77 protein-coding genes (1 of these 77 cut by a window edge) are annotated in these 92,554 nt (G+C 60.1%); 26 read left to right on the top strand and 51 right to left on the bottom strand.

Going from position 1 to position 92,554, the window contains the following annotated elements:
• From VE009_RS17330 to VE009_RS17310, 5 genes are all read right to left on the bottom strand, one after another.
• A partial coding sequence (locus VE009_RS17330; RefSeq protein ID WP_325009804.1) for an NAD(P)-binding domain-containing protein occupies positions 1 to 318 on the bottom strand: 318 nt, incomplete at its 3' end.
• Positions 315 to 1,082 (bottom strand): SDR family oxidoreductase, encoded by a 768-nt coding sequence (locus tag VE009_RS17325; RefSeq protein WP_325009802.1) that lies wholly within the window; start codon positions 1,080 to 1,082, stop codon positions 315 to 317. The genes VE009_RS17325 and VE009_RS17330, both read right to left, overlap by 4 nt.
• Before the next feature lie 15 nt (positions 1,083 to 1,097).
• A complete protein-coding gene (locus tag VE009_RS17320; RefSeq protein ID WP_325009800.1) occupies positions 1,098 to 2,648 on the bottom strand; it encodes a gluconokinase in 1,551 nt (516 codons plus the stop codon).
• Entirely contained in the window at positions 2,645 to 3,919 is a 1,275-nt protein-coding gene (locus VE009_RS17315) for a DUF362 domain-containing protein (RefSeq protein WP_325009798.1), read from the bottom strand. Before VE009_RS17315 ends, VE009_RS17320 begins: the two co-directional genes overlap by 4 nt.
• A 455-nt stretch (positions 3,920 to 4,374) precedes the next feature.
• Positions 4,375 to 5,880: a tagaturonate epimerase family protein gene (locus VE009_RS17310; protein WP_325009796.1), complete on the bottom strand. Its 1,506-nt coding sequence runs from the start codon at positions 5,878 to 5,880 to the stop codon at positions 4,375 to 4,377.
• A gap of 140 nt (positions 5,881 to 6,020) precedes the next feature.
• On the opposite strand from VE009_RS17310, the gene VE009_RS17305 reads away from it, so the two are divergent.
• Positions 6,021 to 7,022 (top strand): LacI family DNA-binding transcriptional regulator, encoded by a 1,002-nt coding sequence (locus tag VE009_RS17305; RefSeq protein ID WP_325009794.1) that lies wholly within the window; start codon positions 6,021 to 6,023, stop codon positions 7,020 to 7,022.
• On the opposite strand, the gene VE009_RS17300 is transcribed toward VE009_RS17305, so the two are convergent.
• Positions 6,999 to 7,838: an AraC family transcriptional regulator gene (locus VE009_RS17300; protein ID WP_325009792.1), complete on the bottom strand. Its 840-nt coding sequence runs from the start codon at positions 7,836 to 7,838 to the stop codon at positions 6,999 to 7,001. The genes VE009_RS17305 and VE009_RS17300 overlap by 24 nt on opposite strands.
• Before the next feature lie 138 nt (positions 7,839 to 7,976).
• On the opposite strand from VE009_RS17300, the gene VE009_RS17295 reads away from it, so the two are divergent.
• Positions 7,977 to 9,260, top strand: coding sequence for a Gfo/Idh/MocA family oxidoreductase (locus VE009_RS17295; RefSeq protein WP_325009790.1), 1,284 nt, complete (start codon positions 7,977 to 7,979; stop codon positions 9,258 to 9,260).
• A gap of 119 nt (positions 9,261 to 9,379) precedes the next feature.
• Here the strand turns inward: VE009_RS17295 and VE009_RS17290 are convergent, their stop codons facing one another.
• From VE009_RS17290 to VE009_RS17265, 6 genes are all read right to left on the bottom strand, one after another.
• A complete protein-coding gene (locus tag VE009_RS17290) occupies positions 9,380 to 12,529 on the bottom strand; it encodes a glycosyl hydrolase (RefSeq protein ID WP_325009788.1) in 3,150 nt (1,049 codons plus the stop codon).
• A 132-nt stretch (positions 12,530 to 12,661) separates the two neighbouring features.
• Positions 12,662 to 14,986: an AraC family transcriptional regulator gene (locus VE009_RS17285; protein ID WP_325009787.1), complete on the bottom strand. Its 2,325-nt coding sequence runs from the start codon at positions 14,984 to 14,986 to the stop codon at positions 12,662 to 12,664.
• A gap of 138 nt (positions 14,987 to 15,124) precedes the next feature.
• Positions 15,125 to 16,672: an extracellular solute-binding protein gene (locus tag VE009_RS17280; RefSeq protein ID WP_325009785.1), complete on the bottom strand. Its 1,548-nt coding sequence runs from the start codon at positions 16,670 to 16,672 to the stop codon at positions 15,125 to 15,127.
• Positions 16,673 to 16,772: 100 nt separating this feature from the next.
• A complete protein-coding gene (locus tag VE009_RS17275; RefSeq protein ID WP_325009783.1) occupies positions 16,773 to 17,642 on the bottom strand; it encodes a carbohydrate ABC transporter permease in 870 nt (289 codons plus the stop codon).
• Between the two features lie 15 nt (positions 17,643 to 17,657).
• Positions 17,658 to 18,590 carry an ABC transporter permease gene (locus VE009_RS17270; RefSeq protein ID WP_414694889.1) on the bottom strand — a complete coding sequence of 311 codons (933 nt, stop codon included), beginning with the start codon at positions 18,588 to 18,590 and terminating at the stop codon, positions 17,658 to 17,660.
• Positions 18,591 to 18,794: 204 nt separating this feature from the next.
• Positions 18,795 to 20,957, bottom strand: a complete 2,163-nt coding sequence (locus tag VE009_RS17265) for a glycoside hydrolase family 88/105 protein (RefSeq protein ID WP_325009781.1) — start codon at positions 20,955 to 20,957, stop codon at positions 18,795 to 18,797.
• Between the two features lie 242 nt (positions 20,958 to 21,199).
• On the opposite strand from VE009_RS17265, the gene VE009_RS17260 reads away from it, so the two are divergent.
• The 3 genes from VE009_RS17260 to VE009_RS17250 are packed head-to-tail and all read left to right on the top strand — an operon-like array spanning position 21,200 to position 24,235.
• Positions 21,200 to 22,204: a Gfo/Idh/MocA family oxidoreductase gene (locus VE009_RS17260; protein WP_325009779.1), complete on the top strand. Its 1,005-nt coding sequence runs from the start codon at positions 21,200 to 21,202 to the stop codon at positions 22,202 to 22,204.
• Positions 22,201 to 23,157, top strand: a complete 957-nt coding sequence (locus VE009_RS17255) for an AraC family transcriptional regulator (protein WP_325009777.1) — start codon at positions 22,201 to 22,203, stop codon at positions 23,155 to 23,157. Before VE009_RS17260 ends, VE009_RS17255 begins: the two co-directional genes overlap by 4 nt.
• Positions 23,150 to 24,235 (top strand): Gfo/Idh/MocA family oxidoreductase, encoded by a 1,086-nt coding sequence (locus VE009_RS17250; RefSeq protein WP_325009775.1) that lies wholly within the window; start codon positions 23,150 to 23,152, stop codon positions 24,233 to 24,235. Before VE009_RS17255 ends, VE009_RS17250 begins: the two co-directional genes overlap by 8 nt.
• 42 nt (positions 24,236 to 24,277) lie before the next feature.
• On the opposite strand, the gene VE009_RS17245 is transcribed toward VE009_RS17250, so the two are convergent.
• From VE009_RS17245 to VE009_RS17230, 4 genes are read right to left on the bottom strand one after another with little or no spacing between them, the layout of a single operon-like run.
• Complete coding sequence (locus tag VE009_RS17245) at positions 24,278 to 24,499, bottom strand: hypothetical protein (RefSeq protein WP_325009773.1); 222 nt, start codon at positions 24,497 to 24,499, stop codon at positions 24,278 to 24,280.
• 21 nt (positions 24,500 to 24,520) lie between these two features.
• On the bottom strand, positions 24,521 to 25,681 hold the full coding sequence (locus VE009_RS17240) for a Ger(x)C family spore germination protein (protein WP_325009771.1): 1,161 nt from the start codon (positions 25,679 to 25,681) through the stop codon (positions 24,521 to 24,523).
• Positions 25,678 to 27,207 (bottom strand): spore germination protein, encoded by a 1,530-nt coding sequence (locus VE009_RS17235; protein WP_325009770.1) that lies wholly within the window; start codon positions 27,205 to 27,207, stop codon positions 25,678 to 25,680. The genes VE009_RS17240 and VE009_RS17235 overlap by 4 nt, the downstream gene beginning before the upstream one ends.
• A complete protein-coding gene (locus VE009_RS17230; RefSeq protein ID WP_325009768.1) occupies positions 27,125 to 28,318 on the bottom strand; it encodes an endospore germination permease in 1,194 nt (397 codons plus the stop codon). Before VE009_RS17230 ends, VE009_RS17235 begins: the two co-directional genes overlap by 83 nt.
• Positions 28,319 to 28,512: 194 nt before the next feature.
• On the opposite strand from VE009_RS17230, the gene VE009_RS17225 reads away from it, so the two are divergent.
• Positions 28,513 to 29,013: a hypothetical protein gene (locus VE009_RS17225; RefSeq protein ID WP_325009766.1), complete on the top strand. Its 501-nt coding sequence runs from the start codon at positions 28,513 to 28,515 to the stop codon at positions 29,011 to 29,013.
• 97 nt (positions 29,014 to 29,110) lie between these two features.
• Positions 29,111 to 30,217, top strand: coding sequence for an S-layer homology domain-containing protein (locus tag VE009_RS17220; protein ID WP_325009764.1), 1,107 nt, complete (start codon positions 29,111 to 29,113; stop codon positions 30,215 to 30,217).
• A gap of 52 nt (positions 30,218 to 30,269) precedes the next feature.
• On the opposite strand, the gene VE009_RS17215 is transcribed toward VE009_RS17220, so the two are convergent.
• The 3 genes from VE009_RS17215 to VE009_RS17205 form a co-directional block, all read right to left on the bottom strand.
• Positions 30,270 to 31,778 carry an alpha-glucosidase/alpha-galactosidase gene (locus VE009_RS17215; RefSeq protein WP_325009762.1) on the bottom strand — a complete coding sequence of 503 codons (1,509 nt, stop codon included), beginning with the start codon at positions 31,776 to 31,778 and terminating at the stop codon, positions 30,270 to 30,272.
• A gap of 116 nt (positions 31,779 to 31,894) precedes the next feature.
• A complete protein-coding gene (locus VE009_RS17210; RefSeq protein WP_325009760.1) occupies positions 31,895 to 32,809 on the bottom strand; it encodes an AraC family transcriptional regulator in 915 nt (304 codons plus the stop codon).
• A complete protein-coding gene (locus tag VE009_RS17205) occupies positions 32,806 to 33,798 on the bottom strand; it encodes a Gfo/Idh/MocA family oxidoreductase (protein WP_325009758.1) in 993 nt (330 codons plus the stop codon). Before VE009_RS17205 ends, VE009_RS17210 begins: the two co-directional genes overlap by 4 nt.
• A gap of 216 nt (positions 33,799 to 34,014) precedes the next feature.
• Here VE009_RS17205 and VE009_RS17200 point away from each other — a divergent pair, with 216 nt between their 5' ends.
• The 3 genes from VE009_RS17200 to VE009_RS17190 are packed head-to-tail and all read left to right on the top strand — an operon-like array spanning position 34,015 to position 35,121.
• Positions 34,015 to 34,248, top strand: coding sequence for a spore coat associated protein CotJA (locus VE009_RS17200; protein WP_325009756.1), 234 nt, complete (start codon positions 34,015 to 34,017; stop codon positions 34,246 to 34,248).
• On the top strand, positions 34,245 to 34,526 hold the full coding sequence (locus VE009_RS17195; protein ID WP_325009754.1) for a spore coat protein CotJB: 282 nt from the start codon (positions 34,245 to 34,247) through the stop codon (positions 34,524 to 34,526). The genes VE009_RS17200 and VE009_RS17195 overlap by 4 nt, the downstream gene beginning before the upstream one ends.
• Before the next feature lie 25 nt (positions 34,527 to 34,551).
• Entirely contained in the window at positions 34,552 to 35,121 is a 570-nt protein-coding gene (locus VE009_RS17190; protein ID WP_325009752.1) for a manganese catalase family protein, read from the top strand.
• Here the strand turns inward: VE009_RS17190 and VE009_RS17185 are convergent.
• From VE009_RS17185 to VE009_RS17175, 3 genes are all read right to left on the bottom strand, one after another.
• The gene (locus VE009_RS17185) at positions 35,118 to 35,981 is read right to left on the bottom strand and encodes a DMT family transporter (protein ID WP_325009750.1); all 864 of its coding nucleotides are present in this window, start codon (positions 35,979 to 35,981) and stop codon (positions 35,118 to 35,120) included. The two genes, VE009_RS17190 and VE009_RS17185, sit on opposite strands and share 4 nt — an antisense overlap.
• Positions 35,982 to 35,984: 3 nt before the next feature.
• Positions 35,985 to 36,896: a DMT family transporter gene (locus tag VE009_RS17180; protein WP_325009748.1), complete on the bottom strand. Its 912-nt coding sequence runs from the start codon at positions 36,894 to 36,896 to the stop codon at positions 35,985 to 35,987.
• A gap of 242 nt (positions 36,897 to 37,138) precedes the next feature.
• A complete protein-coding gene (locus VE009_RS17175) occupies positions 37,139 to 37,594 on the bottom strand; it encodes a hypothetical protein (RefSeq protein ID WP_325009746.1) in 456 nt (151 codons plus the stop codon).
• Between the two features lie 514 nt (positions 37,595 to 38,108).
• Between VE009_RS17175 and VE009_RS17170 the strand changes: the two genes are divergently transcribed.
• A complete protein-coding gene (locus VE009_RS17170; protein ID WP_325009744.1) occupies positions 38,109 to 38,993 on the top strand; it encodes an IS1595 family transposase in 885 nt (294 codons plus the stop codon).
• A 616-nt stretch (positions 38,994 to 39,609) separates the two neighbouring features.
• Here the strand turns inward: VE009_RS17170 and trhA are convergent.
• The gene (gene trhA, locus VE009_RS17165) at positions 39,610 to 40,248 is read right to left on the bottom strand and encodes a PAQR family membrane homeostasis protein TrhA (protein WP_325009742.1); all 639 of its coding nucleotides are present in this window, start codon (positions 40,246 to 40,248) and stop codon (positions 39,610 to 39,612) included.
• Positions 40,249 to 40,460: 212 nt separating this feature from the next.
• Here trhA and VE009_RS17160 point away from each other — a divergent pair, with 212 nt between their 5' ends.
• The 3 genes from VE009_RS17160 to VE009_RS17150 are packed head-to-tail and all read left to right on the top strand — an operon-like array spanning position 40,461 to position 42,079.
• Complete coding sequence (locus VE009_RS17160; RefSeq protein WP_325009740.1) at positions 40,461 to 40,916, top strand: Lrp/AsnC family transcriptional regulator; 456 nt, start codon at positions 40,461 to 40,463, stop codon at positions 40,914 to 40,916.
• 46 nt (positions 40,917 to 40,962) lie between these two features.
• Positions 40,963 to 41,544, top strand: a complete 582-nt coding sequence (locus VE009_RS17155) for a chromate transporter (protein ID WP_414694888.1) — start codon at positions 40,963 to 40,965, stop codon at positions 41,542 to 41,544.
• 1 nt (position 41,545) lies between these two features.
• Positions 41,546 to 42,079, top strand: a complete 534-nt coding sequence (locus VE009_RS17150) for a chromate transporter (protein WP_325009737.1) — start codon at positions 41,546 to 41,548, stop codon at positions 42,077 to 42,079.
• Between the two features lie 57 nt (positions 42,080 to 42,136).
• Here VE009_RS17150 and VE009_RS17145 read toward each other — a convergent pair whose 3' ends face one another.
• Entirely contained in the window at positions 42,137 to 47,680 is a 5,544-nt protein-coding gene (locus tag VE009_RS17145; protein WP_325009735.1) for a fibronectin type III domain-containing protein, read from the bottom strand.
• 359 nt (positions 47,681 to 48,039) lie between these two features.
• Between VE009_RS17145 and VE009_RS17140 the strand changes: the two genes are divergently transcribed.
• The 3 genes from VE009_RS17140 to VE009_RS17130 all read left to right on the top strand — a co-directional run bounded on the left by VE009_RS17140 (position 48,040) and on the right by VE009_RS17130 (position 51,530).
• Entirely contained in the window at positions 48,040 to 49,521 is a 1,482-nt protein-coding gene (locus tag VE009_RS17140) for an amidase family protein (RefSeq protein ID WP_325009733.1), read from the top strand.
• 78 nt (positions 49,522 to 49,599) lie between these two features.
• A complete protein-coding gene (locus VE009_RS17135) occupies positions 49,600 to 50,553 on the top strand; it encodes a VOC family protein (RefSeq protein ID WP_325009732.1) in 954 nt (317 codons plus the stop codon).
• Positions 50,547 to 51,530 (top strand): zinc-binding alcohol dehydrogenase, encoded by a 984-nt coding sequence (locus VE009_RS17130; RefSeq protein ID WP_325009730.1) that lies wholly within the window; start codon positions 50,547 to 50,549, stop codon positions 51,528 to 51,530. The genes VE009_RS17135 and VE009_RS17130 overlap by 7 nt, the downstream gene beginning before the upstream one ends.
• 33 nt (positions 51,531 to 51,563) lie before the next feature.
• Here VE009_RS17130 and VE009_RS17125 read toward each other — a convergent pair whose 3' ends face one another.
• Genes VE009_RS17125 through VE009_RS17085 form a run of 9 tightly spaced genes read right to left on the bottom strand, consistent with a single transcriptional unit; the run spans position 51,564 to position 61,159 of the window.
• Complete coding sequence (locus VE009_RS17125; RefSeq protein WP_325009728.1) at positions 51,564 to 52,535, bottom strand: hypothetical protein; 972 nt, start codon at positions 52,533 to 52,535, stop codon at positions 51,564 to 51,566.
• Between the two features lie 3 nt (positions 52,536 to 52,538).
• Complete coding sequence (locus VE009_RS17120) at positions 52,539 to 54,329, bottom strand: L-fucose isomerase (RefSeq protein WP_325009726.1); 1,791 nt, start codon at positions 54,327 to 54,329, stop codon at positions 52,539 to 52,541.
• Complete coding sequence (locus VE009_RS17115) at positions 54,329 to 55,183, bottom strand: sugar phosphate isomerase/epimerase family protein (protein ID WP_325009724.1); 855 nt, start codon at positions 55,181 to 55,183, stop codon at positions 54,329 to 54,331. Before VE009_RS17115 ends, VE009_RS17120 begins: the two co-directional genes overlap by 1 nt.
• A complete protein-coding gene (locus VE009_RS17110; RefSeq protein ID WP_325009722.1) occupies positions 55,180 to 56,124 on the bottom strand; it encodes a phosphoglycerate dehydrogenase in 945 nt (314 codons plus the stop codon). Before VE009_RS17110 ends, VE009_RS17115 begins: the two co-directional genes overlap by 4 nt.
• Positions 56,125 to 56,137: 13 nt before the next feature.
• Positions 56,138 to 56,737: a glucose-6-phosphate isomerase gene (locus VE009_RS17105; protein WP_325009721.1), complete on the bottom strand. Its 600-nt coding sequence runs from the start codon at positions 56,735 to 56,737 to the stop codon at positions 56,138 to 56,140.
• Between the two features lie 28 nt (positions 56,738 to 56,765).
• Complete coding sequence (locus tag VE009_RS17100; protein WP_325009719.1) at positions 56,766 to 57,719, bottom strand: shikimate dehydrogenase; 954 nt, start codon at positions 57,717 to 57,719, stop codon at positions 56,766 to 56,768.
• 52 nt (positions 57,720 to 57,771) lie between these two features.
• Positions 57,772 to 58,575 carry a DeoR/GlpR family DNA-binding transcription regulator gene (locus VE009_RS17095; protein WP_325009717.1) on the bottom strand — a complete coding sequence of 268 codons (804 nt, stop codon included), beginning with the start codon at positions 58,573 to 58,575 and terminating at the stop codon, positions 57,772 to 57,774.
• A gap of 13 nt (positions 58,576 to 58,588) precedes the next feature.
• The gene (locus VE009_RS17090; RefSeq protein ID WP_325009715.1) at positions 58,589 to 60,100 is read right to left on the bottom strand and encodes a xylulokinase; all 1,512 of its coding nucleotides are present in this window, start codon (positions 60,098 to 60,100) and stop codon (positions 58,589 to 58,591) included.
• Between the two features lie 18 nt (positions 60,101 to 60,118).
• Positions 60,119 to 61,159 (bottom strand): alcohol dehydrogenase catalytic domain-containing protein, encoded by a 1,041-nt coding sequence (locus tag VE009_RS17085; RefSeq protein WP_325009713.1) that lies wholly within the window; start codon positions 61,157 to 61,159, stop codon positions 60,119 to 60,121.
• A 203-nt stretch (positions 61,160 to 61,362) separates the two neighbouring features.
• Between VE009_RS17085 and VE009_RS17080 the strand changes: the two genes are divergently transcribed.
• A complete protein-coding gene (locus tag VE009_RS17080) occupies positions 61,363 to 62,160 on the top strand; it encodes a DeoR/GlpR family DNA-binding transcription regulator (protein WP_325009711.1) in 798 nt (265 codons plus the stop codon).
• Between the two features lie 72 nt (positions 62,161 to 62,232).
• Here VE009_RS17080 and VE009_RS17075 read toward each other — a convergent pair whose 3' ends face one another.
• Entirely contained in the window at positions 62,233 to 63,255 is a 1,023-nt protein-coding gene (locus VE009_RS17075) for a Gfo/Idh/MocA family oxidoreductase (RefSeq protein WP_325009709.1), read from the bottom strand.
• 160 nt (positions 63,256 to 63,415) lie between these two features.
• Entirely contained in the window at positions 63,416 to 64,150 is a 735-nt protein-coding gene (locus VE009_RS17070) for a phosphonate ABC transporter ATP-binding protein (protein ID WP_325009707.1), read from the bottom strand.
• Between the two features lie 140 nt (positions 64,151 to 64,290).
• Here VE009_RS17070 and VE009_RS17065 point away from each other — a divergent pair, with 140 nt between their 5' ends.
• From VE009_RS17065 to VE009_RS17055, 3 genes are all read left to right on the top strand, one after another.
• The gene (locus tag VE009_RS17065) at positions 64,291 to 64,566 is read left to right on the top strand and encodes a hypothetical protein (protein ID WP_325009705.1); all 276 of its coding nucleotides are present in this window, start codon (positions 64,291 to 64,293) and stop codon (positions 64,564 to 64,566) included.
• A gap of 87 nt (positions 64,567 to 64,653) precedes the next feature.
• Positions 64,654 to 64,995, top strand: a complete 342-nt coding sequence (locus tag VE009_RS17060; RefSeq protein WP_325009703.1) for a hypothetical protein — start codon at positions 64,654 to 64,656, stop codon at positions 64,993 to 64,995.
• Between the two features lie 13 nt (positions 64,996 to 65,008).
• Positions 65,009 to 65,836: a flagellin gene (locus VE009_RS17055; protein WP_325009701.1), complete on the top strand. Its 828-nt coding sequence runs from the start codon at positions 65,009 to 65,011 to the stop codon at positions 65,834 to 65,836.
• Positions 65,837 to 65,905: 69 nt separating this feature from the next.
• On the opposite strand, the gene VE009_RS17050 is transcribed toward VE009_RS17055, so the two are convergent.
• The 3 genes from VE009_RS17050 to rocF form a co-directional block, all read right to left on the bottom strand.
• Positions 65,906 to 66,841 carry a cation diffusion facilitator family transporter gene (locus VE009_RS17050; protein ID WP_325009699.1) on the bottom strand — a complete coding sequence of 312 codons (936 nt, stop codon included), beginning with the start codon at positions 66,839 to 66,841 and terminating at the stop codon, positions 65,906 to 65,908.
• Between the two features lie 122 nt (positions 66,842 to 66,963).
• Positions 66,964 to 67,884: a 2-dehydropantoate 2-reductase gene (locus VE009_RS17045; protein WP_325009697.1), complete on the bottom strand. Its 921-nt coding sequence runs from the start codon at positions 67,882 to 67,884 to the stop codon at positions 66,964 to 66,966.
• A 6-nt stretch (positions 67,885 to 67,890) separates the two neighbouring features.
• Entirely contained in the window at positions 67,891 to 68,793 is a 903-nt protein-coding gene (gene rocF, locus VE009_RS17040; RefSeq protein WP_325009695.1) for an arginase, read from the bottom strand.
• Positions 68,794 to 69,041: 248 nt separating this feature from the next.
• On the opposite strand from rocF, the gene VE009_RS17035 reads away from it, so the two are divergent.
• Both VE009_RS17035 and VE009_RS17030 read left to right on the top strand, forming a co-directional pair.
• Positions 69,042 to 69,764: a DsbA family oxidoreductase gene (locus tag VE009_RS17035; RefSeq protein ID WP_325009694.1), complete on the top strand. Its 723-nt coding sequence runs from the start codon at positions 69,042 to 69,044 to the stop codon at positions 69,762 to 69,764.
• Positions 69,765 to 70,480: 716 nt separating this feature from the next.
• Positions 70,481 to 71,275, top strand: a complete 795-nt coding sequence (locus tag VE009_RS17030) for an IS1595 family transposase (RefSeq protein ID WP_325009692.1) — start codon at positions 70,481 to 70,483, stop codon at positions 71,273 to 71,275.
• Positions 71,276 to 72,469: 1,194 nt separating this feature from the next.
• Here VE009_RS17030 and VE009_RS17025 read toward each other — a convergent pair.
• The 5 genes from VE009_RS17025 to VE009_RS17005 form a co-directional block, all read right to left on the bottom strand.
• A complete protein-coding gene (locus VE009_RS17025) occupies positions 72,470 to 73,936 on the bottom strand; it encodes a stalk domain-containing protein (protein ID WP_325009690.1) in 1,467 nt (488 codons plus the stop codon).
• A 633-nt stretch (positions 73,937 to 74,569) separates the two neighbouring features.
• Positions 74,570 to 75,739 (bottom strand): glycoside hydrolase family 172 protein, encoded by a 1,170-nt coding sequence (locus tag VE009_RS17020; RefSeq protein WP_325009688.1) that lies wholly within the window; start codon positions 75,737 to 75,739, stop codon positions 74,570 to 74,572.
• A gap of 73 nt (positions 75,740 to 75,812) precedes the next feature.
• Positions 75,813 to 77,123, bottom strand: coding sequence for an extracellular solute-binding protein (locus VE009_RS17015; protein ID WP_325009686.1), 1,311 nt, complete (start codon positions 77,121 to 77,123; stop codon positions 75,813 to 75,815).
• Positions 77,124 to 77,241: 118 nt separating this feature from the next.
• Complete coding sequence (locus tag VE009_RS17010) at positions 77,242 to 78,081, bottom strand: carbohydrate ABC transporter permease (protein WP_325009684.1); 840 nt, start codon at positions 78,079 to 78,081, stop codon at positions 77,242 to 77,244.
• The gene (locus VE009_RS17005; protein WP_325009682.1) at positions 78,081 to 78,965 is read right to left on the bottom strand and encodes a sugar ABC transporter permease; all 885 of its coding nucleotides are present in this window, start codon (positions 78,963 to 78,965) and stop codon (positions 78,081 to 78,083) included. The genes VE009_RS17010 and VE009_RS17005 overlap by 1 nt, the downstream gene beginning before the upstream one ends.
• Positions 78,966 to 79,116: 151 nt before the next feature.
• Between VE009_RS17005 and VE009_RS17000 the strand changes: the two genes are divergently transcribed.
• Both VE009_RS17000 and VE009_RS16995 read left to right on the top strand, forming a co-directional pair.
• Positions 79,117 to 80,931: a cache domain-containing sensor histidine kinase gene (locus VE009_RS17000; protein WP_325009680.1), complete on the top strand. Its 1,815-nt coding sequence runs from the start codon at positions 79,117 to 79,119 to the stop codon at positions 80,929 to 80,931.
• The gene (locus tag VE009_RS16995) at positions 80,928 to 82,541 is read left to right on the top strand and encodes a response regulator (RefSeq protein WP_325009678.1); all 1,614 of its coding nucleotides are present in this window, start codon (positions 80,928 to 80,930) and stop codon (positions 82,539 to 82,541) included. The genes VE009_RS17000 and VE009_RS16995 overlap by 4 nt, the downstream gene beginning before the upstream one ends.
• Before the next feature lie 16 nt (positions 82,542 to 82,557).
• On the opposite strand, the gene VE009_RS16990 is transcribed toward VE009_RS16995, so the two are convergent.
• Positions 82,558 to 83,490, bottom strand: coding sequence for a nucleoside hydrolase (locus VE009_RS16990; RefSeq protein WP_325009676.1), 933 nt, complete (start codon positions 83,488 to 83,490; stop codon positions 82,558 to 82,560).
• A gap of 225 nt (positions 83,491 to 83,715) precedes the next feature.
• Between VE009_RS16990 and VE009_RS16985 the strand changes: the two genes are divergently transcribed.
• Complete coding sequence (locus VE009_RS16985) at positions 83,716 to 83,991, top strand: hypothetical protein (RefSeq protein WP_325009674.1); 276 nt, start codon at positions 83,716 to 83,718, stop codon at positions 83,989 to 83,991.
• Positions 83,992 to 84,059: 68 nt separating this feature from the next.
• On the opposite strand, the gene VE009_RS16980 is transcribed toward VE009_RS16985, so the two are convergent.
• The 7 genes from VE009_RS16980 to VE009_RS16950 all read right to left on the bottom strand — a co-directional run.
• Entirely contained in the window at positions 84,060 to 84,614 is a 555-nt protein-coding gene (locus tag VE009_RS16980) for an NUDIX hydrolase (RefSeq protein WP_325009672.1), read from the bottom strand.
• A 74-nt stretch (positions 84,615 to 84,688) separates the two neighbouring features.
• Positions 84,689 to 86,227 (bottom strand): sugar hydrolase, encoded by a 1,539-nt coding sequence (locus VE009_RS16975; protein WP_325009670.1) that lies wholly within the window; start codon positions 86,225 to 86,227, stop codon positions 84,689 to 84,691.
• Between the two features lie 50 nt (positions 86,228 to 86,277).
• Positions 86,278 to 89,169 carry a family 78 glycoside hydrolase catalytic domain gene (locus tag VE009_RS16970; RefSeq protein WP_325009668.1) on the bottom strand — a complete coding sequence of 964 codons (2,892 nt, stop codon included), beginning with the start codon at positions 89,167 to 89,169 and terminating at the stop codon, positions 86,278 to 86,280.
• A gap of 16 nt (positions 89,170 to 89,185) precedes the next feature.
• Positions 89,186 to 90,016 carry a carbohydrate ABC transporter permease gene (locus VE009_RS16965; protein ID WP_325009666.1) on the bottom strand — a complete coding sequence of 277 codons (831 nt, stop codon included), beginning with the start codon at positions 90,014 to 90,016 and terminating at the stop codon, positions 89,186 to 89,188.
• Entirely contained in the window at positions 90,013 to 90,879 is an 867-nt protein-coding gene (locus VE009_RS16960) for a sugar ABC transporter permease (protein WP_325009664.1), read from the bottom strand. The genes VE009_RS16965 and VE009_RS16960 overlap by 4 nt, the downstream gene beginning before the upstream one ends.
• An 84-nt stretch (positions 90,880 to 90,963) precedes the next feature.
• Complete coding sequence (locus VE009_RS16955; protein ID WP_325009662.1) at positions 90,964 to 92,313, bottom strand: ABC transporter substrate-binding protein; 1,350 nt, start codon at positions 92,311 to 92,313, stop codon at positions 90,964 to 90,966.
• Positions 92,314 to 92,414: 101 nt separating this feature from the next.
• Positions 92,415 to 92,554, bottom strand: partial view of a response regulator gene (locus VE009_RS16950; protein ID WP_325009660.1) — the 3' portion only. 1,318 nt of this gene lie beyond the right edge of the window; only the last 140 of its 1,458 coding nucleotides appear in the window; its start codon lies beyond the right edge, outside the window — the gene reads right to left on this strand; it ends in the stop codon at positions 92,415 to 92,417.

Genomic DNA, 92,554 nt, shown 5'->3' with positions numbered 1-92,554 from the left:
GTTGCCGCCGTCGATGATGATGTCGCCTTGGTCGAGATGCGGCAGCAGCGATTCGATCGTCTTGTCCGTCGGCTCGCCCGCTTTGACCATGATCATGATTTTGCGCGGCGTTTCGAGCGCGTTCACGAACTCTTCGACGGAATAGCAGCCGACGAGGTTTTTGCCCGCCGCTTCTTCGACGAGCTCCTTCGTCTTCTCCGGCGAACGGTTGTACACCGCGACCGAGAAGCCTTTGCTTTCCATGTTCAGCGCGAGGTTCTTGCCCATGACGGCAAGGCCGACGACGCCGATTTGCTGTTTGTTGTTCGTATTCGTCATATCGTCATCGCTCCGAATCCGCCGTCGACTCTGAGGAACGTGCCGGTCACGAAACCGGACGCCTTCTCCGACGCAAGATAGACTGCCGCGCCTTGCAGCTCTTCGGGCGTGCCGAACCGGTTCATCGGCGTGTGCCCCATGATGCTCTTAATGCGCTCTTCGGACAAAATTTTCTTGTTCTGCTCCGCCGGGAAGAAGCCCGGGATGATGCCGTTGACGCGGATGTTGTGCGGCGCGAATTCTCTCGCGAGGAACTGCGTCACGGAGTTGACGCCCGCCTTCGAGGCGGAGTACGTGAATACGCGCGACAGCGGCGGACCAGATGAGACGGACGAAATGTTGATGATGCTGCCGCCGCGGCCCTGCTCGATCATGCGCTTGCCGAACACTTGGCATGCAAGGACGACGCCCTTGAGGTTAACGTCCATAATGCTGTCCCACTCTTCTTCGGTAATGTCGAAGAACGGCGTGGCGCTGTTTTTGCCCGGGCAGTTCATTAAGATGTCCACGCTGCCCGACCAAGCGACGATCTCTTCGAGAACGCGCTGCAGATCTTCCTTGTTCGTCGCGTCCGCTTGGAACACGGCCGCGGCGCCGCCTGCGGCTTCGATGCGCTGCTTCGCCGCTTCGGACGTTTCGAGGTTGCGGCCGACGACGGCGACTTTCGCGCCGTGGGCGCCGAACGCCTCGCCCATCGCCGAACCGAGCGTGCTGTTGCCGCCGATGACGACGGCCGTTTTGCCGGATAAATCGAATAAGTTCATGAGGAATGGTGCCTCCTATTTGGACTGAAATTGTACGATGCGGCGGAACGGGTCGACGAGGCGCGGATACAATTCCGCGTACATCGCGTACAGCTCGTCGTACGTTTCCCGGACGGCCGGATTCGGCTCGTGGGTGAACGTCGCCGTCGACCAGGCGCGAGCCGGCTCCAAATCGCGCCAGTCGCCGAGGGCGACGAGGCCGAGCGCCGCCGCGCCGAGCGCGGAGCTCTCGATCGCGTCCGGCACGGTGAGCGGCGCGCCGAGGATGTCGGCGATCGTCTGCCGCCAGAACGGCGAGCGGGCGAAGCCGCCCGAGGCGCGAATTTCGCGCGGGCGGCCGGCGGCGTCCGCGACCGCTTCGGCGACGGAGCGGACGGCGTAGCCGACGCCCTCGAGCACCGCGCGGATCATGTGCGGCTTGCCGTGCGCGAGCGACAGGCCGAAGAACACGCCGCGCACGTCAGCGTTCCAATACGGCGCGCGCTCGCCGGCGAACAGCGGCAGCACGATGAGGCCGCCGCTGCCGGCCGGCGCGGTTTGCGCGAGCTCGGTCAGCCGCTCGTACGGGTCGATGCCGGCGGCGCGCGCCTCGGCGGCTTCCTTGGTGGCGAGCTCGTCGCGCACCCAACGGAACAAGACGCCGCCGTTGTTGATCGCGCCTCCGACGACCCAGCGGTCGTCGGACAGCGCGTAGCAGAAGGCGCGGCCCTGCGGGTCGGTGCGCGGCTCGCGCACGACGGCGCGGACGGCGCCGCTCGTGCCGATCGTAACGGCGAACTGGTCGGGGTCGTGCGCGCCGGCGCCGATGTTCGCAAGCACGCCGTCGGACGCGCCGACGACGACCGGCGTGCCCGGCGCGAGGCCGAGCTTCTCCGCCGCCGCGCGAGGGAGACCCTCCAGCACGTGCGTCGTCGGGACGAGCGTCGGCAGCCGCGACGCGTCGATGCCCGCGAGCGCCAGCGACGGCTCGTGCCAATCGCGGCTGCGCAGGTTGAACAGCCCCGTCGCGCTCGCGATCGAATGGTCGACGACATGCGCCGCGCCCGCGCCGCTTTCCGCGAACCATCTGCCGAGCACGTATTCTTTGATGCCGACGAATTTGCGCGCTTTCCCGAACGTGTCCGGCGCGCGCTCGCGCAGCCACATAAGCTTCAGCAATGGAGACATCGGATGAATCGGCACGCCGGTGGCGGCGTAAATCGCCTGGCCTTCGGGCGTACCCCTGAGCGCTTCGGCGTACGATGCCGCGCGGTTGTCCGCCCACGTGATCGATCTCGTGAGCGGCGCGCCGTCTGCGTCCAGCGCGATGATACTGTGCATCGCGGCGCTGAAGACGACGCAGCGAATCTCGCCCGGCGAAACGTCCGCCTTGGCGACGACGGCGCGCACTGCGTTCACCGCGGCCTCGACGATTTCGTCGGGGTCCTGCTCGGCGCGGTCGGGCGCGGGCGTATGGAGCGGGTATTCGACGGACAGGACGGCGCGGACGCCGCCCTCGCGGTCGACGACGGCCGCCTTCGTGCTCGTCGTTCCGATGTCTACGGCGACGATGAACGGTTTCGTCATTTCGGCAAATACCCCTCGCTGTCGAACGTCCACTGGTACGGCTCGGACACGATCTCGATGTCCGGATGGTTCCGGGCTTCTTCGAGCAGCGGCACCGAAATTTCGATTTCGCCGAGGTGCAGCGTGTCGCGGATGCGCACGAGACGGCAGTCGTTAAAGTTGAGCACGTTGCACGTTTTGACGGCCGCCTTGATGGCGAGCTCGTCGCTCTCGAGCGTCGTCGCGAGCTTCGTCGGCGCGCAGACGGTCGAGGTGAGGCCGTTCAGGTACGTCGCGGTGAAGTCCATCTTGTCCGCGAGGCGGCGCGTCGTGAAGTCGGCGGTGCCGACGCCGTTCGCGTTGCCCTTGGACTCCTTCGTCACGTCGAGCACGACCATTTTGTTGACGTCCGGTCCGCCGGACGCGTACGGCGTCGGGTAACGGCCCGTCACGTTCGGGTCCATGCCGTCGCCGCTGATGTTTTTGCCGATATAGTCGATGACGAGCACGTCGATTTGGTCGAACAGCAGCTTCGGCATGCGCGATTTGGCCATTTTCTGCAGCTCCACTTCCCGTTCGTAAATGCGGTCTGCCGGGAGCACCTCGATATGGCACGTTTCGTCGTAGGCGTTCTCCACCGCCGCGACGCCGAACACGATCGGCAGCTTGTTGATCATGAGCGTCGCCATCTCCGGCACGAACTCGGCCATGTATTTGAAGCCGAGCTGGTGGCACGCCTCCGCGCCTTTCTGCTTGCCGAGTCCGATCGCGATCATTTTCATGATGCCGCTCTCGATCGGCCCGCGGAACGCCGTGTGCGGCTTCACGCGGTTAATGACGACGATCGCGTCCGCCTGCGAAGCGATTTTGTCGACGTAGACGGGCAGCCCGTTCGCGAGCTGGTCGATTTGCACGACCTCCATCGACGACTCGACCGGCGCGCCCATCGTCGCCTCGTCGATGCCGAGATGCTTCAGCACTTCGGCTTGGCCTTCCGCCGTCGCGCCGCCATGGCTGCCCATGCACGGCACGATGAACGGATGCGCGCCCCGCGCCTTGATCGCGTCGATCGTCGCCTTCGTGAAGCCGGCGATGTTGGCGACGCCCCGGCTGCCGACGGCAACGGCGACGCGCTGCCCCGGCTGGATGCGGTCGACCGCGCCGGGCTTCTGCAGCTCCTCGCGCAGAACGCCGACCGGGTCCTCCAGCTTCGACGGGTCGAACCGCTGCCGAATGCGCACGACCGGCGGGATCGGGATCGGCGCCAGCATATTGCGAATGATTTCACTCATGTGTTGTCCCTCTTTCCGTTTCATTGCGTTCGCGGGCCGTCCGGCTCCGCAGGCAGCGCACCGATAAGCGGCAACAGCCGCAATTTTGCGCCTATTTGCCCCAGCCAGGCCCCGCCGAGCGGCAATAGCCGCAATTTTGCGCCTATTCGCCCCAGCAGCGCCCTGCCGAGCCGGCAACAGCCGCATTTTTGCGCCTATCCGCCCCGGCAGCGGCCCGCCGAGCGGCAATAGCCGCATTTCTGCGCCTATTTGCCCCAGCCAGGCCCCGCCGAGCGGCAATAGCCGCATTTTTGCGCCTATCCGCCCCGACAGCGGCCCGCCGAGCGGCAATAGCCGCATTTTTGCGCCTATCCGCCCCGACAGCGCCCCGCCGGGCGGCAACAGCCGCAGTTTTGCGCCTTTTCGCCCCGCAGCGCCCTGCTTAGAGCCAAGGCCCGCCCGACGGGCCCTCCGCCTTACTTCCCGAGCAGCTCGAGGTGCTTGCCGATATGCGCGATGAGCGATGCCTCGTACGCCTCTTCATGCTCGCCCAGCGTCGCGTAAAACTCGTCCTTGAACAGCGAAGCGCCCGAGTCGTCCTTCGCCGTCAGCAGGATGCCGTACGTGATGTGCAGCATTTGCCGCGCGTTGTCTTCGTTCATATATTCCGGCAGCTCCGCGTCCGACACTTCGGACAGCGGCTTCACCTTCGCGAAATCGGCCGTAATATGGTAATACTTCAGCGCTTCCTCCACGTGAGCAGCCGCGTACTCGTGCATGCGGCGGTACAAGCCCGGGTTCACCTTCGCGACCGTGCGGACCGCCTCCAGCCAGTTCGTGCCCGCCGTCTTCAGATGGAAGCGGCCGGACGTGTACTTCGCGACGAGCGGGAACACGCTGAACTTGTCGCTGCCGGAGTGCACGCTGAGCTTATAACCGAAGTGATCGCAAATCGCCGCGTGCACCGCAAGCTCTTTCTCGAACTGCGCGATGTCGCCGATGTAGTCGATCCCTTTTTGGAACTCTCCGCAAAACCGCGGCGCCATGCTGTACACTTCGACGCCTTCGCGCTTCAGCTCGTTCGCCACGAACCAATGCGCGGCCGGGTCGGTCGGCGTCGCCGTCTCGTCGATCGAAATTTCGAAATCGATGCCGCGGCCTGCCGGTACGATGTACGTTCTGTAGATCTCTACCATGAATTGAACCGCGCGGCCGTACACGAGCGCGTACCGCTTCAACGCGGCGGCGCTCACTTCAATGGAAGCGTCCTCGATCGCGAACGTGCGATCAGCGTACTCTGCTTCTACTCGAGCGCGGTACGATGCATCCAGCTCCGCGTAACGCGCCGCGACGCCTGCATCGTCCAGCGACGCCGCCGCGTTGTCGATATGCTCCGACGCGTCCAGCGTCAGCATCGAAAACCCGAGGCGCAGCGCGTACTCGATGTCCGCAGGCGTTTTCAAATGGTCGCCGTCGGCGCCCCAGCCATCCTTGTACCCTTCCTGGAATACGGCGAACGACGCCGCGTCGAGCACGTCCTCGTAGCTGCGATTCGTCAGGTTCAGCTCGCGAATGCTCTGCTGCGCGAGAATTGGGCGGATGTTCCGGCCCGCTACCGTCTTAATATGGCCAGGGGACGCGAGACCGAGCCGGTCGCCGAGGCCGATCGTCGCCATTTGCGTGCCGATCGCGCGCGGCTTCGTATATTCGAACGCGTCGTTCAGCGCGAGCCGGTTGTTGTGCGTCAGCGGGCACAGCTTGTACGCGGCGCCGCCCTCGCGAACTTCTTCGCCTTCCAAAGCGGCGTACAGCGCGCCGCCGCCCACCGCGAGCAGCTGGCGCTCGCCGCCGAATTTCACCATCGCGACGCGGTCGCCGCCGCTCTCCGCGACAGATGCCGCATATACGTCCGTCATTCCCGACAAAGGCGCGCCCGCTTGGAGCGCTGCGGCCGCTTGAGCCGCGTTTGTAGCTGTCGTCATAGTTCGCACCCTCCATAATAACAACGTTGTTATTTTCGTAATGACTCTATCATATGTTGAAAATATACTTTCATCAATGGTATTTTTAATGCATCATCAAATTTTTTTAACAACGTTTGCATTCGGAGGACGAAACCGCCATGAACGTCACCATCAAAGACATCGCCAGACTGGCGGGCGTCAGCTATTCCACTGTGTCGAAGGCGCTCAACGACAGCCCGCTCGTGCGGCCCGAAACGAAAACGCGCATCGTCGAACTGGCGGCGCAGCTCGGCTACGAGCCGAACTTCGCGGCCAAAAGCCTCGTCTCCCGCCGCAGCATGACGGTCGGCGTTCTGCTGCCGTCGCTCGAGCGCGTGGCGCTGTCCGCCCTCGTCAGCCGCATCAACGACGCCCTGTCGGAGAAGGGCTACGAAATGATATTATCGATCCTCCCCCCGACGGCGGCCGCGAAGCTGTTCCAGCGGCTGCAGGTCGACGGCATCGTCGTGTTCGAGGACATTACGCCGGAGGAGCGGAACGCCGAGCCGGTCGCCACCGACATCCCGGTCGTGTCGATCGGCGCCTCGCACCTCGTCGGTTCGCGGTACGCCGTCGTCGACGTGAAGCGGAAAGACGCGCTGCGGGAAGCCGTGACGTATCTCGCGAGCCTCGGCCATACCCGAATCGCGTACGTCGGGGACGCGCGCGAAGCCGACAGCAAGCAGCAGGAGAAAGTCGCCGGCTTCATGGAAGGCGCGTTCGCCTGCGGCCTCGCGCCGAGCGACGCGTTCGTCCTGAACTCGGACGGCAACACGTGGCGCGACGGCTACGAAGCCGGCCGCAAGCTGCTCGCGCTCGAAGCGAAGCCGACCGCGGTCGTCACCGGCGCGTACGACGTCACGGCGGGCTTCCTCCGCGCCGTCCTCGACGGCGGCCTGCGCGTGCCCGACGACTTGTCGCTCGTCAGCTACGACAACATTCCGCAGCTGTCCGAGCTCGACGTGCCGGTGACGGCGGTCGGCGCGCCGGTGACGCTGTTCGCCGAGCGCATCGCGGGCGCGCTGCTCGACATTATGGCGGGGTCCGGGCCGGCCCGCCGCACCGAGCTGCTCGACGCGAAGCTCGAGGAGCGCGCCTCAGCGACGCGCGTCCGGGGCTGACGCCGCGGCCCGCTGGCGCTTCCGGTACTGCAGCGGAGAGCAGTCGTTCAACCGTTTGAACAGCTTATGGAAGCTGGCGACGGGACCGATGCCCGTCCGTTCGGCGATGTCAATCATTTTCAAATCCGTCTCCCGCAGCAGCCGCTGCGCTTCCCGCACCCGAACGAGCTGCACGTATTCCGCGAAGCCGAAGCCGGTGCACTGCTTAAATTTCCGGCTCAAATAAAACGGGCTGACGTAAAACCGCTCCGCCACGTCCTTCAGCAGCAGCGGCTCGGCGTAATGCTCGCCGACGTACCCCGCGATTTCCGACATGAGCCGGTGAACCGGGGACGGCGGCGCCGCCTCCTCCGCCCAATCGACCATCGCTCGGAACACGAGCAGCAGCAGCTGCTTCAGCATCGCTTCGAGCATCGCGTCGCGGCCCGGCGCGTCCTCTTTGCTCTCGGCGATGAGCTCGCGCGCCAGCGACTCGCCCTTCCAGCGATGCTGGGCCGGCAGCGCGACGACGCCGTTCCGCCCGCACAGCGGGAAGCCGTCAAGCAGCGCGCCCGCGAAATTGATGACGATCCGCTCGTGTTCGGGCACGCCGACGTCCAGCGTTCGATGCAGTTCCCCGCGCTCGATGAACACGAATTCCCCCGCCTTCACCCGATACGTCCGGTTCCGGATGAAATAATCGCGCTCCCCGCTGAACAAATAATACAGCTCGTACCCTTCGTGCGAATGATCCTCGTCCATCGAATAAAAGCCGATTCGTTTCGTATAATCGATATGGATCGAACCATCCGCCGTATCGAATTGGTAATCCGCCATCCTATCCACCGCCTTTTGCTGCAAATATTGCAACTTTTTACGGAAAACGAGCAATTTTCTACGATGATTATAGTCGAATCTTGCGGTATATTACATGACAACGATTACAAATTCTTTTGTGCAAAGGAGATTTTCCCTATGAAAAAACGTTACGCCCTGATCGGCACCGGCGGCCGTGCGATTTTCTTCTACGGCGCCCTCGCCAAAGATTTCCGCGACACGTCCGAGCTCGTCGCGTTCTGCGACACGAACCAAACGCGCATGAACTACGCGAACAAGCTGCTCACGACGAAGTTCGAGCATCATGCGGTGCCGACGTACAAAGCTAATCAATTCGAAGACATGATCCGCGAGACGAAGCCGGACGTCGTCATCGTCACGACGGTCGACCGCACGCACCATACGTACATCGTGAAGGCGATGGAGCTCGGCTGCGACGTCATTTCCGAAAAACCGATGACCGTCGACGAAGAGAAATGCCAAGAAATTCTCGACGCGGTGAAGCGGACGGGCAAGGAGCTGCGCGTTACGTTCAACTACCGCTACGCGCCGCACAACACGAAAATCCGCGAGCTGATCATGAACGGCGCGATCGGCGACGTCACGTCCATCCACTTCGAATGGCTGCTCAACACGGAGCACGGCGCGGACTACTTCCGCAGATGGCACCGCGACAAGCGCAACAGCGGCGGCATGCTCGTGCATAAGTCGACGCACCATTTCGACCTCGTGAACTTCTGGCTCGGCAGTCAGCCGCAAACGGTGTTCGCCCAAGGCTCGCTCATGTTCTACGGCAAAGAAAACGCGGAAAAGCGCGGCGTAACGGAGTTCTACAACCGGGCGCGCGGCAGCGAAATCGCGAAAAGCGACCCGTTCGCCCTCGACCTCGAGAAGAGCGAGCAGCTGAAAGGGTTGTACGCCGACGCGGAGCATGAAGACGGCTACTACCGCGACCAAAGCGTGTTCGGCGACGGCATCTCCATCGAAGACACGATGGGCGTCCTCGTTCGATACCGGAACAAAACGATTCTCACGTACTCCTTGAACTGCTACATGCCGTGGGAAGGGTTCCAGGTCAACTTCAACGGGACGAAAGGCCGCATCGAGATGAAAATCGTCGAGAAGTCCTACGTCAACTCCGGCGGCAAGAAGGAAGACGAAGGCGCGCTTAAAGCCAAGAGCATTACCGTCATCCCGATGTTCGGCGAAGCGTACGAAGCGGAGATCGAAGAAGGCGTCGGCGGCCACGGAGGCGGCGACCCGATCCTGCTGAACGACCTGTTCGGCACGCCGGAGCCGGATCCGTACCACCGCGCGGCGTCCCACGTCGACGGTGCGATGTCGATTCTCACGGGCATCGCCGGCAACATTTCGATGCGCACCGGCCTGCCGGTGAACGTCGACGGCTTGGTGAAGTTTTAAGTTTGTACCGCTGCAAAGGAGCCTCCGGGCTCCTTTTTTAAATTGTTCAAAAGATAAAACGGCGACCGCGACCCGGTGGAAACCGGATTGCGATCGCCTCTCTATGCTTACGGTCTGCTTTACGGCAGCGCCGGCTCCAACGTATGCGTGTCGTAGCGGAACCGTTTGCCTTCCAGCAATCCGATCAACGAAGTCGTCACCTTCACTTCGATGACGTTGCGTCCCGGACGGAACGCCGACGCCTCCCCGCTCCACTCGTACGGCGTCCACGGCCGCGCGCCGAAGCTGACGCCGTTGACGAACAGCTCCGCGCAGTCGTGGAACGACGCATCCCACTCCCGGAACCGGAGCGTGACCGTCCCGCTTGCGGGCGGCTCGTCCAACTCGATCTCTTTCCGGAACGTAAGCGTCCCCGCGAAATGCGGGAATCCGGATAACGGCCCGCCCGACAGCGGCAGCTGCTTAGGCGCGTCGCATATTGCCGGCAGCCCCGACGAGGCGCTGCGGAACACCCCGAAATCGCCGCAAATATACAGCGCGTCCGTCACGCCGTCCCAGTCGTGCGCCACGACGACGTCGACGACGAGCGTATTGACGCCCGGCTGCAAATACGAGCGAATATCGGCCCGCTCGTTCGCGCGATCGTACAACATCGTCGGCTCGAACGCGTCCGCGGGGAGCTCCCGGCCGTTGATCCGAATCGCGTGCTCTCCCGAAATCGCTCCGCGATCTTTCAGCAGGAAGCAACCGCCGGCCGGCATCGTCTCGACGTCGAATCGGACCGTGTAACGGACAGGCAGCGGATACGCCGCATGCATTTTCATCGGCGTGCCGAAAATTTGATGGAACGCTAACGGAAGACGCTGCTCTTTCGCGATATCCTCGCATTGATCGATGAACGTTTTCGCTTGCACGACCGTGCCTGCGTTCGCTCCGCCTTCCGGCTCCACCGCGAGCTCGAACGCATCGAGTCTGAGCGCGTTCGGCGACTCGGCCGCGACGCTCCATAATCCGCCCGCATCGAGCGCAATGGGATCCGCCCGCCGCTCGTCACCCGCCGCCTCATACTCAGCGATGCGATCCCGCGGACCGATCACCAGCAGATGCGACGCGTACGGCGCGAACGTAAGCGCGACCGCCGGCTCCGGCGAAGACGTCTCCGCGGACACAACCTCCGCCTTGCCCGTCTCTAAGCAAAGACGAACCGCCGCATCTCCGATGTCCGCCGCGTTCCATGCAACCGAGGCTTCGACGACGCCGTCTTCCTGGTTCGTCATAAACACCGCGTGCAGCCCGTCGTCCAGCTTGCGGCGCTGCACCAAGAAAGACCCGCGCCGCTCCGACTCGAACCGAATCGCGTCCAGCGATAGTTCGGCGAGCCGTTCCAGCAATTCGCGCTCGTCCTGAACCAGCACGGCGCCGCCGCCTGCGGCGAATCGCTCAGCCATCTCCCGCGCGACCGACGCGCCTTCTTCGATGTCCTCGTGCGGCAGCTTCCCGACGGCCACGACGTGTCCGCCCGCATCCAGAAACGCCTTCAGCTTCTCCCAAGCGGCCCGCTCCAAATTGGCCATCGGCGGCAGCACGACGATCCGGTACGCCGCCCTGCCGATGAAAGCTGTCCCCTCCCGAACGTCCGCTTCGCTTAACAATTCCGGGTCCAAATGATCGAAGTCGGTCTGGTTCAGCGTCAACGCTTTGCACACCGCCAGCCAGTCCGCTTTGTAACGTTCCAATTCCGCCCGCTCCGCTTCGCTCCCGCCGCCGTATTGGAACTCATGGAACGGATTGCCCATGCGCGTCCAGAACGTCGTCGTCGGGTCCAGCACGGCGACCGGCCGAACCGGCGCGCCGCAGCTCATCACGTAACTGATCCGCTTCACGTAGTCCCCGAGCATGCCGAAGTGCCGCCAGTACGGATTTTGGTAAAACTGCGACGGCGGCGCGTCGTGCTTCGTAATGCCGTCGAGCGTATAGAAGAACGCGTGGAAATTGAAAAAGTTCGTGCCGAACGCCGCCAGCCGGTCGATCATCCATTTCGCGTCCTGCAGCGTCATCGACCAACCGACGCTGTGGAAGCATTCGATCAAGTTGCGTTCGCGATTCAATTGGTTGCCGATCGAACTGATCATTTTCGGATTGTAGCGGAAGCTGTACGCGTACCGGTTCAATATCCAATCGAGCGATCGCCCGAGCTTTTCGTGTCCGCTGTCGCCTCCGGGAACGTGCGAATACCGCTGCGTCGTCATCCGCACCGACGGTACCTCGGCCGCGTATTGAAGCCCCCGCTCCTCGCACCAGTCGTACACCTGCTCGTGATACGTCGTTCTGAGCAGAAGGTGCACCGCTTGAAAGAAATCATAGCGCACTTTCGCCTTCTCTTCCGCGTCGTCGCATACGAGCGCATGCAGCGCCTCGCGGATGTCGTAGCCGTTGCGCTCCCGGAAAAACCGAGGCAGCTGCGGCGACCACGGAATGGCGCCGAGCAAGCCGATTTCGTCCGTAAACATCCCTTTGATCGTCGCTCCGAACAGATCGCCTACGGATCGGGCGTACCGGTCGTGCGTCAACCGGATAAACGTTCGCATCGCCTCCGAATGGCAAGGATCGACGAACGTGCCGTAATATTTAAAATCTTCAAGCTCCTCTTCCAAAAAGCAATGCACTTCCCAGTTGTCTCCCGCGGGCGCCGTCCAAATCAGCTTCTTCATCGTGCGGTAGGTGAAGAACCGCTTCTGGTTGTACGCCGTCAGCCCCGCCTTTTGGAAAATCGGCTCCGCCTGGTGGTTGCCGATCGATTCGCTTACGTCGACCGCCTCCGGCCAACGCCGTCTGCCCGTCGCCGGATCGATCGGCACCGCCTTCGCGTAGAGCACTTTCGCCCACGGCAAATCGAGCTCGACGGTGCCGCCTCCCGCAACCGGCTCCGTCCGGTGCGCGAGCGTTTGGTGCTTCGCCTCCGGATGCTCGAGCGTCACTTCGCCGCCGGCGATGCCGCTCGGATACGGATACTCGTCGTAAAGCCACACTTCGAGCCCCAGTCGTTTCGCCGTCTCCGCCGCAAGCCTGACCTTTTCAAACCAGGCGTCCGATAAATAGGGCACCTTCAGCCCTTGCCGCGGACAAATAAAGAAGCCGCCGACCTGCTTCGAAGCCATCTCCTCGATTTGCCGGACGATTTCGCTGTCTTCCATATCTCCGTTCCAAAACCAAAACGGATGTATACCGTATTTCGCTTCGGGCTTTCGAAACGTTTCCCATTGAAACATACCGTTCCCCTCCCGCTGCCACTATACCAACATCTCGGTTTGCCGCACTATCGCACTTTTTTGCTGCAGGAGCCGATCCGGGTAAGACTTTCTTGCCGCGCTGCGACAATTTTGAAAAAAAAGAAGCAAGCCTTAGGATACAGGCCTGCTCATTTCGCGGTACTGACTCGGCGTGACGCCTTCTTGCTTTTTGAACAAACGGTTGAAATAACTGTGCTGGTAGCCGACCCCTTCGGCGATTTCGCTGATCTTTAGGTCCGTGTCTCTGAGCAGCTCGCGCGCTTTTTCCAGCCGAATGTTCGTCAAATAATCGATAAAATTGATGCCGGTTACTTCTTTGAACGTTTTGCTTAAGATGAACGGGCTCATTTTGAGAGCGTCGGCGCAAGAATCGAGCGAAATGTCCGTCTGATACTGCTCGTGCAGCATTTGCATCGCCTTTTCGATCGCGGCGCGCGTCTGCCATTTTTGTTTTTGCGCGAATTCGTGGATAAACGGATGAATCACTTTCCGTCCGAACCATTCGATCACTTGATCCGGTTCGCGAATGGCGCACAGCTGCTCGTACAAATTCGCTCCGTCGTATATTTGCTGCGTCGTCATTCCGGACTGGAGCACGACGTGCATGACGCTGCCGAGCAGATGGAGCGTACCCTGCTTCATCGTCGCTTCGTTCGGGTTATTGTCGGAGAGCACCTGCACGAACTCCCGGACGAGCTTCACCGCATCCTCTTCGCTGCCGATGCGGATCGCGTGCAAGACCTGCTTCTCCAAATCGAACGGATAATCGAATGCTTGATCGTTCCCGATGGATTCGAGTTTCGTGATGTCGATAATTTGTTTGCCGTCGTTAATGTTGCGGAAGCTGACCGCCATCTTCGTTTCCTCGAACAGCATCGGCACGTCCTTGATCGAATCGGCCGTCCGGCTGATGCAAATGGTCGCTTCCATCAATAGTATGCGCTCTACGTAGACGATAATTTCTTCGCAAATGCGATACACTTCCTCGTCGAATTGCTCGCGCGTCATTTTGTTCGGCAGCGAAATGAGCACGCCGATCGATAAATCGTGGAAGTTGATCACGTCCGCTTGGATGTGCAAGCTTTGCATCAGCTCTTCGACGATGTTCGTGGCCGCGAACGTCACGAGCCCTTCGTCGCCTTCCGCAAACTTACCTTTCAGCTTGGAGAAGCCGAGCAGTTGGATGTAGGCGAGACTGAATCTCCGGTTGCGCGCTTCGTTGCCGAAATGCTCCATCCGATCGAGCAGCTCGTTTTCCGTGTACGAGTACAAATACCCGTGCAGCAGCTGCAGCAAGAAGCCTTCCTTCAACTGCGGCAGCTGCCGCTCGATGCGCGATTTCAACGTTTCGCTTTCGTACGACAAGTCGTTCCACCGCGATGCGATCCATTCGAATTCGTCGCGGTACGGTTGGCCCTGCCCCGATTTCGGCGGATTCATTTTTTTGAGCAAATTGTCGATCGGCGAGTACAGCCTGCGCGAAGCGAAGTACGATAACGCGATCGCGAGCAGCAGAACGACGGCGCTTCCTATCATGATCCATTTCGAAACGGCGATGATCGGCGCCGTAATCGTCGTCAGCGGCGCCGCGGACGCGTATTGCCATACGGCGCCCGCGCGCAGCAGTTTTCCGTACGTAACCGAATACGTTTCGCCGTTCCAATCGTAAATATAGGTGCCCGCTTCCTCCGCGCGCGTCTGCACGTCTCCTAAAATCGCCCGATCGAGCGGCGACGGTTCGAGGTTTTGCGTCGACGTCACCAGCCAGCCGTCGGACGCTTCGTATACGAACGTCGTCCCCCCGTTGTACGGCGTGAGCGATCGGACCAATTCCAGCACAGGCTCCTTCTTCAAGTGCATGACGAGCACGCCGAACGGCTCGGCGCCGATGCCCGGCACTTTGTGGATCAAGCGGATCTCGGCCGGTTCGCGGGAGCTGTTCCAAAACAGCGATTGCTCGTTCGCCAAAAGACGCTCGTACCGCTCCTTCCGGTCGCCGTCGAGCCGCCAAAAGCCGTCGACCGTAAACAGGAGGCCTCCCTGCTCGCTTACATACAGCTCCACCCGCTCTACGAGCGGATTGGCCCCCTCCATGACGAGCAGCGTCCGGTAAATCTCGTGAATTTCTTCGTATTTGTACGTTAAATCAAGATCTTTCAGCCGGTTCGTAAACTGCGAGTCGAACGCCCAATAGGCGATTGACCGCTCCAGAAACGAAAACTGTTCGTCCATCGCGGAAGCCCGCTGCAACAAGTTGCCTTGGTGGATCGACTGCAGTTCGCTTTCGATTTGCGATTTGCTGAAAATAAATAGGATGAAACCGATTACAATACCCGGAAGACTGGCGAATAACAACAGCGTTATCAAACTTCGCCGATAATGCGAGCCTCGAAATCCGGCCAACCACCGCTGCCATACGTTCAGCTTTGCGTTCATGACTTTTCACCCGTCGCGTTAATTTCATTCTTGCATTGTACCACGGGCCCGACCCGCAAACCACTTGGCAATATTTTGAAGGAAATAAAAAACGCAGCCCGGCTGCTTGTCGCACCACCGGGCTGCTGTTCGTTTAGTTTATCTGGACTTGTACGCTTCGTTCATTTCCGCGGTCACTTTTTGGAAGTTCGAGTCGGATTTCAACGTCTCGACGTATTTGTCCCAAGCTTCGATCGGCTCTCCGCCTAAGATGATTTTCGTCTTCAAGTCCTGGATTTTTTTGCGGAGTTCAGGCATATACGTGAGGCCCGTTTCGGACTGCAAGCCGATGCCGACATCGACGACGCTCGTTTTCGCCCGCTCGTCTTGCACCGCGGCATAAAACTTCTTCGCTTCTTCCGGGAACGTCTTCTTCACCGTGCTCGCGTACGGGTCCGCCACGTACACGATTTGGTTATAGTCGCCGATCGCGTCCGCGATCACTTTCTCCGAATCGATGACGATTTCCCCGTCTTTTACAGTGTGATGAACGCCTTCGATGCCTTGCGAGTGGAGAATGAACACGTCCTCGCTCATCCACTGGTCGATCATCGCGAGAATTTTCTTCATTTTCTCTTCCGGCACGCTCTTCGGAATCGCGTTCATGCCGGAGAAACCCGGTCCTTTCGTATTGAAACCTTCTACGTTCGTCAGCGGATACAAATTCAAGAAGTCGAAGTTTGGATCGGCCGCCTTAAAGATATCGTAGTACTCTTGCATCGTGCCTGTTTTCTCTTCGATCATGCCCGCTTGACCCGCTTTGAACATGTCCTTCGATTGGCTTACTTTCATCGAAGCGAAATCTTTCGGAATCAAGCCTTCGTTATACGCTTGATTCAAGAACAACAGCGATTCGCGCGTTTCCGGCAGCAGGGCGGTGTGCACGAGCTCGCCGTTGTCCATCAGCTTCCACTCGCCGGTCGCTTTCGTGAAGACGCGTTCGAACGCCCAAAGCGAACCCATGTCGGTCGGATTGACGTAACCGGTGAAGCCGATCGTGTCGTGTTGGCCGTTGCCGTCCGGGTCTTGTTCCGTAAACGCCTTCATGACTTGGTGAAGCTCTTCGATCGTTGTCGGCGGCTGCAAGCCGACGTTGTCGAGCCAGTCTTTGCGAAGGACGAAGAAAATGTCGCCTTCCGACGGACGCGGACGCGGAACGCCGAAGTTTTTGCCTTCGATTTTCGTCAAATCCCATGCGACCTGCGAAATGTTGCTTGCGATGTTCGGGTAGTCCTGGATATATGGCGATACGTCCCAGAACGCCCCTTGTTTCGCCGCTTTCAGAAAGACCGGATCGAACGGGTTCGACACCAAAATCAAGTCCGGAATGCTGCCGGAAGCGAGCGTAACGTTAAATTTGTCGATGTAGTTGTTAGCGGAAACCCATTGGATGGTCAAATCCGTATTCGTCGCTTTCTCGATCTCTTGCTCCACCGGACCGTCGGTCGCCGGCGGCGTCGGGCTGAAAAATTGCGACATGACCGTAATTTTCGTCGGAGCGTCGTCAGCCTGCCCTGCATTGGTAGAAGCGCTTCCATTCTGTGTCTGCGCGGCGTTCCCGCCGCAAGCCGTCAGCAGGACGGCGGCTGACAAGGATACGGCGGCCAACTGCGCAGCCCGCTGATGTTTTGGTTTGTTACGGAACATTGAAAATTTCCTCCCCTTATGTTCTATCATTATATACAAAGACGTCCGATATGGACATCTTGCATAAACTTCCTTTTTCGGCCGAGGCGGCCGGGCCGCCTTATCCTTTGATCGACCCGACCATCGCGCCTTTGGCGAAATGCTTTTGCAAAAACGGATACACGAGCAAAATCGGAACAACCGCGATGACGACGGCAGCCATCTTCAGCGTCTCGTTCGGCGGAGGCTGAATGAGCGGGTCCACGTCGCCGAGCGAACTGCTGGAAGCGTCGATCAACATGTTTTGCAGCAGCACTTGAATCGGCCACAACCCGGGATCGTTCAAATATAGCAGCGCGTTGAAATACTGGTTCCAGTAGCTGACGGCATAAAATAAACCGAATGCGGCGAGCGCCGGCAGCGACAACGGCAGCACGATGCGCCAAAACGCGGCGACCTCGTTGCATCCGTCGATCGACGAAGCCTCGATCATTTCCTCCGGAATGCTGTCGTAAAAGCCCTTCATCAAGATGACGAACCAGCCGCTCGACAGCGAAGCGAGGATGACGGACCATATGCTGTTAATAAGCCCCAACTCGCGAATCAACATATAGTTCGGTATGATGCCTGGGCTAAACAAAATGGTGAACAAGATGAGCATCAAAAACACTCTCCTGCCTCTGAACCGTTTGCGCGACAGCGCATACGCGAGAGACGACGTCACCGCCAAGCTGCAAAGCGTGCCGACGAGGGCGAGAAACGCGCTCACCCCGAGCGCGTTCGGAAACGCTTCCGTCGAGAGCAAATACCGGTATGAAGCGAGCGACCAATTTTCCGGAAACAGTACGAGCTTCTTCTGCAAATATTCGTACGGATCGGTAAACGATACGACGAACACATAATAGAGCGGAAAAATCGTCACGATCGAAACGATGCCAAGCGCAATGAAATTTACCAAGTTAAACGTACGATCTCCGAGCGACAGTTTCATGCGTCTTCCCCTCCTTTAAAACACGCCGTCTTCCCCGAATTTTTTCGCAAGCTTGTTCGCCAGCAGCACGAGCGTGAGACCGACGAACGACTTAAACAACCCGATCGCCGTGCTGTAGCTGAATTCGCCTTGCTGAACGCCGACGCGATACACGTACGTATCGAACACTTCCGCCACATTCGAAACGGCGCCGTTATACATCAAGTACACTTGCTCGAAGCCGACCTCCATAATGTCGCCGAGCCGCAAAATAAACAAAATGATGATTACGTTCCGGATCGTGGGAAGCGTCACATGCCAGATTTGCTGCAGACGATTCGCTCCGTCCATCTTGGCCGCTTCGTACAGCTGCGGGTTTACGCCGGCGATCGCCGCGAGGAAGATGATCGTTCCCCAGCCCGCTTCTTTCCAAACCGACTGCGCCGTCAAGATGAACCAGAACAAGTCCGGATTCGTTAAGAACGGCACCTTCGTCTTGCCTAACAGTTCCAGCGCCATGTTTACAATCCCGTTTTGCTGCGACAACATGATGAAACTGAGCGAAACGATGATGACCCATGACAAAAAGTGCGGCAAATAAATGATCGATTGCACTGTCCGCTTGTACACTTCGCTTCTCAGCTCGTTCAGCATGAGCGAAAGAATAATCGGCAGCGGAAAGAAAAAAAGTAAGTTGAGCAAGCTGATCGCCATCGTGTTGCGGAACAAAATCGGGAAGTCCGGATTCGTAAACAATCTCTCGAAATGTTTCAGTCCGACCCATTCGCTGCCCGCAAACCCGGCGAAGGGGGAATAATCTTGGAACGCGATCGTAATTCCCCACATCGGCAAATATTTAAAGATTAAAAAATAGATGAGCCCCGGCAGCGCCAAAATATACAAATATTTATCTTTGCCGAACGACTTCCAAAGCTGTGTCGCTTTGCTCGGCTCCGCCCTCCCGGCCACGGTCACTTTGCTTTCCACGCTTGTTCCCCGCCTTTCGTGTTGTTCGCCTGTTACTACCGTACGGGAGCCGCGTTTTTCCCGCAATTACACTTTCTTGACTTGGGTTAAGACTTTATTGATGGCTTTGACTTATTTAGAAAACCCGCATAAAATAAGGCTCCGGCCGCGGCGGAAACCTGTCGGCCGGAGCATGCGAATGTCGAATTATTGCCGGAGATGACGCTGCAGTTTAATCGTCTCTACGCCTGCCAGCATGACGATGCCGATGCCGTGCGTGTCGTTTAAATTCCATGACAGTTCATCTTTGTAATACAATGTCGAGAACGAATATCCGGAGCCGCGGCAGACGCCGTATACGTTGCCGTATTGGTCGACCGAGACGCGGGTCAGCCCTTCCCACGCCCGCATGACCGAGCGGATGTACGGCTCCGGCTGTTCGTACCAGCCGAAACGAACGCCGCGGGCGAACGCGTAGGCGAACATCGACGTGCAGGACGTTTCCTCGTACGATTCCGGCACCGTAAGCACTTGATGCCATAAGCCTCTCTCGCCTTGCAGCCGCAAGTACCCTTCGCTCAATTCGCGGAAGAAGCAGAGCAGCTCGGCTCTCTTCTCGTGATCTTCCGGCAGCGCGGCGAGCAGTTCGGTAAGCGAGAACAGCACCCAGCCGTTGCCTCTTCCCCATGGGATTCGCGTCGGTTTGTCGAATTTGAAGTCGTACACATGCGACATAATTTGCAGCTCGGGCATGTACAAATACTTTTTATACAACAAAAACTGACTCGCCGCGTCGTCGATATACTTGCGTTCGCCGGTCGCTTTGTAATACTCGCACAGGAACGGCGTGCTCATATATAAATCGTCGCACCACAACGTATCCTTCATAAATTCGGTGCTGCCGCGCACGCGGTAGAGCGCCCCGTCGGGCAGCCGGTCTTGCACGTTCGAAATATAATCGGCGATTCTCGCCGCCGTCTTGTTCGCGCCGCGCGGCTCCCGCACCTTTATCGCCCGCATCATCAGCGCCGCGAACGATCCGCAGTCGTCGAGGCTGTCGATGGCCGACAGCTGCGTGTTGATCGCCGCCGCGCCGTACCTTTCCTTATCCCACAGCGCGTAATCGTCGAACGCCGTGCACGTCTCCACATGCTCCAATACATAGTCGACGTACTGCTCGCGCTTCAGCGCAAGCCCTGTCTCCAACATGCCGTACAGCGTCACGCCGAGCGGATAGTTCCATTTCGCGAACAGCTTGTTTTCGAGGTACGGGCGAACGACCGCATGCGGCGCGTCGACACGCCAGTAGACGCCTTCTTGGCCGTTCGGAAACACCCCATCCATTCGGCACAGCTGCTCGGGGGAAAGCTCGACCTCGGCGCCGAACGGCCCGGCATATAACCAGACGTCGTCCGTCCCGTGCACCGGATGCGGCAAACGGAAACGGATGCCCGGCTCGTTCGTCTCAAGCGCAAAGTCCCACCGGCCGCCGTCCTCTCTCTCGGATACGACGACGACATCGGTTTCGCCGAACGAAAGCGCCGCTTCGAAGCGGAGGTTGTCGCCTTGCCCGGCAAATGCCTGCTGGCCGCCGACGTACACCGCCGTTTTCCCCTCGAACGATCCTGTGAACGCGACCGTATGCTTGCCCGGGCGCTCGCTGATCGCTTTCGTCCACGCGACGGCCCGAACTCCTGCTGCCCCGGCGAACTGACGTCCGAACCGGCCGAGTCGAAGCTCCGCTTCCGTCCAGCCGAGCCGCGGCAGCCAGACGACATCCGAGTCGGCTTCCTCCCAGCCCTCGCCGGGAATGTGCGGCAGCGGCTCGTCGATCGGCGCGGTATATACCCACCCTTCTTGTCCTTCCCGATTCGCCGTCGGCGCCAAAAAATGAAACGGCATATTTTTGAACGAACCGGTTCCGAAACGGCCTCCGCAGCCGAGTTCCGTCTTCGTAAACCGGACGACGAAGTGGTTCCAACCCGCGATAAGCTTCGCGACAAACACTTGTTTGCGCTCCGGGAACATCTCGTCCGCGATCGTCGTGCGATGAACGTGTTCGCGGTTCACATACACGTCGATCGGCCCGTAACCGTTCACGCCGAATCGAAACTCTCCGTCCTGCTCGCTCCATAACTTCGCCCAAGCATAAACGTACTGCCCTTCGGCGATCGCCGGAAACTTCCGATCGAAATCGAAAACGTACTGGAATTCGTCGTTTCTTAAAAAACCGTCCGTGCGGAACACGCGATACACCGGAGGGTGCTGCGGATTGTCTCCGATATAACGGTCGGCGATCGTTTGAAGCGTGCGCTCCGGGTCGCCGTGATATCTGTGGTAAATGCTTTGCTGCGGATGAAAGTATGCCATCTGTCCCGCTCCTTTTTTAATTACGTTTCGTGCATTTTCTAATGCTAAGCTGGAAGAAACGGCAAATTCAATCATACTTTCTTGCGGGGGTTGCACTTTATTGAAACTCGGGGCCGAGGGCGGGATCTCGGAGATGTCGCGATTTCATAGCCCAAATGTCGCCATTTCGCACTTAAATTGTTTGAATCCCTATGTTACGCTTAGGTAGCAATGTCTTGATTTTATACACGGGAGAGATATGGATGACCATCCGCATCGGCAAAATCAGTTACTGGCACGTGCACGCATGGGACTATACCAAGCAAGCGCTGGAGCACCCGGACACCGTCATGGCCGCCGTGTGGGACGAACTGCCGTCCCGCGGCCGGGAAGCCGCGGAGAAGCTCGGCGTCCCGTTCTACGACTCGCTTGACGACATGCTTGGAAGCGGTACCATCGACGCCGTCATCGTCGACGCGCCGACGAACCGCCACCATGAAGTGATGGTCGCCGCGGCGCGGGCGGGCAAACACATCTTCACCGAGAAGGTCGTGGCCGCGACGCTGCGGGACGCGAACGACATCCTTGCCGAGGTCGAGAAGGCGGGCGTCAAGCTGACGGTGTCGCTGCCGCGGCTGAACGACGGGTACACGCTGGCGATCCGCGACATGTTGGACCGGAAGCTGCTCGGCCGCGTGACGCTCGTCCGCGTCCGGCTGTCCCACGACGGCGCGGTCGCCGATTGGCTGCCGGAGCATTTCTACAGCCTTGAGCAATGCCAAGGCGGCGCCTTGATCGATCTCGGCTGCCATCCGATGTACTTGACGCGGCTGTTCCTCGGCGAGGCGCCGATCGACGTCGCTTCCCAGTTCGGCTACGTGACGGGCCGCGACGTCGAAGACAATGCCGTCGCCGTGCTGTCGACCGCCTCCGGCGCCGTCGGCGTCGTCGAAGCCGGCTTCGTCAACCCGCACTCTCCCTTCTCGATCGAGATCAATGGCACGGAAGGCACGCTGCTGTACGGCACGCCCGACGCCAAGCTGCTGCTGCGCACGAAGGCCGGCGGACGCGCGGACGCCGGCTGGCAGGAGCAGCCGCTGCCTTCGAGACGGGAAAGCGCGTTCGAGCAGTGGGTCGGCCATATTCAAAACGGAACGACCGCAGACGAGAACGTCGCGCTTGCGCTCGAGCTGACGAAGCTGATGGAAGCGGCCAACAAGTCCGCCCGCGAGCGCCGCGCCGTCAAGCTGGAGGAACTCGAGGGGTGAACAAGTTCCCGTACGCCGTCATGCTCGAGAAGCAGGACGCGCTGGAGCGGCTCGACGTCCGTGTGCGCTGGGGGCGCTACGACATCCGCGTCCTCCGCTTCCATCTGACGACGTTCGCGCCGGGCCGGACGGTCGAATTTCACAAGCACGACGAGTTCGAGTTCCATTTCATCCCGAGGGGCAAGGGCGTCGTCCGCATGGAAGGGCAGGAGTACGCGCTGCGGGAGGGCATGTTTTATTTGACCGGCCCCGGCGTGCTCCACTACCAGGAAGCGGACGCCCACGTCGCGATGGATGAGCTGTGCCTGCACGTCGACATCGCGGAGCGCGACGCCTCGCCGCAGCCGCCGGACGGCCCGGACCGCTGGGAGCTGGCGGAGGCGGACGATTGCGTCCTGCAGCTGCGCGCCCTCCCGCGCGTTCCCGCGTTCGACGTGCACGAGGCGATGCCCCACTTCCTCGCGGCGTACGAAGCGTGCAGCGAAGGCGCGCCGGGACTGTACACGACGATCAAGCAGCATGTCGTGCAAATTTTGCTCAAGGCGGCGCGGGCGTACGACGGCGGGGCGGCCTCGCGCCTCGAGCTGCCGTCCCGCGACATGAAGGCGTACCGGTACCGCCTCGCCATGCAGTACATTCGGGCGAATTACGCGGGCACGATCACGCTCAATCATGTCGCGGAAAACCTGAACATCAGCGCGCGGCAGCTGCAGCGCATTTTCAAGGACGTTCGCGGCGACGCGTCGTTCAGCGGCATTTTGGAAGAAGTTCGGCTCGAAGCCGTCTGCAAGAAGCTGGCGGAAACGGATCTAGCGATCGAGCAAATCGCAATCAGCGAAGGCTATTCGAACGGCAATTATTTGCATGCGGTGTTCCGCAAACGGTTCGGCATGACGCCGGCCGCGTATCGCAAATCCCACCAACCTTTAGGAGGAATCGTTCGTCATGGGTAACACGTATCGCATCGCAATCGTAGGCTGCGGGGGTATCGCGAACGGCAAACATATGCCGAGCCTCGCCAAACTGTCCAACGTGCAAATGGTCGCCTTCTGCGACATCGTGCCGGAGCGCGCGGTCGAGGCGGCCGAGAAATACGGAGCGGAAGGCGCAAAGACGTATACGGACTACCGCGAGGCGCTGAAAGATGCGACGATCGACATCGTGCACGTCTGCACGCCGAACGATTCCCACGCGGAAATCGCCATCGCCGCGCTCGAAGCCGGCAAGCATGTCATGTGCGAAAAGCCGATGGCGAAAACGGCCGCGGACGCGGCGCGCATGGTCGAGGCGGCGAAGCGGACGGGCAAAAAGTTGACGATCGGCTATAACAACCGGTTCCGCCCGGACAGCCAGCATTTGAAGAAGCTGTGCGAAGACGGCGAATTCGGCGACATTTATTACGCGAAGGCGCATGCGATTCGACGCCGCGCAGTGCCGACATGGGGCGTGTTCCTCGACGAGGAAAAGCAGGGCGGCGGCCCGCTCATCGACATCGGCACGCACGCTCTCGACCTGACGCTGTGGATGATGAACAACTACAAGCCGAAGGTCGTGCTCGGCACGGCGTACCACAAGCTGTCCCAGAAGGAAAACGCCGCGAACGCTTGGGGACCTTGGGATCCGAAGAAATTTACGGTCGAAGACTCCGCATTCGGGATGATCGTCATGGAGAACGGCGCGACGATCATGCTCGAATCGAGCTGGGCGCTCAACTCGCTCGACGTCGACGAGGCGAAGTGCACGCTGTGCGGCACGGAAGGCGGCGCCGACATGAAAGGAGGCCTCCGCCTCAACGGCGAGAAGCACAGCCGCCTCTACACGACGGAGGTGAACCTGCAGGCCGGCGGCGTAGCGTTCTACGACGGCAAGCAGGAGAAAGACGCCGATCTTGAGATGCGGAAGTGGATCGAAGCGATCGACGAGGACAAAGAACCTGTCGTCACGCCGGAGCAGGCGTTCGTCGTCTCGCAAATTCTCGAGGCGCTATACGAATCCGCGCGTACGGGCAAAGCCGTATACTTGAATCAATAAAAAAAATCGGAAGCCGGGCAGGATCTCCTGCCCGGCTTCCGCTTACACCGGCACGAACCAACGGATGAACGCCGCTATCGCCCCGTTCGGATCCCAAATGCGGATGCGAAACAGCTGCAGCACGCTGAGCACCGCCGCGGCGGCGTAGACGAAGGCGTACACGATCAGCTGCTTCGTCTTGCGGCGACGAACGAGCGCCGGGACGTCGAGCAGCGCGATGGCGGCGAACAACACCGCAAGTCCAACCGCCAAACCCGTTTCCATGCCGCGTCCCCTCCTTTCGCTTTATTCCATTTTGTTGATCGTCGGGTCGATGACGAGGCCGCTTCGGCGAATGTTCGCGTCAATTTCCGCTGTAATGCGCACCTCGCGCAGTGTCTTTTCCCATTCGGGTTCCAGCTTGCGCCACACCTTGGGGTAGTGACGGCGCAGCTCGCGGCCGATGCCGTAGACGTCCGAGCCTTTCGCGGCCGCCCGCTCGTACATGGAGGTGAGCAGCGACTCGATTCGGTCCGCGACCGCTCGCTCCACTTCGACCATTTGCGTCTCTTCCATGAGACTGCCTTTGCACGTTTGATCGAGCAAATTGCCCTCCACGAAAATATCGAACGTCCCTGTAATCTTACCGTTGTCGACCGTCACCTTCAGTTGGCTGCGGAAATCCGTCACCTGGAACGTGACGTACCCGCTGCCGTCTCGCGGACAGCGGGCTTTGATCGTCGTGTTGGCGTACGTGTTATGCGCGATCGCGAGGCCGTGCACCGCTTCGTCCGTTATGTACTCAACCAGCCGATCTTTGTCGAACACCGCCGCCCCTTCCAGCGAGTACGCCTCCACTTTGCCGCGAATTTCCCGCGGATCGATGACGTCGACCGCGATGTCGACGCCCGGGGACGACAAAACGCCGGTCAGCTTCCGGAGCGTCATCTTCCGCGCCGGGAGCTGGCGAATTTCGGCGTTCGCGATCATATCCGCCATCGCCTTGGCAGGGATGTTGCCGAGCTCGATTCTTTTGTTCAGAATGTCCTCCGCTCTGCCCCGCGTGACGACGACGTACGTCCCGGAGCGGCTGTCGCGGCTTTTCTCGAACCACGTAATGACGGGAGCGATGCCTTCCTTCGCCAGTTCCTCCCCAAAAATAATGATTTGCAGATGGGGCCAATACAGACGCCGCGGCGAAATGCGGTTCAGCTCGGAAATCGCGTCGAGGAACGTTTCGCCCGAAGCCGTCAGGCTCCAGGTCGGCAGCTCCGACCCGCCGCCGCCGCCCGCCTTGGCCTGCGCGGTCGGCTTGATGACCTGCGCCGTCACCTCGAAACGCTGTTTCTCCCCCTGGTCGACGCCGACGCCGATGACGACCGCGACTTCGTTCAACTCTTTCTGGTCCCAGCACCCTGGGAGCAGCGCCAAGGCGAGGAGCGCCAGCGCCGCGCGACGCAGCATCATCGCTTCTTCCCCCCGCCCGGTCGGCTCCATTTTTGGGGCCGGTCGAACCGGTCAACCGAGGAGGCCACTTGGGACGGCCGCTGCCTCATCGCCCACCACGGCGCGCGAACGACCATATCTCTCCAGCTTCGCCATTGCAGCGGAACGAACGGCGACATATATGGCACTCCGAACGAACGCAGCGTGTTCAGGTGAATCGCGATTAAGATCAGCCCGAAGAAGAAGCCGAACGAGCCGATGAACGCGGTGAGCAGCAGCATCGCGAAGCGGATCATGCGCGAGGCGATCGCGAAGCCGTAGGACGGCGTCGTGAACGAAGCGATCGCCGTCGCGGACACGGCGATGACCGTGCCGGGGCCGATCAAGGACGCTTCGACCGCGGCCTGCCCGAGCACCAAACCGCCGACGATCGATACGGCGGAGCCGATCGTTTTCGGGAGGCGGATGCCCGCCTCCCGGAGCACTTCGAAGGTGACTTCCATTAGAAACACCTCGAGCGCGATGCCGAACGGCACGCCTTCGCGCTGCCCCGTCAAGGCGATCAGCAGCGGCGTCGGAATCATTTCTTGGTGGAACGTTAGGAGCGCGACGTAAAAGGACGGGAGCAGAAAAGAGAGAAAAAACGTGACGGTACGAAGCAGCTTCAACAACGTAGCGATATCGTACCGCTGGTAGTAATCTTCGTTCGAGTACAAAAATAACGTAATCGTCGCCGGCACGACGAGCGCGACCGGCGTCCCTTCCGTCAGGATGGCGATGCGCCCTTCGAGCAGCGCCGCCGCGACCCGGTCGGGCCGCTCCGTGTTGAACACGGTAGGGAACGGGGAATATACCGGATCTTCGATGAATTCTTCGATATATTGCGATTCGACCACGCCGTCGATGTCGATTTTGTTCAGCCGGTTCCGAACCTCCTGCAGAATGTCCGGCTTCGCCAGTCCGTCAATGTACAGAAGCGCGACGGGGGTATTCGAGACGTGGCCGATCGTCCGGGTTTCTACCCGGAGCCTCGGGGTATACAGTCTTCGGCGGATCAACCCGAGATTCGTCAACAGCGATTCGTTGAACGATTCCCTCGGCCCGCGGACGACCGCTTCCGAGGCGGGCTCCGTCACGCCGCGCCGCGCTCCGCCGTCCGTCGCCGCCGCCCACGCCAGCGCGAAGCCGTCGCGCAGGACGATCGTCTTGCCCGATAGCAGCTCCTTGGCGGCCTCCTCGACCGTCCGGCATTCGCTCAGCCGGTTCGTCGCAAGCGCTCCCACCGGTCCGCCCGTTCGCGCGCCGTCCGGCTGTTGCAGCTCTTCGACGACGAACCGGTCGACGATCGATTTGTCCACGAGGCTGTCGAAAAAGAAAATCGCGGCGACCCCGCCTGCCGCATCCGGAATGCGCCGTTCGCCTAAATCCTGCGTATGGCCGAAGTGCCTCCGAATCGCCGCCGCATTATCTTCCAGCCGGTCGGACAGGAACGTTGTCTTCCCGTCGTCCGCCTCCTCCTCGAACCCGAGCTTTCCTCTCCGATTCATTTCCCGGTCCCCCTTTCGAATCCATGACACGTCGTATGCGCGCGATTAGCAGCAGCAGAGCGGGGAGCACGAAGCCCATCAGAAGGCCGTAAATGGGGTAGATATCCTGTAGGAATCGGTATATGCCGATGAAGCTTTCGCTGAGCAGCAGCGAGAATGCGACGAGCAGCGCCCCCGTCGGCGCGACGAGCGAGCGGTAATCGTCCAGCTTGAACAGTTTCTGAAGGCCGTAAGTCAAAGCGTACAAATAAAGCGATATTTTCGCGAACGACCCGAGGCTCCAGAGGAATATCGCTAAAATGTCCAGCCGCTGCAGCTCCGCGACTTGAATGTCGCGCAGCATTTGATACGTCGGGAAGCTTAACCCCGCTCCGCGCTCGCCGCCGAACACCGCGACCGGCCCTGTGACGGGCCCGAGAAACATAACGATCAAGATTCCCATCGTCAGCACGCTGGCGGCGCGCAGTTTTCGAGCGTTCCTCACCTGCGGGAAAACCATCCCCAACACAAGGAACGTGCTGTACAACGCGATTAAGTTCAAGCTGCCGAGCAGCATCGGCCCCGGCCCGTCCTCGAGGATCGGCAAGAAATTGGCGTAATCCTTCTCCCGGTGCGTCAGGATCGAGGCCAAAATGCCGATCGGAATCATCGTGCACAGAAACATCGCGTTCGTCCGCGCCAGCACCTCCAGCCCTGCGCGAACGGCGTATCCGGCCAAAATGACGATCGCCGAAAAATAGACGAGAATCGGCGTGCGCGGCGTGATCGCGGACGTGAAAAATTCGCCGAAGCCCCGGACCGACAGCGCGGCGTCGTGAAAGAAGTAAAACAAAAACGCCAGCGCGAACAACGTGCCAAGCCAGCGGCCGACGATCGATTGAGCGTATTCGACGATCGTCTGATTCGGATACCATTTCGACAGCGTCGATACCATGTAGCCGATAAACAAGGCGAACGGCGCGGCGACGAGCAGCGACAGCCAGCAATCGCGCCCGGCGCGATTAATGATGACCGGGATGAACAGCAGATGCCCCGTCACCGTAATGCTGGATATGGCCAGCATGAGCGCTTGAAGCTTCGAAATTTGCGTCCCCATGGTTTGCGTCCCCATTCGTCGGAAGCTCTTGTATCGTATTTTTGACATTTAATATCAACCAACTCTTCGAAAATCATGCAACCGAGTCCTTTCGTCCCGGACTAAAGTCCAGTTCGGACATGCACCTCGAGGAGGAAGACGTTCGACCGGCCGAACGGCTATGATGAGGCGAGCGAGACATTTTCATAGTTCGGAAAGAGGGATGGCAAGTGAACGTTCGCGCGGTGGCCGGAGCGGTATTGATGCTGTTGGGCGTGTTTTTATTTATGAATCGAGGGGAGACGTTCGACGTCGGAGACGTCTTCGAATATTTTTGGCCCTCGATCTTTATCATTCCGCTCGGTTTATTCTTCCATTGGCTGTATTTCGGGGTGACCGGCAGACGGGGCGTCGGCGTGCTCGTGCCGGGGGGCATTTTGCTGACGGTCGGCGTCGTCTGCCAGCTGTCCATGCTGTACGATATTTGGGAAGTGATGTGGCCTGGCTTTATTTTGGCCGTAGCGGTCGGGTTGTTCGAGCTGTATTGGTTCGGAGGGCGCAACCGATGGCTGCTGATCCCGATCAACATTTTGACGGTGCTGTCGCTGCTTTTTTTCGCCGTCTTCTCGATCGGGTCGCTGTTCAGTTATTTGTCCGGAAAGCCGTATATCGCCGTCATCTTGATCGTCGTCGGCGCCTTGATATTAATGAGCCGCAAGAAAGAAGCGTAGCTTCGCCGCGCGTCCAACCGTCAAAAACCGGTTCCGCCGCCCGAATAGTATGTTATATTCCTAGTAACGGAGTAACGGACAACGAGGGGGCATACCTATGAACAATCGGTGGAAACGTTGGACGGCGGCGGCGGTCGCCGCATGCGCGGTCGCGGCGGCGGGGTGGACCCCGATGCCGTCGGCGCCGGAACGGGCGGCCGCCAGCGCGCTGCAGCCGATTCAGCTCATCGCGGAGCAAGACCATATCGCGCCGGGCGGAACGATTACATACCGCCTGCTGTACCACGCCGAGGCGAACGCGGAAGCGTCCGGCGGCGCGACGGCGGAAGTCGTCGTGCCGGCCGAACTGACAATCGTCGACGCGGGCGACGCGGCGTGGGACGCGGAGAAGCGGACGCTGACGTGGAATTTCGGCGGCGTGGCCGCAGGCGCGGCGGTCGCCGCGACGTTCCGCGCCAAGGTCGGCGAGGATGCGGCGCCGGGCGGCCGCATCGAGGTCGGCGCCACGGCGGAGCTGGCCGCAGGCGTGGAGACGGCGGCGCCGGCCGTCGGGGTGATGGTCGGAACGGACACGCATCAGCCGTTCATGCAAGGGTACCCGGACGGCACGTTCCGGCCGGACGGCTTGCTGACGCGCGCCGAAACGGCCGCGATCGTCGCCCGGATTAAGGGGCTGAGACAGCTCGAAGGCGAATCGTTCGAAGACGTCGACGCAAGTCACTGGGCGTACCGGTACATTCAGCAAGTATCGGCCGAAGGGTACATGATCGGGTATAACGGCGAATTCCGGCCGGAGGAACCGATTACGAAAGCGGAGCTCGTCGCGCTCATGCTGCGCCTGCGCGGCGTCTCGCCCGTGCCGCTGGCCTCCGAGCTCTCGGACGCGATCGACGGCTGGTCCAAGTACGCCGTCGGCACGGCCGAGACGCTCGGCTGGCTCGCCGCGGCGGACGAAGCGCCGTTCGCCGCGGAGGAGCCGATCGAGCGAGAACTCGCGGCGCAATGGATCGGCGTCGGCCTGCAGCGCGGCCCGCTCATGGACGGGGTCGCCGCCGTCGAGCAGCATTTCCCGGACGTGCCGCGGGATCATCCGTACTTCCGCTGGATCGAGGAAGCGTCGGCGGTCGCCCACGAATCCGAAGACCGCGGCGAGTTCAACGAATATTTGATCCAATATTTGCCCGATTACACGGCGGCGTTCTAAACGGGCGCCCCATGCGAAGGACCCGGCGCGAGAGGCGCCGGGTCCTGTTTCGTTACGCTTTCGCTTCCGCGCGGTCCTTTCCTTTGTCCGCTTCGGAAGCGTTTTTGTTCGCCGCTTCGCGATCCTGCCTCATTTCCTCCACCGACTTCACCCGAAGCCGCGCGGCGCCTTGGTACCCATCTCTCGTCGGCACGCGGGGGCCGCTCTCGAGCCGCTCTTTCGCCTCCGCGATCGCCGCGCCGTACTGCGGCAGCCAACGCTCCTGCGCGACCAGCATCTCGTCAACCATCTGCCACACTTCTTTCGGATTGCAGACGGCGCCGACGAGCGGATCCATTAAGAACGCCTGCCGAAGCAGCATGTCGTCGCCCCGGACGGCCGCCTCGACGGCGAGGCGCTGCACCGACACGCTGACATTGCACACGGCAGCCGGCCCGAGCGGCAGCGCGCCGACCTTCGTCATCGAGATACCGTTCCCGTCGACGTAACCGGGCGCCTCGACGACGCAATCGTCCGGCAAATTCGAGATGATGCCGTTGTTGACGACGTTGAAATGTCCCCGGTACACGCGTCCCGTCTCCAGCGCCTCGATGATGTACGAGCCGTGCTCCTCGCCGCGCTGATCCGGCGCGTACGTCTTCGGCGCTTCCTTCATCCAATTCGGGAAGTCCGTTTCGAACCAATTGCGACCTTCCGTGCAGACGCGAAGATAGCCGCCGGTTTCCCCATTGATCCAGCTTCCCAGGTCGATCCAGTCGTTTATTTCGTCCGGACGCTTCCGATACCAAGGCACGTATTCGCTGAGATGGCCGTTCGACTCCGTGCTGTAGTACCCGAACCGGCGCAGCATGTCGATGCGCACCTTCTCGGTGCGTGAGTATGCCTCGTGCTTCTCGAACGCCTCAAGCAGCCCCTTCGTCAAATCGCGGCCGTTGTGCCGAATTTGTATGTACCATGTTTGGTGATTGATGCCGGCGCAAACGATGTCCACCTCGCGCTTGTCGAGACCGAACACCTCGGCGATTTGATGGTGGCCGTGCTGCACGCCGTGGCACAGTCCGACCGTGTTCACCCCGCCGTATTGATTGCATGCCCACGTCAGCATCGCCATCGGGTTCGCGTAATTGAGCAGCAGCACGTCTTCGCGCGCGCATTCGCGAATGTCGCGGCACAAGCTCAACATTTCGGCGATGCCGCGCTGCCCGTACATGATGCCGCCGGCGCACAGCGTGTCGCCGACGCATTGGTCGACGCCATACTTAAGCGGGATTTCGACGTCGGTTCGGAACGCTTCAAGGCCGCCTACGCGGATCGTGCAGATGACGTACTTCGCGTCGCGCAGCGCCTCGCGCCGATCCGTCGTCGCTTGGATGTCGATCGCGAGGCCGTTCTCCCGAATGTCGCGCTGACACAGCTCGGTCACCATGCCCAAATTCCGTTCGTCGATGTCCATGAACGCAACCTCGATGTCCCGGAACTCCGGCACGCTCAGCAAATCGCGAAGCAAGCCTCTCGTGAACCCGATGCTGCCCGCTCCGATGAATGCGATTTTGAATGACATGTCCTCTTCCCCTTCGCGGCGCGCAGTATCGTTCGAGCGGCCGCTTATAGTTTCATTGTAGCAACGGCCCCAAGGGAAGCGTTATCAAAATCGTCACCTTTTCGGCGCCCAAGGTGTCAACTATCGTCACCTTTTCCCCGAACGTCCCACTTTTGCGTCATCATCGTTTGGCGGTACTCCGCCGGCGTCCGATTCGTCATTCGTTTGAACAGCGCGTGGAAATACTGCCTGCTGCCGATCCCGATCGCATCGCTGATGTCCGCGATCGGAATATCGGTGCGCTGCAGCAGCATTTTCGCCTTTTCGATACGCAGCGACGTCAAATACGCGTTGACCGTCCGCCCGGTTTGCGCCTTGAACAGTCGATGCACGTAGCCGGGATGCAAATTAACGGCGGCCGCGATATCCTTAGCGCCGATGTCCCGGTCGTAATTTTGGCTCATAAATGCGATGCACTGCCGCACATACCGCTCGGCTTGCGGCTCGCCGCGCCGCTCCTCGCGAAGCCGGGCGATGCGAATCAGCAGCTGGGCGAACAGCAAATGCGCCATCGTCCCGCCGTTCGCGCCCGCCGCATCCAGCTCGAGCACGAGCGCCTTCAACGCATAGTACACTTCGTCGGGGTCCCGAAGCAGTAAATACGGCTCCGGAGCCGACAAGAGCGCGCTCAGCGCGCGCTCTTCGGCCGCCAGCCTGCGCATCGACGGCACCGCCGCCGCTTCGCTGCGCAGGAAGTTGAACTCCACGTTCAGCATGCGGCACGTGCCCTCGACGACGAGGCGATGCGGCACATTCGCCCCGATGACGACGAATTCGCCGTTCGTCAGCCCGAATGCATCCGGCGGCGCCGATTCCCGATGCGACACTTCGACGCGGCACTCGCCCCGGATCACATACATGATCTCCGTCGAGTCGTGGCGGTGAAACGGCATATCGAACGCCTGCCACTGCCGGAAATAATACGCGTACGCTCTCGGATACACGTCCTCCGCCAGCGCGGCATCGGGAAACAGCGCCGCCCCGCCGGTCATGGCCGATTTCGGTCCGCCGGGTAGACCAGCCCCATTTGACGGCGCGCCTCGTCCATGATGCGAATCGTCGCGAGCGACACCTCGTGGCTGTTGACCGGCGATTCCGTCGCCCCGCGGCGGACGAGCTCCATGAACGCTTCGATCTCGTAGCGCATCGTATGCTCGGATTGCGGCCGCGTCAACGTTTCCGCCTCCCCCCGGCGGTTGCGCCACTCGACCGTTTCCGGCTCGCTCATCTTATCGAACACGAGGTTCCCGTCCTCCCCTTGAATTTCGCACGGGACGGTCGAATGCGTAATCTTCGAATACGCGACCACCGCTTCCATGCCTTCGTACTGAAGCAGCAAGCTGCCCGCGCCGTCAACGCCGGACTCCAGCATGACGCCGTTCGCCTTTACCGACTTCGGCGCTCCGAACATCCGCACGATGGGGTAGATGCAATAGACGCCCAAATCCATCAACGCGCCGTTCGACAGCGTCGGATCGAACGCATTCAAGACGGTCCCCGCCCGGTACGCGTCGTACCTCGACGAATACTGGTTGTACGACGCGTTCACCCGCCGGACCTTACCGACGCGATGCAGATTGTCCCGTATCGCTTCGAAATTCGGCAGGAACGTCGTTTTCATCGCTTCCATGAGCAGCGCCCCGTTCCGCTTCGCCGCTTCGATCATCGCAGCCGCTTCGAATTCGTTCGAAGCCAGCGGCTTCTCGCACAGCACGTGCAGCCCAAGATCCAGGCAGCGAATCGCCTGCTCCGCATGCAACGCGTTCGGGCTTGCGATGTATACCGCATCGACCGTTCCCGACGCGGCCATATCCTCGACGCTCGCGAAGCGATGCGGAACTCCGTGCTGCGCCGCGTACGCCTCCGCGCGTTCGAGCGCGCGGGAACAAACGGCGGCCGCTTCGAACCCTTCGACCGTCCTGCCCGCCTGCAAAAAACGTTCCGTAATCCAATTTGTCCCTATGATGCCAAAGCGAACCATTCGCTTTTTTCTCCCCTTCCATACTCTACGCTTTCGCTCCGTGCCGCCGCCTCTCGGCAGGTTACGCTCACGTCGCCGGCGACGCCCCTGCAGCGAACCGTCCAAGCAGATTCTAGCAGAACCAATTTAACCTTATCAACAAATGTTTCGGACTTTTTCGCCGCGCCCCGGCATACGAATATGTGTACGGAGTACGCTTTTTCGGGAGGTATCGTCATGTATACGCCGAGGAAAACTTATACGCCGTTCGTCGGCCCGTTCGACCCGTGTCCACCGCTGCCGGTGAAAACATACGAAACCCCGCCCCAGCTGTACCTAGGCTTCCAGCCGTACGGGCTTCCGCAATTTTCCCCGAGCGACGCGTTAAAGCACGGCACGCTATGGCCCGCTTTGTTCGCGCCGTACTCGAACCCGTACGAATCGCTGCAAAAGGGGGAGAAACGCGAATGAGCACCATCGACGGTTGGAAGGACGACCAGAAGAAAACCTACTACGAGCTATTGCGGCAAATCCAAGAAGTCGATTTCGTCCTCGTAGAATTGAATTTATACTTGGACACCCACCCGGACGACCAAGCCGCCATCGCGCAGTACAACCAGTTCGCGCAGAAAAGCATGGCGTTAAAGCAGCAGTTCGAAGCGCTGTTCGGACCGCTGCGCCATTTCGGCAGCAGCTATTCGCCGGCGCCTTTCGCTTGGAAGGAAGCGCCTTGGCCTTGGCAAGTGTAGGATCCAAGAGGGGGGAATCGGACGGATGTGGATTTATGAGAAAAAGCTGCAGTACCCCGTTCGCGTCAGCAAATGCGATCCGCGGATGGCGAAATATTTGATCGAACAGTACGGAGGCGCCGACGGAGAACTGGCCGCGGCTCTCCGTTACCTGAACCAACGGTATACGCTTCCCGAGAAAGTGATCGCGATCGTTAACGATATCGGCACCGAAGAGCTCGCGCACCTCGAAATGATCGCCACGATGATCTACAAGCTCACCAAAGACGCCACGCCGGAGCAAATGAAGGAAGCCGGTCTCGGCGACCATTACGCCAACCACGATAAGGCGCTCTTCTACCACAACGCCGCGGGCGTTCCGTGGACCGCGGCGTTCATTCAAGCCAAAGGCGATCCGATCGCCGACCTATATGAAGACGTCGCGGCCGAGGAGAAGGCGCGGGCCACCTATCAGTGGCTTATCGACATGACCGACGACGTGGACTTGATCGACAGTCTGACTTTCCTGCGCGAGCGCGAAATCGTTCACTCGCAGCGCTTCCGGGAAGCCATCGAAATACTGAAAGCGGACCAGCAAACGAAAAAAATCTTTTAACCCTTTTGAGCGGCTCTCGACGGCCAATTCAGCATCGTCATCCCCGCAACGATCGTCGCCGCGCCGAGGACGATATACAACGTTATCGGTTCGCCCAAAAACAGGCCCGACCACAACACGGTAAACAGCGCGGCCATATTGGAAACGATGACGGCTACGGAAAATTTCACCGTCCTGAGCGCCCTCGACAGCATGATGAAGCTGAACCCCGTGACGAGACCGAGCGCGACGGCGGCCAGCCACGCGCCAGGAACGAACGTCGGCTCCCAATCCGCCGCGAACGGGAGCGGCGCGGCGGCGAACAGCGACGCCCAGAAGAACGTGCTGTAGTTCATCGACACGTCGTTCATCGCGTCGAGGAGCATTTTGGAGCTTAAGAAATGCAGCGCGGCGCCGACCCCGGAAAGCGCGAACAACAGCGTTACGACCCCCTGCTCGCCGAAGGCGGCCATCGGCGGCCTGCCGTTCAACGTGATCAGGAGCACGCCCGCCAGCACGAGCGCGGCGGCTCCCCAGCTGCGCGCTCCCGGCTTTTCTTTGAACAGGAACATGCCGACGATCAGCAGCGTAATCGTCTGAATCGGCAGGACGAGCACTCCCCCGTACGCATGGCCGATCGAAATCGCGATATTCTCGAACAAATAATTCGCGCATTTGCCGATCGCGCCGATCCAGATCCATCGGTGCATCGCCGCCGGTCGAAGCGACTTGCGCGTCGCGTACAGGAAAACGGCGAGCGCCGCTACGCCGATCGAAAACCGCGCGAACGTGATCGAATATGCATCGAACTGCAAGGACGCGACTTTAACCAGCACGCTTACGATGCTCCATGCCAAAGAAGCGACGATAAGATATAGCATCGCTTACGCCGCTCCGGCGATCGGCTTCGCGACCCTTCGCTCCATGCTGATCCAGACGAGGCCGAGCAGCATGAACGCGCCGCCGGCGATTTGCGTGAACGTAATCGCCTCGTCGTACATGACGAAGCCGGCGACGACGGCAGCCGCCGGAACGGCGTAGCGGAAGAAATTCGCCCGCGCCGCCCCGATTTTGTACATGCTCCAATTCCAGCCCAAAAACCCGATTAGCGTGCAGAATAAAACGTTATACCCGATCGAACCCCACTCGACGGCGCCAAGCGTCCCCCACTGCACTTTGCCCCACGAAGCGAACGTGAGCGGGGCCATGCACAACGCGCCGAACAACAACGTCCACGCAGTTACCCGAAGAGCCGAATACTTGTTCATCAACGGCATCGTGCCTAAATTAAAACAAGCGCCAATAATGCTGACGGCGAACGCCATCAAATTGCCGACCATATGTTCCGACGACAAATCGAGCCCGCTCCCGCCGAGAATGACGAGCGCGACGCCGACCATCGCGATGCCGCCTCCGACCGCCACTCGAACGCTCAACTTCTCCCGCGTGACGAGCGGCGCCAGCAATGCCGTAAAGATCGGCCACGGCGCGACGTTCAACAACGATGCATTCGCTAGCGTCGTATATTTAATCGAGTACATGACTAGCAGCTCGAGCAGCGTGACGCCAAACAAACCGAGCGCGAACGTATGCAGCAGCGCAGCCCGCGGCAGCCCGACGCTGCCCTCCTGCCACTTTAACAATAAAAAAAAGCACGGCACGGCGAGCCCGAACCGCAAAAACGTAAATAACACCGGATCGAACGTATCCATCGCAAGGCGCGAAATGCCGAAATTCGCTCCCCACATCACGGCGACGGCGATCAACATCGCGTATGCACCCAAACTCGTCTTCAATTGGCTCTCCCCGTTCTCCCTATGTCTATATACGGACTTTTACACTAAGTTATATCTTACTCCCGACCTCCTTTTCGAAACAACCTATTTTTGCACCCGCGATCCCGCAGCTTTGCTTACCAACCATTGACCCTCAACCTTTTGTCGCAGCTCCTCAACACTATCCCTAACCTTCACGGCCAACCCCTGTTTCTTTGCGAACATATTCCCCTCTTTCGCCGATTTTATCGTTTTTTCGCGTACTAATCTTCCCTCTCGCGGTCAACCATCAGCTTCTTGTGGACTTTTACTCTCTCCGTTCTGTTCTCAGCTTCTCGTGGACTTTTGTTTCTCACCCCGACAGGTCCCGGCTTCTCGCGGAATGTTTGTCTCTCACCCGTCCTGTTCCCTGCTTCCCGTGGACTTTTGCCTCTCTCCCATTTTGTTCTCAGCTTCTCGCGGACTTTTTGTCTCTCACCCGTCTTGTTCCCTGCTTCCCGTGGACTTTTGCCTCTCTCCCATTTTGTTCTCAGCTTCTCGCGGACTGTTTGTCTCTCACCCGTCCTGTTCCCTGCTTCCCGTGGACTTTTGCCTCTCTCCCGTTTTGTTCTCAGCTTCTCGCGGACTGTTTGTCTCTCACCCGTCTTGTTCCCTGCTTCCCGTGGACTTTTGCCTCTCTCCCGTTTTGTTCTCAGCTTCTCGCGGACTGTTTGACTCACACCCGTCCTGTTCCCTGCTTCCTGTGGACTTTTGCCTCTCTCCCATTTTGTTCTCAGCTTCTCGCGGAATGTTTGTCTCTCACCCGTTCTGTTCCCTGCTTCCCGTGGACTTTTGCCTCTCTCCCATTTTGTTCTCAGCTTCTCGCGGACTTTTTGCCCCTTTCCCGACCTGCTTTTGAATTCTCTTTGCTTCTCCCCCAGTCAACTTCCGGCTTCTCGCAGCGTTATTCCCGCTTTCCCTTGCCTCAGCCGTTTTCCTGTTTGCGCTCCTCTTATACTAATCGAAACGTTCCTCCCTCTGACCTGCCCTCTAACGATCCCGTTCCATTAGTTGGCCCCCGACCGACGTTTCGATTTTCCACGGCTTATTCCCGCTTTCCCTTGCCTCAGTCGTTTTCTTCTAATGACTTACAGCCAAACCTTTTAAACGCCCAACACTTTGAGACCTCAACTTATTATTGAATTGGGAACATTTGTTCTGGTATACTCATATCATGAGGGGGAGGTTTAAGAAATGGACGACAAATCGGCATATCGCTATTTTTACGATCAGAAATGGCCCGGCGGGTATCGCTGTCCTCGTTGCGGCCATCGCGAATGCACGACGATTTCGACTCGAAGACTTCCGCTATACCAGTGCGGCTTATGCAAACACCAAACGACCCTTACCGCCGGCACTGTCATGGAGCGCAGCCGCACTCCGCTGGGCAAATGGGCTCAGGCCATCGAACTGCTGTCCAGCACCGGGGGAGTCAACGTGGTACAGCTTTCTGCCGCCATCCGAATTTCTTATAAAAGCGCATGGGGCATGCTCCGCAGTTTTCGCCGCGCAATAAGCAATCTGGAGGCTTCACGCCGCCTGGACGGTTATGTTCGAGCCGGATTGGAATTTCTGGGACCTCGCTACTTTCTCCTGTACGTCCATCAACCGCGCCAGCATGCCGTCGTTATCGGTGCATCTGTCGATCATCTGACGGGGGAACCGGTTGAAATCAAACTTCACAGCGTTCCCAGAGGTCATTTGAACGGTATGAAACGGCTTACCCGCGAAGGGAAGGACACCTTCTTCGAACGACACGTCGACCCTTGCTCAATATCGGAATTCGTTCCGTACGCGAAAATGAATATCAATGAACCTCTGTACCAATGTTTCCAAGAGGCCCGTAGATGGTTGAGCCGTCTCTTCCATGGCTTAGGCGCCGCTTCTTTGCAGTCCTATTTAGATGAATATTGCTTTCGCTGGAACGGGGCAAAGCTTCGCATGAATCAGCGGCAGCAATGGTTAGACGTTTGTTTTCTTCGCGCCGAGCGCAAGACTCCCCCTCTGCGCGCCGCCAACATCTGCCCGGACGAATGTGCGGCATGTTCCCTTTTCGGCATCGGCGTACAGGCGGTGTAACGATCTATGCAAAAATTAGCGCGAATCACGGTTGCAACCTGCTTACGAAAATTTACATTCCTCCTTTGCTAAGGCAAGGGAATGTGGGAATAGGAAAGGGAAGGAAAAACAGGACCATCGAGCGCGCCTACAGTGTTTGAGCGTTCGAGCCTCCTATTACCGAGCTAAGGGAAAGTGGGGATAAGCACGGGAAAAGGAAACACACGATTGCCGAGCAGCGTCCCTTTGTGCCTGGGCGTTCGGGCCTTCTATTGCTGAGCCAAGGGAATGCGGGGATAAGCACGGGAGAAGGAAACACACGATCGCCAAGCTGCTGCGCCCCAGAGTGCCTGAGCGTTCGGGCCTCCTATTGCTGAGCTAAGGGAAAGCGGGGATAAGCGCGGGAGAAGGAAATACATGACCGCCGAGCAGCGCCCCAGAGGTGCCTGAGCGTTCGGGCCACCTATTACTGAACTAAGGGAAAGCGGGGTTAGGCACGGGAAAAGGAAACACATGACCGCCGAGCAGCGCCCCAGAGTGCCTGAGCGTTCGGGCTTCCAATCGCCGGTCAAGGGAAAGCGGAGAAAAAAGGGCGAAAGCATCGGCGTGCCCTCACCCCATACATATAGGAAGACTTCTAAGGCAGCATGAACATAATCGAGGCGAAATGCGCGGCGGAGCCGGCGAGGACGAATATATGCCAAACCGCGTGGTGATGCGGAAACCCACGCCAGACGTAAAAAACGGATCCCAGCGTGTAGCAAATGCCGCCGACGACCAGCCAAAACAAGGTTTCGGGGCTGGCTGCGCGGACTAAAGGCTTCCACATGAAGATGATCATCCACCCCATTGCGATGTAGCCGAAGGTCGACCAGTACAAGAACCTTTTGGTGAAGAACGCTTTGAACACGACCCCGCCAATGGCCATGCCCCAAACGACGCCGAACAATGACCAACCGAGCGGACTGCGGAGCAGCGTAAGCAGAATCGGCGTGTACGTGCCGGCGATAAACAAGTAGATCGAGGAATGGTCGAACGTTTCGAATAAGTCTTTCAACTTGCCTTCCGGGAAAGCGTGCACCAGCGTCGAAGAGGTGTACAATAGCAGCATCGTTACCCCGTACACAGAGTAACTGACGATATGCCAAGCCGTCCCCTTCAAGCTTGCGAACACGACGAGCAAGATGAGCGCGACGAGGCTGAACACCGCCCCGAGCCCATGCGTGAGCGCATTGACGAATTCTTCCCGCCTCGAGTACACATACGTATTTACCATACGCTCCACCTCCGTTCGATTGTATCCATTATAGCAACATACGTCTGCGTACCGGAAATGCCAACCTTCATTGTTCCCGATCGCAAGGAAATGATTCCCGAAAAAAGATTGAAAGTCTTTTCAAATCGGCGTATATTCTTACGTATCGAAAGGATTTTATTTTTATTAATTACGTTTTGCACACAATATTGGAAAAAGGTGATACGAAACGTATGATGCCGACTATCGATGACATCGACCGGAAGCTGATTTCAATTTTGTCCCAGGATGGGAGAGCGTCCTATACGGACTTGGCAAAGAGCGTCGGATTGTCCCGCGTTGCCGTGCAAACTCGGTTGAACGCGCTGGTCGAGAACGGTACGATCGAGCGGTTCGCTTGCATTTTGAATCCGGAGCGGCTCGGGCTGACGGTGTCCGCCTTTTTTAATGTGGACGTGGAACCGCGCCATTTGATGAGCGTGGCGGACCGCCTTGCCTCCGAACCCGAGGTAACGAGTTTGTACCATATGTCGGGGCCGAGCAAGCTGCATATGCACGGGTTGTTCGCGTCGCATGAAGAAATGGAAGGTTTTCTTCAGCATAAGCTGTACCCGCTCGAAGGCGTCGTCAGCGTGGATTGCCAAGTGCTGATCAAACGCTACAAAAGCCGTATGGGCATCCGGTTATAACGGATTGGCGAATCGATTCACGGAAAGGAGCAGTACTGCCCTAATGATGAATAATCCATACTTGCAAATCGGCGTCGCCATGTGCCGCACGGGCATTCTTGGGTACGGCGGCGGTCCTTCCATCGTGCCTTTGATCCGGTACGAGGCGGTGACGCGTTATCGCTGGATGTCGGATGAAGAATTCGGCGAAGTGCTGGCGATCGCGAACGCCCTGCCCGGCCCGATCGCCACGAAGCTATCCGCCTATTTGGGATACCGGCAGAAAGGCGTAATCGGGGCATTGATCGGACTGCTCAGCCACATCGTGCCGACAAGCGCCGCCATGGTCGGACTGTACGCGTTTATTACGTTCTTCAGCACGTCTCCGGTCGTGAAAGGCATGATTTCGGCCGTCGTCCCCGTCATCGCGGTCATGCTCGGCGTGATGTCGTACGAATTTGGGGAAAAAGCGGTGAAAGGGCTAGGCGTCGCGTTAGGCATCGCGTTATTCGCGGTTTCGATCGCGCTGCTGCAGTTCGCCGCGCTCCATCCAGCGATCGTGATCGCCGCGTTCCTGACGTACGGCTCCATCCATCATAGGGTGAAAGCGCGATGGAACGACCGGCGGACGCAGAAAGGAGAAGGCTGATATGTCGGAATGGTGGGAATTGTTTCTCGGCTTTTTCCTGGCGAACGTGTTCGGATACGGCGGCGGTCCCGCCTCGATCCCGTTGATGTACCAAGAAGTCGTGCCGAACAACGGCTGGCTGACGAGCGCGGAGTTTACGAACGTACTGGCGCTCGGGAACTCGCTGCCGGGCCCGATCGCCACGAAGATCGCTTCTTACGTAGGATATGATGTCGCCGGATGGATCGGGGTTGTGATCGCGATTGTCGCGACGGTCGCTCCTTCCGCGATCGCCCTGATTTTGCTGTTGAATCTATTGCAAAAGTATAAGCAGTCGCCGGCGGTGAAAGGCATGACGCTGCTCGTGCAGCCCGTCATCGCCGTCATGATGCTGCTGGTGACGTGGGAGAGCTCGTGGGAATCGGTTCAGATGATCGGCATATTGCAGTTTTTGGGTATCGCAGCCGTCGCCTTCTATTTCATGCAGGTCCGACGCATTCACCCCGCGTTCGTCATCGTCGGCGCGTTCGTGTACGGCGGCGTGTTTTTATCGTAAATGGAAAACCACTCGGCGGCGCCGAGTGGTTTTTGCGTTGCGTTATAAACGTTATGGTTATAGTTGTCGGGCGAGTTCGGCGAGGACGCTCGCCTGCTCGGGGGCGATCGCCTTGTCGGTCTGCGCCTTCAGCTGGTTCATGTACGCCCCCAGCTGCCCCTCTTTCGCTTGCCCGTTGCCCCGCGCGTCCGCCGCCTGAGCCGCTTGCAGCTTCTCGATCAGCGACGATTCGACGTCTGCGGAAGAGACGAAGCTTCGCGTCAATGCGATGACGCCTTCGAAGTCGACCGCGACATGGATCGTGATCGACGCCTGCGCGGCGTTGCCGGCCGCGTCCGTCGCATGGGCGGTCAGGACGTGCGTGCCCCCGCCCAACTCGTAACCGAATGCGGCGGCGTTCGGATCGCAGTCGGAGGAAACGATGCCGGATTGCGCATCGGTCGTTTCGCACCCGAGCGGGACGAGATCGGCGACGCCGTACGTCGCTCCGTCGGCCGACTGGAAAACAATCGTCGGCGGTTCGATGTCCGGCAAGTTCGCTGCGGTCAGGTAGATGCTCGGGGCAGCCGGCTCGGTCATGCCGACGCCAAGGTAGTAGCCGGTGTGCGGCGGTTGGTTGTAGCCGACGTTCTGCCACGCGACGCCGAGTCGGTAGATCGGGTCGTGCATCAGCGTTCGGAGACCGTGCTCCGTTACGTCCGTGGTCGAGTAAATGCGCAGTTCGCTGCTATCCGCCGCCCGCCAGACGACCTCTTCCCGCCAATCGCCGAACAAATCGGCTTGGAGGCTCGGATTCGCCTTCGTACTGTTGTTCGACGCGCTGCCGGTTGCCGTTAGAACGTTTTGCGTCGTTTCAGACTCGTAATCCCACTTGTCGATTCGGATGCCGTCAAGCAGTTCGCGGAGCAGATCGCCGTCCCACCAAATGCCGAAGTTCGTCGACGTCGGAATGTTCAAGCTGATCCGCTCACCTTTTACGTTATACAAACCGGTAATCTGCACCTGCTGTTCGTTCGTGATCGTCGCGCTCCACGCCTCTTCGCCCAAATGGCGGGGATCGATATCCGCCGTCATGCCGCGGCCGGTGTCGACGCCGGTGCGAACGCCCCACAATACCTCGCCCGTGGCGGGATCGCGCATTTCCATGCCGTACGGCGAGTCGGCGTGCTCGTGCACGTCGAACAGTTCGAGTCCCGGGCGGTCCGGATCGAGATCGCCGAGGTGCATCGCGTCGCCGTGGCCGAGGCCGGTCGTGTACAGACCGGTGCCGTCGTCGTCGATCGCCATCGCGCCGAAGCTGATTTCGTCTTTGCCGTCCCCGTCGACGTCGCCTATGGACAAGTTATGGTTGCCTTGGCCGGCGTAGCCGCCGTTGCCCTCGTCGTTCGTGTCGAAGCGCCACAGCTTCGTCAGCTGGCCATCCCGGTAGTTGTAGGCGGCAAGCACCGTGCGGGTATAATAGCCGCGGCTCATCACGAGGCTCGGGCGTTCCCCGTCGAGGTACGCGACGGCCGCGAGGAAGCGGTCCACCCGGTTGCCGTACGAGTCGCCCCAAGACGATACGTCGCCGCGCGGCGGATCGTATTCGGCCGTGGCGAGCGCCTTGCCGGTCGCGCCTTCGAAGACCGTTATATACTCGGCGCCCTGAAGGACGTATCCGCTGCTGTTCCGGTGATCGACGCCGGCTCGGCCGATGACGTTGCCGACGCCGTCGACGGTGCCGTCGGCTGTTTTGAACGCGACTTCCGATTTCCCGTCGCCGTCGAGATCGTACACCATGAATTGGGTGTAGTGCGCGCCGGCGCGAATGTTCGGTCCGAGATTGATTCGCCACAGTCTCGTTCCGTCCAGCTTATACGCGTCCATATAGACGATGCCTGTGTATCCCGCTTGCGAGTTGTCCTTCGCGTTGCTCGGGTTCCACAGCAGCACGATTTCGTAGGTTCCGTCTCCGTCCAGGTCGCCGACGCTGGCATCGCCCGCGTGGTACGTATACGGCTGATTGTCTTTCGTGACGCCGTCCGCCGGTTTGTCGAGCGGGACGGACAAGTACTGCTTTTGCCAAACGCCGAATCGTTGCGTCGCCGGTGTTTCGACGCCGTCGACGACGGTGTACAGCTGGTACACGGATGCCGCGGTCCCCTCCCGGTCAAGCCAATTCGTCGCGCCTTCGATCGGCTCGCCGGTAATTTTCTTGCCGTCGCGGTACAACGCGAAGGCGATGTTCGCCGGGTCGAGGCCGAGCTTGCGCCATCCGATATAGACGCCCTGCTCGGTCGCGATCGCGACAGGGGCGCGGTCGAGCGTCTCCATCTGGCGCTTGAGCACGGTGACGGCCGGCGTTTCGATCGGCTCCGAGAAGCCGGATTTCCCGCCCAATCCGGCGGAAGCGACTTTGTAGTAGTAGCGGATCGTCGTGAGCACGGTTGTGTCCGTAAAACGCGGCTCCTTCGTCCGGCCGACGAGCGCGTACGGGCCGTCCGCCTTCTTAGCGCGGTACACGACGTAGGAATATGCTCCATCCGCGGAATCCCATTCGATTGTCAGGTCGTTTTTGTTCACCGCGCCAAGACGCAGGTTGCTCGGAACGGCCGGAACCGGTTGGCTCGGGTCGAACATCGGCACGAGCAGCGGCGACGACGGCACCGTCTCCGTACCCGCGTGGTCGACGGTCGAAACCGAGTACTCGTACTGCAAGCCGACGTCCATCGCCGTATCCGAGAACGACGTTGCGGACGTTACGCCCGCGAGCTCCGCTTGCTTCGCTCCTTCGATGCGTTTATACACCCGATATTGCGCCGCGTCGTCGACCGGGTCCCAAAGCAGCGTCGCCGACGGCTGTTCCGGGTCGAGGTCGAGCGAATCGATGCGTAGGTTGGCCGGCGCCGCCAAAATCGGCGTAATCTCAAGGCCGTTCACGATGCCTGTCGAGCCGGCGAAGCGGAAGTTCATTCGCCCGTCCTTGACGGAGACGGTCGGGATGATTTTCTCCGCGATATTGTTGCGCGGCGCGGACACTTGCCCGTAGTCTTGGCCTTCGACGGCAACCGTCGTGCGGGCGCTGCCGGAATAATCGCCGACGTACACTTTTACCGAGTACAAGCCGTTCGGCACGTCGACGTCGAATTGCCAACCGACGTTGAAATATCCGAGCCAATCGCGGAGCAGATCGCCGCCCGTGCCGCGGTCGCGCCCGATCATTCCCTGAGGATTGACGATGCCGTAGCCGCGCTCTTGCGAGTAGACGGTTGACAAATTGACGCCCGTATAACCGGCGGCGACCGGAGAGTTCGCGAGGCCGAAATCGAATTTGATCGTCGCCTGTTTCATGCGGACGACGACGGCGTCGGACGGCTCCGATTCCCCTTTGCCGTTCACCGCGCTCACCCGCAGGTGGTACGTCTCGCCCTCCGTCATGCCGATGACGCTGAGCGTCGGGACGGTCGAGGTGCCGATCAATGCGTACGCCTCGTCGGCCGCCCGTTTGCGGTAAATTTTATAGATGTCCGCGCCCTCCACCGCGTTCCATGCGAGCGTCGCGCCCGCGTTGCTCACGTTGCTCGCGACGAGCCCCGTCGGCTTGGCCGGCACTGCGGCAGGCGGTTCGACGTCCGTGACGTAATTCGAGAGCGGAACGCCGGACAGCGCCTTCACGCCGACGGAGACGAGCCGGGCGATCTGGATCGCGCCGTATTCTTGGAAGTGCGTATTGTCCTGCGAGCCGTTCGGAAACGCCGGATACATGCCCGGCTCCGTATAGAGGAACACGGCCATCGTCGCCTCCGGCCCGATCTCGTTGTAATACGCGACGCTGAGCGCGCTCAAATCGACGAGCGGCACGTTCAACTCTTGCGCCACTTCCTTCATGCCTGCGACGTAATCCGGGAAGCTGACGTTGAACTTGCCCGTTTCCGGGTTAAAATCGCGCCGTCCGACCGGCGTCACCAGGATCGGCGTCGCTCCGCGCTGACGCGCGCCGGCGACGTACGTTTTCAGATAGTTCTTGTAATCCGGCACGGAAGCGTACCGCTCCGGAACGCTGACGGTCGCGTCGTTGTGGCCGAACTGGACCATCAAGTAATCGCCGGGCCTCGCGTCGAGCAAAATGGCGTCGAGACGCCCTTCGAACTGGAACGATTTGGAGCTGCGTCCGCCGATCGCGCGATTATCGAACGCGACGTCGTTGGTGAAGTAACGCGGAATCATTTGCCCCCAGCCGGCTTCCGGCTTCCAGTACTCGTCATATGTTTGGACGGTCGAGTCGCCCGCGAGGTACACGGTCGGTCTCTCCCCCGGAGAACGCTCCGGCAGCTTCTCGATGACGAGCGCGTTCAGCTTCGGCGATGTGCCGAGCAGCTCCAACGTCAGTTGACCGTCGACGAGCGCAAGGTCGAACGACTGTTCCAAGTATTGGCCGGCCGCGCGGTCGACAACCGGAATTTTCGTGATCGATTCCGCCTTCACGCCGATGTTGGTCGTCGCTTCGGCGTCGCCCGCGACGACGGTGATTTTGTAATCCCCTGCCGGCAAGTCGAGCAGGAACGGCGTGCCCGCCGGCGAGACGAAGTCGGCGCGAAGGGCGTCCGGCGTTGCGCGGTCCGCAGAGCTGACCATCGACGGATTCGCGAACCCGTACTTCAGTTCCGCGTTGTAGGCGGTCTCTCCGCGAACGGCGAAGTAGCCTTCTTCGACGGCGCCCGGACCGAAATCGAAGCGGAGCGGCAGCGCTTCCGGCAGCGGTTCTGCCGGACCGGACGTCTGCGTGAGCGTCGCCGTGACCGGAGCGCTCGGCTCGGACTCGAGTCCTGAAGCGCTTACAGCGCTAACCCGGTATGTATAGGTACCGCCTTCGACGACATCCTGATCCGTGTAGCTCAATTCGCTCGTACGCGCGACTGGAGCCGGAGGAACGGCGTCGGAAGCCGAGCGGTACAGTTGGTAGTACACGGCCTCGGTCACCGTGCTCCACTGCAGCGTCACCGACGGCTCGCCCGCGACGGTCATGCCGGCGACGACGAGCGATGCGGGCGCCGGCGGCGGCGTCGGCACGGCGGTTTTAACGATCAATCCGTTCAAATACCCGCCCACACCCGAGCCGGTGACGCCTACCGTCAGCTGCCCGTCCTGCACGGTCGTACGGAACGTCGCCTGCGTAACCGCCTGACGAGACGAGATCGATCCGGCGGCGGCGCCTTCGAGCGTAATGTTCGTACGCGTCGACGACGTTCCTTCGAGCAAGTCGCCGGAATAGGCGGTTATGTCGTACTCCCCGTTAGGGACATCCGCCATGAACGTGTATTCGACGCCCAGGACGAAATCGTTGGTCCAGTCGTCCCCGCCGGAACGGTTGCGCGACGCGATGATTCGATCGAGCCCGTAGCCGCGATCGGCCGTGTACAACAACGACTCGTGCACCTGCAGCGCGCCGCTTTGGACCGGACTGGTCGCCGTGCCGAAATCGAAACGGAGCTCGATACCGGCTCCGGCTTCCTCCGCCTTGGCGGGAGGCGCCGTGCCGACGATCGTCGTGCAAACCAACGCGAAAGCGATGATGCTGGCGAACCACCTGCGATACTTGCCGATCAGACCTTTGCTCCTCATTCCATTCCCTCTTTCCATCATGATAGATTTTCGACCTCATCATAGCGCGGACGCTTCCATTTTCAGAGGTAAAAAACCGAGCAGATCGGCAACAAAACCGGTGTTTTGAATGCGCTTGCATTTTGACCCTCGTTCGATTCGGCAAAATTGCTCGAACGCCCCCGCAATGCGTCGAACGCCGCGATTTCCAAGGAAATCTCGTATTTCCGAGGCGGTGAAGGGACCGCGAAAGAGGATCCATAGTCGACGGTTATAAGGGCTGCACGCGGCCGCTTCCAGCGCGTAAACGGGCGCCGAACGGGTTAAGCTAGGAAACAGCGCTTTTGCGCTTTTTTGCGTGTGCGAAAAGGAGATGCGGAATGGGAACGGAAGCGATGTTGTTCGACGGTTTGGAAGAAGCGACGATCGACGATTTGCAGCGGGGAATGGACGCGGGCGTTGTCTCTTCGAAAGAATTGGTGCTGCAGTATATTCAGAGAATCGCCGCGCTCGATAAAAACGGACCGCGGCTGAACGCCGTGCTCGAAATCAATCCGGACGCGCTCGTCATCGCCGAGGCGATGGATCGCGAGCGAGCGGTTCGCGGTCCGCGCGGTCCGCTGCACGGCATCCCCGTGCTGCTCAAGGACAACATCGAGACCGGGGATCGGATGCATACGAGCGCGGGGGCGCTGGCGTTGGCCGATTCGTATGCGCCCCGCGACGCTTTCGTCGCCGGGAAGCTCCGCCAGGCGGGCGCCGTCCTGCTGGGCAAAGCGAACATGAGCGAGCTGGCGAAATTCGTGTCGCTGCGCATGCCGAACGGGTACAGCTCGCGCGGCGGCGTCGTCCGCAATCCATACGGGCCGGGCCTCTTCGACGTCGGCGGCTCGAGCAGCGGTTCGGCGGCGGCCGTGTCGGCGAATTTGACCGCGGTCGCCCTCGGGACGGAAACGCTCGGTTCCATCATCAACCCGTCGGTCGAAAATTCGATCGTCGGACTCAACCCGACGATCGGGCTCGTCAGTCGAGACGGCCTCGTCCCGCTCGCCCCGACCCACGACACGGTCGGCCCGATGACGCGTACCGTCGCGGACGCGGCGGCGCTGCTCGGCGCGATTGCGGGGTTCGACGAGCGGGATGACGCGACCCGGATCGGCCTCGGCCGCGCCGTCGCAGACTTCAGGCCGTATCTGCGCGAAGACGGTCTGCGGGGCGCCCGCATCGGCATCCCGAAGAACGCGCATTATCCCGACCTGCGCGGCGAGGAGAAGCGGCTGTTGGAACGAGAGCTCGGAGTGATCGAGAAGCTGGGCGCCGTCTTGGTCGAAATCGAAGACCTGAGCCGACTGGAGCGGCAGGAGTGGGATTTGACCGTGCTGATCTACGAATTCAAACCGGCTTTCAACCATTACTTGAGCCGGCTCGGTCCGCACGTGCCCGTCCATTCGTTGAAAGATTTGATCGCCTTCAACCGGATGCACAACCCGGGCGTGGCGCTCTACGGGCAGCACCTGCTCATCGAAGCCGAGCGTACGAGCGGAACGCTGACCGAGCCGGAATACATCCTGACGAAAATGCGCGATCTCGAAAACTCCAGGAGAAGCGGCATCGATGCGTTCGTGGAGAAGTATCGGTTGGACGCGATTCTTTCCCCCGGCCATACCGGAGTCGCGGCTCCGGCGAAAGCCGGCTATCCTTCGATTACGGTTCCTGCCGGATATCGGGCGGACGGCAAGCCGTTCGGTCTGACGTTTACGAGTCGAGCGTTCTCGGAGCCGACGCTGTTCCGGATCGCCTATGCGTACGAGCAAGCTACAATGCACCGAAAGTCGCCAGTGTTCGATGACAAACAACAATAAATGATTGTTAACGAAAGGATTTTGTACTAGAATGGAGGTGAAACATCCGAAAATTTATGACGATGGGGGACTCATTCGATGGCGGTATTATCTGGAAGCGCTTCGATTTGCCAGCTTGGCTTCATCGCGAAGGACGCCGAAGCGACCGCGAACGCGTACGCCGAATTTTTCCGGCTCGCGCCTCCGTTCTGCATCTGGACCGACCCGGTCGAGGCGACGCAAATGACGTACCTTGGGCGCCTTGCCGACGGGCGGGCGAAGCTCGCGTTCTTGCAGACGGCATCGCTGCAGCTCGAGTTTATGCAGCCCGACGAAGGGGAAAGCGGTTGGAAAGACTTTCTGGAGCAGTCCGGCGAAGGGTTCCATCATTTCGCCGTGAAGGTGACGGGGATGCGCGAGAAGCTGGCGCAGCTCGAGGCGCTCGGCATCGACGTGCTGCAGAAGGGCGAGTTCGCCGGCGGACGGTACGCTTGCTTGGATACGGCAGCGCGCCTCGGCGCCATCGTGGAGCTGCTGGAGGAAGACGCCCCCGCGCCCGCTGGGAACGTCGGCAATTGGGACAGCGCCGCGACGGACCCGACGGAAGATAACGCGCTGGGCACGAAGCGGATCGTGCACCTCGGCTTCCTCGTCGAGGATGCCGCCCGCACGGCGGCCGCGTACGCGGAGCTGTTCGGAGCGCCGACCAAGTCGTTCCGCACCGCGCCGTACGAAGAGTCGCGCACGACGTACCTCGGGAAGCCGGCCGACGGACAGGCGCTTATCTACCTTGTCGACATGGGCTCGATCCAAATCGAGCTTATTCAACCGGACGGCGGAACGAGCGTATGGCGGAACGATCTGGAAGCGAACGGCGAAGGCTTCCACCATCTGGCGTTCGATCACGTGAAGCAGGTGCCGGAGCGGCTCCCCGCGTTGGAAGCGCGCGGCATCGCGGTGACGCAGCGCGGCGAGTTCGCGGGCGGCGCGTATACGTACCTCGACGCGAAGGCGTCGCTGAAGACGAACTTGGAGCTCCTCGAACGATGGTAACGCGCGCCCGCATCGTCGTCCCCCGCTCCCGGTACGCCGCGTTCGAAACGTACGAATCGAACGACGAGCCGCTCGGCGAGCACGACATCGCCGGGCCGACCGTCGTCAGCCTGCTCAGCGCCGGCACGGAAATCGCCCTGTACCGCAAGGAGCGCGCCGAGCCGTTCTATCCGGGCTACTGCTGCGTCTTCCGGGTCGAGCGGGTCGGCTCCGCCGTTACCGACGTCGCGCCGGGCGATTACGTATACGCGATGGCCCCGCACCAATCGTACCAGCGGCTGCCGCGCAAGGAGGCGCTGAAGGTGCCTGCGGGGCTCGCGCCGGACATCGCCGTGTTCGCGCGCATGGCGAACATGGCGATGACCGCGATCGCGACGACCGCCGCCCGGCCGCCGCAGCTCGCCTTCGTCAACGGCCTCGGCCTCATCGGCCAGATGACCGCGCAGGTGTGCCGCTTGACGGGCTACGAGGTCGCGGCCGCCGATGCGTCAGAAGAACGCCGCGCGATTGCGCGGTCGTTCGGCGCAGGCGCCGTGTACGACCGGATTCCGGTCGACGACCCCGCCGTCGCGGGCCGCGTATCGCTGTTCCTTGACTGCAGCGGTAAAGAGCAGGACGTCATCGACGGCTGCCGCACGGTTCACCCGAACGGCGAGGTCGTCTTGATCGGCGTGCCGTGGACGCAGCGGAGCGAGCATACGGCGCATGAACTCATCAGCCTCGTGTTTCACCGGTACGTCCGCCTTCGCAGCGGCTGGGAGTGGGAAATCCCGCTGCATGCCGAGCGAGAAGGGCAGCCGAGCGTCATGGGCAGCAAAGCGGCGGCGCTGCGCTGGCTTGCCGATGGGCGGCTGCGCGTCGACGATTTGTACGAAACCGTCGACCCCCGCGACGCCGAAGACGTGTACCGCCGCATCGACCGGCGCGAACGCGAGAAGATCGCCACGGTATTCGATTGGCGAACTTTCGCGGAATAGCAACAAGCCGTCCGGGAAGCCCGGACGGCTTGTTTACGTCGGCATGGCGAACGCGTTCGCCGGATTGACGACCATCATTTGCGCGATATGCGCCTCTTCGACGCCGTACGTACGAAGCAGCGGCAGGAAAACATCGATCATGTGCGTCAGCCCGATCTCTCCCCCGTACGATCGCAAGCGCGCCCGCGTCGTATCGAGACCGAGCAGCAACCGATCGGCGAATTCGCCGGCCAGCATGTCCGCGATCCACCGCGCTTCCGCTTCGTCGCTATGGTACTTGAACCGGCCGATCGTATCGTACTCGAGATACACGCCCCGCGCGGCGAGCCGGCGATGCGACTCGGGGCGCTCCAGCGCGCGGTCGAGGTGGCACACGATGATGCGTTCCGGGGGGACGCCGCGGGAGAGGTAAAACTCTACCAGCCATTCCCCCTGCTCCACGCTCTCCGTGTGGCACATGATCGGCGCGCCGGTCGCGAGCGAGGCGGCGGCCGCCGCCTCGAACCAGCGCTTGTCGGCGTCCGCCATGCGCTCCGCGTCGACGGCCGTCTTGATTTGGCCGGCTTTCGCCGCGACCGTCGCGGACGCGTCCGGCTCGGCGCTATCCGTGCCGACGAACAAGCCGTGCCGCAGCTCGTGCACGAACACGTCCCGCAGCGCATCGGCGGACAGTCTGCGAATCCAATGGTTCTCCTTGTAAAACGCAAGCTTGTGAAACCCGGTCGAGGCAACGACGTGCACGTCCGCTTCCTGCGAGACGCGGACGAGCTCCGCCTCCATCCGGCCGCAGCCGAGCGGCTGCGCGTCGACGATCGCGCGGCCGCCCGCCGCGCGGAACGAGCGCAACTCCTCGAGCGTCAGCTCGTAATCGTCGATGCGCAGCGCCGGGTTCAGCGTCGCGGGATGGCCGTTCGCGAGGAACAAATGCTCGTGGCTGTGGCAAAACCCGAACCGTTCCGGCTCGACCGGACCGCGGACGGTTCGGATTGCGCGCGAGGCCGCCATCGGTTACCCGTACAGCGGGCCGAACGCCGCGCAGGCGCGGTAATCGGCGCCCTCGAGATCCTTCGTGCCGAACGCGCTCCATGCGCTCGGGCGGAACACGCGCTTCGCCCCGACGTTGTGCATGTTGACCGGAATGCGCAGGATGCTGGCGAGCGTGATGAGGTCGGCGCCGATGTGGCCGTAGCTGATCGCGCAATGGTTCGACCCCCAATGCTCCATGACGCTGTACACGTCGTCGAACACAGGGTCGCCTTCGATCAAAATCGGCGCGAACCACGTCGTCGGCCACGTCGGCGTCGTCCGCTCGTCGAGCTTCTTGTGCACGTCCTCCGGCAAGTCCACCGTGTAGCCCTCGGCAAGCTGCAGCACCGGGCCGACGCCGTGCACTAAATTGATGCGGGACATCGTCACCGGCATGCCGCCGCGCGTGAGGTAGTCCGTCGAGTGGCCGCCGCCCGCGAACTGGTCCATGTAGGTCGGACGCCAGGATGTCGCTTTAAGGCAGCGGTCGATCTCCTCCGGCGTAATGTCCCAATGCGGTTTCATGACCGGCTGACCGTCCCGCGTCTGCTCCCCGGTGCCGTCGAGCGCCGCCGGTCCGGAGTTGATCAAATGCAGGATGCCGTTCGCAGCGAGCCCCTCAAGCCGGCGTCCCGTCACGCGTTCGACCGCCTCCGGGCTCCAGTACGTCCGAACGTCGGCGAAAATTTGCGCCGTGTTCGTGAGGTAATGATTGAACAGCATCGTCGCCGCGTTCAAATTGTCGTTCTCCGTCGCGACGATGTACGGCTCGCGCGCGCCGTTCCAGTCGAACGAGCTGTTCAGGATCGCCTCGAGGAAATCGGCGCTCGGGAAGTGGTCCGTCCACTCGCGCTGACCTTGGAAGCCGGACGCGATCGCGTTGTAGCCGTACGCTTCCTCCTCGAAGCCCATCTCCGCGAGCTTCGGGTTACCGATCATGAGGTCGCGGACGATGAGCGCCATTTTGACGACCGTCTCCCAGTTTTTCTCCTTCTGCGCATCCGGGATGACCATGTCCGTCGGATTCGGGTCCGGGCCCTCCTTGCAGTTCTCCCGCACCCAAGCGAGCGCGCGGCCGAATTCCTCGTGGTCGTAAATGCCCTTGTCGATGCGCCGCGTCACTTCGGTCATGTCGACGTAGGCGTTCTTCATGCCGAGGTATCGCTGGTAAAACGATTCGTCGACGATGCAGCCCGCGATGCCCATCGACACCGAGCCGATGGACAAGTACGACTTGCCGCGCAGCAGCGCCGCCGCGAGACCCGCCCGGGCGAACTGGAGCAGCTTTGCCTGCACGTCTTCCGGAATCGTGTTGTCGTCGAGGTCCTGCACCTCTCTGCCGTAAATTTTGAACGCCGGGACGCCCTTTTGGTTATGCGCCGCGTGCAGCGCCGCGAGATACACCGCGCCGGGACGCTCCGTGCCGTTAAAGCCCCAAATCGCGTGCGGCAGCTGCGGATTCGTCTCCATCGTCTCGAGCGGGTAGCACCAGCCCAAGGCAACGGTGACGATCACCCCGACCCCTTCCTTCGCGAATTTCGCCGCGCAGTCGGCCGCTTCTTTATGTCCCGAAATGCAGACGTCGTTCACGACGCATTCGACCGGGCTGCCGTCCGGGTAGCGAAGCGTCTCCGACAAAATCCGGGCGGCTTCCAGCGCCAAATTCATCGTGACGTCCTTCAACGCCGCCTTGACCAGCTTCCGGCGGTCGACGATCGGCCGAATGCCGATCTTCGGGAAGCCGCCGTCGTATCGATGTGCCATATCCGCCATTACGCATCCCCCAAGCCGTGTTTTTTCATCATGGATCGGATGAAGGCGACCCCTTCCCGGACGAGCGTATCGCCGTTCGGAGCGAGCTGTCTCCACACCCACGTTTTCATGTTATCGGTGACGTCGACGAACGACTCGAGCGCGGCGTAGCCTTGGTAGTTCATCTCGCCGAGCGCGCGGAAAATGCCGTCCCAGTCGACGAGGCCGGTGCCCGGAATGCCGCGGTCGTTTTCGCACAAATGGTAATGAATCAGATCGCCGCCGGCCGCCTTCGTCGCTTCGTAAAAGCTCTTCTCTTCGATATTCATGTGGTACGTGTCGAGGTGAATTTTCACGTTCGGCTCCCCGACCATCTCCTTCAGCCGGCGCGCCTGTTCGCACGTGTTCACCATGTTCGACTCGTATCGGTTGACCGGCTCGAGGCCGAGCGCGACGCCGTAATCCTGCGCGAACTTCGCCGCCTCCCGCAGCGCGTCCGCCGCCCACTCCCACTCCTGCTCGGCCGGACGCTTGTTCGTCTCCTTCACATGCTGGGAGTACAGCACGCCGGAGAGGTTCGTCTTGCCGATGTCGGCGGTCGCGCGCACGCAGGCTTTCAAGTATTCGACGCCGTTCCTGCGAACGGCCGGGTCTTCGCTCGTAATGTCGGTGCCGTGCAGCAGCACGGTCGACGTGACGGCGTCCATTCCGGTGTCTTCGAGGCGCCGTTTGATGGCGGCCGCGTCGTACGTTTCAAGCGCCATGAGCGGAATTTCGATGAAATCGAGCCCGAGCGATTTCGTCCGGTCGATCAAATCCAGCGTTTCGTTCGTCCACTGCGAACACCAAGCGTATGCATGAATCCCTAATTTCATGATTTGCTCACCCCGCATAAATGATCGATCACATGCCGTGCGGCCATGATACCCATATTGTCGATCGCCTGCACCGTGGAAGCGGCGCAGTGCGACCCGATGACGAGATTCGTCAGCTCGAACAACGCCGTGTTTTCCGGCGGCTCCTGCTCGAACACGTCGACGCCGGCGCCCCAAATGGCTTCGCTCCGCAAAGCCTCGTACAGCGCGTCTTCGTCGATCAGCCCGCCGCGCGCCGTGTTGACGAGCACCGCGGTCGGCTTCATAAGGGCGAGCTCGCGGGCGCCGATCATGTGCCGCGTCCGCTCCGTGAGCGGCACGTGCAGCGACACGAAGTCGGATGTCGCCAGCACCTCGTCGACGGCGTCGACGTACGTCACGCCGTTCGCCGCCGCATACGCTTCGTCCCGAACGGCGTCGAACGCGACGACGTTCATCGCGAAGCCTGCGGCGCGGCGGACGACGGCCTTGCCGATGTTGCCGAGGCCGATCAGCCCCAGCGTCCGACCGTACACGTCCACAGTCGTCAACTTCCTCCAGTCGCCCCCGCGGCAGCCGCGGTCGATCGGCACAACCTTCCGGGCGGCGGCGAGCATAAGCGCGAACGTATAGTCTGCAACCGCTTCCGTATTCGCGCCGATCGTCGTCGTCACGGCGATGCCTCGCGACGCCGCATACGCGAGGTCGATGTTGTCGGTGCCGACGCCGTATTTCGCGATGATGCGAAGCCGCGGCGCCCGCTCGAGCACGTCGCGGTCGAGCGGATCGACCCCGACGATGATCGCGTCGGCGTCGCCGACCGACGCGATCATTTCTTCCTTCGTCAGAATGCGGCCGTACGGGTTCGTCCGTACGTCCAGCCCCCGCTCCTTCAACAGGTCCAAAGGGGCGGAACTATGCTTGCCGAACGACCGAGGCGTTACGAATACCGACAAGCTCATCGCTGCAGCCCCCTTACGCCCATTTCGGGTTGGCAATGATCTCGGGGCGACCGTCTCGCTCGACGACGATGTTGCGGAACCCTTTCGTCTCGATCGATCCGTAGTCGTGGCCCGCGTCCGCGCGGAATACGTAGAAGGTGATCAGCGGCTCGGTTCCGGTATTGATGCTGCGGTGCGCGTACCGCCCCGGCACGTACACCGCTTTGCCCGGCGTAAACTCCTGCGCGTCCCAATCGCCTTCGGGGGTTTCCATCAGCATGAGGCCTTGGCCGCCGATGCAGTAATACACTTCGGCCGTATCCAAAATCGTATGATAATGTCCCTTAGTCATATAATACTCGTTCCCGACCTTGCCGGGATAGACGATGCTCGTGCCGAATGCCAAATTGCCGGGCGCCTCCGGCACGCCGAGGTCGTAAAATTCATATAAGAGCGGGTTGCCTTCCTTGATCAGTGCCTCGTATGCTTCGTCGTCGGCGTACATGCCTTTCATCTGGGAAAGGTGACGTTTAATCGAAGGCTTCGTGTTCGACAGACCGTTATTCAGGCTGAAGTACACCGCGAACGGCTTCAACGCTTCGAGCGTCGAATTCGCTTGATGGTTTGCGCTCATGGCGCGGTCCCCCTTTATTCCGTTAAAATTACCGCTGGATTTGCCCCTTCTGGAGCTGCAGCGCGATCTCCGCCAGCTTGTCGAACGTCGGCCCTTCGATGCGGATGCGGAACACGTCCTGAATAACCTGCGTCCAGCCGTGAAGGAAATACACCCAGCCGTCCTCGACGTGGAGCGCCTGGCGCTCCTTCTGCGCGTTCGCCTGATGCATGAACTTCAGGTCGCCGCGGTAGTTAAGCTCCCAGACGAGGCTGCCCGCCGGGAATACGGCGTCGTCGGTGAGCGGCGAGCCCGGGCGGTCTTTGCCGAGGCCGGTCGCGTTCACGACGAGCGAATGCGGCGGCAGCTCGCGCAGCACCTTGTCGTTGTCCTCCGGCGCCGGGCACAGTCGGTACTCGAACGGGACCTGCGTGTCGATGCGGCTTAGCAGCTTTTCCGCCGAGTCGAGCCGCGCCTGACTTCGGTTGCTGATAACGATTTTCGACGGCACGCGAGAGCCGTGATCTTTCCTCGTCAAGTACGAGCTGATCGCGAGCGCGCTGCCGCCGGCGCCCATCAGGAACGCTTCGCCGCCCTTCTCCCAGAACGTCTCCGGGATGAACGCCTCCATCGCGAGGCCGCTCGAGATCGGGTCCTTCGCGGCCCCGATCAGCTTGCCGTCTTTCTTCGAAATGGACGACAGCTCCTCGAACATGACGGCGTATTCGTCGAGCTCGTCGAACAAATCTTTCGCCGCGTGATACAAATCGATCTTGTGCGTCGTGACGAGCGCCCCGAGCGACATCGGATCGTTCTTGATAAACGACACGGCCTCGCGGTACTTCTCCGGATCGGCATGTATTTCGATGTCCATCCCTTTGATTTGCGCGTCCCCGAGCCCGAGCGCCTCGGCCCAGAGCGGGAACAGCTTCATAATGGACGATTGGCCGGTCGTCACCCCGATAAAGTAAAACGTCGGCTTCTCGTTCGCCGCGTATGGCACGGCATCCAACCCCTTTCTTCTTTTCATAACGTGCAGCGTGGTGCATTGTGATTCAAACGGCGGCGACGATCGTCTCGCAGCCCGCCTTGCGGAACCGCGCCAGCGCTTCCTCGTCCGCCTCGGCATCCGTAATAAGCGCGTCCAGCTCCGACACCGGGCAAAATTGCACCATCGAGTTGGTGCCGAATTTGGCGCTGTCGCAAAGCAGGTACACGCGGGATGCGATCGCGATCATCGCCTTCTTCACCTCGGCCTGCGCGATGTTCGGCGTCGTGCAGCCCTTCTCCGGGCTGAGGTGGTTCGTGGCGAGGAACAGTTTATCCACGCCGAGCTCCTGCAGCAGCTGCACCGCCAGCGGACCGGTCGTGCAGCTGTGGCCGCGCCGCAAGCCGCCGCCGACGACGATGACGTTCACGCCCTCGAACGGCTCGAGACATCGCGCGATCGCAAGGTCGCAGGCGACGACCGTAAGGTCGCGCGCGTGCTCGAGCAGGAGGGCGAACTCCAGCATCGTCGTGCCCGAATCGAGCGCGATGATGTCGCCGGGCTCGACGAACGCGAGCGCCTGCCTAGCGATCGCGCGCTTCTGCGCGAGCCGGACGGCGACCTTCGCGGCGTTGTCCGGCTCGTAGCCCGCCTTCGGCGGTTCGAGCTCCGCGTCGATCGCGCCCCCGTGCGTCCGTCGCAGCACGCCCTGCCGCTCCAGCTCGCGCAGGTCGTTCCGCACGGTGGCGGGCGAGACGTCGAACCGTTCGACGAGCTCGGACACGAGCACCTTGCGGCGGCTGCGCACCGCTTCGACGATATGCTTCTTTCGCTCCTCCGCGAACAAGGAGCCGCTCGCCGCTTGATCCACAGGCGTCCCCCCGTTACTTCAAACTGCCGTACAGGTCGATCAGCGCGTCGACCGCTTTGCGGTACGTGCGGGCGTACGCTTCATACTTCGCGTGCCGGTCCGGGTCGGGCCGATATGCGGCGCCGAACGAAACGAAGGACGTAACGGTCCCCGCAAGGTCGGGGAACAGCCCGACGCCGTAGCCGGCGACGACCGCGTTCGCGACGAGCGCCGAATCCTGCCGGCTCATCGTGCGCAGCGGAAGGCCGAGCACGTCGCATTTGATCTGGTTGAACACATGGCCGCTCGCCCCGCCGCCGACGACGGTGCCCTGCTCGTAATCGATGCCGCCGACGAGCTTCTCGAGCGTACCCAAGTACATCTTGTACTCGTACGCGATCGATTCTTGGATCGCCCGGTACATCGCTGCCTTCCCGTGCGACCAATTGAGCCCGATCCAGCTGCCGCGCAGATCGGTGTTGTTCGGACACGTCCGCCCGCCGAAATGCGGCACGAACAGCAGCCCGTCGCTGCCCGGCGGCGCCGACTCCGCCAAAGCGTTCAGCTCGTCGAACGAATGCCCCGGCCCCGCGTCCGGAGACACGAGCTTGCGGAACCAGGCGAGGCATTCGCCGCCTCCGCTGATGTACGCGAGCGGCGCCCACAAGCCGGGCACGACGGAGCGCGCGTAGAGCAGCGTCTTCGTCTCGGCGTCGGGGCGGTACCGATCCACGACGCACGTCAGCACCGACGCGGTACCCGCGATGTCGAGCCATTGACCCGGCCGTACGAGCCCCGCGCCGAACGTCGCCGCCGCGGTGTCGCCGCAGCCGGCGACGATTCTCACGCCGGCAGGAAGGCCGGTCTCGTCGGCCCACCGCTTCGTCAGCTCGCCGACGACGTCCCACGGCTTCACGATGTTCGGCATTTTCTCCCGGTCGATGCCGAAGGCGTCCAGCAGCGTCTGCGACCATTTCATCCTCTCGACGTCGGCGAAGCCGGAGAAGTGCAGATGCGTATAGTCGATGAACGCTTGATCCGCGCCGAGGCCAGCCAGACGGCCGGCGACGTACGCGCTCGGGACGACGAATTTGGCGATGTCCCGATACGTCTCGGGGCGCTCATGCTTCCACCACAGCTTCTTCGGCCCGTGCGCGTAACTGACCGGGCAGCCGGTGATGCGGATCAGCTCTTCTTCGCCCCAAGCCTTCATGGCCGGGATATATTTCTCGCAGCGGACGTCGAGCCACGAATCGTAATGCGTGACGGCGTTCCCGTCGCGTCCGATGCCGAGAATGCCGGCCATCTGGCCGTCCAGTCCGATCGCCGCGACGGACTCCGGCGGGACGCCGCTCGCCTCGAGCGCCTCGCGGATGCCGTCCGTGACGGAGCGGAACATCTCCTCCGGGTCCTGCTCGACGACGCCGCCTTCCCCGCGAATCAAATTCGACGGCCGGAACGCGCTTGCAACGATTCTCCCGTCTTCGCCGACGACCGCCGTCTTCGTTCCTTGCGTGCCGATGTCGGCGCTAATGACGTATTTCATCGAATGTCGGCCTCCGCGTTAAAAAGTGATCAGCGTTTTGATGCCTTGCGAGCTCATCGCGTACGCCAGCGCTTCGTCCATCCGTTCGATCGGGAATTTCGCCGAAACGAGCCGCTCCGCGTCCACGATGCCGGTCGCGATGAAGCGAAGCGTTTTGCGGAAATGATGGTTGTTCGCTTTCGTCGAACCGGTCGCGACGATCTGCTTGTAATGGATAACGTTCGTGTTGATCGCGACGTTCTCCCTCGCCTTCGGCAGCCCGCCGAAGAAATTAATCCGGCCGTGCATCCCCGTCAGCTCCACCGCCAGCTGCTGCGCCTCGGGCGAAGCGTTCGCCGTGACGCATATGTCGACGCCTCGACCGTTCGTCCGCTCGAGGATCTCCTCCTTCAGGTGCTCATGCTCGATCGTAATGAGCTCGGGATCGATCTCGTTGCACAAACTTAGGCGTTGCGGCGACCGATTCGTCACGAACACGCGTGACGCTCCGGAACGTTTCGCCAGCTGGGCGTACATGATGCCGATCGGGCCTGCGCCGATGATCAGCACGTCGTCGCCGAGTCGAATCGGACATTGAAGGATGCCGTTGTACACGCATGACAGCGGTTCCACCAATGCCGCGGCTTCGAACGAGACATGTTCCGGAATTGGAGCCAAATTGCCGAACCGCACCGCCGTCTCCGGGATGACGACGTATTCCGCGAAGCCGCCGTCCAGCTGCACCCCGACCGCGGTATAGTTCGCGCACAAGTGATAGTCGCTTTTCACGCACTCGTCGCAAATGCCGCAGCCCATGTTCGGCGCGAGCGCCACCCGATCTCCGACGCGGTAACCGGTCACGCCGCTCCCGACTTCCTCGACGATGCCGCTAATTTCGTGCCCGAGCGTGCGCGGGGTCGTCTCCCCGATGCCTGGGAACCCGTTGCGGATCATCCGCAAATCGGTTCCGCAAATGCCGACGCTTTTCACTTTGAGCAAAATTTCGTTCTTCATTATTCCCGGTTTCGGAACTTCGACGACGCGCACGTCGTTTACGCCGTACATTCGAGCCGCTTTCATGTTCATCACGTCCTAACCGAAATCTCTAATTTTATCGTTTACTTTCGTTTCGTATTATATTGAGATCATATGACAACACTCGATATCTGTCAATCGAATTTTGCATTTCATTGGCGTTTGTCTTATCTATTGTTTAAAAACGACACCAAATGATATAATTACGGAAGTTTGTAACGATTGCTAGAACGAAAGGGAGCCTTCCCATGAGCGACAAGCCTACCGAAGTGTTGTTCGCCGAGGAGCGGCGAGCGGAAATCGTCCGTTTGGTCAATGAGAAAAAGAAAGTGCTCGTCCCGGACTTAATCGAATATTTCAAAGTGTCCCCGGCAACGATCCGCGGAGATCTGCGCGATCTCGAGGCGGCGGGGCTGCTGAAGCGCACCCACGGCGGGGCCATTCCGAGCGACTTCGTCAAAATGGGCTTCGAGCCGGACAATCAAGCGCGCAACGTGGAGCGGCTCTCCGAAAAGCGCCGCATCGCCGCCAAAGCCGCTTCCATGATCGAGGACGGCGATATTATCATTTTGGATACGGGCACGACGACGATGGAGCTCGCGAAGCTGCTCCGCGATAAGCGCAACGTCACCGCGATCGTCAACGACATCGAAATCGCCCTTTGCCTCGAAGCGTTCGAAGGCGTCAACGTCGTCGTCATCGGCGGCATGCTGCGCAAGAAATTCCACTGCACGATCGGTCCGTTCGCGGCGGGTCTCCTGTCGGAGCTGAACGTCGACAAAGTGTTCCTCGGCACGAACGCGTTCAGCGTCGAGAAAGGGGGCACGACCCCCGATATCAATCAGGCGGAAATCAAGAAAATTATGGTGAAGGTCGCCACGCAGGTGATCGTCCTGTGCGACAGCGGCAAGATCGGGAAAAACTCCTTCGTCCAATTCGTGCGGCCCCACGAAATCGACGCGTTGATCACGGACGACGGCGTGGACGAACGGTCGCTCGAGGAGCTGGCCGAGCACGGCATCGAAGTGCATGTCGCAGGCAGGTAAGCGTTAGACGGTTAACCGTAATACAAGGCTCGGAGCTCGGCGGCGTATCGCCGGCTCCGGGCCTTTTTGCCGTTACAGTTTAACGACGGCGCCGAGCCGAAGCGACGCGTTGCCCGCTTCGACGACTTTCACCGCCATTTTGCCGTCATAGCCGGTTACGCGCGGCGGCCGCCCCTCCCGGATCGAGGCGATGAAATCCGTATCCTCCGCAAGATACGCTTCCTTATATAAGGAGCGCCAGCTGTTCATGAACGGGCGGCGCAGCTCCTTCCCTTTCCCGGCCGTGACGATCGTGCGCTCATGCGTCTGACCGAGGTAAATGACGCCCTCCGTCCCCAAAATCTCCACGCGGCTGTCGTATCCGTACTGGACGCCCATCGCGCCGTCGATGCTCCCCAATTTCCCGTCGACGAACTTCGCGTTCAGCGAAACGTTGTCGTAGAAATCGGGAAATTCGGCGCGGATGTCCGGGCAGCGGAAGTTGCCGCCGACGGCGAACACCTCGGCGATGTCCGCGCCGGCGAACCACCGCAGCGTGTCGATGTCGTGGCTGTTCACCTCGGCGAGCGGACCGTTGCTCTTCTTCAAATCGTACATCCACGGCTGCGGCGTGCTCGGTCCGCGGGTGAGCGACTTCACCATAACGACGTCGCCGATCGCGCCTGCTTCGATTTGCCGCTTCGCTTCCTGGAAGCTTTCGTCGAACCGGCGCATAAACGCGATTTGCAACTGCACGCCCGCCTTCTCGCACGCTTCGATCATGTCGTCGCACTCCCGCTCGTTCATCGCCATCGGCTTTTCGCACAGCACGTGCTTGCCGGCCGCCGCCGCGGCGACGACGATTTCGCGGTGGAAAGCGGTCGGCGTGACGACGACGACGGCGTCGACCGCCGCATCCTCCAGCGCGTCGCGATAATCCGTGTAGTAGCGGTCGATCTCCAGCTCGGCCGCAGCCCGCGCCGCCGCTTCCATATTCGGATCGGCGACGGCGACGAGCCGCGCGTACGGTACGCTTTTCCGAAAATTGACCGCGTGGATCATGCCGGCTCTGCCCGCTCCGATAATGCAAACGCCCAACGTCGTTTTCCCCGTCATCCCGAATCATCCTTTATCATATCATTTATTGTCACTTAATATTGTATTTTATCGTTTTCTCTTCTGTCAACGCATTTCTTTTCGTTTCTCTTATTGTTTCTCTTTTGCAGCAATAGAAAAGCCCGCCAAGAAGTCTTGGCGAGCTTATTGTCGCTGCGTCCTAACGAGACAGCAGCTTGTTGCGCTCCGCAGCCGTCAGGCGGCGAGCCCGAATGTCGAACTCGACGCGCCCGTCGACGATGCCGACGATGCGCGAGGCGTATTTTTCGGCCATTTCGATATTTTGCAGCGCGCAGACGACCGTAACCGTCTCGCGCCGATACAGCTCCTTGAAGCTCTCCATCATGCGTTCCGCCGAGTGCGGATCTAGGCTAGACACCGGATCGTCGGCAACGATCAGCTTCGCTCCTTGCGAAAGCGCTCTCGCAATCAACACGCGCTGTTTCTCGCCGCCGCTCAATTTCTCGACGGGTTGGAACGCTTTGTCCAGCAGTCCTACTTGCTCCAGGTGATCCATCGCCCGGATGTGCTCCTCCTCCGACGGCTTGCCGCCGAGAAGCAGCCTCCAGAACGAGAACTGCCGCAGCCGTCCGGTCACAACGTTGCGGAACGCCGTCCGGCGTCCGTTCAATTGATCCGCCGTCCCGATGACCGCCCAATCTTTGCTGGCTTCCCACCGCGCCCACCAAGAGCTCTTCGTCAAATTGACGCCGTTGAAGACAACCTCTCCGCCGTCCGGCCGCTCCTTCCCGACGAGACAGCGGAGAAGCGTGCTTTTGCCGCTGCCGCTGCCGCCGATGACGGCGACGAAATCGCCGCGATGCACCTCCAGATCGATTCCCCGGAGCACCTGGGTATCTCCGTAACTTTTCGTCAGGCCGTTCGCTTTCAGCATAGTCCGACTCCTTGTTCGTAAAATCGCTTTCGTAACGTCATCCTTGTCTCGTATTATACCTTACTTGCACGTTCCGCGCCGCACATAAAACCGGACGTTCGGGACATTTTATAGAGGAATATGAAAAAGGAGGAACCATTTTGGACGCACACCGCGACGAAACGCTTATTGAGCGGCTCAAACGATACTATGAGGACTACCGAAAAACCTCGGAGCCCGACTCCGGATTTCGGGACGCGTTCGACGCGCTGACGTATTCCGTCATCGAATCGATCGGCGAAGCGGCCGACCGCGACGACTGTGCGACGATTCGCGCCATCGTTAGAGAATACGGCGAACTTCGTCTGTCGGTGCAAGGCAGCAACGATTCCGTGAAGGAGCGTTTGGAAGAAGAATATCAATCTGTCACCCGCTGAGTGTCATATCTTTCGGCCCCGCACATAAAGATAGAGTAACTAGAATCGAGAGGCGGCCGCAAGGCCGGCAAGGAGGCCAGCTCAGCCATGGATGCCAAGCTGTACCGGGACACGCTGCGCGAATATCAGCGCGCTTATGCGTCGACGCTCGACGCGAAAACGGCGTCGCTAAAGCTTCACGAAGCCGCGCTGGCGGCAATCCGCGCCGCATCCGCGACGTCGCATCCATGGCGAAGAGCCCGGCACGAGCATCGCGCGCTCCGCATCTTGAACGCGCTGTCGCGCTGGCTGCGGTCCGCCGCGCGGCACCCGGACGCCGACACCGCCTTGTGCGATGCTTTGCGGATAGCGTACGCGAAGGCTTCCTTGCATCTTTGCCGCGGCGAGCACGAAGCTGCCGAAGGCTGGATCGATCGAATTTTGCGGTGAGGGGGAAACCGGCATGACGTCGTACTTCGCAACGATATTGCGTTCCATCTCCAATTACAATCGATTGGAGAACGTGAACCGCACGCTGACGATGCAGCTTTCGACCGGTAAAAAAATCAATTCGCCGTCGGACAATCCGTTTCTTTACCGTAAAATTCAATCGTACGAAGCAGAAAGCGCAGCATACGAGTCGTATTTGGACCGAATCGACGAAGGCGCGGCCGTCGTCTCCGTCGTCAGCGACGCGGCGTCGCTGCAGCTCGATACGCTCGAGAAAATGCTCGAAATCGCCAATCAAGTGCGCGCGGGCGGACTCAGCACGGGCGAACGGACCGCGTTGAACGAGCAGTACGAGAAGCTGACGGAAGAGCTGAACGAAATCTCCGCAAACGCCGGGTTCGACGGCAAGTCCTATCTGGACGGCACGTACGCGAATTCGGGCTCCGGCTTTAAGGTCGCGACAGGACCGGGGGAGTCGTACGAGTTCCTGTTTATCAACGCGACCGCCGGCAGCGGCGGCTTGGACGTCGAAAGCACGTCCGTCAGCTCCGTCCCTAACGCCAACGCGGCCGTCGCGAAGCTGGAGGCCGCGGTCGAAACGTTGAACGGCTTCCAGCAGCGGCTCGGCACCGGCGAGTTTATTTTGGAGTCCCGCGCGGGCCTCATGGAAAGCAAACAACGCGAGCTCGACGAGCTGGTCGAAAACTACCAGGAAGTGGACCCGGTCCGGCTCTCCGCGGAGCTCGAACGCAACCGCGTTTTGCAGCAGTACGCGCTCGCCGCGATCGGCTCCGTCTTCGCATCGCAGCAAAACTTGCTGGATTATTTGTTCCCCCGATAACCCGATAACGCGAAACGGCCGCCGGGCGAGCTTACTCGTTCCGGCGGCCTTTTTATGCAAGTTCGCTTATTAAGACACGACCTTTAGCTGTTCCTTGCCGAATTCCCCATGATCGTGCAGAAGCGGATGCTCGATTTGAATCGTGGAGTGAGCGATGCCGTGCTTCGACGTCAGCATTTCGCCGACCGCGAGCGTCACGCACATCGGTTGAATATCCTGATGAACGAACACATGCGCCGTGAGCGAATATTGATCGGTGGCGATCGTCCACACGTGCATGTCGTGCACGTTCTTGACGCCTTCCACGGCCAAGATGTCTTTCCGAATTTCCTCGAGATCGAGGTGGTCCGGAACCGTGTCCATCAGGACTCGGTACGATTCTCTCGCGATGCGGAAGCCGCCCGTGCAAATAATGCCGCCGATCGCCATGCTGACGAGCGGGTCAAAAAGCAGCACGCCGGTAAAATAGATGAGCGCGGCCGATACGATAACCCCGACGGAGCTCAGCAGGTCTCCGATAAAATGCCACAGAGCGCTCTGCACGTTCAAATTTTTCTCTTCCTCCATGCTGCGGCTCAGGACGATCGTAAGGACCAAGTTCACCACAAGGCCGACGGAAGCGATGCCGAGCATTAATCCTAGCTCGATCGGCTCCGGCCGAATCATGCGGACGATGCCCTGCACGAAAATGCCGCCGGCGATGATCATGAGCGCCAGCCCGTTCAAGAAGGAGGCGATCGTCTCGAAACGCACGTACCCGAACGTATATTTGCCGTTCGGCTTGCGCGTCGCCATGTAGATCGCCGTCATGCTGAGTCCGAGCGCGAAGACGTCCGAAATCATATGCGCCGAATCCGAAAGCAGCGCCAAAGAGTTGGAAAGGAGACCGCCGACGATTTCCACGATCGTGAAGGCCAACGTCAGAATCAAAGTGATCCAGAGCGTCTTCTTCGTTTTCGTTTGCTCTTTCCGGTGACTGATGTGATGGTAATCTTTTTCGACCATGAGCGCTCCCCCTCCCGCTTAATTAGAATAATTATAATCAAGGACTGATTACAATCATAATATGCGAGAAGGGGGAATTTGGCAAGTGAAAATTGTATGGATCCCGGGACTGAGAATCAGCGTCAGCGGCTCTCGATTCCTTTCACCATGCGGTACAGCGCGGCGTGCGTCGGCGCCGCCGCGCCGGACGCCTCAGCGCGCCGCAGCACCGCTCCCGTAATGAATTCGATTTCCGTCGGTCTGCCCGCGAGCACATCCTGCAGCATGGAGGAGCGGTTCGCCGCCGTTTTTTCGCACACGGTCAGCACCTGCCGCCACGCTTCCTCCGGATCCTCGAGAGCGAGATCGGGCAGCGCGGCCAGCGCTTCGTCATGCAGCGACCGCATCAACTGAAGGAAATGCGGCGATGCCGGGAGCGCCCCGTTTTCGACTCGCAGCACGGCCGTGAGCGGGTTGATGACGCTATTGACGAGCAGCTTGCGCCAGACGTGGCGTTCGATATCCCGAGCGACGTCGGCTTCGAACCCCGCCTCGCGAAGAAGGGCGGCGAACGTTTCGAGCGGTTCTAAGTCCCCCCCGCCGACGATCGTCCGCCCTTTGCCGGTATGCGCGACGGAGCGGGCGGACGTCTTGGCGGCGCCTTCCGTCGTGACCGCGACATGGAGCCGCGCCGGATCCGCGCCCGCAGCCGCGAGCCGCTCGCGATGCCCGACGCCGTTCTGAAACAGCAGCAGCCGCGAGCCGCTGGCAGTCGCGAGCGCGGCGAACCGGACTAGCGCTTCGTCCCAGTGCGTCTGCTTCGTTGCGAACAGCGTCCAGTTCGCTTCGCCCGCCGTTTCGGCGGCGTCGCCGAAGCCTACGCCGGCGACCGGCGCAGCGCGTTCCCGGCCGTCGAGCTCCGAGACGGCGACGCCGTCCCGCGCCAGAGCGGCGGCCTGCTCACGCGTTCGCGTCACGACGCGAACCTTAGCCGCCGGGACGACGGCGAGCCTGCCGGCGAGCAGCAGCCCGAGCGAGCCCGCGCCGACGATGTCGATTCGCATAGGCGGTTAAATAATCCGTTTGCCGAGCGCCGAAGCGATCAGGCCGACCGCGAGCCTAGCCGTTCGCCGATTCTCGTCTTGAGCCGGATTCACTTCCGCCACGTCCATCGACGTAATTTTACCCGTCTCTGCGAGCAGCTCGCACGCGAAATGCGCCTCCCGATACGACAATCCGCCCGGGATCGGGAATCCGACGCCCGGCGCCTCCAGCGGATCGAGGCTGTCCGCGGCGATGCTCAAATGGATGCCGTCCGTCCCGTCGCCCGCCACCTCCAGCGCCTTCTCGATGACCCGTTCGATGCCGAGCTTGTCGATATCGTACATCGAGAAGAAAGCGATGCCTTCCGAGCGAATGATCTCGCGCTCCGACGGCTCCAACTGCCGAACGCCGATCAGCGCCAGCTTCGATTTGTTCAGCGGCTTCGCCCCCGCGTACACGTCCGACAGCGCGAGTCCGGCTTTGCCGAGCGCGACGGCGAGCGGCATGCCGTTCGCGGAGCCGGTGGGCGACGTCGCCTCGGTCAGCAGTCCGCCGTACGCCGTAAAACAGATGGCTCCAAGATTCTCGTAGTGCGGCGTCAAGCCGGCGAACGCTCCGATCGTCACGCTTTGGTCGCCGCCGAGCACGAGCGGGAAGCTGCCCGAGCGGACGGCGTCGGACACGTGTCCCGCCACGCGCTCCGCCATCTCCCGAACGGCCGGGTAATGCTGTATTTTCGACGGCGACGGCGCAGAGGCGGCCGCGGACGAAACTTGCACCGAATGCTCGTCCTTCACCTCGAAGCCGAGCTGTCGAATTTGCCGCAGCAGCCCGGCGGAACGCATGCCCTCCGGCCCGAGCTCCGTCCCCGGACGGCTCGATCCGAACCCGAACGGCGCTTGAATAACGCTGATGTTTTTCTGTTCCATATTGGACCACCCTATCCACCGATATTTACCTAAAGTCTACCATAGCCGAACGGCGTCCGCACGCCCGAGCTCACCAACTTCAAGCGTTCCCATCCGCCCCAGGTCTCTAACCATGGCATTGCGTCAGCCTGAGCATATTCGCCCGTTTCCCGGCCGAACATAAGATAATTGGCGGCACTCGTCTGCGATTTACTTACTTTTTATAACCATGTATAATGGGGTTCAAAGAACTAGGAGGTGGCCTCCCCATGAAGGTCGAAGTATGGTCGGACTATGTTTGTCCGTTCTGTTATATCGGCAAGCGCCGGTTCGAAGAAGCGCTGGCCCAGCTTCCGTTTCAAAATCAAGTAGAAGTTGTCTTCAAGAGCTACCAGCTCGATTCTCGTACGCCTAAAGACGTTCCGTACGGCGTTAACGAAATGCTCTCCAAAAAATACGGCATGAGCATCGAACAAGCGAAGCAGGCGAACGCGAGCGTCGCCGCCCAAGCGGAGCAAGTCGGTCTTACGTACAGCGACGAACGCGTCGTAACCAACACATTCGATGCGCACAGACTATCTCATTTCGCCGCGGCGCACGGGAAGGCTAAAGAAATGACCGAGCGCCTCCTGTACGCGTACTTTACCGAAGCGAAGCATATCGGCGACGTCGAAGTGTTGGCCGACTTGGCCGCCGACGTCGGACTGAACCGGGACGAGGCGCTGGCCGCGCTGAATGCCGACGCTTACGCGGACGAGGTTCGCGCCGACGAACAAGAAGACGCCGAACTCGGCATTCGGGGCGTTCCGTTCTTCGTCGTCGATCGGAAGTACGGCATCTCCGGCGCACAGCCGACATCCGTCTTCGTCGAAGCGCTGACGAAAGCTTGGAACGAAATCCGCCCGACCCTAACCGTCCTTGGCGACGCCGACAGCTCCGACGCCGCGTGCGTCGACGGTTCCTGCGCCGTACCCGCCGACAAACAATCCTAAGTTCTCGCAGCCGTCTGACTAAACATCAGGCGGCTTTTCTGTCGTCGCTCGTGTCTTGCGCCCTGACTCTTGAGTTATTCAAGCTTGCTTTTCCTGTCCCCTGCTTTTGTCAATTTTCGCGGCCTTTCCGCAAAACTTCCCTTTCCTCAGAAATGATGCCGGTCGCCGTATCACACTTTCTGCCTTTTTCCTTCCCCGGAATTGTTCTTCTCGCCGTCCCCTGTTTGTGTCTATTTTCGCAGCTTTTCCGCAAAACTTCCCTTTCCTCAGAAATGATCCCGGTCGCCGCATCACACGTTCTGCCTTTTTCCTTCCCCGGGATTGCTCTTCTCGGCCTCCCCTGCTTTTGTCAATTTTCGCAGCCTTTCCGCAAAACTTCCCTTACCTCAGAAATGATCCCGGTTGCCGCATCACACGTTCCGCCTTTTTCCTTCCCCGGAATGGCTCTTCTCGGCCTTCCTGCTTTTGTCTATTTTCCCGGCCTTTCCGCAACACCTCCCTTTCCTCAGAAATGATCCCGGTCGCCGCATCACACGTTCTGCCTTTTTCCTTCCCCGGAATTGCTCTTCCCGCCGTCCCCTGCTTTTGTCTATTTTCCCGGCCTTTCCGCAAAACTTCCCTTACCTCAGAAATCATTGATTCAGATACCCGTTTTTCACAAAAACACGTTGTACACGAACACCTGTTCCTGTTATAATGAGGTTGAGGTGATTCCAATGATCGCGCAATCCGCAGCTTATGAATTATTTTTTCATAGAAGGTGGCCGAACGGCTTTGAATGCCCCCGCTGCGCGCATAACGGTTGCTATACGATAACGACGCGCCGTTTGCCCCTTTACGAATGCCGCCTTTGCAGACATCAGACGACTCTGATCGCAGGAACCGTATTGGAACGCAGCCGCACACCGCTTGACAAATGGGCGAAAGCGATCGAATACCTCTCTTCCATCAACGGGGTCACGGCCGCCGATTTAGCGGCTAAAGTACAAGTCACCGTCAAGAGCGCCTGGCTTATGCTTCGCCGGATCCGAATCGCCATCGGAAAACTCGAAGCCGAACGGCCGTTTTACGGTCAGATCAAAGCCGGCTTAGACGGATTAGGCCCGTACTATTTTCTTCCTTCCCAACGGTTTAAAAGAGAACGCGTCATTCTTATCGGCGCTTCCTTCCATCCCACAACCAATATACCGACCGCCATCACGTTACAATTCGTGTCCGAGGAGCACTTGGACGGAAAACGTCTCAACCGCAGCGGCCTAAACTATTATTCGCACCGCCTCGCTCGCGACGGTAACAAACCAATTCTCCTTAACACCCGCGACATGGTTCGGAATCCGTTTCTTCGATATGTGTTTATCGACGTCAAGCGTTGGCTTAACGGCATTTTTAAGGGCCCTCGTTCCGGCTCGCTGCAAACGTACTTGAACGAATATGCCTTCCGTTGGAATCTCCTCGTTGATAAATCGCCAGCGCTCGATGAATGGTATAGACTGTGTTTGTCTCCAAAATAGCTCTGGGTTCACGGCCGGACGCCTATTGGAACTCCTGAATGAAGGAATGATCTACTTGTCCTACCTAAACCTTTTAAATGAAACATTGTCTCTCATGAATACATCCGCCCCTCTCCTACTAGATATTACCTCTTCAACCTGCCACCATCATTGATACAAAGTTATCCACATAGACTATCTGGGGGCGAAGTTCCTTTGTTCCGGTTACCCAAACATTCCCCCTGGACATGCCTTAATATCACTCAAACCGGGTGCAACCGCGCCTCAGAACGCCGCCGTCGTATAAACACGGACCCACCGACTTGTGGAACAAAGGGCTAATCTAAATACAGGGACTAATTCATACATACTGTCACCACGGTTGAAGCCCCCCCTGAGTAAAGGGAAATGCCGCGGAATGGACTCGCATAGACAAGGGTTCGGTGCGGAGGAGTTCATATTTCCAGAAAGTTGGCTTCCGATGCTTGGCAGTTACAAAAGATTCTCTACCTGAGGAAAGGGAAGTACTGCGGAATGGCCTCGCATAAACGAAGGGTTCGGTGCGGAGGAGTTTATAATTCCAGAAAGTTGGCTATCGATATTTCGCAGCCACAAAAGATTCCCTGCCTGAGGAAAGGGAAGTACTGCGGAATGGCCTTGCATAGACGAAGGGTTCGGTGCGGAAGAGTTTATAATTCCAGAAAGTTGGCTATCGATATTTCGCAGCAACAAAAAATCCTCTCCCTGAGGGAAGGGAAGTACTGCGGAATGGACTCGCATAGACAAGGGTTCGGTGCGGTGGAGTTCATAATTCCAGAAAGTTGGCTTCCGATGCTTGGCAGTTACAAAAGATTCTCTACTTGAGGAAAGGGAAGTACTGCGGAATGGCCTCGCATAGACGAAGGGTTCGGTGCAAAGGAATTTATAATTCCAGAAAGTTGGCTTCCGATGCTTGGCAGCTACAAAAGATTCTCTACCTGAGTAAAGGGAAGTACTGCGGAATGGACTCGCATAGACAAGGGTTCGGTGCGGTGGAGTTCATAATTCCAGAAAGTTGGCTATCAATACTTGGCAGTTACAAAAAATTCTCTCCCTGAGGGAAGGGAAGTGTTGCGGAAAGCACCAGGATACATGATCCCGATGGCGACGCTGGAAGGAAATTCCGGGCTCGGAAAAGCAGCAGACCGCCTGCCGTTGAGGCGGGCGGTCTGAGCGTTACGGCAACGGGTAGACGAGCAGTTCGAACGGCATGAAGGAGCCGGATGCTGCGCTTAGGGTCATCGATACGGAGCGTTCGTCACCGTCGGTGCGGCCGATGGCGTACCCTTCGCCTACTTGCAGCGTATCCGTGCGGACGATGGCGCCGTCGAACAGGACGGTCCCGCGGTACAATCCGCGCATCGGCACGAGCACGAAGACCGCTTTCCCCGGGTTTTCGACGGTGACGTGGTAGAAGACGCCGTAATTGCCGAAGTTTTGGGAAGGCTTCCCGGTGACGGCGTCCGTGCCGACGACCCAGTGGTCGTTGAGGCTGCCTACGGCGCCGATGCGGATGCGGGCGGGCTTGCCGTTCCATTCGGATGCGTCCGCAGCGAGGCTGATGTCGCTGACGGGGAACGTGCCCCGGTCATGGATGTCGCGGCTCGCGAACGGCGCGCCGGCAGCCGCAGCGAGCGAGGCATTCGGCTCGGCGGCGACGACGTCGAAGCGCAGTTCGCCGTCGGTCTCGACGTCGAAGATGGCGTGCGCGCCGTCCATCGGTCCGAGCGCTGCGCTACTATACAGCGCAACGGTTTCCCCCGGAGCGATCGTCCGCTCTCCGCGCGTTCCCTCCTCGCCGTACCACATGGCGAGCGCTTCCCGGCCCTGCAAGGCGTAATCCTTCGACGCCGCCGCGATGCCGCTTCGCGTCGTCGACACCTTCGCAGGGGCGTCGCCTTCGTTCGTCGCTAGCCACAGCACCTGCGCAGGTTCTTTCGTCCCGTTCACGTGCGTAAGAAATAAGCGAGCCTTGCCATTGACATCGTCTCGGTACAGAATTCCGAGTTCGCGGAACGTTTCGGGGCTGTCGCTGAACAGGAGCGTCCTCGAATCGTCCCGCCGCTCCTCTGGCGATATCAACGGGTATTTCGCGTATCTGGCGAAGTCGATGGGCACGAGCTGCGGGCGGGACGGGTTGATCGGGTTTACGTATGGAAACTCGGGATCGGCGACGACCGCTTGTCGCGTCGCGCTGTCGTAGCCGACGTACAGCCCCATGTAATCGGCGATCGCCCGGATGGAGAGAAGCAGCCTGCCATCTTGTACGAGCCCGAGCCCGTCGTAAGGAACAGGCATATCATCGACCCAAGCTAATTTGGCTTGCTGGTTGACATGAATGCGCGTCGTATCGTTGCGAAGAACGGCATCATAGCTCTTAGGGTCGAACTCTGCCGTAAAGCCGAACGCGTCCGCGAGCTGCCGGGCGGCGACGTAGATGCGCCCGTTATGAATCGTCATCGGGTACACCGTCGACGCCAGTTCCCCGTTGAGGTACACCTTTCTATTATCGTAATCGAACACAAGCTCTCGCGTCGCCGACTCCGCCGCCCCGTCCGCCGCCGGCGGTCCCGGCCATGGCGACGGTCCTGCAATGAACATTGCAGCGAGCAGCAGCGCGATCGCTCCCCTTTTCCCCACCATTCGAACATCCCCTTTCAAAATCTCCTCCTAAACAGACGCACGGGGAGCTAAAAGGTTTCAGCGGTCGCTACAATGTGAAATAGGGATATCCCCAAGGGGGCGGGGTGCGAGGCGTGCGGCGAGGCTCAGGGTTCGGACGACGAAAGGTACGGGGGTCGGCGTTTGACGAGAGGTCCGGGGGCGGCGTTTGATCAAAGGCTCGGGGGTCGGCGTTTGATGAAAGGTCCGAGGGTTGGCGTTTGACGGAAAATCCGAGTTCGGACGACGAGAGGTACGGGGGCGGCGTTAGATAAAAGGTCCGGGGGTCGCCGTTTGACGAAAGTTCCGAGGTGCGGGGTTTGACGGGAAATCCGAGTTCGGACGATGAGAGGTGCGGGGTTCGGCGTTTGACGAGAGGTCCGGGGGCGGCGTTAGATAAAAGGTCCGGGGGGCGCCGTTTGACGAAAGGTCCGGGGTGTGGGGGTTAGCGCTTCAGGGGCGGCGGTGCGGGGCGCAGGCTTGAAGCCTAGTTCGGCGACGGCGGTGCGGGGTGCGGGTTCGTGACCGGGTTCGGGTTCGGGTGCGGAGGCGGCTCGATTCAGCTGTGCACTGCAAAGAAAATCGGCCGGGGAGGCCGGCCGATAACGAGTGTTCCTACAGATTGCGGTAAAATCTTCTGGCGCTTTCCTTCTCCGACAGCGGGAGTCGAAGCGCGACGGGCAGCGTCTCGGGGAACTGCTTGTGCGGTTCGCGCTGGTACCAATAGGCGACGGACGAGTAATCGTTGGACTGGCAGTTCGCATGTCCGTGTTCGATGCTGAACAGCAGCGACTTCTCGAAAACAATCGGGTCGACGATATGGAATCGATACGTCGTCCATTTGCCGGAGCAATCGTGGAACGGGATGATGTTGTTCTCCCGCCACGCTTCGCCGTATCCGCGGAGCGGAGCAGCCAGCGAAATGCCGTGGTACGGCCCGTCGTACTTGCCGGACGGATACCCCCACGCGGCGCAAAAGTAGTCCTCCGTGCCGGTGCCGTGCAGCGTCGGCGGCCACGCCTCCCCGTCGATGAAAAACATGTCGTCCCCTTCGCCGGGCCAAACGAAGCCCGGAATCGGATCGATATGATCGATGCTGAGGTTGCAGCCGACGTAATGGCCTTCGCCGACCGCGTCGAGGATGACGTAGTTGCCCTTGCCGTCCAAGTTGGCGACCGCGTTCACCTTGTTTTCGGAGAACCAAGGGTCTGTCTGCGCGTCGTGATCGGCTTTAAGCGCGTGCAAATCCATCGTGCCGGCGGTGGGGTTCTCCCTGCGCCATTGCGCATGGAAGTAAAAGCTATCGTTCGGCACCGGCTCTTCGGTGTAGTCGATATAAAAATACAAAATCAGGTCGTTGTCGCACTCGTTCGTAATTTCGAAGCGGGCGCGGCGCGCGAACGGCATTTCGAAAAAGCAGTTCATCGCGGCTTTGTTCTCGACGACGCCCTGCGTCGTGATCATGTTGAGCGGCAGCGAGACGTAGTGGCTCGCCACGCCGTGTCCGACGCCGAAAAAGTCGCCGATCGGCGAGTCGATGCTCGGATGCTCCTCGTCGTCCCAATAGACGCGAATCAATATTTTACGGAACGAATACTGCTCGTGGACTGCGATCGTCGACCAAATGTGCCGTATGACGCCGGGGCCTTCGATGTCCGCGATGACGGCGGTTTCTCCGCTTTTCACCGTGATGTTGTCCTTATTGCGCCCCGACCGGTCCCAACTGGAAACCCGGCGCGATTTCCCCGTCCTTTTGCGGCTTAACCCGCTTAGTCCGTAACCCATGGCGAGACTCTCCTCTCGACAGCGTAACTCCCTTGGAGCTTGATGCCCCAAGGGAGTCTGCCGTTCGTCCTTGTTATTGATTCGAGAATTCGTCCCAAATGCGCTGGAACTCTTCGAACATTTGCTCTTTCGTCAGCTGGCCGCCGATGTAGCCTTGCATCGCGCTGGACATCTGCGACGTATTCGCTTCGTAGCCCGGGTAACGCTGCCACACCCACGGCACCGTTTTGCCCTCGTTGCTGTATTTGATTATGTCGGCCGCGAGCGGTCCGAGCTGTTCTTCGTTCGCCGGGATCGTTTTGAGCGCCGGGATGAACTTGAACTCTTCAACGATGTAGCGCTTGCCCGTCTCGGACGTGACGAGCCAATTGAGGAACGCTTTCGCTTCGTCTTTATGCTGGGAGTTTTTGTGTACGACCCAGTTGTTCGGCACGCCTACCGGCAGTTTATCCATATCCGGGCTGTCGTTGATCGGCATCGGGAGGAAGCCGATGTTCAGATCCGGATTCGTTTGGCTGAGCTGCACCTGCGTCCAGTTGCCCTGCTGCGTCATCGCCGCTTGGCCGGTCGCGAAGCTCGTGACCTGCGTGTTATAGTCCGTCTGCAGCGGGTTCGGCTGGCCGTATTTGATCGTCAGGTCGAACAAGTTCATCCACTCGTTCAGCACGGCGTTGCCCGGAATTTTCTCGGTGCCCGCTTTGACGCCTTCGATGAACGCGACCGGATCCGGCTGCAGCGCGAAGCCCATGTTCAGCAAGTGGTTCCCGAGCACCCACCATTCGGCGTAGCCGTTCATGAACGGCGTGATGCCTGCGGCTTTCAGCTTCTCGGCCGCCGCCGTCAGCTCGCTGAGTGTTTTCGGCGTTTCGGTAATGCCCGCTTGCGCGAACAGATCTTTATTGTAGATGAAACCCCAGCCTTCCAGGTTGAGCGGCATGCCGTACAGCTTGCCTTCTTTCGTCATCGGCACTTTCGCGAATTCGTGCACGTCGTTCACCCAAGGCTGGTCGGACAAATCTTCGACATGCTCCTGCCACAAATCCAAATCGCTGTGGCCCGCGACGAAGAAAATGTCCGGTTTGTCGCCGGAGCTGAACTTCGTCTTCAGCGCCGCGCTGTAATCGCAGCCGCCGCCGCACGTTTCCGTGGCGACTTTGACCCCGGTTTCTTTCTCGTACTCGGCCACCAATCGGTCGAGCTGCTCCGCCATTTCGACTTTAAAGTTGAAAAGCTTGAGCGTGACGTTCCCTCCCGCGTCGCCGCCTCCGGCACCGCCGTTGTTTCCGTCCGTCGCCGCGCCGTTTCCGCCGCCACCGCCGCCGCAGCCTGCCACGAACAGCAGCACCGCGATCAAGCCCGTCAACCACCATTGTTTCGCTTTCATTGCGACCCCTCCGTGTAAACGTATTATTTGGTAGCGCTTCACCTAGTATAGAATGAAGCATTTTTTTGAAATACATCCATTATTGATCTGTTTTGTGCAATTTTGTGATCTGGTCATTTTATCCTTTGACCGAACCGGCCGTAATGCCTTCAACGATATGACGCTGCATCCCAAGGAACAGGGCGATGATCGGCAGCACGCCGAGAATGAGCGCGGCGAGCGCCAAATCCCATTGCTTCGTATATTGACCGAAGAAATCGTACGTGGCGAGCGGAATCGTCTGCATTTCTTTGCCGCTCAGAATGAGCGACGGGAGCAGGAAGTCGTTCCAAATCCACAGGCAGTTCAGCAGCACGATCGTGACCGTCATCGGCTTCAGCAGCGGGAACACGATGCGCCAGAACACACCGTACGGCGTGCAGCCGTCGACGACGGCCGACTCCTCGATTTCCTGCGGTATCGATTTGACGAAGCCGTGATACAGGAACAGGTTCAGCGGGACGCCGAAGCCGAAGTAGCACACGATCAGCCCCCACTGGCTGTTCATGAAACCGACGACGCTGCCGACCTTCACGAGCGTGATCATGATCGACTGGAACGGAATGACCATCGCGGAGACGAACAGCACGAACAGCAAGTTCGTGAGCCGTCCCGGAGAACGGACCATTTTGTACGCGGCCATCGAGCTGATGACGACGAGTCCTAGATTGCTGAAGAGCGTGACGACGAGCGAGTTTTTGAACGCCCGCGGATAGTTCATGATGTCCCAAGCCCGCGTAAAATTCGAAAACTGCAGCTGGCTCGGCAGGCTGGCCGAGTTGATCAGCAGCTCCCCGTACGATTTGAACGCGTTCACGGTAACGAAGTAGAACGGGACGAGGAACAGCAGCGCAAGCACCACCGCGCAAAGCTGAAGGATCATTCTGCCGAGCAGCGGCGACTTTTCCGATGCTTCCATTATGCCTGCACCTCCCGTTTCTTGGTGTACATCACCTGCAGCGTCGTGAACAGCGCCACGATGACGAAGAAAATGAGCGCTTTCGCCGTGCCGAGGCCGTACCGGTTGTTCCGGAACGCTTCGTAGTAAATGTTCAGCGCGACCGACTCGGTCGAGTTGAACGGGCCGCCTTTGGTCAGCGCCAAGTTCAAGTCGAATACTTTAAAGCACCACGAAATCGCGAGGAAAAAGCAAACGGTGAACGCCGGCATGATGAGCGGCATCAAAATGTTGCGCAGCAGAAACCACCGGTTCGCCCCGTCGATGTGGGCCGCTTCGATCAAGTCCTTCGGCACGTTGATCAGCGCAGCAATGTAGATGACCATCAAATACCCGGCCGTCTGCCACACCTGCACGATGACGAGACCCCAGAACGCGGTGTTCGCGGTGCCGAGCCACGGCAGCTGGAAAAAGCCGATGCCCGTCAAGGCGCCGACGGTCGCGAAGCCTTTGACGAAAATAAATTGCCAAATGAACCCGAGCAGCAGGCCGCCGATGACGTTCGGCAGAAAAAAGATCGTCCGGTAGACGTTGCGAAGCCGCATTTTCCGCGTCAACAGCAGCGCGAGCAGAAATCCGATCGCGTTCGTCAGCAGCACGGACACGACCGTGAAGCGGATCGTAAACCAAAAATCTTTCCGGAAAAGTTCGTCTTGCATCAATATTTTTCTGAAATTTTCGAGCCCGACGAACTTGACGGTCGAGCTGACTCCGTTCCAATCCGTAAGCGAATAATACATGCTCATCAGGAACGGCACGATCACGATCACGCCGAAAAACAGAAAAGCCGGACCGACGAATACGCCGTATTCCAACCAACCCGAACGGTTCATTCGATTTTGCATAGAGTTCCTCTCCCCCGTCGTGAAGACGCAAACATCCGTTTTCTGCTATTATAGAAGAGCGCCGGACCGGCGAAATACAGCCGATTGTGACCTATTTTGTGTAATATATTGACGTTTATGCATCCGCGCAGGAATCGGAGGGAACGTTTGGATGAAGCTTCTTACTGGCAGTCTTCGCAATAAGCTGATCGTCTTTCTCCTCTTGGCGATCATTATCCCGATGTCCGCTTCGATCTTGATCTCCTACGTTTACACCCGGGAATCGCTGAAACGCGAATTCATTCGCGAAAACTCGCACACCGTTTACCAAGGCAAAGTCAACATCGTCGAATACCTCGAACTGATGAATCACATTTCGCTGTCGGTATACAAAAATTTGCAGGAAAAAAACAGCTTGTACAACATCGTCGCCGACGGGCGCACGACGTTCGAAACCGACAAGCAGCTGTACAGCGCGCTCAACTCGATTTCGACGGCGCATAAAGACATTTTGCAGGTGCATTTGTATATGCGCCGCAACGACGACTCGTATTTGATTTTAAACGGTTTTCTGAAACGATCCGCGGACGCGGAGGATCCGGCGGAACGACTGCGGCTGCCCGAAAACAAAGTGGACCCGGTCATCGAGCCTCCGCATCCGGCGCAAAGCTACGGGATGCCGGGATCGCCCGCGACGCCGTCCGACCTTGTCATGACGCTGCACCGCCCGATTTACAAAACGCCGCTCCAGGATTTGATCGGGACGGTCTCCATCGACTTCCGCCTTCAGTCGATCGCCAACATCAGCGATTTGTTGTACGTGAAAGGCTCGGAGGATATTTATTTGCTGGACGAGCGCATGAATGTCGTCTACTCCTCCCGCCAGGAGCTGATCGGGCGAACGCTCGACGACGATTGGGCCGAGCATCTGCGGGAGCTGACGTCTTCCTCGGGCCATTTCGAATGGAACTCTGGCGGATTTCGCGGCATAACGCTGTATGAAACGATCGACACGCTTGGCACGAAATGGATTTTAGCGAAACGCATTCCGAACGAGGCGCTGTACCAATCCGCCGCGCAGCTGTTCCGGATTAACGCGACGGTCATTCTGCTGTCGCTCGTCGTCGTGCTGGCGGCCACGATGTACATTTCGTTCCGGCTGACGCTGCCGATCAAACAGCTGATCACCTCCGTCAAAAAAATGAAGGTGCGGCAAATGAAGCTCGACATCGACGCGACGAGCGCGGACGAAATCGGGATATTGACGCATACCATCAAAAACATGGTCGACACGATCGACAATTTGATCATGAAGGAATACCGCCTTGAGCTCGCCAACAAGGACAATCAGCTGAAGGCGCTGCAAGCCCAAATCAACCCGCACTTCATCTATAATACGCTGCAGTCGATCGGCACGCTGGCGCTGCAAAACAACGTTCCCCGCATTTACGATTTAACGTCGTCGCTCGGCAAAATGATGCGGTATACGATGAACACGAACGACAGCATCGTGCCGCTGTCGAAGGAGATCGAACATATTTCGGCCTATTTGGAGCTGCAGAAGCAGCGGTTTAAGCAGCATTTGAACATCCATTTGGACATCGACGAGCAGGCGAAGCGGGTGCACATTCCGAAAATGACGCTGCAGCCGCTCGTGGAAAATTATTTTAAGCACGGCTTCGATCAACAGGGGGGCGCGGGCGAAATGTGGATCCGCGTCGAGCGGACGGACCGCGGGGTGCGGATCGAGGTCGAGGATAACGGGAGAGGCATGGAGCCCGAACGGCTGCGCGAGCTTACCGAACGGCTGCGCGCCCGGCCGGACTGGGCGGCGACCGACGCAGGAAGCATCGGGCTGCTGAACGTGCTTTCACGGCTGCAGCTGTACTTTCATCGCGAAGCGCGGATCGACGTCGCGAACCGCGAACCGCACGGCTTAATCGTAACGCTTTGGATTCCTACCGACAAAGAGGAGCATGCAGCATGAAAATTTTGATCGTCGACGACGAAGAAGACGTAAGGCAGTCCATTCGGCTGCTCATTCCTTGGCATGAATATCCGGTGACCGACATATTCGAAGCGGCCGACGGCGAAGAGGCGGAGCGGATCGTGGAGCGCGAAAAGCCGGAGATTATTTTCACCGATCTGCTGATGCCGCGCAAATCCGGCCTGCAGCTGCTCGAGTGGCTCGAGTCGCACGCCCCGGACAGCAAAACGATCGTCATCAGCGGCCACGACGATTTCCAATACGTCCGACATACGCTGAAATACGGCGGTTCCGATTATTTGCTGAAGCCGATCGATCGAGGCGAAATCGTGACCGCGTTCGAGAGCGCGATCGAGGCTTGGCAGCGCGAGGAAGCCGAACGCCGGCAGACGGTGCAGCAATTGATCGAGATGAACCGGATCAAGCCGATTTACTGGGACAAACAGTTCAGCAGCCTGGTGTCTTCGCCAAGCCGCAAATCGCCGTCGTTCGACGAACTGCACAAGCAGTTCGGACTCGGCGCGCGGAGCCGCGCCCGAGTCGCGGTGCTCAACGCGGACGCGCTGCCGGAGCTGTTGATCGAGAAGTTCGGCTCGAATATGGATTTGCTGTTCTTCATCTTAACGAACGTGTGCAACGAGCTGTTCGGCGTCCCTCCGAGCGGCTACGCGTTCCGTCATCTCGGCAAGGATAACGAGATCGTGCTTATCGCCTGGGACGGCACCGACCGGTTCGAGGCGCTGGCGTCCCGCATGCACGAGGCGCTGCGCAACGTGCTGCAGGCATCGTTCCGCATCGGCGTGTCGCTCGAGGCGGCGTTCCCCGAAGGCATCGCGGACGCGTACAAGGAAGCGAAGAAGGCGCTGCGGCACAGCGACTTCCTGTCGGCGCGATTCCCCGTGCGCGTGTACGGCGAGCAGGACGAGGCGGCGCAGCCGGCGCTGTTTTTCGCCGATTACAGCACCGCCATCTCCCTCGCCATCAAGAGCAACGAGCCGGAGCGCATCGAAGCCGCCGTCCGCGCCTGGGTCGACGCCGTCCGGCAGCTCGGCGCCATCACGCTCGAGCAGCTCGACCAATGGCGCAGCGAATATCATCTCATGAAGACGTACTTGCTGAAAGAGACGTTCCCCGACGAAGAGGATCTCGAGTTCTCGTCTTCTCGCAACGGCTTCTTCCCGCTGCAGAACGACGGCGTCTTGGCGCTGGACGTATGGGAACGGGATCTGGTCGCTAGCTGCGTCGCCTTCGCGTCGGTGCTGCACCGCAAGCAGCGGAACGAGCAAAGCATCATCGCGGACATCAAAAAATATATCGACAGCCGCTACGACCAAGATTTGTCGCTGCAGTCGCTCTCGGAACAGTTTTTCATCAGCCGGGAATATGTATCAAGGAAATTCAAGCAGGAGTATGGCTTGAACGTGTCGGACTATGTCGAATCCGTTCGCATCGAGCATGCCCAGACGCTGCTCGCGAACGAAGGGCTCTCCGTGGCGGAGGTCGCCGAGATGGTCGGATACCAAGATGCTCGTTATTTCAGCAAAGTGTTCGGCAAAGCGGTCGGCCTGTCGCCGATGCAGTACCGGAAACGGCTGAGCGCCACGTCGTAATAGCTCCGCCTCGGCGTCATCCGCCGCCCGCGGTCGCGATTTTCTGGAACAGATCGCGGAAAATCGGGTCGCGGTGAAGATGGTACACGTATCGAATCGGATGCCGCGTCGGATCCGGGATCCAGCGGCCGTCGTCCGAGACGCGTGGGCTCGGCGCGACGATGCTGGGCGCCCAAGACGGGTCGACGAGCCAGGCGATCGTCGCGATGTCCCAAATGACGCGGGTGTAGGCGAAATGATCTTTCGCGCAATTGCGGTACGTCCCGTACAGGTATTCGCCGATCGGGCCCGCGTCTTTCACGTAATCGCGAATTTCGGACAGCGACGTCTGCAGATGCGACGCGACGCCCATGCACGGCACGAGCACGACCGGCGCCCCGGAATCGAACACGGTGCGCGCGGCCGGGATATCCTGGTACAAGTTGAATTCCTTCGTGTTCGGCCATTGGAACGAATGCCCGCCGAGCCAAACGATGACGATGCGGTCCGCGATGGCCGGCTCCATCCGGAGCGCGGATGCGATATTCGTGATCGCGCCGATGGCGACGACGTACAGCGGGTTCGTCGGGTCGGATGCCATCGCCCGCTGCACGATATTCCGGGCCGCGTCGCTGTCGACGAAGCCTCCGCCCTCCTTCGGCAAATACGACGTCGAGCCCCGGTACGCGGGCACGTCCGTGCGGCCGAGAAGACCGAGGATGCGCAGGATTTCCTGGTAGCTTTTCTCCATGCCGTCGGCCGGTCCTGACGACAGCTCGTTGAAGAACGGCGCGGCGTACAGCGCCTCGACCTCGACGGCGTCCGGGGACGTGAGCGCATACACGACAGCGAATTGGTCGTCGATTTCGTTGAACGTATCGGTGTCGAGCACCATGCGGATTTTGCGCGCGGGATGCTGCAGCTTGCGGATCAACGCATCCGCGGATACGGGCAGTGAGGCGGCGGTCATGTCGATGCTCCCTCCCTTGGTCTCATGTAGTCGTTGCTTCCCCATATCATAACCGATTTTATTTGAAAGCGGTATCACAAACCGTCGAGTAACGCGCTTACATTTCACGACCCAAAAAATGGAGAATCGACAACGACGTTCGACAACCTTCGCAACCAAACCCGTGTATGATAGTCCATGTACCGCTTTTCCACCGGGCAAGCAGATGAAGGAAGGGGAATGGGTTTGGAAAATATCGTCACGGGCTTCGTTGAAGGCAGGGTTCGGCAGCAGGCATTGTGGTTCATCCATCGGGAAAAAGAAAGAATACTGGATAACTACTTCAGAGGCGTGACCGGCAAAGATCAAGCAATCGGAGGATTGCATACCCTGTATCAGATCGCGTCGTACATACGCGACACGGACTGCATGCGTAACCTGTGGCTGTCTATTACGGACATTCAGAATGCCAGATTCCCGGGGCTGCGTCCCCCGGACCGTACCGGTTTGACCGGATTGTAAAGGTTAGTAAAAGTTTCATGAAAACTATGAAAAAGGAGAGTCCCGCAGGACTCTCCTTTTTCATAGTTTCACACGCGGAATCCGAATCCGCCGAAAGCGGCGATCGGCTCCCGGTCGGGCCGCAGTCCTTCCGACGCCCCGCGCAGGGCGACGTCGACGAGCCACCGCGTGAACGGCGCGACGTTCATGCCGGACATCTCTTCGAGGCCGTAAAATCCGGCCGCGTCGACCTCCACGCCGTCCGGCGTCGGCTCCCCGCTTACGTATTCCATCGCGAAAGCGATGTAGACGTTGTGGACGGCGCGCGGCTGGTCGCGCACGGCGACGACGCTCTTCACGGAAGCGCGCACGCCGCTTTCCTCGAACACTTCCCGCACGATGCTGTCCTCGATCGGCTCGAGCTGCTCGATATACCCGCCCGGATTCGTCCAGTAGCCGCGTCCCGGCTCCTGGGCCCGGCGAACGAGCAGCACCTTGCCCTCTCTCACGACGAGCGCGCCGACGCCGACGCTGTAATTGCCCCAATGCACGAAGCTGCATGACGGGCAAGCGTCCCGCGGCGTTCCGTCGATATCCCGGCGTTCCAGCCGTTGTCCGCAAGACATGCAATATTTCGGTTCCACTCGATTGTCCGCACCTCGATTTCCGCAAATATTCAGCCTGTTACCACTATAGGACAGACTTCGGTCTGCGGCAATCAATTCCCCCAATACGTGCGCACGAAATACGTCGGCGTGCAGCTCCACGCGTGGCAGTAGCTGTTGATGACGTTGCTGCCGTACGGCGAAAACTTTTTGTCGTTCGGATTGTACGCCTCCCAGAACGTGTCGGCGCCGTCGCGAACCATTTCGCCCCAATACGCCCGCACCTCTTCCCACGCCTTCTCCGTTCGGCCGCATAAAAACAAGGCTTCGACGTAATGGTGGTACATGTAAGGCGTATTCATGCCGACGGCCGGCGGCGCGGCGTGCAGCCGATCGAACAGCGCCGCCGTCTCCTCCCGCGGCAGCGCTTCGGCGAGCGCCATCCATACCTGCGACGCCCAGGACACCTGCCGCTCTTCGCCGGAGACGAACGCGCCGAGCCGCGCGTCCCACAAGTGGGCGAGCGCCGCGTCCAGCGCCCGCTGCAGCTGTTCCGCGATCCTGCCGGCTTCCGGCGCGCCGACGAGCTCGGCCAGCTTCAGACCGCGGCGAAGGTTATAAATGAGCACGGCTTGCGCCGGCGCCTGCTTGTTCAGCCCCTCCACCCAATCGATGAAGCACCACCACGACGGGTCGTCCTTCACGACGCCGCGCGCGTCGAGCCGCTCGACGCCGATTCGCAGCTGCCGCAGCGCGACCGGCCACAGTTCTTCGAGCGTCTCGCGGTCCTTCGTCGCTTCGTAGTAATCGTGCAGGCAAGCGGCGAAAAACAGAGAATAGTCGTACAAATGAATGTCGTCGGCATGCGGCTTCGGCGTTTCGAACACGCACGCGCTTACCGCGCCGTTCGGCAGCGGCATGCCCGCGAACAAATACAGACAGCGCCGCGCCAAATCCCGATCGCCGAACGTCACGTAGTTCGCCTGCGCCTGCAGCCGCAGGTCGCCGATCCAGAGGCGGCGGTCCCGCTTCGGGCCGTCCTCGTACACCGTCTGCATGCAGTCTTCGAGCGTCTTCAAGGCGATGCGGTCCATCGTCCGCAGATCGTCCGGCACGTCCGCCGGCAGCGGCGGCACGGCGCTCCGGTCGGCCGACGACACCGAGACGCAGACGAAATCCGAAAACGTCGCCGTATACTTGCGCGAAGCGTCGACCACTTCCACCTTCAAGTACCGGAAGCTGTACCGGCGCGGCATCCGCACGATCGCCGGCAGCACGTCGATGTACATCGTTTCTTCCTGCAGCCACGAGCTGCTGAGCCAGCCGTCGTAATCGGCGAAATTTTCCCCGATTTCGCAAGGCATTTCGCCGAAGGTCAGCTTCAGCTTGAGCGGCGCGTCCTGCGGGCTGCCGGCGGAGTCGACGGCGAACGACACGTACCCGACGCAGTGGTCGCCGAAGTCCAGCGTGAAGCTCTCGCCTTTGCCGAACGTCTTGTTCCGCAGCTCTTCGACGTCCCAGGCCGGCTCCATCCGCCACCCTTGGAACGCATCCGCGTCCGCCGCGACCTCGACGAGGCGCTTCGGCGCCGCTTTCGTTTCATGCAGCGCGGGCGTCAGCCGCTCCGCGAGTTCGACCCATTGTTCATTCATTCGCGTTTCCCCGCTTCCCGTTCGTTGCCTAACCTGATTGCATAAAGGAATTATGCCTGCGCGAGCGCTTCGACGAGCTTCGCGATGCTCTCTTTCGGCACGCGCAGCATGCCGTTCTCGGCGATTTGTTTTAAGCTGCTTTTGGAGACGAAGTTGATAGCCGGCCCTTGGAACAGCTCCGGCACGTGCTGCTTGACCAGCGCTTCTCCGCGCGGATCGCTTAACACGTCGCACAGCTTGGAGTGCTCCGTGAACGTTACGCGGAACAAATCCGCGTTCTCGTACGCGAATGCGTACTCGCCCGACCCGACGTTCAGAACGAGCCCGTTCTCGGTTTCGCGAACGACCGTCACGCCTGCCGCATCCGATACCGGCGCGCCGTTCTCGGTCGTCCCGGCGGCCGCCGCGCCGCGCAGGACGACCTCCGCCGTCGCGTTGGCCGGCACCCGGATGCGCACTTCGATGCGCGCGCCGTCGACCCGCCACGCCGATTCCGCGGCGCCGTACATCGTTTCGTGCGCCGCTCTCGCGTGCGTCAGCTTGCCCGCGCCGAACAGCGGCTCGAAGCGAAGACGCTTAAAGCCCGGGACGGACGCATCCATATCGAGGCCGGCGACCTTGCGGTACATCCATTCGCCGATCGCGCCGTACGCGTAATGGTTGAACGAGTTCATGTCGTCGCTCCAGAACGAGCCGTCCGGCTTAATGCTGTCCCAATGCTCCCAGATCGTCGTCGCGCCCTTGCTGACGGAGTACAGCCAGCCCGGGTAGCTTTCTTGAAGAAGCAGCTTCATCGCCGTGTCATGGTAACCGTTGTTCGACAGCGCGAAGCACAAATACGGCGTGCCGACGAAGCCCGTCGTCAAATGGTAGTCGTTGTCCACGACGAGGTCGTTCAAATCCCTCGCCACGCGGGATTTCATCGGCTCGTCGACGAGATCGAACGCGAGCGCGAGCACGTGCGCCGTCTGCGTCGGCGACGCGATGCGGCCGTTCGGCGAGACGAATTCGTCGCGGAACGCGCGCACGACGTTGTCGTACAACGCGCCGTACGCCGCCGCGTCTTCCTGTTTGCCGAGCGCCGCCGCCGCGTCGCGCACGAGCCGCGTCGAGTACGCGTAATATGCGGTCGCGATCAAATCGCGCGGCGTCGCGCCGACCCAGCTGTTCTCTTTCGCGTCGAGCGCGAGCCAATCGCCGAAATGGAAGCCGGTGTTCCACAAAAATTCGTCGTCGCCCTGCGAGCGGATGTATTCGACCCAGCCTTTCATCATGCCGTACTGCTCTTCGAGCAGCCGAAGGTCGTCGTAATAAAGGTATGTCGTCCACGGGCAGATGACCGCCGCGTCGCCCCACGCCGCCGAGCTGTCGCCGCCGACGACGTCCGGAATGACGAACGGAATGCCGCCGTTCGGCAGCTGCTCGGCCTGCATGTCGCGCAGCCACTTCGTGAAGAACGGCCCGCCTTGGAAGTTGAACAGCGCCGTGCCGATGAACACCTGCGCGTCGCCGGTCCACCCTAACCGCTCGTCCCGCTGCGGGCAGTCCGTCGGCACGTCGAGGAAATTGCCCCGCTGGCCCCACTGGATGTTGCGCTGCAGCTGATTGACGCGCTCGTCGGAGCATTCGAACTCGCCCGTCCGCGGCATGTCGGAGTGCAGCACTTCGCCGGCGAACAGCTCGAGCGGCAGCCCGTTCTCTTGGCCCGGGTACCCCTCGACCTGCACGTACCGGAATCCTTGGAACGTAAAATGCGGCGCGTACGTTTCTTCCGCCGCGCCCTTGGCGATGTACTTCACGATCTGCTTCGCCGGGCGCAGGTTGCCGTAATAAATGTTGCCGTCCTTGTCCAGCACTTCCGCGTGGCGGAGCGTGATCGTCGTTCCGGCCGGCGCGTTCTTCACCGTGAAGCGCATCCGTCCGACCATATTTTGGCCGAGATCGAGCACGAGCGCGCCCGCCGGCGTCACGAACTGGGCGATCGGCGCGAGCGTCTCCGTGACGCGCGTCGGCCAGTTCTCCTGCGCGACGATCGTCCCGACGGCAGGCTCATACCGCTCGACGGCCGCCCATTCGGCGTCGTCGAAGCCCGATTCGCTCCAGCCGTCCTGCTCTAGCCGCGCGTCGTACGTCTCGCCGTGGTATATCGTCGAGTAGACGACCGGCGCGGTCGACGCCTTCCATGTGCCGTCCGTCGCGACGACGGTTTCGCTGCCGTCCGCGAACCGGACGTGCAGCTGCGCAAGCGCGGCGCGCCGTTCGCCGTATTTGAAATTTTTCCCCTCGAACCCGATGCCGCTCCGGTACCAACCGTCCCCGAGCAGGAGGCCGATGCCGTTGCCGCCTTCCCGGACGAGCGCCGTGACGTCGTACGTTTGGTACTGCAGGCGATTGTGGTACGACGTCCAGCCCGGCGCAAGCACGTCCTCGGAAGCGAGCTGCCCGTTGACGTACAGCTCGTACGCGCCGGCCGCGGTCGCGTAAACGCGGGCCGAGACGATGCCGCCGCGCAGTTCGAACGCCTTCCGCAGCAGGAACGATGCTTCCGTCTGGGGGTCGATCGCGTCGGCGGCCGGGGTGATCCACTCCGCCTGCCAGGCGCCGCCCATCAGCCCCGTCTCGAACGAAGCGGCTTCGCTCCATTCGGATTCGCGGCCTTCGCCGTCCCATAATTTCACGCGGTATGCATACGCCGTCCGCGGCTGCAGCGCCGGCCCTTCGTACGCGACTTGAACCGAGCGGTCCGACTCGATAGTACCCGTATCCCATACGGGCGCTTCGAAGCCGGCGGACGCCTCGGCGACGACCAACCGGTACCCCTTCTGTACCGTGCCGCGGCGGTCCGACCGCAGCTGCCATCCGAAGCGGGGCGACGCCGCGTCGATGCCCATCGGGTTCGTGCGATATTCGCACGTCAATGCCGTAACCAGTAACTCTGTCATCCGAAAACCCTCTCCCTTAGCCTTTGACCGAGCCGGCCGTCATGCCGGATACGATCTTTTTGTTGAAAAACAAGAACAGCACAAGCGGCGGAATCGTGATGAGCAGGATGTTCGTGAACAGCAAATTCCACTGCGTGACGAATTGGCTCTGGAAGTTGTAGAGCGTAAGCTGCACGGTCGCGTTTTTCGCCCCCGGCAAGAAATAGAGCGGATTCGTAAAATCGTTGAAGATGCTGACCGCGGAAATGACGATGACCGTCGCCGTCACCGGCTGCAGCAGCGGGAAGATGATGCGCCAAAACAAAGTGAAACCGCTTGCACCATCCATGAGAGCTGCTTCGTCGATTTCGCGTGGAATCGCTACCATGAACCCCTTATATAACAATACTGTAAAAGGGAAGCCGAGCGCCACTTCAACGAGCACGAGCCCCGTCATCGTCTTGAACAAGCCGATGCCGTCGAGCACCCAAATCGTCGGCACGATCGCCGGCGGGATGATGAGCCCGGCCAGGATGAGGAAGTTGATCGCCGGCGTCGCGCGGGACGAACGGCGCTGGATCACGTAGCCGGCCATCGCGCAAATGGCAACGAGCACGACGATCGAGAGCACCGTCAACACGGTGCTGTTCCAGAACGCCCGAAGCAGCATGAAATCGCGCGCGGCGACGACCTCCTGCATGTTTTCCCAGATGCGGAATTGCGACGGCCAAGACAGATCGAGCAGCGACGCCTGCTTCGCGTCCTTCGCCGCCGTTAAAAATACGAAGTAGAAAGGGACCCAGAACACGACGATCGTAAATAGGACGGCGATCGATTCGAGCGTAAATTTGCGCGTGCCTTTGCTCATAGGTCTACCTCCTTGCGGTTCAAATACATATAGAGCGGGAACGCCAACGCCGAAACGAAGACGAACAGGATGACGTTGCCGGCCGTCGATAAGCCGTAGAATCCGCCCTGATATTGCTTATAAATGATCGAAGCGATCAGGTCCGTCGTAAAGCCGGGACCGCCGCGGGTCATCGCCCACACAAGGTCGAACGAGCGGAGGCCGCCGATGAACGCGAGGATGATGACGGAATTCATCGCGGGGCGGCTCAGCGGCACGATAATGTTCCAGAACTTATGGAAGGCGTTGCCGCCGTCGATCGACAGCGCTTCGTAATATTCTTCGGGAATGGACAAAATGCCGGCCATGAAGATGACCGTCGCGAATCCTACGCCCTTCCATACGTCGACCATGGCGACGGAGAGCAGCGCGATGCGCGTGTCGCCGAGCCAGTCGGGTCCGATGATGCCGATCGCCGCGAGCGTTTGGTTAATGAGGCCTTGGGTCGGATGCATCATGACGCTGAAGGCGATGCCGACGGCGATCGTGGAGACGAGCGTCGGGAAGAAAATGACCGAGCGCAAGTACCCGCTCGTGCGCAGCTTCGACGTCAGCAGGACGCCGAGCAGCAAACCGAAGACGACCTTCAACGTGCAAGTGACGAGCGCGTATACGAACGTGTTTTGAAAGCCGATGCGCAGCGAATCTTCTTGGAAAAACATAATGAAGTTTTCAAATCCGATAAACTCCCACTCGATCAGGCTCCACCGCGTCATGCTGAAGAAGAAGCTCATGAGCGTAGGCAGCAAAAAGATCACGAAATAGACGATGGCGGCAGGCACCAGGAAACCGTACGAATACGTTTTCTTAAAAATGTTCGGCATCTTTTTCCTCTCCTATCTAAGAAGGGCATCGGCCCCGCCAAGGGCAGGGCCGATCCGCTTCATTTCTGCATGAAAAGTTTCGGTTTACCAGCCTTCGAGACCGAGCTGCTTCGCCTGTTTCTCGACGTCGCGGTCGTACGCTTCCGCGCCTTCGATCGCCGATTTGATGCCTGCGCCGACTTCGACCGTAATTTGCGGCAGGTTCGGACCCTTGATCGGGGAGACGAATTCGAGCGCCGGCGCCGTCTTGTTCGCTTCGAAGTAAGGCAGCATGTCTTTCACGACTTGCGGAATGTCTTCCGGCATCTCGGCGTCGACGATCGGGTACGGACCTTGCGGCTTCGATACGGTCGCCATAGCCGCCGTGCCTTCCGCCGAAGCGACGAACGCGACGAACTGCTTCGCTTCCTCGAGATGCTCCGTGTTTTTGTAAATGTACGCCGCTCCCGGCATCCAAATCGTAAGACCGTTGTCGTCGGCGCTGTCGCCCGGCTGCGCGAAGAAGCCGATATCGTCGATTTTGTCCGGATAGTTTTGCGCGATCGCCGGAATGGCGAACGTGAGCATCGGGAAATGCGCGCCCGTTCCTTCCGCCAGCATTTTCATGCCCGCGTCATAGGCCGTAGCGAGATAATCCTTGTTCATATGGCCTTTCTCCGCGAGCTCGCCGAGCTTCTCGAAGCTGCGCAGCGCCGCCGGCGTCGTCGCGAATTTCGCTTTGTTCGCCGTGAACTCGTCGGCGAACGTCGGCGCGCCCGCCTGCACGTTGTATTGGTCCGCCAAGACGACGAGCTGCGACGTCCAGGAATCTTTGTACGCGCCGATGACCGGCGTAATGCCCGCGGCCTTGATTTTCTCGTTGTTCGCGATCAGCTCCGCCCATGTCGTCGGCACAGACAGGCCGAGGTCGGCGTACACTTTTTTGTTGTAAAACCAACCGCCGCCCATCGTGGAGCCGGCCGGAGCGCCGTAAATTTTGCCGTTGAACGTCACCGTCGGCTTGAACGAGTCGATGACGTTCGCTTGGAACGGCTCGTTCGTCAGGTCGACCAAATTTTGCTCCGGCAGCAGCGCTTGCATGAGCGAACCGGAGTTATAGAAAAATACGTCGGTCATGTCGCCCGTCGCGAGGCGCGTCTTGACGATGTTATCGCCTTCCGAGCCGCCCGGACGCGTTTCTACCTCGATGTCGATGTTCGGCTGCTTCGCTTCGAACGCTTCTTCGAGCGCCTTCGCGACGTTGACGGAATCCTGCGTGTTGTCGACGAGAAGCGTAAGCGTGACGTTTTCCGCCGCGGGCGCCGGAGCCGCCTCGCCGCCTTCCGAAGCCGTCGAATCGCCGCCGGCGCTTCCGCCGCCGCACGCGCTCAACAACCCTGCCGTAAGCGCCGTGCCGCACAGCAAGGCAATGACTTTCGAATTCATTCGTTTCATCTGTATATCCCCCTGCCTGTCGTGAATCAATGAGCGTGTCGCTCCTTGTTGACTTGATTGTACATGCAACCGCATTCACGAGGCAGTGCGTCATTTTTTTGTTACGTGTCCGTATTTTTTAGATCCCGGTATTGGCCGGGCGAACATCCGGCGAACTTCTTGAACACCTCGGAAAAATGACGGTACGTATGGTACCCGACCCGTTCGCTGACCTCGTTCACTTTCAGGCCTTGCCGGAGCA

The organism is Paenibacillus sp. (assembly GCF_035645195.1).
In the GTDB taxonomy this organism is placed as follows: Bacteria; Bacillota; Bacilli; order Paenibacillales; family YIM-B00363; genus Paenibacillus_AE.
Note: the sequence above shows the minus strand (reverse complement) of the source record. Positions and strands in the feature narration are given on the sequence as shown.

What these genes read in the sequence shown, in the direction of transcription:
- VE009_RS17150 (WP_325009737.1), top strand. Translation starts at nt 41,546, where the DNA reads ATGTCGGAATGGTGGGAATTGTTTCTCGGCTTTTTCCTGGCGAACGTG.
- VE009_RS17260 (WP_325009779.1), top strand. Translation starts at nt 21,200, where the DNA reads ATGACCATCCGCATCGGCAAAATCAGTTACTGGCACGTGCACGCATGG.
- VE009_RS17000 (WP_325009680.1), top strand. Translation starts at nt 79,117, where the DNA reads ATGAAGCTTCTTACTGGCAGTCTTCGCAATAAGCTGATCGTCTTTCTC.
- VE009_RS17055 (WP_325009701.1), top strand. Translation starts at nt 65,009, where the DNA reads ATGACGTCGTACTTCGCAACGATATTGCGTTCCATCTCCAATTACAAT.
- VE009_RS16960 (WP_325009664.1), bottom strand. Translation starts at nt 90,879, where the DNA reads ATGCCGAACATTTTTAAGAAAACGTATTCGTACGGTTTCCTGGTGCCT.
- VE009_RS17155 (WP_414694888.1), top strand. Translation starts at nt 40,963, where the DNA reads ATGAATAATCCATACTTGCAAATCGGCGTCGCCATGTGCCGCACGGGC.
- VE009_RS17090 (WP_325009715.1), bottom strand. Translation starts at nt 60,100, where the DNA reads ATGAAATACGTCATTAGCGCCGACATCGGCACGCAAGGAACGAAGACG.
- VE009_RS17135 (WP_325009732.1), top strand. Translation starts at nt 49,600, where the DNA reads ATGGCGGTATTATCTGGAAGCGCTTCGATTTGCCAGCTTGGCTTCATC.
- VE009_RS16975 (WP_325009670.1), bottom strand. Translation starts at nt 86,227, where the DNA reads ATGAATGAACAATGGGTCGAACTCGCGGAGCGGCTGACGCCCGCGCTG.
- VE009_RS17190 (WP_325009752.1), top strand. Translation starts at nt 34,552, where the DNA reads ATGTGGATTTATGAGAAAAAGCTGCAGTACCCCGTTCGCGTCAGCAAA.
- VE009_RS17205 (WP_325009758.1), bottom strand. Translation starts at nt 33,798, where the DNA reads ATGGTTCGCTTTGGCATCATAGGGACAAATTGGATTACGGAACGTTTT.
- VE009_RS17245 (WP_325009773.1), bottom strand. Translation starts at nt 24,499, where the DNA reads ATGGAAACGGGTTTGGCGGTTGGACTTGCGGTGTTGTTCGCCGCCATC.
- VE009_RS17235 (WP_325009770.1), bottom strand. Translation starts at nt 27,207, where the DNA reads ATGAATCGGAGAGGAAAGCTCGGGTTCGAGGAGGAGGCGGACGACGGG.
- VE009_RS17030 (WP_325009692.1), top strand. Translation starts at nt 70,481, where the DNA reads ATGATCGCGCAATCCGCAGCTTATGAATTATTTTTTCATAGAAGGTGG.
- VE009_RS17280 (WP_325009785.1), bottom strand. Translation starts at nt 16,672, where the DNA reads ATGTTCCGTAACAAACCAAAACATCAGCGGGCTGCGCAGTTGGCCGCC.
- VE009_RS16995 (WP_325009678.1), top strand. Translation starts at nt 80,928, where the DNA reads ATGAAAATTTTGATCGTCGACGACGAAGAAGACGTAAGGCAGTCCATT.
- VE009_RS17170 (WP_325009744.1), top strand. Translation starts at nt 38,109, where the DNA reads ATGGACGACAAATCGGCATATCGCTATTTTTACGATCAGAAATGGCCC.
- VE009_RS17120 (WP_325009726.1), bottom strand. Translation starts at nt 54,329, where the DNA reads ATGGCGGATATGGCACATCGATACGACGGCGGCTTCCCGAAGATCGGC.
- VE009_RS17080 (WP_325009711.1), top strand. Translation starts at nt 61,363, where the DNA reads ATGAGCGACAAGCCTACCGAAGTGTTGTTCGCCGAGGAGCGGCGAGCG.
- VE009_RS17115 (WP_325009724.1), bottom strand. Translation starts at nt 55,183, where the DNA reads ATGAAATTAGGGATTCATGCATACGCTTGGTGTTCGCAGTGGACGAAC.
- VE009_RS17045 (WP_325009697.1), bottom strand. Translation starts at nt 67,884, where the DNA reads ATGCGAATCGACATCGTCGGCGCGGGCTCGCTCGGGCTGCTGCTCGCC.
- rocF (WP_325009695.1), bottom strand. Translation starts at nt 68,793, where the DNA reads ATGGAACAGAAAAACATCAGCGTTATTCAAGCGCCGTTCGGGTTCGGA.
- VE009_RS17210 (WP_325009760.1), bottom strand. Translation starts at nt 32,809, where the DNA reads ATGACCGGCGGGGCGGCGCTGTTTCCCGATGCCGCGCTGGCGGAGGAC.
- VE009_RS17010 (WP_325009684.1), bottom strand. Translation starts at nt 78,081, where the DNA reads ATGGAAGCATCGGAAAAGTCGCCGCTGCTCGGCAGAATGATCCTTCAG.
- VE009_RS17230 (WP_325009768.1), bottom strand. Translation starts at nt 28,318, where the DNA reads ATGGGGACGCAAACCATGGGGACGCAAATTTCGAAGCTTCAAGCGCTC.
- VE009_RS16970 (WP_325009668.1), bottom strand. Translation starts at nt 89,169, where the DNA reads ATGACAGAGTTACTGGTTACGGCATTGACGTGCGAATATCGCACGAAC.
- VE009_RS17005 (WP_325009682.1), bottom strand. Translation starts at nt 78,965, where the DNA reads ATGCAAAATCGAATGAACCGTTCGGGTTGGTTGGAATACGGCGTATTC.
- VE009_RS17025 (WP_325009690.1), bottom strand. Translation starts at nt 73,936, where the DNA reads ATGGTGGGGAAAAGGGGAGCGATCGCGCTGCTGCTCGCTGCAATGTTC.
- VE009_RS17070 (WP_325009707.1), bottom strand. Translation starts at nt 64,150, where the DNA reads ATGCTGAAAGCGAACGGCCTGACGAAAAGTTACGGAGATACCCAGGTG.
- VE009_RS17075 (WP_325009709.1), bottom strand. Translation starts at nt 63,255, where the DNA reads ATGACGGGGAAAACGACGTTGGGCGTTTGCATTATCGGAGCGGGCAGA.
- VE009_RS17220 (WP_325009764.1), top strand. Translation starts at nt 29,111, where the DNA reads ATGAACAATCGGTGGAAACGTTGGACGGCGGCGGCGGTCGCCGCATGC.
- VE009_RS17310 (WP_325009796.1), bottom strand. Translation starts at nt 5,880, where the DNA reads ATGACGACAGCTACAAACGCGGCTCAAGCGGCCGCAGCGCTCCAAGCG.
- VE009_RS17320 (WP_325009800.1), bottom strand. Translation starts at nt 2,648, where the DNA reads ATGACGAAACCGTTCATCGTCGCCGTAGACATCGGAACGACGAGCACG.
- VE009_RS17160 (WP_325009740.1), top strand. Translation starts at nt 40,461, where the DNA reads ATGATGCCGACTATCGATGACATCGACCGGAAGCTGATTTCAATTTTG.
- VE009_RS17305 (WP_325009794.1), top strand. Translation starts at nt 6,021, where the DNA reads ATGAACGTCACCATCAAAGACATCGCCAGACTGGCGGGCGTCAGCTAT.
- VE009_RS17315 (WP_325009798.1), bottom strand. Translation starts at nt 3,919, where the DNA reads ATGAGTGAAATCATTCGCAATATGCTGGCGCCGATCCCGATCCCGCCG.
- VE009_RS17125 (WP_325009728.1), bottom strand. Translation starts at nt 52,535, where the DNA reads ATGGCGGCCTCGCGCGCAATCCGAACCGTCCGCGGTCCGGTCGAGCCG.
- VE009_RS17290 (WP_325009788.1), bottom strand. Translation starts at nt 12,529, where the DNA reads ATGTTTCAATGGGAAACGTTTCGAAAGCCCGAAGCGAAATACGGTATA.
- VE009_RS17085 (WP_325009713.1), bottom strand. Translation starts at nt 61,159, where the DNA reads ATGAAAGCGGCTCGAATGTACGGCGTAAACGACGTGCGCGTCGTCGAA.
- VE009_RS17035 (WP_325009694.1), top strand. Translation starts at nt 69,042, where the DNA reads ATGAAGGTCGAAGTATGGTCGGACTATGTTTGTCCGTTCTGTTATATC.
- VE009_RS17300 (WP_325009792.1), bottom strand. Translation starts at nt 7,838, where the DNA reads ATGGCGGATTACCAATTCGATACGGCGGATGGTTCGATCCATATCGAT.
- VE009_RS17325 (WP_325009802.1), bottom strand. Translation starts at nt 1,082, where the DNA reads ATGAACTTATTCGATTTATCCGGCAAAACGGCCGTCGTCATCGGCGGC.
- VE009_RS17110 (WP_325009722.1), bottom strand. Translation starts at nt 56,124, where the DNA reads ATGAGCTTGTCGGTATTCGTAACGCCTCGGTCGTTCGGCAAGCATAGT.
- VE009_RS16990 (WP_325009676.1), bottom strand. Translation starts at nt 83,490, where the DNA reads ATGACCGCCGCCTCACTGCCCGTATCCGCGGATGCGTTGATCCGCAAG.
- VE009_RS17185 (WP_325009750.1), bottom strand. Translation starts at nt 35,981, where the DNA reads ATGCTATATCTTATCGTCGCTTCTTTGGCATGGAGCATCGTAAGCGTG.
- VE009_RS17285 (WP_325009787.1), bottom strand. Translation starts at nt 14,986, where the DNA reads ATGAACGCAAAGCTGAACGTATGGCAGCGGTGGTTGGCCGGATTTCGA.
- trhA (WP_325009742.1), bottom strand. Translation starts at nt 40,248, where the DNA reads ATGGTAAATACGTATGTGTACTCGAGGCGGGAAGAATTCGTCAATGCG.
- VE009_RS17275 (WP_325009783.1), bottom strand. Translation starts at nt 17,642, where the DNA reads ATGAAACTGTCGCTCGGAGATCGTACGTTTAACTTGGTAAATTTCATT.
- VE009_RS17130 (WP_325009730.1), top strand. Translation starts at nt 50,547, where the DNA reads ATGGTAACGCGCGCCCGCATCGTCGTCCCCCGCTCCCGGTACGCCGCG.
- VE009_RS17215 (WP_325009762.1), bottom strand. Translation starts at nt 31,778, where the DNA reads ATGTCATTCAAAATCGCATTCATCGGAGCGGGCAGCATCGGGTTCACG.
- VE009_RS17105 (WP_325009721.1), bottom strand. Translation starts at nt 56,737, where the DNA reads ATGAGCGCAAACCATCAAGCGAATTCGACGCTCGAAGCGTTGAAGCCG.
- VE009_RS17250 (WP_325009775.1), top strand. Translation starts at nt 23,150, where the DNA reads ATGGGTAACACGTATCGCATCGCAATCGTAGGCTGCGGGGGTATCGCG.
- VE009_RS17200 (WP_325009756.1), top strand. Translation starts at nt 34,015, where the DNA reads ATGTATACGCCGAGGAAAACTTATACGCCGTTCGTCGGCCCGTTCGAC.
- VE009_RS17020 (WP_325009688.1), bottom strand. Translation starts at nt 75,739, where the DNA reads ATGGGTTACGGACTAAGCGGGTTAAGCCGCAAAAGGACGGGGAAATCG.
- VE009_RS17195 (WP_325009754.1), top strand. Translation starts at nt 34,245, where the DNA reads ATGAGCACCATCGACGGTTGGAAGGACGACCAGAAGAAAACCTACTAC.
- VE009_RS17050 (WP_325009699.1), bottom strand. Translation starts at nt 66,841, where the DNA reads ATGGTCGAAAAAGATTACCATCACATCAGTCACCGGAAAGAGCAAACG.
- VE009_RS17295 (WP_325009790.1), top strand. Translation starts at nt 7,977, where the DNA reads ATGAAAAAACGTTACGCCCTGATCGGCACCGGCGGCCGTGCGATTTTC.
- VE009_RS17145 (WP_325009735.1), bottom strand. Translation starts at nt 47,680, where the DNA reads ATGAGGAGCAAAGGTCTGATCGGCAAGTATCGCAGGTGGTTCGCCAGC.
- VE009_RS17015 (WP_325009686.1), bottom strand. Translation starts at nt 77,123, where the DNA reads ATGAAAGCGAAACAATGGTGGTTGACGGGCTTGATCGCGGTGCTGCTG.
- VE009_RS17140 (WP_325009733.1), top strand. Translation starts at nt 48,040, where the DNA reads ATGGGAACGGAAGCGATGTTGTTCGACGGTTTGGAAGAAGCGACGATC.
- VE009_RS16965 (WP_325009666.1), bottom strand. Translation starts at nt 90,016, where the DNA reads ATGAGCAAAGGCACGCGCAAATTTACGCTCGAATCGATCGCCGTCCTA.
- VE009_RS17240 (WP_325009771.1), bottom strand. Translation starts at nt 25,681, where the DNA reads ATGATGCTGCGTCGCGCGGCGCTGGCGCTCCTCGCCTTGGCGCTGCTC.
- VE009_RS17265 (WP_325009781.1), bottom strand. Translation starts at nt 20,957, where the DNA reads ATGGCATACTTTCATCCGCAGCAAAGCATTTACCACAGATATCACGGC.
- VE009_RS16955 (WP_325009662.1), bottom strand. Translation starts at nt 92,313, where the DNA reads ATGAAACGAATGAATTCGAAAGTCATTGCCTTGCTGTGCGGCACGGCG.
- VE009_RS17060 (WP_325009703.1), top strand. Translation starts at nt 64,654, where the DNA reads ATGGATGCCAAGCTGTACCGGGACACGCTGCGCGAATATCAGCGCGCT.